Consider the following 112,367-nt stretch of genomic DNA (forward strand, 5'->3'; position numbering starts at 1 on the left):
GGCGGGATAGAAGTTATCCACGAGCGGTAAAAAGAAGGCCCAGTCGCTACGCGACTAGGCCTTCAAAAAGGTATTAAATGCTTCTTAACTTACAAGCATTAAGCCGAGGCTCCCTTTATTTTAAATCGATTTATAGGCTAATACCGATATTACTAACACCTTCATCACGCAACTCTGCACGTAAATCTTTAATCAGGTCAATATCACGCTCTTCCGCTTCACGCAGAGGACGGAAAATCGCCCATTGCACATCCCACTCACTGCAAACCGCTTCGTTCTCTTTTTGGTTTTCGTTGGTGATCTCTTCACCGGTTTGTGCTTCTTCAAGTTGAGCCACCGTCATCACCGACTGTTGACTCACTTTATGCATGTTTTCAAACAAGTAGTCTCTATCTAGTAAGCCATGCAGCAGGTGAGAAAGTGATACGCAGGCATCAATTGCAGGGTAAACACCGTAAAAGTCAAAATCTTCAGAAGTAGGAATGATCTCTTCGAGCTTTTCCAATTGACGTTCGAAGTTCACTTTTGCAGTTTTAACAGTCAGTTGCTCCCAGATGCTGTCCAAGACATCACGATAAACACGTGCCTGCGCAAACTCTGTGCTATCACAAAACATTGCATAGTTTGGGTACATACGTTCACACAGGCTCGCCATAAAGGTAATCTGTTTCCAAGGTTCTAACTTCTCAAGACGAAGCTGAAGAGGATTCTGTAGCATAGAGACTCATTGGTTGAGAATAAAATAGACAGCGAAAGTGTACTTGATAACCAGCAGGGAAAAAAGCAAGCCGATGAACAATTTCACACATAAGTTGTATCTACTGACGGAAGACAACGCTCATTATCAATCACTTCTGGAGCAACTGGTACTGCCCGACTTAGAAATAACTCAAACCACAACAGACGCCTCTATTCTGCTTGCTTCTCCTCCTATGGCCGCAAAGCACTTAGTTGACTTTCCTAACGTGGAGTGGATTCAATCTATCTATGCTGGTGTCGATGCACTTACTCCGCACCTTAGTGAATTTTCTGGCGACCTCACCAATGTGAAAGGTATCTTCGGCCAACAGATCTCTGAATATGTGCTGGGCTATACCATTGAGTACTTCCGACACTTCACGCACTACCACCAGCAGCAGTCACAAAAAGCTTGGTCACCAAAGCCTTATCAATCGCTGGCAGGGAAAAAGATGGTGATTCTTGGAACAGGTTCGATAGGGTCCTACCTAGCCAATACTGCTAAAGCGTTTTCCATCATTCCAATCGGGGTAAATCGTAGTGGTATTCCGCGTAAAGAATCACCGTTTGATTCGACCTACCATATTCAGGAACTAGCTACGGCCTTAGAACAAGCTGATATTGTGGTAAACACCTTACCCAATACGCCTGAGACTCAGCATATTCTTAACCAACAGAGCCTATCTCATTGCCAACAGGCGCTGCTGTTCAACGTTGGTCGCGGGAGTGCGATTGAGCAACAAGGCCTATTAGAGGCACTTAAATCTGACTCAATTAGCTACGCTTTTCTCGATGTATTTGAGCAAGAACCAATAGATCAATCACACCCTTTTTGGGAGCACGATAAAATCACGGTGACTCCACATATTGCTGCGCTTAGCTTTCCCGAGCAAGTTGTAGATATTTTTGCAGAGAATTATCAACGCTGGCGAGATGGGTTTAGTCTTCTCAATATTGTTGATTGTGATAAAGGTTACTAATGCTAGACACTCTTTTAAGTGAAGTGAGAGCGTGCAAGCTTTGTGAGCCAGATTTGCCTCTTGGCGCCAACCCTATCATTCAGGCTTCACAATCTGCCAAACTGTTGATTATCGGGCAAGCGCCTGGTACTCGTGTACATGAAACCTCGATTCCTTGGAACGATCCGAGCGGTAACAGACTGAGAGAATGGTTACAGCTTGATAAAGATACTTTCTACGACGCGAGTAAAGTGGCCATTATGCCGATGGGGTTATGCTATCCAGGCAAAGGTAAAAGCGGTGACCTTCCACCAAGAAAAGAGTGCGCACCGAAATGGCACCAAGCTGTATTAGAACAGTTACCGAACGTTGGCATGACTTTGCTGATTGGCCAATATGCTCAAAACTATTACCTGCACGACAAACCCAAAACGCTGACTGAAACGGTACAGCAATGGCAACGTTGGGCACCAACTTACTTACCACTGCCCCACCCTTCACCAAGAAATACCTTGTGGTTGAAGAAGAATCTATGGTTTGAGGAAAGTGTCGTGCCATTTATTCGCGACTACGTGCATCAACACCTACGCACTTAACACAACTAGCAGATACAAAAAACGGAGACCGAAGTCTCCGTGAATGTTTAATTTAGTCTGAGCCAAATAAATCGCGAGTATAAACTTTATCGGCTACGTCAGCGAGCTCTTCTGCCATTCGATTAGACACAATTACATCCGACTTCTGTTTAAAGGTATCTAAATCTCGCATAACCTCAGAATGGAAGAATTCATCTTCTTCTAGAGCCGGTTCAAACACAACAACCGTAATACCTTTCGCTTTCAGGCGTTTCATGATGCCTTGAATCGATGAAGCTCGAAAGTTATCAGACTCGGCTTTCATTATTAAACGGTAGACACCAACGACTTGAGGATCGCGCTTCAAAATCGACTCGGCCACAAAATCCTTACGTGTACGGTTAGCGTCGACGATAGCCCCAATAATGTTATTAGGAACATCCTGATAGTTAGCTAAAAGTTGCTTGGTGTCTTTTGGCAAACAATACCCTCCATAGCCAAATGAAGGATTATTGTAGTGACTACCGATACGAGGGTCTAAACCAACACCTTCGATAATTTGACGACTGTCTAAGCCATGAGCTTCAGCATACGAATCTAGCTCATTGAAATAAGCGACTCGCATTGCAAGATACGTATTAGAAAACAGCTTTACAGCCTCAGCTTCTGTTGAATTCGTTAGCAGGACCTCAATATTTTGCTTAACTGCACCTTCGACTAACAAGTTCGCAAACTCTTGAGCACGTTTACTTTGCTCACCCACAATAATACGTGATGGGTGTAAGTTGTCATAAAGAGCCTTACCTTCACGAAGAAATTCAGGTGAAAATATAAGGTTTTCACACCCTAGTTCTCTCTTAATTCGCTCAGTATATCCAACAGGAACTGTAGACTTAATCACCATCACTGCATCAGGGTTAATGCCCATCACATCTTTAATTACAGATTCGACTGACGAAGTATTGAAGTAGTTTGTTTCAGGGTCATAATCAGTTGGTGTAGCAATGACAACGAACTTTGCATCAGTATAAGCAAACTGTTTATCCGTTGTCGCAGCAAAATCCAGGGGCCTATTTACTAAAAAGTCTTCTATCTCCACATCAACTATTGGAGATACTTTTTTATTTAGAAGCTCAACCTTCTTCTCTACAACATCTAGTGCTACAACTTGATGATGTTGAGCTAACAACATAGCATTTGATAGCCCAACATATCCTGTACCTGCGACCGCTACTTTCACAACATACTCCATTACTCTAAAACAATAATACCAATGAACTTTGCCAAAGATATTCGATAACGCTTAATATTACCATTGCTGACATATTGTCGTCATGGACAATATCTACTCATGGTTAAACAAAAAACGGAGACCGAAGTCTCCGTTTTCATATCAGCTAAAGATAGCTCAGGGATGATTACATCATACCGCCCATGCCACCCATACCGCCCATGCCACTCATATCTGGCATTGCTGGAGCAGAATCTTGAGGCTTGTCAGTAACCATTGCTTCAGTCGTGATCATTAGACCAGCAACTGATGCAGCGAACTGTAGTGCAGAACGAGTAACCTTAGTTGGATCTAGGATACCCATTGCGATCATGTCACCGTACTCACCAGTCGCCGCGTTGTAACCGTAAGAACCTTCGCCACCTTTCACGTTGTTCGCAACAACTGACTCTTCGTCACCTGCGTTCTTCGTGATTTGACGGATTGGCGCTTCCATTGCACGTAGTGCTACACGGATACCCACGTTTTGCTCTTCGTTGTCGCCTTGAAGGTCAGTGATTTTAGAAGCAGCGCGGATAAGTGCAACACCACCACCTGCAACTACGCCTTCTTCAACAGCTGCGCGAGTCGCGTGTAGAGCATCTTCAACACGGTCTTTCTTCTCTTTCATCTCAACTTCAGTTGCAGCGCCAACTTTGATGACTGCAACACCGCCAGCCAGTTTAGCTACGCGCTCTTGAAGTTTCTCTTTGTCGTAGTCAGACGTTGCTTCTTCAATCTGTTGACGAATTTGAGTCACACGACCAGAGATCATTACCTCTTCACCCACACCATCAATGATAGTTGTGTTTTCTTTCGTGATAGCAACGCGCTTCGCTTGACCTAGATCTTCTAGAACCACTTTTTCAAGCTCTAGACCAACTTCTTCAGAGATCACTGTACCACCAGTTAGGATAGCAATGTCTTGAAGCATAGCTTTACGACGGTCACCGAAACCAGGCGCTTTAACAGCTGCTACTTTCACGATGCCGCGCATGTTGTTCACAACAAGTGTCGCTAGAGCTTCACCTTCTACATCTTCAGCAATGATAAGAAGAGGACGAGATGCTTTTGCTACTGCTTCTAGAGTTGGAAGAAGTTCACGGATGTTTGAAACTTTCTTGTCGATTAGAAGGATGAATGGGCTTTCTAGATCAACACTGCCAGCTTCTTGATTGTTGATGAAGTAAGGAGATAGGTAACCGCGGTCGAACTGCATACCTTCAACTACGTCTAGCTCATCTTGTAGAGCCTGACCTTCTTCAACAGTGATAACACCATCACGGCCAACTTTTTCCATCGCTTCAGCAATGATGTTACCGACACTTGAATCAGAGTTCGCCGAGATAGTACCAACCTGTGCGATAGCTTTAGTATCCGTACATGGAACAGAAAGCGCTTTTAGCTCTTCAACTGCAGCCACAACCGCTTTGTCGATGCCGCGCTTAAGATCCATTGGGTTCATGCCCGCAGCTACTGCTTTAAGGCCTTCATTAACGATAGCTTGAGCAAGAACTGTTGCAGTAGTCGTACCGTCACCCGCAGCGTCGTTAGCTTGAGACGCTACTTCTTTAACCATTTGAGCGCCCATATTTTGGAACTTGTCTTCAAGTTCGATTTCGCGCGCTACTGATACACCATCTTTAGTGATAGTTGGTGCACCAAAAGATTTATCTAGAACTACGTTACGGCCTTTAGGGCCCAGTGTTACTTTTACTGCGTCAGCCAGAACGTTTACACCTTCAAGCATTTTTACGCGTGCGTCATTACCAAATTTAACGTCTTTAGCAGCCATCTTTAGTTTCCTTTTCTAAATTCTTTGATTTTTTGATAGTCGAATCTGAGCAAGTAATTACTCAATGATTGCTATTACTCAACGATCGCCATGATGTCGTTTTCAGACATTACTAGCACTTCTTTACCGTCGATTTTTTCAGTCTTCGTGCCGTAACCTTCAGCGAAGATAACCGTGTCGCCAACTTTTACGTCCAACGGTAGTACTGTACCGTTTTCTAGAATGCGGCCTTTACCTACAGCTAGAACTACGCCGCGAGTCGATTTCTCTGCAGCAGAACCAGTTAGAACGATGCCACCTGCTGACTTAGATTCAACTTCTTGGCGCTCAACGATAACTCGGTCGTGTAATGGACGAATATTCATCGGGTCTCTCTCCTGAAAATTTCCATGTTTGATTTGATAAACGGCTTTCAAAGCCTAGTGGTAACTATATGAGGGGCGGATTGAGTAAACCCAAGGGGGGGGGAGAAAAGTTTTTTGGGAGTTGGGGCACAGAATGAGTGACGAGCAGCGAGTTACAAAGTAACTCAAGTCAAAGACTAACTACAATCCCTGAAGCTAGACACTCGCAGCTCGAAACGGCTTCCAAAAACAAAAATGCCCCACAAGTTATATAACTAGTGAGGCGTTTAGTCTTAGCTATATGGTGAGGTTAGTCTTCTTCGCGACGAAAAGCAAAACGAACTAATACAATCGCCACACCCAACATCCCGCCTAGTAAAGTACCTAGAGCAGCAATCAAAGCACGCTTAGGTTTATCACGAGTAATTGGCTGTTCAACATTTTCAAGAAAACGGAATGTCTGGAATTGGATTGAACGATCAATCTCTAAATTTTTTAACATATCGAGCTTTGCATCAATCTGTTGAAGACGAGGTTCCACAACACTTAGGTTCTTAATCGATTCCAAAGCAGTGACTTTTGCAGCCAAAGCTTTTGTGCCAAGATCAATTCCGAAGATCTCTTTATCACCGCTTGTCTGGATTGGCTGATTAACATTAGCTGCTTTTGCAATGTCTAGCGCAAACTTTGCTCTTTCCGCTTCAACCAATAGTCTGTTTTGAGCTTGAGTTTCCAAAATTCGTTTCTGCTGAATTAACTCATTACGCTTACCACTCACAATTGCTTGGAGGTTATTAAGTGCATCTTCGTGAGCATCACGTTTGATTACCTTGATGTATTCATTCAGAAGCGTGTAGCTGCTCTCTTTTGATGTAGATTGGAATGAAATATCGAAAGGGATATTACTTCCCTTTCCATCTCTCTTAGCAGTAATTTTTTGAAACCATTCAGCATATAAACGACGTGTTGCATCAGCATCAGCATCAGCATCAGCACTTAGTTGGGCCTTAAACTGTTTAAATTCTTCATTCGAATCCAAAAAATCACGCTTATTATCACTCGAGTTAAACGCATCAATAAAACGTTGAAATAACTCTTTCGTATTAACTAAACCATCGAGTTCTCTACTTACTAGGACAGTTCCATCTTCTTGATAGATATCAAACACAGGCTGAAACTGCTTTACCTGTTGTTGATAAGCAGACATATCTTGCAATTGAGGCTGAGTCACCTTAGCTTTCGATGACCACCACTCTTGGGAGTTTAAGGCGAACAACACCGCCCCCACAGCAAATAGGACAGTGGTAGCAACAATAATAAGCTTCCCATCCCAAAGAGCTTTAAACAATTCTCTAAGGTCGATTTCATCATTATTGTGGAAAGAGTTTGGTACTTGAGGTGAATATTGTTGATTTGCCAATGGTTGCTTTTGCTCGCTCACAGATAATCCCTTGTTGTCACAATGCGCTTTTTTCAGCTACATAGATTCTTTAGCTGAAATTCTATCACAGTGGAAATGTAGCGGACAGAGGGAAGAAGAGTTACATTATCATTCACCGCCAATCATCTAACGGGATAATTTTCGCTGAGTGCGCTACTTCAGGTTCATTTACATTCCCCTCTAACACACCCTGAAACTTATACATTTGAGAGACAAGCTCACGCATTAAAACAATATTCGCATGATTGGGATTTTTACACGTGCCTACCACACGATCGATGTGACTTTGCTGCGCCCACAACCTCCCTTGCATTTCTTCAGAAGCAGAGAGAATCATCTCCTCACACATATCATGTTTAAGCTGAGTGAATGCATCAGGGTTGTTCTGTGCTAGTTCCATTAACTCATCAAAAGACGGTAATGTTTGATTGATTAATGGTGTTCTCATGAGCGGCCTCTAACAATGACAAATTCATCAACTACTCAATTAAGAATAGGCCAGCTGAGCGAACAGTAGATTTCACGTTTAGGCAGTTCTCAATAATAAGACACATCTAACTACTCAAACTCCACTTATCTAGAAATCAGTTAACCAATGCGATACTTCATCGGCACAAGAGTTTTCGTACGGGTATAACGCTCAAACAAGCTTTTCAGAGCATTAGGGAGATCTTGATGCTCAATCGTCGTGAAGCCATGTTGAGAATAGAAGCTTTCGAGATGTTGATAAGCGAAACAATAGTCCCCTTCAGTTAATACATATTCTAGGCAGTAGGCCATCAGCTCATGCCCTAACCCATTTCCCCTAAAATCGGGCACCACAAGCATTCCCGTTAGCAATCGACATTGCTCAATCGTTCTAAATCGCACCACCGCAGCCAGCTGATTTTCTTGGTAACCCACAAACGTAAGCTCATCTTTTTTCGCCTTTCCTGATGGATAAAACGACTTGTACAACCTTGATACCAAAGGCAGCTTCATCGGGTCCAATTGTTCAATCTGCATTGCGCTCATTATCACCAATCCTAATTTAGGGTAGAATGAGCGCAGTTTAGATTACTCAATAAAACCAATGCAAATTACAGCCAATGCGGAGCTCCGCCCTTACCATACTTTTTCTATTTCTCAGCAATGTGCTTACCTTGTAGAAGTCACTTCTATCGATGAACTGAAACAGGCCTACTTACACGCTGACTGGTTGAAGCTACCCAAGCTTGTACTCGGCAAAGGCAGCAATATGCTGTTTACAGAAAAGTATCAAGGCGTGGTTATCGTGAATGCTTTGCTAGGCAAGGAAGTCACTGAGTCAGAGTCGCACTGGCATTTGCATATATCAGGTGGTGAAGATTGGCCATCTCTAGTTCAGTGGGCTGTTGAAAGCGGTTATCCAGGACTCGAGAACCTAGCATTGATACCTGGATGTGCGGGTAGTGCTCCAATCCAGAATATCGGAGCCTATGGCGTTGAGTTAAAAGATGTCTGCGAGTATGTCGATATTCTTTGCCTTGATACATTTACCACTAGACGATTAAACGCTGAAGAGTGCCAATTTGGTTACCGAGATTCTATCTTTAAACATGAGTTATACCAAAAGGCGATTATTGTCTCAGTAGGCTTAAAGCTCGCTAAAGATTGGCAACCAAACATCGAGTATGGCCCTTTAAAATCGTTGGCTTGTGAGGGCCTTGAAGCAAAGCAAATATTTGACCGAGTCTGTCAAGTCCGTATGGAGAAACTCCCTAACCCGGAAATTACCGGCAATGCAGGTAGCTTTTTCAAAAACCCTATTATTTCGTTAGCATACTTTGAGCAACTAAAAGCACAGTTTCCTGATATTGTGGCTTACCCTGCTGAGAACGGCATGAAAGTCGCCGCAGGCTGGTTGATTGATCAATGCCAATTGAAAGGCATGAGCGTTGGCGGTGCGCAAGTTCACCCGAAGCAAGCACTAGTATTGGTTAATCACGATAATGCTACAGCTGAGGATGTCTTGCAGCTCGCAGCAAAAGTGAGAGACACCATCTTTGCTCGTTACCAAATAGAGCTAGAACATGAAGTTCGCTTTATGGGCGCTCATAAAGAAACCTATTTGCAAGATATCTTGGAGAAACAGAAATGAAAGATCACTCTGTAAAGTTATCGATATTGAAGGCTTTATCCCAAGGTGGCTTTCACTCAGGAGAAGAACTTGGTGAACAGCTTGGGGTTTCTCGTGCGGCCGTGAGCAAACACATTAAAGGCATTCAGGAGTGGGGGGTCGATATCTTTCGCGTTCAAGGCAAGGGCTACCAGCTGGCTAAACCGATGCAGTTGCTTGATCAGGAAGTGTTGAACAAAGCTCTAACAACACCTGTTGAGCTTATTCCTATTATAGATTCGACCAATCAGTACTTACTTGACCGTGTCGATAATCTAGAATCTGGCTCAGTTTGTTTAGCAGAGTATCAAGCAAAAGGACGTGGCCGTCGAGGCCGAGAATGGGTCTCCCCTTTTGGCTCTAACCTTTACCTATCGATGTTTTGGCGTTTAGATGCAGGCATGGCAGCCGCTATGGGGTTAAGCTTAGTGGTTGGTGTCGCCATTGTTGAAGCGCTGGAAGAAATTGGTCTAGAAGGTGTAAAACTCAAATGGCCAAATGACCTTTATTATCAGGATAGAAAACTGGCTGGTATTTTGGTCGAGATGTCAGGCCAAGCTGGCGCTGCGGCAAACTTAGTAATTGGCATGGGCATGAACTTAATGATGTCTGAGAGTACTGAAGGTATCACTCAGCCATGGGCAAGCCTTTCTGAAATCGCTGAGAGCCAAGACATTGACCGCAACCAACTGGCTATATCTATGATTAAAACCCTGCATAACGCCTTAGCTGATTATGAGATGCAAGGCATGTCCGGCTTTGTTGAACGCTGGAATAGGCTAGATAATTTCTTAGACCGCCCGATTAAACTTATCATGGGCCCACGTGAAGTTACCGGTATCGCAAAAGGCATCAATGAGCAAGGCGCTGTATTACTAGAAACAGAACAGGGTATCGAGAACTATATAGGTGGTGAAATTAGTTTACGAGCTTCTGGCAGCGAGCTGTAGGTCACTCGCAACTTTTTCGTTCTTTTGCTAATATCCCTGTCCACTTTAAGTAAAGGTTACCCATCCAACATGATGACTCCTAGGAATTTATTCGAACAACTTCCTACTTTGGCGCAAGATCCAGCGCAGTTTGAAACCCTCTACACCGCTAGAGATTTTCGAACTCGTTTAATTGAAGCGATTCGTCAAGCAAGCAAACGAATCTATCTTGTTGCCCTTTACTTAGAAGATGATGAAGCCGGCCGAGAGATCCTAACTGAGCTTTATCATGCAAAGCAGCGTAACCCAGGACTCTATATCAATGTTTGTGTCGACTGGCACCGCGCTCAACGAGGCTTAATCGGTGCAGAACCTGGCGAAACCAATGCGACAATGTACAAATCCTTTGCTGATAACTACGAACATAAGATTCCAGTTTATGGCATCCCTGTTCGTGGTCGTGAAGTATTTGGCGTACTGCACCTCAAAGGCTTTATTGTTGATGATCAAGTTATCTATAGCGGCGCAAGCTTAAATAATATCTACCTAAACTATAAAGACCGCTACCGCTTTGACCGCTACCATATGCTTAACAACAAAGCACTGGCAGACAGTATGGTCGAGTTCATTCAGTCAGAAATGATAGCCCATCCTGCGGTAAACGACTTGGCGTGCCCAAGTAAGCCTGAAACTAAAGAGATCAAAGCGCAAATTCGTCAGCTACGCGCATCGTTAGCCAAGTCGAATTACAAATTTGAATCTCAAGAAGTTTCTGCCGATGAAGTAGCGGTAACCCCGATTGTTGGTGTCGGAAAGAAACGCAACAAGCTCAATCAAGGTATCAATCAATTACTTGCTCAAGCGAAAGATGAGATTTTCATTTGTACACCTTACTTTAACTTCCCACGCAGTGTGGCAAAAGAAGTGAAGAAGGCGATCAAACGTGGCGTCAAAGTAACGATTGTTGTCGGAGATAAGACAGCAAACGACTTCTATATTTCACCAGAAGAAGACTTCCGAACGATTGGCGGCCTGCCTTACCTATATGAACGCAACTTGCGCCAATTTGCTAAAGCGAACGAAGCTAATATTGCTAGCCGCAAGCTATCCATTCATCTTTGGAAGCATGAAGAAAACAGCTTCCACCTAAAGGGGATTTGGGTCGACAAGCGCTATATGCTGATTACAGGTAATAACCTTAACCCACGCGCTTGGAAGTTGGACTTAGAAAACGCTATCTTCATTCAAGACAACTACCATCATCTAACACCTCAGTTCGAGAAAGAGGTCGAGAATATTCTTCAACATACTGATCTAATCTGTACGTACAGGCAGTTAGAGAAATTTGAAGACTATCCAGATGCGGTGCAGAAGCTGATGCGTAAGATAACTCGTGTTAAAGCAGATCGAGTATTGAAGCAGATTTTGTAGATAAAAGAAAAGCCCCTTTAGGAGCTTTTCTTTTATCTAGTGGATGTCTCTAGCGTTGATTCTTCTTCATTTAACTTTTGCCAAACTAAATCACCAATACCATCAGTTGGATTGAAGTCCGTAGGGGCATTGAGCAATAACTCACGAATACGCTCATGCTCGAAATAATGACAAGCTTCATCCAACTCCTGAAGTAGTGACTTGTACTCCTCAAGCGGCAAATAACGCTCCTTAGCAGTCATAATCCTAGGGTGAGCTGTTTCGCCTACATTATCCCCAATAAGCAGCTCTTCAAATAACTTTTCTCCAGGTCTTAAGCCAGAAAATTGAATTTCAATATCACCATATGGATTCTCATCATTTTGAACTTCCAGGCCTGATAGCTTAATGAGGTTTTCAGCTAAGTCCGTAATTCGAACAGGCTCTCCCATATCAAGTACGAATACATCTCCGCCTTTACCCATAGCTCCTGCTTGAATAACTAATTGAGCAGCCTCTGGGATTGTCATGAAATAACGAATGATATCTTTATGCGTTACCGTCACTGGACCACCTGCGGCGATTTGCTTCTTAAACAATGGAATAACAGATCCTGATGAGCCTAAAACATTGCCAAACCGAACCATACAGAATCGAGTACCACTGCCCTTAGCATTTTCTTGTTCAGATAAAGCTTGGAGGCCAAGTTCGGCCATTCTCTTAGTCGTGCCCATTACATTCGTCGGGCGGACAGCTTTGTCAGTAGATATTAAAACAAATGATTCAACACCCGCCTCGATAGCGGCCTTAGCAGTGTAATAAGTACCAAACACATTGTTTCTGACACCTTCTACAACGTTGTACTCTACTAAAGGAACATGCTTGTACGCCGCTGCATGATAAACAGTATCGACATTAAAGCTTTTCATAGTTGTGGCTAGTCGATTGATTCGCTGAACTGATCCTAGAAGTGGAATAACTTCCACTTGAATATCCTCATCAACCGCAATGTTCGAGAGTTCACGATCTACCTGATATAAACCAAATTCTGAAAGTTCGAATAGAATAAGAGCCTTAGGTTTCTGGCGTATTATCTGCCGACAAAGTTCTGAGCCAATAGACCCCCCCGCCCCAGTAACCATAACCACTTTATTTTTGATATTAGACTCCATTAAAGACTGCTGAGGAGCAACAGGGTCACGCCCCAAAAGGTCCTCTATAGCCACGTCTTTTAACTCATCAATATTAGCTTTACCTTCGACTATATCCTGCATATCTGGCACGGTGAGAACCTCTGCGGACAAAGGTACTAACGAATCAAGTATTTCTTTTCGACGAGCCCTAGATGCACTTGGAACAGCCAAAAGAATCTGACTAACACCATGCTTTTCAAGTAACTTTGACGCGCCCTCAATATCGCAAACATTTAACCCTAGAATCATAGTGTTCTCCAAGGTTTGGTCTTGGTCAATAAAACCAACAACTTTATGAGTTTCAGAGTTTCTCATAGCTAGCGCAAGCTGACGTCCAGCAGCCCCCGCACCGTAGATCAATACACGTTTGCTTCCCTTACTATTAGCCTGCGCGACTAATACCCTAACAATGAGACGTGATCCGCCACATAATAGACATAAAAACGCACCATAAATTATAGGCACAGAACGAGGAACTGGAGCATCAAAGTAAAAAGCTAACACAGCCACTGACAACGCAGATATTGCAGTACCTAGACTAACTACAGCTAAAGCATGGAACGTAAGGTATCGAAGAACTGCACGGTATAAGCCAAGTTTTGTGAATGCTGTAAGAGTAATTACTAATGTTCCTAAAATAATATACTGCACGGCTAAGCTATCAATGGCAACAACAGTTCCTATGCGCGCCCAATATGCAATATAAAAAGAGCCAATAATGAATACCGAATCGACTAATACACTGATTAGCCTTTTATACAACCTTGACAAGTTCCATATATAATTAAGTCTAGCCATTCTGCTCTCTGAATGAAAATTTAACGCCAGCAGTATACTGGTGTTGAAAAAGATTTGTAGTAATTGTTAGATTTGTGCTTCTAATAAAACACTTCTAATTACTTTGCTCATCAGCTCCACTTCTAACTGAGTCAATGTAGGGTGAACCAGAAACATAATACTGGTTTCCCCTAGAGCAACAGCATTCCTCAACGGCTCTCTAGGTCGAAGTCCTGTATTATCAAATGCCTTTTCATTGTATACCTCTGAGCAGCTACCTTGAAAAGCGGGCACTCCTTTATCCACGATAGCCTCTATTATTTTATCTCGAGTCCACCCTGATTTAAGAAACTTCTCCTGAATGAATATATAATGTTTGTATTCAGCATGTTGGATGTATTCAGGTATTTCCACACTACGAACAATTGGAAGTTCTGATACTGCAGCCTCAATAGCTGAAGCATTTTTCTGGCGTTTTGCTGTCCACTCCGCCATTCTGCGGATTTGAATACGGCCTATCACCGCTTGCATTTCTGTCATGCGCCAGTTGGTACCAAAACTCTCATGAAGCCAACGGAAACCTGGAGGGTGTTCTCGGTTGTAGATAGCATCGAAACTCTTACCATGATCTTTGTATGACCACATAAAAGACCAAAGATCTTTGTCATTCGTCGTGACCATCCCTCCTTCACCACCAGTCGTCATGATCTTATCTTGACAGAAAGACCAAGCTCCAATATGACCAATAGTACCTACACTACGACCTTTGTATTTTGCACCGTGAGCTTGAGCGCAATCTTCTATAACTTTGAAACCATGTTTATCAGATAGATCCATAATTGCATCCATCTCAGCGGGCATTCCAGCAAGGTGTACAACGATGACAGCTTTAGTTTCCTCAGTTAACACTGCTTTAATTGTTTCGGCAGTTATATTTTGGCTATTAAGGTCAACATCTGCAAAAACTGGTTTAGCTCCCGCTGTGACGATAGAGGATGCTGATGCTAAAAAAGTCCTTGAGGTAGTAATTACTTCATCGCCTTGATCAACTCCCAAAGCTTTTAAAGCAACGTCTAATGCCAGAGTTCCATTTCCCAAAGCTACGGCATAGTCGCAATCAACCCAGGCCGCAAACTCTTTTTCAAACTGACGCCCTTCTTGACCTGTCCAATAGTTAACTTCATTTGAAAGTAACACTTTACTGACAGCATCCGCTTCCTCTTGGGTGAATGAAGGCCATGGAGAAAAAGAGGTATTAAGCATGTTCACTCTCCAGATACTTCTGTTCAGCTTCTAGTATCGCCTCTTTATCCCTTTTTTTAAGTTCCTTCAACTTACCATTAATAACTGCGTAAACAGTCCAATCTTTCAGGTTTTTACGAATGATAGCACCAGCACCTACGGAGCATCCTTCACCTATAGTCACACCGGGAAATATAACACTATTTGTACCAATGATTGCGTGTCGACCTATTTCTACTCGACTTAAATTAACATTGGTAAATTCGGAATGAACTGTTGGGTTAGTTAAATATGGTCCGGAAAAATCATCACTAGCTGTAATCACACGACAGCCGGCACTCAATCCAGCAAAGTCTCCTATAGTACACTCTCCCCCGCCGACAATAGATGTAAAAGAAGCAATATGGACATTACGACCAATTTCAGTCCTTTTTCCTGAATTAATAAAACAAAAATCATCAATTTGGCTTTTTTCACCCAGGATTAATTTTTCTGACCCTATTATTTTCGCCAAGCTATATATTGTACCTTTAATCATTCTTATTACCTTTAAACGCCTCTGTTGTCACATGCCCGTCAGCTGTTATACCCTCTTTTATAAAAACTTTTTTAACAGTTAAAAGGAGTATCTTAATGTCAAGCAGGAGAGTCTGATTGTCAACATACCAGACATCGAACTCGAACTTTTGCTCCCAGCTAATGGCATTCCGGCCATTGATTTGCGCCCAGCCAGTAACCCCAGGTCGGACTTCATGACGTCTTGATTGTTCTTTGTTATAGAGCGGTAAATAGTGCATTAGCAACGGACGTGGTCCTACTAAGCTCATATCTCCTTTTAACACATTCCATAGTTCTGGAAGTTCATCTAAGCTGCTGTTTCGTAGCTTATAGCCAAAAGGAGTAATACGCTCTGAATCAGGTAATGGATTTCCTCGCTTATCCACCACATCCTTCATAGTGCGAAACTTCACCATTTCGAAAGGTTTTCCGTTTAAGCCCGGACGCGTTTGGCGAAACAAAACTGGGGAACCAAGGTTCCTGCGAATCCTCCAAGCAATTAAAGTAATAATGGGAAACAACAGAACAAGCGCGACAAAGGACGCGAGAAAATCAAACAATCTTTTCATTTGGTGTAGTATCTTTTTACGTAAATTTAACTTGCATTGAAAATCAAAGGTATATCAGTTAATCACTCTTGGTATTAAGCTTGCGAGTCATGAATTGCTGGTGAACCTTTTCAAGATGTGTCGAAAACGAAGAGTAAATTACCTTAGAGCTATACTTTTCAGTAAACAATGATTTTGCATTTCTGCTCATTCGATTATAAATATCGCCATCATCCATCAACTTCGCAAGGTAAAAAGCTAGTTCATCAGGTGAACTATATCTGTAGCCACACTTATATTCTGATACCATTCTCTCAGAAAGCCCATCTAACCATGTCAGTATAGGTAAACCGCTGCTAATATACTCAAAAAATTTGTTGGATAGAGAATTTTGGTAATCTGTTCTCTTTTCAATGGGCTGAATCGCAACATAGCTATTATCCCTTAACACGGTCAGCTCTCGAGAACTTATTTCTCCAGGGAAAATAATATTTTTACTGCCAGTAGATAGCCTCTTAATTTCATCTGCATACTGACCGCTGCCACAGATAACAAACTTAAGGTTTGGATGAGACGTTGCTAGTATTTTGGCCGCGTCAACAACCACAGAAAAAACGTTTAAAACAGTACTATTTAAGCGCCCTGCGAAATAGATAAACTTACTGTCACCGCTGAAGATCACCCCCTTTTTTTTCCAAAAAAGTTCTACTTCCCTTAATTCATCATCATTTAAAGTTAGAATATCTTTATGGTAACCAAGTTCGAATACTGCATCTAAGCTAGACGCTTGACGACCCGCATACTTTAATAGAAAGTCTTTATAAAAATCTGTAATGCCAACACAAGAAGTAGCAGCCATACATGCTTTTTTTAAGCTTCTTTTCATTGAGAAAATAATCGGTTTTGCTGCAAAGGACTTCCAGCCATGCAATTCATCTTCAATAATATCAGGCCACATATCCCTAGCATCCAACACTAACGGGATATCGAAATATTTAGCAATTTTTGAGCAAGCTTCAGCCATAGCTGGAGTGGGCATACTACAAACAATCAAGTCTGGTTTCGGGCTCTTTTTCGCGGCAACCATGAAATTATGATATATTAGGAAGTTGTTTATAAATCTTCTAGCAGAAACTGGCTTAGTGTATGGTATTGATGCGTGTACTGATTTTATCAAGTAGGAATCAGAAACACGATAAGTATTCGATTTGCCGCACCTAGCTTTGTTATTCAAATGATCAAAATCAGAACACCATCTAGTTACAGTATTACCAGCTTCAATTAAGGAATCTGCTAACATCGACATTCGATAAGGCCTAAAACCTTTATCTGTTGGAATAGGCTCTTCTAACTTAACTAGCCAAACATGCATAATTACTTCTAGAACTCTTTAGTGGAGCAAATGAACAGTGACAACAATTAAATAGCAATGCTCATTATTAAGTGGTCTAACAAAAACTACCAATTAGCGACTTAGAAAGTATGGGGTTTCACCACTAATTGGCAGGGCTCATTATTATTAATGCTACTGATGATCAACGAAAAACACTTTGATCATATCGATAACATAGTGAATTTGATCATCACTCAAATGTTCTCCAATAGGGAGGCTAAGTAACTGCGAGTCAAATTCATTATAATATGTTTCAGTTGAGTACTGATTTAGATAGCTGTACGCTTCTAACTTTGGTAAAGCAACTGGGTAATGGATTCCAGATTGTATATTCTTACTGGCTAAGAATTCCTTAAGTTTGTCTCGATCCGAGACTCGAATAACGAAGAGATGGTAGACCTGTTTTGCCCATGGTTTTCGAATTGGAAGCACTAAACCGTCAATGCCATTAAGCAAACTGAGATACTTATCTGCAATTTCAATTCTTCGTTGTGTCCATTCCTCTATATAGTTCAACTTCACTGACAATATTGCTGCTTGTATACTGTCTAGTCGGGAGTTGCGCCCTTCAAATTCATGGTCGTACTTAGCAATACGACCATGATTAGCAATCTTTCTTACTTTAACAGCTAACTCTTCTGATTGCGTTGTAATAGCTCCACCGTCACCATATGCTCCTAAATTTTTTCCAGGATAAAAGCTAAACGTGCCAAAATGGCCAATGGTTCCAACTCGTTTCCCTTTGTATTCTGCACCATGAGCCTGCGCACAATCTTCAATCACAATCAGATTATGTTTGTTAGCTAAAGTCATAATTGGATCCATATCACATGGATGTCCATAAAGATGAACCGCGATTATAGCAGCAGTATTGTCCGTTAAATGAGGAGTAATAGATTCCTCAGTCAACGTATAGTTATCAGGATCAATATCAGCAAATACTACTTTGTGGCCAGTTCGAGTAACAGCTTCCGAAGAAGCGATAAAACTATTCCCAGGAACTATAACTTCAGCCCCTTCAGGTAAACTGGCGGCTTCCAAAGCTATTTCAAGAGCATCAGTGCCATTACCAACTCCAATACAGAATTCACTCTCCACATATCGGCAAAATGAATCCTCAAAAGATGACAAATGCCGACCACCGATAAATGACGTTGATTCGATTACATCGTAAATAGCTTCATCTATCTCATGTTTTATTTTTTCGTATTGAGAATGTAAATCTAAAAACTTAATCATTAATGCTTCCTAATTAATTTCGCTGGGTTACCTACATATGTTCCGGGAACAACAATATCCTTGGTAACAACTGAACCAGCACCAATAACCACATTGTCACAGATGGTTACCGGTAAAATTGTAGCGTTACTGCCTACAGATACATGTTTACCAATGTAAGTGCTCCGCCATTTACTCTTGTCTCCGCCAGCAGGATGACCTTCAGAGAATAAATCATTGATGAACATCACCCCATGACCAATAAAACAGTGAGAGGCTATAGTTACAAATTCACAAAGGAAGGAGTGCGACTGGATTTTTGTATATTCACCGATACATACGTTCTTTTGAATTTCAACAAATGGCCCAACAAAAACATTATCAGATAAAGTAGCCCCGTAAATATTCACTGGCTCAACAACTGTGACATTTTTACCAAATTCAACATCTACAACGCTACTTTGCTTTTGTACAAACTTCACTCTTTGCTCTTCCCGAGTTTGCAATAATTAGGTTCAAAGCGCAGACGGACTTCTTTACCAGTTTCAATTGATTCGTAGATCGCGTTAATCAGCTCCAAGCTTCGACGACCAACCAAGCCATCAACTAGATGTTGCTTATTATTAATTATGCTATCTACAACATGTTCATAATAAGCATGATGGCCAAAGCCGTAAACATTAGGCGGATTAACCGAGAATTTTTCCATTACATCTTTATCGTCAATATCTTCCTCAAGAAAGTTCCAAACTTTCATCTGGTTAACTGCAAATCCACCAATTTCCACCGAGCCTGTTTCACCGAGGATGGATAGAGAGCCTTCTAAGTCTTTAGGTCGAACAGCGGTCGTAGCTTCTATAATTCCTAACGCCCCACTTTTAAACTTCAAAGTTACAACAGCAGTATCTTCAGCTTCAATATCTACGAGCGCTGTTCTACTGAAGGCGAAGACACTTTCGACCTCACCCATCATCCACTCTAACAAATCAACGTGATGGCTAGCTTGGTTGGTTAATACACCTCCATCCAACTCCCAAGTCCCTCTCCATGAATCTTGGTCATAGTACGCCTGTGGCCTGCACCATCTAACGCGAACAGTTCCCATGACCAGCTTACCAAATCGATTTTTTTCTAGAGCCTCCCTAGTTTTAACAACTGGGACATTAAAACGATTCTGTTTTACGACGAACAATTTGGCGCCAAATGTATCGCAAGCTTCTATCATAGCATCAGCGTCATCAAGAGTTAGAGCCATAGGTTTTTCAACAACTATATGTTTGCCATACTGAGCCAATTCGATAACGTTCTTAGCGTGATAACCACTTTCAGTTAACACAACAACGACATCAATAGTACACTCACGCATCATTGTATGCATATCCGTGTATGACGGCACATCAAACTGTGCGGATATTTTCTCCGCTTTTTCTTTAACAATATCACAAACAGCAACAAGCTGAGCGCCTTCAATTTGGTTGTTTCCTAATAACTCGGAATGCCTTTTAGCAATTCTTCCACAACCAACAAGTGCAAAATTCAACATAATTATTCCTTTTTTATTTTGGGTAAAGCCCTGCACTTCTCATTTTATTGACTAATAGTCTCAAAAACTGAACAAACGAGTATGAGTTCGGATACTCCCTAAACGATTTGACTTCATTACGCATTATATCTTCGAATTTATCTTCTGAAATCCCGAGCTTTTTGCAAACATATTCTTTATCTTGTTTTTGTAATGCCACAGGATATGGTACATTTTTGATCTCATCTAAAGCCTTACTACGCGAGATCTGGCCAGCATTGATCAAATCCGACAAATGCCCATAACGTTTATCTATGCCGAATTTTTTTGGTAAAACATAACCTTGATAGAATCTAGTATAAATAGACTCATGGTGTTTACCTCCATAATAAACCCAACCCAATTCATTCTGAAGTAAGGCCATGACTTCATCTTTGTTGTAGTCTACATAGTTTAATATTGATACAGAGCGAATGCCTCTAATAAAGTTGACATAGAAAAGAAACCCAAAATTATAGTGTGGATAAGTCGATAATTTTACGGTTCCATATTTCTTATGAATGGACTTTATAAACTTCCAATCTGAGTGACCATATGACCAGTCGGGCACAGAGATTGACTCAGTAGTAAAGTTCATTCCAGATATTATATACTTGATACCATGCTTTAATGCCTCTTGCCAAAGTAATGCATAAATAGCATGATCCGTAGGTATTTCACCATCAGGTGTAGATGCTTTCAGGAAAGCTATCTGAAGATCCTTAAACTCTTCCCAATCAACAACGTAAGTTACCAGATCTATATCAAGCTTCTTCAAAACACGTTCAACGTTTTTAACCGCTAATTCCGAGTTCCAACCGTTGTCAAAGTGAACAGCTAGAGGCCTTAATCCTAGCTGCTTAGTTAGATACGCTACATAAGTACTATCCACACCGCCGCTGACTCCTACTATGCAATCGTATTCCTTTCCTTTACCTGCCCTAGAAATTTTTCTCACAATTTCTTTAAGCTTCTCTTGAGCGTCTTCATCTTTGAATACACGACTATCAAGAAGTTGATCATATCTTAGGCAATGGTTGCAGATTCCTGAGTCGTCGAACTGAATTGAAGGATCGACGCTATTGTCCATGATGCATCGGCTACATCGTTGAAATAAAGTCATTTTTGTTAGCCTCTAAACAAGCTTTTTAATTCTTGATATTCTGGATATGTAATTAGTACGGCCCTATGTTTGCCGTGGAAAGTAAACAAGCTACCAGCTGCTACAGCAGAAGCACCTGAATCTACAGCTTCCTTAAGGTGCCGCATACTACCAGCTCCACCAGATGCGATAACTGGGATAGTAACAGCGTCAGCAATTTGTTGAATGAGCTTATAATCATACCCATTGCCCGTACCTTCATTGTCGATCGAAGTTACCATTATCTCCCCAGCTCCAGCTTTTTCAATTTGAGTAGCGAATTCTATCGGTTCTAATCCCGTATTAATAGAATTACTATGACTAAATACTTTATACTTTCCGAACAAAGATTTCTTTACGTCAATCGACACCACAATGCTTTGTGAGCCAGCAATCGATGAAGCTTCGGAAACTAACTGTAAATCATTACATGCTGCAGAATTCAAAATGATTTTTTCGACTCCCAATCGGAAAATTTTCTCTATCTGCTCTATCGTGTTAATACCGCCACCGTATGCAAATGGCATGAACGCTTGGGACGCAATGTCTGCAATTAGCTCATAATTAGGTTCTCGCCGATCCACTGTTGCGTTAATATCCAAAATAATGAGTTCATCAGCTTCTTTATCGTTAAAAATCTTAACCGCATTTACAGGGTCGCCAACATATTTATGATTTTTAAATTTTACTCCCTTAACAAGACCAGTATTCCGCATTAAAAGGGTTGGGATAACTCTCGTGGCTAACATAGTAAATCCAAGAAGTTTCTAAAAAAATGAATACCAAATTTGTGACTTTTCTCAGGATGAAACTGCACGCCTGTTATATTGCCTGACTGAACCGAACAGGTAAACTGATGACCGTAGCAAGAGGTAGCTGCAATATCCCTCTCATCGTCACATTCGACATAATATGAATGTACGAAATAGAAACGACTTTCATCAACAAACCCATTGTACAAAGAGCAATCGTGTTTAGCTGTTACCACGTTCCACCCCATATGAGGAACCTTTAGTCTCGAGTCTTCATCAAAATTGAATCGCGTTACCTTACCTTTAACTAAGCCTAATCCAGGTATACTGCCTTCTTCGCTAGATTCAAATAACAACTGCATACCCAGGCAAATGCCTAAAAAAGGAAGTTTATCTTTTAATACTAATTTTTTTATCAAAGGAGTCAAACCCGATTCATTTAGCTTCTGCATTCCGTTGTCAAAGGAGCCAACACCAGGCAAGATGATTGCTTTAGCCCTTGTAATCACTTCATGATCCGAAGTTATCGTCGCATCACCGCCTACTTTACGAATCATGTTCAGTATTGAGCTTGGATTCCCCATTCCATAATCTAATATAACTATCATAACGTTCTCCCAATCGGAAAATACAACTAGCGCTCCGTGTCACTTCGAAACAAGGGTAGACTAGATGATTTTACGTTTTTCTTAAAGCAACACTATTATAAATATCGAGGTATTTTTGAGATATATTTTCCCATTGAAACCTTTGAGCTTGCTTGGTGCAACTAGAATATCTATCAGAAAGGTCAGAATTTATCTGACGTATCTTTTGGGCTAAATCGTTAGCGTCATATGGGTTCACAGATTCGCTCACGTTTGTGTGATCGAAGTAACCATCAACACCTTGACCTTGTGAAAAAACTATCGGTAGTCCTTGTGACAATGCTTCCAAGTAGGATACGCCAAACGTCTCTCTGTATGACGGCATCAAGAAAATATTATTTTTTCGATAAATTGCCAACAGTTCATTTTTGCTATCTATCCTTCCCAAGTACTTAACAAAAGGAGGTCGATTGCTTCTAACGTATTCAAGGAATTCTTTTTCACCATCTCCACCGCTTCCTACAACTGTAAATTCAACAGGTTGAGATTTATAAAGTAACTCTAGTGCTCTAATTGAACGAATTACGTTCTTATTTTTTGATAAATCGCCAACATATAACGTCTTTATGATACCATTATTAACCAGTTTATCTTCGCATAAATTATTCAGCCAAAATTCATCTAATCCATTAGGAATAATGGATATTTTTTTAGATAATTCTTCACGCATATTTGGGGGGGCATAGTTCATCAGCACTTTTTTATAAGAAGGTGTAATCAAAATTACTCTTGACGCATTCTTTAGTATTCGTAGGCATGTAGATTTAAGGTCTGGCCGATATTTCATAAATACATTAACATCAGTATTTCTTACCGCAACGATGTAAGGAATGTCATAATTTTCTTTCAAACGCAGTGCGGCTGCTCCATCACTATAAAGGAAGTGAGCATGAGTTAAAGACACATTGTTTACACCTAGGCCTTCGACTAAATTTTTATAGACTAAATTAATCTTACTTCTAAAGAAAACACGGTGATGTTTCTTCAATATATTAGAAAAAAAGAAATCAGTATTACAGAGTTCTGAATTGATATTTCTTCCAACCTCTTCCTCAGTTCGAACCGGGACATAAACTTGTTGAGAAAGACCCAACGTATCCAGACTAGTAACTAGTCTGTTGTATATTTTTTGTTTAGAGTAATCGCTACATATATGAAGTATTTTCATTAAAAAACCTAATAACCAGTTCTAAAACTAGAGAAACACAAGCAATCTTTTTTCGACTTAGTAAAACCAAGCATCATTCCAAATATAAGGAAAGGGTACGCTCCAACAACGATTTCAGCAAAGAAAAAGTACCCTAACGAGAAAATTGAATACATAGTAAACATAGAAAACATTAAGTAAAAGACGATGCGCTCTTTCGTTTCTCTAGTCAACTTATAGAGTTTAGTTAACAGTAATGCTAAAAAACCGTAGATACAAAGAACTCCAATAACGCCATAGTTAGCATATAAATTAACTGGCTCTACTTCTACACCATGTGTAACACCATTAGCACGTTGAGCACTATTCGAGACTCCAATTAAAATATCATAAGGTTCATTCAATAAGGATACAGCCATATTTATTTGCTCCATTCGCTGACCGCCAGACTGCTCTATCAGGACATCAAACCTATAAATAATAAATGAAATTTGATCCGAAAAAAGGAATGTTCCGAAAAAGACAACAATACTAAGAAGGATGAAAGAGAAAAAACCTGACTTTAATATCCACTTTGGATTTTGCGCTAATACAAAAAAAGATAACACTACTAAGGATATAATATAAGCTGCCAATGCTGCTCTTGAACCAGAGAAAAAAACATTCAAAAAGCTAAGAATAAATAGAAGTGATGCTATGAAAAAATAACTTTTCAATTGAACATTACTAGTAAATAAAAGGAACAGTCCAGCTAAAAGTAGAAAACCGCTAAACCCTCCCCATGATATCGAATGACCACTTACGCCATATATTCTTCTATTTACATCTGCCATAGCTATTTCAAATTGAGTATCAGATCTTGGATACAAAGCAGTCAAATAATCCCCTAGGTTGTTGGGAAATACTTGCAACAATCCAACTATAAGTAAGCCAAACACTATAATAAGCATGGACTTACTTATGCTTGTTCTCTTCTTCTCATTTAAGCTGTAAAAACAATTAAAACCAACACTAAAAAAAACCAATCTTTTTATGTACTGCCAAAGCTCTGTAGGAAGGATATATTCTCCCAAGTGAGCTTTAGATTGCATCACACCCAATGGAATAAACATAACGATAAAAATTAACAAAGGGTAGACTAAAGAAAAAATTATACTAACCTCTCTCTCATTTATAGTAAAAGGTAATATAAACAAAAATAGAAGGACAGCGATATCTTCAACTCTTACTCTAACACCCACTTCAAAAAATGGTATATAAACTGATAAAGCCAGTATAATAAAAAATATATAATTTAAGCCTGACTTCTTAACTTTCATATTTAAAGCTCTTTATATTGGAGTATAATTTATTTATAATTCTTTTAAAAAACAAAAGCGAGCCGCATAAGGTAAAAAACCAAAAAAGTACAACTTCAAAAAAGAAATATTGAGCGATTAATACGTGCAATATACAGCCAAATAGCAATATCACAATAAATAAATAAACATGTAATCTAGGTACTTTTTTCCACAAATAATTTGAGCATTCTGTTTTAATTAAAAAAAACACTGCAAAAGATATAGCAGACGCAATAGCTGCGCCTTTTGCTCCATATAAAGGTATCAAAGCATAATTGATCGCTATATTTACCAATAATGCTATTACTGTCGACATTAAAGAGAACACTGATTTTCTTCGAATACCAACCCCAACACCGGTAACTTCAGAAAGAGTATAAAAGAAAGGAGCGGCCAAACATGGAATAACTATGTATTGAACTTCAACATAATCAGGAGGCAATATATACGAAATCAACCAAGAAAACATACCTAGTACACAAAATAATATCACCACTAACATAAGCAATCCATCACTAACGTTAGTAATTTTATTTACATCTACACCATCAGCAATCCATTTATAAACTATAGGAACCCAGACAGTTGTAAAAACATTTTGAAGGATTAAAGCAACAGCAGCAAAGTTTATAGCTACTGAATATATACCCAACTCTTCATATGACGACAATTCACGTAAAAAGAAACGGTCAATTGCAGTTAATCCCCAATAAGCAATACCGCTAAATATAAGAGGAATTCCATAATTCAACATTCCTTTCAACTTTTCTTTATCAATATGGCAAAATGAAGCTTTTAACAAATCATAACGAATGTTCCAAACGAGAATAAGAAAAACGATAAGCGAAGAAAAAACATTAGCAAATAACAAGTATTCGAAGCTAGCTTCTACAGAAAAACAAACATAAGAAATAATCAGCAATAACAAAAACACTTTGGGTAATAACTGACTCAAAGAGTATGCCAATGCGCGTTCTTGCATACGTAAAACCAAACCCAGAAATCTTGACAAGAACACTAGTATAATTGATAAGTTTAACAAAAATGAGATAATGGCGGATTTCTTATGAAATAAGATTTCGGACAGACTTGTCGAAGAAACCTCAAACATTAAAAGAGTTATACATAGTAATAATAGTGTAGGAGCTAGTACTGCTCTGAGCAAAGCATGCTTATCCTGAACTTCGTTATATTCTCTAACATAGGCTTGATCCAAGCCTAAGCTAAAAAGTAGAACACAAAAGCTCGTTGCGGTTGTAAGCATGGCTAAGCGCCCTATATCTTCGGTACTGTAGTACCAAGATAACGTAGGGATTATCAACACACTTAATCCAGCAGCTCCAATAGGGCCGATAGCAAATTGTAAAATTTTTTTTATTTTCAATGCATACTCATTAATAAAACATCGATAACACAAATATCTTAAAACATCTTGGAAATTGGGTAGAATACTTTACCGTGACTAACGAAATTAAATAGAACGTATTCTTAACCATTGTTAAGTGGAACTGATTACTTTAATAATCTCTTTACCTTTTTCATCTATAACTCTCCTAGACCAGTTTTCTTCAATAACGAATCTATTTATTTCCTTTTCCTCGTCTGTCAAACCTAGATCCAGAAGAGAGGGATTACGAATGAGTTCACTAACTCCGAAAATTACTGCTCCAACTCTCTTAAAAAAAAGATAAGAGGGGCAATCTTCTCGTATGAATACTTTTGCACCTAGATAAAGCATCAAAATAATATTACCGTGTGCTTGTTGCCTAACGTGATTCATGATAACAAATCCACATGAGCTAATAATATTATTGTATTCGTCTAAAGGTAAGTAATCATTTATTGGTTTAAAATTACCATTCAATACATTTGAACCATGGTTTATTACTTCTTTCTTAACGCCTCTTTCTCCATAACTTAATGGGACAACAACTTTTCGGTCTTCTAGTTTAACCTTTTTAATAAAATCGATAATATCGAAATGATTATTTGAGTACGTAGCGCTATTACCTAGCAAAATCCAATCACTCAATTTATCAAATTCACCACCATGTAACCATTTTTCTATTCCACCATAATTCCAATTTACATAGGGAGGAAGCTGGACATCTGAATTATTATCAATTAGCTCATAATCTTCATAAATAACAGGAGAGAAGTAAGATATTTTTGAAATAGCTTTTCTTTTTCCAATATTAAGAATTGATACTTTCAGAGCAGATAGCTTATTTTTAAAGTATATAACTATATCTCTGGAAAACTCTTGAGAATGTAAGCTTTTAGTTCTTGGTAATAAGCCATCAAATTTTTTCACGAGGTCATAATAATCCCAGCCCCAGCCTATCCATAGAAATTTGACATCATTGTTAGAAAGAATTATATGTCTAATCCAGTAAGGGCTTAGAGAGTGTAATACTACTAAGTCATAATCCAAAAAGCGTTGAGAGAAGTAAGGGTTTAACAAGTCAAAAAAACCAATGCTTGTGATTATATCTTTGTATTCATTTGTAGTAGGCTCGCCTAGCATATAAACATGGTTTTCAGCTAGTTTTGTAAAGGTTTCTAGAGCATAGTATAGATTATTGTTGTTAGAAGATAAGTGTAAAATTCGCAAACCACGTACTCCGATAGCACTTAGCATTTAGCATTTAGCATTAAATTCGGCATAGCCAAATCCACTCTCACCAAAACCATTTCCATTATAAAACATCAGTAATTTTTCTTTGTGTTTAATTACATGAGGGTACTCTATCATTTGTGAATCCCACCCACTTTCAGATATCGTGATTCCGGCCTTATTGTCCATACGCTTCCAATTTATACCATCTGGTGACTCAGCATAACCAATACGATAACTACTCTCTTTGTTAGTTCTATAGTCATTAAATTTACGATATGAATACCACATAAAATACTGACCATTTTTTTTGATTACAGAGGCTTTAACTATGCCTGCTTCATCATCTGATTGATAATCTATAGCTACTGTACCCTTACGTATCCAATTAATTCCGTCTGCTGACTCAGCGTACTTAATATGGTATCTTGGCTCCGATTTATCATTAATTATTCGCCACTCTGTGCAAGACAAATACCAATTTTTCCACACACCATTGTCAAACAAAACACAACTAGTCCCAGAATATTGTGGCTCAATATAGTTTCTGTCCCACAGAGGTCCTTCAGAAAATTTTTCGTAACTATTTCCTCCATCTGAACTTATAGCTAAACCAACCGAATTATGATAGGAAATTGTATTTCTTACATTCCAACCAATGTAGTACAGATATTTTTTATCGCCATTGTTAACCACCCAAGACGGCATTACACCACAGTCATCGAAAGTCCCCAGAGACCCAAGAGGCAATATGGGTTTATCCGCGACATTAACTATTTTTTTAGGGTTATCAGCCAAAACATCAATATACCCAGGGAGACTACGGTTATTTTTATCACGTGTAGAAAAATAGATTCTAAACGTATCACTTTTCGGCTGATAATCCACGACAGGAACTTGAGCATGAGATTGTGAAAAGTTAATATCACCACTCGGCTTGTAAATGTGTCCCTTTTTAATCCACCCCATAATCAGTATACCTCATAACTTAGCTTCGGACTCTTCTTAGCAGGGTTGCCAATATAAACCCCCCACTCTTGCGTATCTTTAAAGACACTTGCTCCCATAGATATTAACGAACCTTTCGCCAGACGAGAGTAATCTCTGATAGTCGCATTAACACCGAAAAAACAATAAGGTTCCACGATACAATGACCAGACAAAACCACATGCGACGTAAAAAACACATGGTCTTTAATTTCACTGTGATGACCAATGTGGTTACCGCTCCACATCACCACATTATTACCAATACTTGTAAAAGGCTGGATGGTATTGTCTTCCAAAATGAAACAGTTATCACCAATCTTCGCACCAGGAAAGACGGTCGCACGAGAACTAACATAGGAAATCAAAGAATAGCCTTTACTTTTAATTTCATTATAAATTTTTTCTCTAGAACGATTCATATTTACACCTGTCATTGGTGCGAAAAATTTATATTCTTTTGGCCCATATAAATGTTCTATACCTTCAAACGCTACTACAGGCAAGCCTTTAAATGTGTCACAATCTTTGTACTCTTTACTAACAGCAAATGCTACAACTTCATGCTCAGTATCATTACTTAAGTAAAAATGCGCTAGTTCTGCAGTGTCTTTTGTTCCGAAAATAACTATTTTTGACATTATATGAGCCTATATTTTTTAAGAAAATCATTTATTTCAGAGGGAGAATTGAACATCATAACATCGATTATTGAAAGCCAAGGATGAAACTCACTTCCAAACTGCTGATACTCGAACGAATCGGACTTAATGAATTTAAGCTCTATTCCGTTTTGGTTGAAGATTTCGTTATCGTAAAGTTCAGTTCCATTAATTGGGTTAATATATACACTGGCTTTTTCACGTAAGCATATGTCAATAATGCGCTGTTGCCCACTTAGCTCAGCGTTGTTGTAGATAGCTGAACTTAGCACTATATCGGTGCCAATTCCAAGGTATCTACAGATAGACACTATCGAGTTTGCCACAAAAAAAGACAAGTTGTTGTTATTACACTGAAAAACATCTTCGATAAGAGCATAAACTTCATCAAAATAGGGGGCCTTTTTATATGCAAGATTAATAGACTTGAGAAACTTAGTCTTCCAAAGGCTTTGGTCATTGATATTGATATCCAGTATCAATTTATTTTGACTAGCATTTTTCAAAGGTACTGATAAAAGCTTAGGGGTGCTATTTATTAAAAACCTATTACGATTAATCCAACCTCTCTTTATATAATTCACGTCATCATATATAATGAACTTATCGACAGAGTTTATCAGCTGAAAATACCCAATATAAGGCATGAAATAGGGCTGCATAATTGCTAGTTTCATTTATTTTCTTCCAATACTCGCTTGATAATTGAAGCTATCCGGATCACTTCCGTAACTTGTAGCCCTGCGTAAAGTGGCAAACAAATAATCCGATCGGATATGTCACGAGAAACCGGCATAATTGAAGTTTGACTATAAATTTCATCTAATGATGGGAAAAAGTATCTGCGAGCGTTAATACCTTCTTTCTCTAGCATTTTGAGTACTTTTTTCATAATATCATGATGTTCAAAAACGACTGGAAAGTAAGAATAGTTCTCTGAAAATACGGGGTTTAGTTTCTGAAAACTAACTGAGTCGATTAATATAGACTTATATTTTTCGACAAGCTTCTTCCGTTCTTCTATTATCGAATCAACTTCGCTAAGCATACAGAGTCCCATTGCAGCCTGAAACTCATTCATTTTTGCATTTATACCTAATGAGCTAATCGTCCCTCCCAACTCTAGACCAAAATTAATCATTTTACGTGCTTTCTTAAATAGTTCATCGTCATTTATGACTAAAGCTCCACCTTCAATCGTATGGAATAATTTTGTCGCATGAAAACTAAGAGTGCTAATATCACCATAGTTTAATAAGCTCCCATGCTGACCCGACACATCAAATGCGTGAGATGCATCATAAATAACTTTCAAATTATGTTTATTTGCTAAAGCAGATATTTTATCAACATGGCAAGCGTTTCCAAACACATGCACTGGTACTATTGCTGAAGTTCGGTTAGTAATAGCAGATTCTATATTTTCTAGTTCAATATTAAATGAATTAGGGCAAATATCTGCGTAGACAGGCTCTAGTCCCTCCCAAATCAATGAAGAACTAGTAGCTGCAAAACTAAAAGGAGTGGTGATAACCTCTCCTTTCAATTCTAATAAACGATAGGCCACTTGTAATGCCAGAGTACCATTTGCTACTAGTAAAAGATTTTTGACCCCTAGACGATTTGCTAGTAACTTTTCCAACTTTTGGTGTAAGGGTCCCCTATTCGTGAGGCAGGCGGAATCATAAATCTCGTCAACATATTGCTTAAACACATCAATATTTGGTAAGTAACTCTTAGTAACATTAATCATTTTTGATTGTTCTCTCACCCTAACTTAGCAAACTTAGTAAATAGGAGCCATAACTTGTCTTTCCAAAAAGGGCCGCTCGTTTTCGGAGCTCTATATCCGTTAACCAGCCGTTATTAAACGCGATTTCTTCAAGACAAGCGATTTTAAAGCCTTGTCTTTGCTCTATTGTTTGTACAAATTGTGAGGCCTCTAAGAGCGAGTCGTGTGTTCCAGTATCTAACCAAGCAAATCCACGCCCCAATATCTCTACATTCAGATCTCCTCGCTCCAAATAGATATTATTAATACATGTAATTTCGAGCTCTCCTCGCGATGAAGGCTCTATTGACTTGGCTATATCTACTACGTCACTATCATAAAAATACAACCCAGTAACTGCATAATTGGACTTGGGTAATTGAGGTTTTTCCTCAATGGACAGGACTCTCATATAATTGTCAAACTCAACTACTCCGAACCTTTCAGGGTCTTTCACCTGATAACCAAACACAGTAGCGCCCTTTCCTCGACTTGCAGCATTCAATAATTTCGGGGAGAAACCTTGTCCATAAAAAATGTTGTCTCCAAGAACTAAACAAACACTATCAGTACCAATAAATTCTTCACCAATGATGAAAGCTTGTGCAAGTCCATCAGGTCTTGGCTGAATGGCGTATGATATTTTAATGCCAAACTGAGAGCCGTCGCCCAGCAACCGCTGATACCCCCCAATATCTTGATGTGTACTAATAATTAAAATATCCCTCACATTAGCTAGCATCAACACAGATAAAGGATAGTAAATCATTGGTTTATCGTAAACTGGCAGTAATTGTTTGGAAACCCCTAGAGTTATTGGATAAAGGCGAGTGCCAGATCCTCCTGCTAAAATAATACCTTTCACTAGCTTAATCCTTTAATCCCAAGCGCTCTCGAGCATATGCACCATCTAAAGCACGCTGGCACCAATCCAGGTTACTCAAATACCATTCAACGGTTTTTCTCAATCCAGATTCAAAAGTTTCTTGAGGTTTCCAATCTAGCTCTCTTGCTATCTTGCTAGCATCAATAGCGTAGCGTAAATCGTGACCTGGACGATCTTTAACATATTTAATTAATCTAGCGAATCCTGAAGAGTCTTTGAACTTCCGAGAGTGTAGCCTAGCAGGAACAAGCTCTTCTAGGAGTCTGCAAATGCTCTCGACAACTTCAATATTGGTTTTTTCGTTGTGCCCTCCAATATTATAGGTCTCTCCAATTAAGCCTTGTGTTGCAACCAAGTATAACGCCCTTGCATGATCTTTCACATATAGCCAGTCACGGACTTGTAACCCATCACCATATATAGGCAAATCCTTTCCATCTAGAGCATTTAATATTACTAGAGGTATTAATTTTTCTGGAAAATGAAAAGGACCATAATTATTTGAGCAGTTCGTCACTATTGTTGGTAACCCATAGGTCCTAGACCAAGCTCGAACTAGATGATCACTCGCTGCTTTTGAAGCAGAATAAGGGCTACTTGGTGCATATGAAGTTTGTTCTGTGAACAAATCTTCAGGCCCAGCAAGATCTCCATAGACTTCATCCGTTGAAACATGATGGAACCGAAATAGCGCTTTCTTGTCTTCACTTAAGTTTTGCCAATAGCACCTCGCAGTTTCAAGTAAGGTATATGTACCTACTATGTTGGTTTGAATAAACGCGCTTGGCCCATCAATTGAGCGATCTACATGGCTCTCCGCCGCTAAATGCATCACGATATCTGGTTGATGTAGTTCGAAGAGACGCTTTAATGATAAGCCATCACAAATATCAACTTTTTCAAAAGCATAGCGAGGGGACAGCTCGACTTCAGAAAGAGACTCCAAGTTTCCTGCATAAGTCAATTTATCAACATTGACAACGTGATCCTCAGTATTCGCAATAATGTGACGTATAACGGCAGAACCAATAAACCCGGCTCCGCCGGTTACTAAAATTTTCATCTATTACAACCTAAAATTCGCCGTACCAAAACACAGCATTGATTTAACTATAAACGAATGCTTACCTGATCCTTAGGAAGGATATATTTCAAATCATAGAGAACGCTATTTTTCTTACCCAAAGCAATAATTTCTTCAGCGCCCATTCGTTTAAATTCGTCATGAGCGACGGCCAAAATTATCGCGTCATAATAACCTTTTTTAGGCTCGTCCAAGATAGAGAAGTTGTACTCTTCTTGGACTTCCTTTCTATCGCACCATGGATCATAAACATCTACATGCACGCCGTAGTTTTCTAACTCATTCAAAATATCAATAACTTTAGTATTTCGTAGATCTGGGCAGTTTTCTTTAAAGGCCAACCCCATAATCAGGACCTTTGAACCACAAACATGAATCTGTTGAGAAAGCATTTTTTTTACTAATTGAGTTACAACATGCGCCCCCATACCATCGTTAATTCTTCTTCCTGCCAGTATCATGTCGGGGATATAACCCGAAGCCTGTGCCTTATGGGTTAAATAATAAGGGTCAACGCCAATACAGTGACCACCTACTAAACCTGGTCGGAACGGTAAAAAATTCCACTTGGTTCCCGCTGCTTCAAGCACTTCGAGAGTGTCAATATCTAGTTTGTTCATGATGATTGCTAGCTCATTTATTAGTGCTATATTGGCATCACGCTGCGTATTTTCGATGACCTTAGCCGCTTCAGCTACTTTAATTGAGCTTGCTTTATGGGTACCCGCACTAATCACAGAGCCGTACAACGCATCTACAAAGTCAGCCACTTCAATGTTTGAACCAGAAGTTACCTTTAAAATGTTTGTTACGCGATGCTCTTTGTCGCCAGGATTAATACGTTCTGGTGAATATCCAGCAAAGAAATCTTTGTTAAAAACTAGCCCAGAAGTTTGTTCAACAATTGGTAAGCAAACTTCTTCTGTTGCACCAGGATATACTGTAGATTCATAAATAATGACATTATTTTCATCAATATATTCACCAATCATCTCACTGGCTTTTATCAGTGGGGTTAAATCTGGCCGTTTATATGCATCAATCGGGGTCGGCACTGTAACAATGTAGATATTGCAGTTTTTCAATTCTTCTCTGTTAGCACTGTAAGTTAAGCGGGTTGCTTTTTTCATTTCATCAGGTGAACACTCTAACGTAGAGTCATTTCCGTTGATTAGCTCGGCAACTCGTTTCTCATTGATATCAAAGCCTAAAGTTGCGAACTTTTTTCCAAATTCGATGGCAAGTGGTAGGCCAACATAACCTAAACCGATAATGCCAATTCTGGCGTTTTCCAATGACAAATTCACTGTGTTTACCCTTCTCTATGAAAGTTAAAAAATTTGTATCCCAGTCATTTCTATAACTGTGATATTTTTGTTCATTTAAAGACAACTTGAACCCACTGCCTTTTACAACTATTTGTTTTAGATACCTTACGAAATCTACTTCAACATTCATCAGAACAACGGTTCCATAATTCCCTTTCTCGGTACTGATGTTCTTGGTATTTAATCATTCTTTAGGACAAAATTTAGGCTTATTATATACTATCTTTTCTGGTAGGTTAGTAGTGGAGAGTCTCCACATTACTACATAGAGCACCCCATATTTGCAGCAGAAGCAGTAACGTAATACAAACTAGCAAAAGTACTCGAGAGAAGTAGTGTTCAAACATAAGTTTTACTTACTCATTCCTCTGTCAAATGATTGCAGGATTGGATTGGTGCAGATAATGACAAACCAGTTGGCCTTCGCCGTTAGAAACACCAAGCAAATTTCAAAAGCTCTTTCAGAGTTTTTTATTGACCCTAAATGAAAAAAGCTTTAAAGGGTATCATACCAGGCTCTACTCTTAGTGTAACATGCAAAAGATCAAAGATTAAGGCTGTTACTCATAACCATTGGTACATATGCTAGGTAATGTCCACTAGAACGATTGACCTTGTTTCTTAATCAGAGATAACCAAAATGCTATTCTTGGAATCCCTTAATTTATGTCCATCGAAGCCTTTTCATCTAACCTTTGAACCTAAAGTTAATATTGACAAATGGCATAGCTTATCAGGTGATTTTATGGTAGTTTAGATGGCTGCTGACTAGTTGGCATCAAATTCTGTTTTCCATAACTTGAGAGTATAGGTAGTAAACTTTCCAAACCGTGGATAGACTAAATGAAAGGAAGGGTTTGCGATATATGTGTTGAGTGGCTTATACCAAACAAAGGGAAACCACAATTAAAGGTGATAACTTAAATATCACACACACATAGAAGCACGTATAATCTTCATAGAATAAATCGCTTACCTTCTATTTATAAAACATGACGTTAATGTGATGCTCGATATCATCATGCACTGATAAAATAAACTATGTCCACCTATCTAAACTTTATACTCGCTCGATAATAAATAATCATAAGGTAAAAGTATGATCATCGTAACTGGCGGTGCTGGCATGATTGGCAGCAACATCGTTAAAGCACTTAATGAAAAAGGCATTAACGATATTTTGGTAGTCGACAACCTTAAAAATGGTAAGAAGTTCCAGAACTTGGTGGATTTGGATATCACAGATTACATGGATCGTGACGACTTTCTAACGCAAGTTATGGCTGGCGACGACTTCGGCCCTATCGAAGCAGTTTTTCATGAAGGTGCATGTTCCGCAACGACAGAGTGGGATGGTAAGTACATGATGCTCAATAACTATGAGTACTCAAAAGAGCTGCTACATTTCTGTTTAGAGCGTGAAATTCCATTCCTTTACGCATCTTCAGCAGCAACTTACGGCGAAACAGATATTTTCATTGAAGAGAAAGAGTACGAAGGCGCGTTAAACGTATACGGCTATTCAAAGCAGCAGTTTGATAACTATGTACGTCGCATTTGGCAAGATGCTGAAGAACATGGTGAACAACTGTCTCAAATTACTGGCTTCCGTTACTTCAACGTTTATGGTCCACGTGAGCAACACAAAGGCTCAATGGCATCTGTGGCCTTCCACCTAAACAACCAAATGAACGCAGGTGAAAATCCAAAACTATTTGCTGGCAGTGAGACTTTCAAGCGTGACTTCGTTTACGTCGGTGACGTTGCTGCAGTAAACTTGTCATTTTTAGAAAGTGGCCAGTCAGGTATCTTTAACTTAGGTACAGGTTACGCTGAATCTTTCGAAGAAGTCGCTAAAGCTGTGATTAAGTTCCATAGTAAAGGTGAAGTAGAAACTATCCCATTCCCTGAACATCTTAAAGGCGCATACCAAGAGTTTACTCAAGCCGACCTGACAAAACTGCGTGCAGCAGGCTGTGAACACAAGTTCAAAACCGTCGCTGAAGGCGTAGCTGAGTATATGCAGCTGATAAACAAGTAGCATCTACGATCCTAAATGCATACTATTAAGAGGTGGCTTATTGCCGCCTTTTTTATTCCCTTCCAGTAGATAAAGGTAAGTTGTGACAAAACCAGCAATTCTTCATATTTGTCTTTCCCAAGGTTGGGGGGGATTAGAAATGTACCCAATTAGGACAGGTAAAGAATTTTTAGAACGAGACTATAAGGTATATGGCTTATGTATCACTGGCACGCAAGTTGCTCAGGGGATGCGGGATGCGGGTATTTATACCTTTGAAATATCAGGGAAGAAGCAGCTACTAGCTTCTCAACTGTTTAAACTGAACCAATGGTTAAAACAAAGAAATGTAGAGGTTATCCATTGCCACAAATCTGGTGATATTCTTGTTTCTGCACTACTAAGCTTACTCACGAAAAGAAAAACTTTCTTTACTGAACACATGGGTGTCACTCGCCCTAAGAAAGATTTTTATCACAAGTGGGCTTACTCGCACATTGATCAGGTATTCTCCATAAGTGATGAAACTTATAAGCGCAATCTCAACGCTCTTCCCATTGATAAGAATAAAATTGCAAGACTTTGGCTAGGAACTGATATCCCAGCCCAGCCAATTTATGACCTAAGGGAAATATCTTCTATTAAGTTAGAATTAGGGATACCTGAAGATAGCACCGTAATTGGCAACCTAGGCAGAGTCTGTTCAGGTAAAGGACAGATGGAGCTCTTAGAGTCATTCAATTTACTTCAAGCCAGCTATCCTAAGATCCATTTATTGCTAGTTGGTGGATTAGATATATCTGATGGTTCTGACAACGAGTTTGTGGCTAAGCTCAAAAATAGAATTAAAGAATTAGACTTAACTCAGCGTGTTCACCTTGCTGGGTTTAGAAAAGATACTGATCGTATGCTCGCTGTAATGGATATTGTATGTTTACCTAACCACAACGAAGCATTCGGTTTAACTGCGATCGAAGCTATGGCTGCGAAGAAAGCGATTGTTGGGGCGAACACTGGCGCGTTTCCTGAAATTCTAGAGCCTGTTGGCCTTTTGTCTAACCCATTAGATCCTCAAGAGATATCCTCTCAGATTGAACAATACCTGCGTTCTCAGGAGCTAACTGAAAGAAATGCTAAGTTGGCTTTCAGGCGAGCACAGGCTGAGTTCTCAATGGCTAGTCATATATCTAAGCTGGAGCAATTTTATCAAAAGGATACAAGTGTTGTGAGATCTTCAGGGTTAAATTTAGCCATTAAACTAAGAAATAAAGTACGCATTAAGGGCGAAGGGCATTTAGTCGATATAGCCTCTACCTCGAAAATACGAAAGTGTAACATCTCAATCAAAGGCAGTAACAACAAACTCATTATTGAAGACGGTGTCAATATTCGTGAAAGCCAAATAGAAGTTGATGGGAACCATTGCATCGTTCGAATCGGAAAGGGCACCGTAATAGGCCATAGTTGTTACATATCCTCACGAGAAGACGGTACTCAATTGCTCATCGGTGAAGAGTGTATGTTTTCACGCAATGTGAAAATAATGACCAGTGATGGGCATGATATATTGAAAGATGGTGTGCGTATCAACACAGCCCAAAATATTAGTATTAGTAATAATGTTTGGCTTGCTGATAATGTTACGGTCTTAAAAGGTTGTTCTGTTGGGAGTGGCGCAATAGTTGGGATTAACTCAACACTAACCAAAGACCTCGAAGCTAATTGTATTGCGGCAGGTAACCCTGCCAAATGCATCCAAGAGGATACCATTTGGCAAGACGAGTTAACATTTTAATATAACCTCTACCCCTTCTTCTCAACTTGATGAGGAAGAGGAGCTGTTAAAATTAAACTGCCCACGATTAGGCTGAATAGATAAACCAAATGTGTGTGATGAAAAGGAATATCTGTCAAACTTGCGATGAGTATAAGACTCACTAATATTTTAGTCAGTGCATATGGTTCATCAGTTCTAGATGAACCATAGAAAGTACTTGCTAACCACCCTAATAGAAATATGACTCCAAGTACTCCATACCTCGACAGTGTATCAATATATTGATTGTGCAAATGAGGCTGCTTTGAAGCTAACCGGTTAGGTATTGTTTTGATTCCTGACTCTAAAGCTTCATCACCCATTCCAAAAATAGGAACCTCCTTGGATTTATTAAAGCCATATTTCCAAAGATCTAGTCTTACACCGATCGACGTTTGGTAATTTCCTTTCATAATAGTGTTGAATTCAGATATTGTTCTATTAAATCTCACATCTAAAGCTGGCTTAAACGCTAAATATAAGCAACCAACACTTAGCAAAGAGAACATTATGATTTTGAATATTGAAAATCTAGGGAACAGGTTTAGAAGCACATAGAAAAGAATAAATGGATATGCAACCCACACTCCCCTTACGTCTGTCAGAACAAGCGCAATTAATGCAATAATACTACCAGCGATAGCTATACATTTTTGCCACTTCAATAAGTAAACTTTTGTTAAGTATAAAGATGAAAGCGATAAAAATGCGCAGTACAAAGCATATGGAATTGGATTGGTAGCAATTCCTACACGACCAATATTCATCTCAAAATGCTCATAAAGTGCATTGAACCCGCAAATGTAAGCAGAAACTACAATAATACTGTAAAGCCAAGATCGAGGAATTCTTTCCCAAGGTATTACTAACAGGTAAGCAATACTGGTTAATAAAGTTCTCGGAAAACCAAAATTATCACCTCGCCAAAAATGCATTATGGTGAAGTAGAAAGAGATTAGAAGGCTTGAATAAAGAAACTTCCTAAAGCTCTGGTTCTGAAAGTTAGTTTTTATTGTATTTCTATAGCGAACAACACTATAAACGATAACTATAGCAGATAGCCTAGAGACAAAGGATTTTGTATCTGTGAAGTTAAATATAGATATAAGTACAACTAGAACAGGTGAAAATAGAAACATTTTTTCCAGAAAATCTAATACCTTTTTCATAAGTACGACTTGTTTCCCTTTTTCATCATGATCTTTCTGTAAAGTGAATACAGCTCTCTTGTAGGTTTTCTGTACCATGGTGGCCGAGACTCTTCACCTAGCTGAATTGTTGTTTCAAAGCTATCAGGGTTACTGACTAGACTGGGTAAAAAGATATAACTAGGCATTTCATGTATGTAGAGCGAGCCAATATAGTTATCAACAGGCAAACACCATGACTTACTACCAGACAATAGCTTAGACGCCGAGCTAGGATGAATTGCGTAAGATATCGTACCGCCAAAGTTATTCGTCATAAATGAAATTGAGTAGTCCTTATGTACTTTCTTTTCCCAGAGCTTACATTTTTTATGTTCTGACTCTAACCTCAGGAATCCAAATTCATTCAACTCCGACTCAATGACTGGTATGTAACGTTTGAATTCAGGTGAGATCATTACATCATCTTCTATGACTAGTATCGAGTTGTTAGATTTTACACATTCTTCCCAAATCAAATAATGACTTGCGTAACAGCCCATTTCACCTTTTGAAGGCATACGACCATTCGTGAGCCATAGTCGTTTAGTATAATCATAATTTTCAAACAATGGATGTGGTGGCTCAGCTCTGCCATCGACAGCATCAAAGAACTCAAACTCAATCCCAAGATCGTCAAGTTGTTTTTTAATGTACTCCCTACGTTCAGGGCTTCGCTTTAAACTGATGACAAATACTTTCACTGATTAACACCAAACTCGAAAAATTCGGTCGCTATTAGACCATATTCAAGGTGCAAATTGAACGATTTTCATAAACTCTAACAAGTACCATACTTCCCTTGACAGCGTTCACTAACATTACAATTTGGCAGCTGTATATGTTAATATTTGTGTCAACTTTGTATTTTAGTGTCTGACATGAAAATCCTCATTATCGGCCCTTCGTGGGTAGGCGACATGGTCATGTCGCAAAGCTTATATACTACTCTCAAGACTGAATACCCTGACTGTGAGATCGATGTTCTCGCTCCAGCTTGGTGTAAATCGATACTAGAGAGGATGTCCGAAGTAAATAAAGCTATCGAAATGCCGATCGGACACGGGGCGTTTGATTTTTTCGGTCGCAGAACTATAGGTAAAGAGCTAGCTACGAGTAATTATACTCATGCATTCGTGCTGCCAAATTCAGCAAAATCAGCTCTGATTCCTTGGTTTGCTGGTATTCCAGTTCGGGTCGGTTGGAAAGGTGAATTTAGATATGGCTTGCTAACGGATCTTCGTCCAGACAAACGAGTGTTCCAGTATATGGTGGAGCGATATGTCGCTTTGGCATCCAGTCATACATCTATGAGAGCTGATGTCACGCTTGAAAATTGTCCGTTACCTAAACTCATCGTCGACACGGAGTCACAACAACTCGCTCGCGAGCGCTTACAGCTTGATTCAGAGAGGCCGATCATAGGACTTTGTCCTGGTGCGGAATTCGGGCCTGCGAAACGTTGGCCAGATGAGCACTATGCACAGCTAGCCAAATACCTTATTAACAAGGGGCAGCAAGTGTGGTTGTTTGGTTCAGCTAAAGACAATGCTGTCACAAGCAAAATTAAGTCATCGTTAACAGCTGAAGAGCAACAACAGTGCTTCAACTTAGCAGGCGAAACGTCACTTATTGAAGCCGTCGATCTTTTAGCTGCGTGCCATACTGTTGTCTCCAATGACTCAGGTTTGATGCACGTCTCAGCCGCTGTTGGATGTAATATTGTGGCAATATATGGCTCTAGCTCACCGAAATACACCCCACCTCTAACGAACCAATTGGAAATGGTGCACACTGATATCGAATGTCGTCCTTGTTTTAAGCGAGAGTGTCCTCTTGGCCACCAAGACTGTTTAAATAAGCTAATGCCTTCTCAAGTCATCTCTGCTGTTAACAACTTCTTAGAGTAAAATTTAATGAAACATTTATGGTTTGAGCGTGGTGCTTACGCTTCAAAAAAAGCACGCCATTACATTGAAAACGACTTTAACCCTGAAAGCATAAAAAAAATCGCGGTTATTAGACACGCTGCACTTGGGGATCAGGTAGTTGTTCGTCCTTTTTTAGTTGAAGCGAGAAAGTTCTTTCCCAACGCTGAAATCACGTTGGTTCCAGTTTCGAACTACATGTACGGTATTCCGAGTGATTTGGTGGATCATGTACATGTTATGCCAGGCAAAGAGCCCGGTAAAACGACACCAGTGAAAGAAAAAATTGAAAACATCAAGCAATTGGGCGAGCAAGACATCATCTTTGATTTAGCCAGCACCAACCGCTCTCACTGGATGACAGCATTGAGCAAAGCTACTTTGAAGTTTGGCTTTCCCTATAAGTGGTATTTCAGCGGCACTCTGTTCAACGTGACTGTTCACCGTTCAGACTTCCAACCAGAAGTTGAATGCATGTTAGATATGCTTAAACTTCTTGGTCATAACCCGTCACACCCTCTAGACTTTGCTTATCCTGACCATAGAGAGTTAGTCGATAAAGAAAAACCTTTTGTACTTTACTTTAATGGCGCATCACAGCTACGTAAGATTTTAACCAAAGAACAAATGCTTGAGGTTCTAGAAAAAGCCGTTCAAGAGAATCCAAATCACACTCATGTTTATTTGGAAGGTAAGAATGACTTTGAAAAAGGTGACTTCTGCCAAGAGCTGCTTAAATACCCTAACTTCAAGATCCAATCTTGCCTGCCACTTGATGAACTTATTGAGCTAACAGCAAAAGCAACATTAATGGTTGCACCAGATACTGGTGTTCGAAATATAGCGATATCCACTCATACACCAACGGTCGGTATTTTCTATGCAACTGTTCCATTCAGGTATACGCCGTTATATGAACGTCACGATATCGTGATGAACGCAGATGGTTCTATACCAACAACAGCGCAAATTACTGATGCAATATCTCATGCTCTGACGAGCGATTAATCAAACTATAACAATTCACCACGAGCTATGACGAACTTTCCAATTCTAGTCGCTAACCGACTTATTCGACTTATCGGCAACATCTTCAAGATGTTGTCATATCCTTTTCATGCATTGTTTCCGAATAAACGCTTTGTTATTCCTTCAATATCAAAGCCTAAAGTCGTCTCCAATCAGCAGACTAAGATTCCCAAAATAATTTGGCAGACGAACTTTTCAGCTCGAAGTGCTTGGCCTGTTTATCTCAACTATTTGTTCAATCGCTTAATGTCACTCGATTATGAATATCGTTATGTGAGTACCGAAGAGCGCGCAGAGTTCATCAAGGCAAACGCATCAGAACGAGTCTACAACGCCTACATGCAACTGAACGATGGTGCCGCACAAGCCGATTTATGGCGCCTTGTGACCATCTATGTACACGGTGGCATTTACATGGATATAGACGCTACCCTCGTTTGGCCTTTAAAGCGTATCCTGCCTACGCGCGAGAATGCTATGTATGTAAAACTGAAAAAGAACCAGCACTACACTAATTTCTTCTTAGCTTCCGCTCCAAACAACCCAGATTATGAAGAAGCAATCAACAAGATTGTGGACAATATAGAGAAACGTTTCATCGAAAAAGGCGTTTACTTCTTAACAGGGCCAATGGTCATCACTGATATTCTAGAAAGTAAACAAGTAGCGTTTAAAGAAAGGAAATACGTTTGTATTCAAGGAACGTTTACCAATGAATACTTCCAATACCTTGATAAACCTAGAAGTAAGTGGACGCATAAAAAACCAGAAGATTTGCTCAAGTGATACGCCTAATTTACACCTGCCTTTTGGTGCTAGCACTACCATTCCTTCTTCCTGGCTTATATAAACGTAAGTTGGGTAAACCATCAGTAGGTAAACGTTGGAAGGAACATTTTGGTGTTACTCCGACGCTACATAATCCAAGTCACAAACCTATCATTTGGGTTCACGCAGTTTCTGTTGGGGAGGTAATAGCGATCTCCCCACTCATGAGAAAACTGAGTGAGCAACACCCAAACACAAAGCTACTCATTACCACAACAACAGCAACAGGGGCGCAACAGGCTTCTAAACTCTGCGATATTGTGGAACATAGGTACATGCCACTTGATTTTCCCTTTGCTGTCAAACGCTTCTTAAAGGTTATCCAACCGCAGCAAATGATCATCGTAGAAACTGAGCTTTGGGCTAACACGTTGACTTGTGTTTCCAGACTCAACATACCGATAACCGTAGTAAATGCCCGTCTATCGGAGAAGTCGTTTCAAGGCTATAAAAAAATACAACCTCTATTCAACTTAATTGCACCTTGCCTACACAAGGTAATCTGCCAACATGAAGATGACGCATCAAGATTCCAAAAGCTAGGAGTTCCTCAAAGCAAGATCTCTGTTTCAGGCTCAATTAAATACGACATTTCAGTATTGCCTGAACAGTTTAGCAAAGCCGAGGAACTAAGGCGGGAGCTTGGCAATAAACGCCCAATTTGGATTGCAGCCAGTACCCATCAGGGAGAAGATGAGAAACTGCTTACCGCACACTCACGCATACTTGAATCTCTTCCTTCTGCTTTGCTAATACTCGTACCTCGCCATCCTGAACGCTTTAATGACGTAATGAACTTAGCAAGTGCAAAGTTTAATACCGTTCGAAGAACAGAGCCGTCTCGTGTTGACGACAACACTCAAGTCTACTTGGCTGATACCATGGGTGAGATGATGGTGTTACTTGGTAGTTGTGATGTCTGTTTTATGGGGGGGAGCCTACTCGGTGACAAAGTTGGAGGGCACAATCTTCTTGAACCTGCAGCCTTAGCAAAGCCAACTCTGATTGGCCCTAGCTACTTCAACTTTGCAGATATTACTAAACAGCTCACTTCTGTTGGAGCATGTAAAGTTGTTGATTCAGAACAAGAGATTGCGCGAGTTTTAGTTGAATTATTCCTTAACCCAGAAGAAATGAAAATGAAAGGCAGCGCCGCTTTAGATGTCGTAGAACGCAATCAGGGAGCGCTAGATTGCACTTTGAATGAAATAGGGAAACTAAAGATATGAGTCTCAAAAAACTGTCGAAGCTTTATCATTACTTCAGATGCGTCCCTAAAACGATTTTCTTCAACTTGTATTACCTACCTATCAAGCAAGCGATCAAATTTCCGATATTGGTTAATCATCGAACCAAGTTCGTAGCGCTAGGCGGTCAAGTGAAGATCCCTAAAACGGCTAAGACCGCTAAAATCAAACTCGGCTTTGGTCGAGTCCAAATCTCTGATAGTAAATACTCTCGATTCATTTGGAACATAAGTAAAGACGGAGTCGTTGAACTGGGCCACCATATAAAAATAGGTACTGGTTCAAAGCTACATGTTCAGGGTCATCTTTCTATTGGGTCTGATAGCAACTTCACTGGTGAAGCAACCATTATCTGCAATAAAGAGATTGCGTTTGGTTCAAGTTCTCTTATTTCTTGGCAAACCCTTTTTATGGACTCTGACTTACATTCCATTACGAACGAACAAGGTGCACAGCTCAATGAGAATCAAACCATTCACTTCGGAGAGAATATATGGGTTGGAGCGCGAGCAACTGTACTTAAAGGCGTCAACATTGGAAGCAATAGCGTCTTATCGAGTGGCGCTGTTGTAACTAAAACATTTCCAGAAAACAGTGTAATCGGTGGAAACCCAGCAAAAGTGATTGCTGATTTTACTGGGAAGAAATTCACGCATTAAAAAGGCTCCAAACGGAGCCTTCTCTTCTATTTCTCAGCTAGCCACAGTTCTGCTAACTCTTTTGCACCTTCATAATTCAAATGGTTGTTATCCAAATACAAAGGAATACCATTCAACTGACTGATACATTTTTCATCGTCACACATAAGCGCAACAATTGGAATGACCTGAACCTGTGGGTATTTTGAAGCAACTTCATCAATTATGCTATTCGCTACAGATTGTCGATGTACCATTTCTTCAATCGGTAAATCACATGACTCGTCTTTCATCCAATCATACGTCATTTTCTTCACTAAACAGTTACTTGGCTTATAGCTGTACGATGGTGCTTGCTCAAACAATACTGGCGTGATTCCGTTATCAATTAGATGTTCTAATGTACGCTCTAAACCTTGCTTCAATGCTCGACGACTATTATCAATAGACTCGGAGTAATCCGTTGAATCCCCTAGAAATACACGGCTGCCTTTTTCACCTATAGCGCGAGTCGTTTCTGAGTACATTGCCCATCGACCGGCAAGAAAAACCATATCAGGTTTAAGCTCTACTATCTTTTTACCAATTTCATCATTTCTTTCGGAACAAGGTTTTTCTGGTGTGCCGTGTTTAATTAGATCTGAACCTAATAAAGGAGGGCACCCCCCCAAGCCACCATACAGTGCAGAGAAACCACTGTCTTGACCTAACACATCGACAAAGCTTCTAAAATGCCCTGCGTGAGAATCGCCCCATACATAAGCATTAATAGGAGCAGTCACATCACCTATTAAATATGGCTCGAAAGGATACGATTCATCAACTTGAGGACGCTCTTGCTTGTCTTGGTCAAACGTATAGGAAGATACCTCGAAGACTTTTTGCACAGGCTCACTAAAGCGGCTTGGATACCCTTCTTTCGCAGCAATATTCTTGGCAACCGTCACAGATAGAGCAATTGGCAGAATGAGATAACATACGTATACCCAACGCTTCTTAATCTGTAGATGTCTCAATGGGTTTTCTACTAACTGCCATGATAAGAACGAAAGTACGATAGTAATCACACCACAGATAAAAGCATCTATTGATGTGAAACCTGAAAAATAATAACGATAAAATGCCAATACAGGCCAGTGCCATAAATAGAGAGAATAAGACAATCGACCAACAAGAACGACGGGCTTCAAGCTCAATACATGTGACGTAATAGTCGTTTTAGACTCTCCCGAAAGAATGATAAAGGCAGATAAGAGCACCACCCAAAGCGCATTAAAGCCAGGAAATACATCACTTTCATCTAAAGAGAAAGACAACCAAACAAGGCCAATCGCGCCTATTACTCCAGCAAGTTGATAGACATGTTTTGACCAAGATACCTTTTTAAGCCGTTTTTGGTATATCGCTACTGCCAACAACGCACCAATCAAAAGTTCAAAAGCCCGACTTTGAATCAAGTAGTACCCAGCCCCGCCATCGATACGAGACAAATACTCTGAATAACCAACTAACCCAATGAAAGCAAAAAGCATTGAAATATTAAACCAACGCGGTGCCAAAAAACGGGTAGCTAAAATAAGAACAACAGGCCAGATAAAGTAAAACTGCTCCTCAATCGCCAGTGACCAAGTATGTAGTAATGGAAGAGTTTCAGATGTAGGAGCAAAGTACCCTGAATTTTTCTCGAAGTAGATGTTCGCAATAAATGAACTTGCATATCTCAAGCTATCCGCAAACCCGACAAAATCATTTGGAGTGTACAACCAATAAGCGAACACTAGGCTCGTTGTAGCAACAAGATAGAATAGCGGTAAGATTCTCTTAATTCGTTTAACATAAAACTGATTAAAAGAAAACTTTTTAGCCAGTACTTGTGGGTAAATGGCAGATGTAATGATGTAGCCTGAGATAACAAAGAACACATCAACGCCAATGAACCCACCAGGGATCCAGTTCGCATTCATGTGAAATAGAATGACCATCAAGACGGCAACAGCTCGAAGGCCATCTATATCTGCTCTGTATTTAATATTACTCACTTGCGTTTAACTCAACCTATTAGCCTACGAACAGTTCATCCCACTGTTCTTGCGTCCAATGAATATTTCGTTTGATGGCTTCCTTCTCAAACGATCTCTTTAATCTATCTAAATTGCTTTTCTTCCAGTCACCACCCGATTGCTGAAAGCATTTGTCGAAATCAATGATCCAAACCTTGTCTTGATCATCAATGAGAATGTTGTGAATGTTCAAGTCGGTGTGATTAACTTGAGCATCGTGCATTTTCTTAATTTCTTGGCCGATTTGTTTGTACATCTCTGCTGGGAGTGGTTTTTCCGTCAAGATAGATACCAAATCTCGAGCGTTAGGAATTTTTTCACTCAATAAGTCAGCTTTGTACGTAAAACCACTCTTCACTGCACGTGCTGCGATTGGCTTAGGCACATTCACGCCAACCTTAATTAAAGTGTTTAAAAGCTGAAACTCTTGATGACTGCGAGTTTGCTCCCAATCAGAAAAGCGATAACTGTCTTCCACTAGCTTGCCAAACAAACCACCACGGCGATAATGGCGCAGCGCCGCCTCGATAGTGTCAGTTTGTACAAACCAAGTTGTGCCTCGGCCTTGAGCGCTGCCTATTACTTTGTCATTTTGCTGCCAAAAGTCTGGGTTGAACACTTGCTTCGGGTCTTCTTTTAGCAAGGTTTCATCATACCAAATCGTCTGGTTATCAAATTGCAAAGTCTTCATGCTCGGCTTTCTCTTAATAAATGCTGCTCGGTATTTTACATTTATTGAGCCTCTCTGCATAATCTTCGCTATTGCTTGTTAAAAGAAATGCTTATGACACTCTTCTCTTCTGCCCCTAAATCTCTCTGTATCTTGCGCCTGTCCGCGATTGGTGATGTGTGCAATACCGTTGCGGCTGTTCAAGCGATTCAACGTCAATGGCCGACAACAGAGATTGTCTGGGTTACAGGAAGGCTCGAAGCAAAACTCATCGAAGATTTATCAGGCATTAAGGTGGTTATCTTTGATAAGAAAGAGGGCTGGCAAGGCTACAAGAGCCTTTGGGCAGAGCTAAAGAGCTACAAATTTGATGCTTTGCTTCATATGCAGTATGCATTTCGAGCCAGTATCGCCACGTTAGGTATTAAAGCAAAATACAAACTCGGTTTTGATGCGGTGCGTAGCCAGGATTTTCAATCTCTGTTTACTAATGTCAAAGTGCCGTCTCCGAACTCTATGCATGTGCTAGATGGTCTGCTAGCGTTTAGTGAAACACTAGGGGTCACTGATATGTCCCCAAGGTGGAAGATTGATTACAGTGAGAGTGATGCAGCATGGGCAGTAAGCAAGTTAGCTACAGATAAGAGTAACTTGGTATTAGTGCCAGCAGCGAGCAAAGCTTATAAGAACTGGACGGCCAATGGCTACGCTCAAACGATCAAACATGCCCACCAATTAGGGTGGAACATTATCCTTGCAGGTAGCCCAGCACAAATTGAAATTGATTTAGCCAATGAAATTAAACAGCTGATCGATATTCCCGTTAGCAACCTCGTAGGGAAAAGTTCGCTAAAAGAGATGTTAGCATTACTCGATAAAGCCGATTTGGTCATTGCACCTGATACCGGACCTGCTCACATGGCGAATGCAGTGAATACCCCAGTCATTGGCTTATATGCTCACCATAACCCTGAGCGCACTGGCCCCTATCAATATCGCCAATATGTCGTTTCTGCGTATGAAGAAGCAATCCAAGCTGAAACAGGCAAACCTTCTAGTGAGCTTAGTTGGCGTACTCGGGTCAAAGATAAGTCCGCTATGCAGCGCATTCAGCCACAGCAAGTTATCGCCATGTTTGATAAAGTAACCACCGAACTCGATTTACATTAAGCTCCGAGAGACTTTAGAGGTATCACAGTGAGTAAACCAACCATTGCCGTCGCACTTATCGTCAAGAACGAAGCGCAGCACCTTAAAGCTTGTTTAGAAACCGTTCACGATTGGGTTGATGAAATCGTAGTACTTGATTCTGGTAGTACCGACAACACCAAAGAGATTGCTAATCAGTTTACTGACAAGTTCTTTGTTAATGAGTCATGGCCTGGATTTGGTCCACAGCGCCGCCTTGCTCAATCTTATGTAGAGTCAGATTATGTGCTTTGGCTTGATGCCGACGAGCGTGTTACGCCAGAGCTGAAAGAGAGTATTCTTAAAGCAGTATCAGAGAATAAACCTGATACGATTTATCAAACAGCACGTTTAAGCTGGGTATTTGGTCGCTACATTCGTCACTGTGGTTGGTATCCAGATCGTGTGCTTCGTTTATACCCAACCAAGCTAACCCAATATAATGACTCGCTGGTACATGAAAAGGTTGAAGTGACCAAAGAGATGAAGGTCGAAAACCTGCAAGGGGACCTGATTCACTTTACCTATAACGATATGAACCACTACTTGGTAAAATCAGCGGGATACGCTAAGGCTTGGGCAGAACAACGTGAGAAGAAAGGCAAGAAGAGCAGTATCTCTCAAGGAATTCTTCACGCTCTAGGCTGCTTTTTGAAGATGTATGTGATTAAGGCTGGCTTCTTAGATGGCAAACAGGGCTTTTTACTGTCCCTGCTCTCTGCGCACTCTACTTTTGTGAAGTATGCCGATCTATGGATTCGGACTGAAACCGAAAAAATGCCCGAAAAGTTTTAGGTTCAACTCAATTTAACAACAAGGCGACCCATTTGGTCGCCTTTGTTTTATTGTAGCTTTTCTGTTGCCCAAGGTTTTAGCTCTACTAATACCTTATCGATATCGATTCTCGCCATATCTTCTTGGCTCGCTTTATCATCTGCTTTGGGCGGACAAAATGCGATGTGATTGCCTTGAGAGTTAATTGGCAGCCAACGTAGTGGTGTTGCCGAACGCTTACTTGGGAAGAACCCTACCGTCGGAACATCAATCGCAGCTGCAATATGCAGTGGGCCAGTCGAGCCTGCAATAAATAGATCAGCGCACGCAATCGAGCATGAAAAGTCCACCAGCCCGTCATTCTTATCATACAAAGCGGCGCTTTTACCTTTCGCTTCGATCATCGCTTTAAGTTCAGCCGCTTTCTCTTCTTCTCCTGGACCAGCGGTTAACACCGTTTCAAACTCGCCTTCTAGACCACAAATGAGGTTTGTGTATTGCGTAAGAGATAAGTTATTGGCTGAGCCGCCACTTCCCGCATGAACGTAAATCCACGGTTTATCCTGACTAATCGATAACTGCTGAGCCAACTTCGCCTTTTGGTGTGCAAGCTGATCTGCAGGGAATGATAGATACGGGGCCACTGGTTCCTGAATCACAATATTCTTATCGGTTAAGAAGGCACGAATCAGATCCAGATTGTATTGGTATTCTGGTTTAGCTGACTGAGAGCGTTTTTGTTTGATACGTTTGTTATAGAAGATTTGCGCTAATTTCGTCGCAGGAGCAAGTCGGTACGGGATCTTTGCTTTCCAAACTAACTTGGCGTTGTAAGAGGTAGAAAACAAATTGATAGAGGCATCAAACTTCTCCGACTTAATCTTCTCATTAAGCAATTTTTGATCGGATTTAGCCGCTTTATCAGTCACATCCACAATCACTTCATCAATCCACGGACAAAGCTCAGCAAGGGCAACCGTATAGTTCGGGACTAGAGCGGTCACTTCACAATCTGGCATTGACTGCTTGAGCATAGCGAAACTCGGCCATGCCAATATAAAGTCACCAATTTTGTCATTACGGACAACTAAAATCTTTTTCATTGCTTGTACCAACTCTCAATCTTTGCTGCCAATAATAACGGCTAAGTTGGGTAAATGTGAGCCTTTTTGTTACCATTGAAAGAGATAGAAGACTTTGAGTATAAAATCGTGAGCCAAAAACGCCTCTCCCGTGTCATTTACCCAGGCACTTTTGATCCTATTACCAACGGACATTTAGACCTTATCGAGCGTGCATCTGACATGTTTGATGAAGTAATCATTGCAGTTGCTGCCAGTCCAAGCAAGAACACCATGTTTACCCTTGATGAGCGTGTCGAGTTTGCCCAGCAAGTGACCAGCCATTTAGATAATGTCACTTCAAAAGGCTTCTCTGGTCTGATGGTTGATTTTGCTAAGCAAGAGCAAGCAAATGTACTAATTCGTGGCTTACGCACCACAGTCGACTTTGAGTATGAATTTGGCTTAACCAATATGTATCGCCGTTTAATGCCAGGCTTAGAAAGCGTCTTCCTAACTCCAGCAGAAGAGCACGCTTTTATCTCATCGACGATTGTGCGAGAAGTTGCGATCCATGGTGGTGATGTAACAAACTTCGTACCCGAAGTGGTCGCCGAAGCACTGAAAACGAAAGCTCATATATAAACGAAGCGGCTCAGTTGGCCGCTTCTTTTACTTCTGACATTCACCACAAAAAAACGTATTTCTTTGCCCTATTTTCTGCTCTGAAATCAAATCACCACAACTTGGGCAAGGCTCTCCCGTTTTGCCATACACTTGCAACTCTTGAGCAAAGTAACCAGGCTTACCATCGGCTTGAGCAAAGTCTTTAAGAGTCGTGCCACCTTGCTTGATGGCGGTATCGAGTACTTGCTTAATCTCACTGACAAGTAGCACCCACTCTTTACTGGTTATCTTGCCCGCTGGGCGAGTGGGGTGAATTCTGGCGCTAAATAAAGACTCATTGGCGTAGATATTTCCTACGCCTACAACCACTTTGTTGTCCATAATGAATTGCTTAACCGCAACACGTTTCCCTTTGGCTTTTTCAGCAATGTAGTCAGCATTAAAGTCATCAGTGAGTGGTTCAGGACCCATCGTACCGAGCGCGGTGTGATTACCATCTTCCGTCCACAACCATGCACCAAAGCGCCTAGGGTCGTTGTAACGCAACACTTTGCCGTTAGTTAGCTTGAGATCAACATGATCATGTTTGGCCGGAGCGATCTCTGCATCTAGTACTCTCAATGAGCCTGACATCCCTAAATGAACAATCGCACTACCGATATCAGTTTCTATCAACAAGTATTTAGCTCGGCGAGAGATATTACGAATCACCTGCCCTTCCATCTGTTTTAATTCTTGGGGAATATCCCAACGCAACTTCGGAGTGCGAAACGTCAGCTTGGCAACGGTCTCTCCAATCAAATGTGGAGAAATACCCATACGGCTGACTTCAACTTCAGGTAATTCAGGCATGACAAGATCCTATAATTTGACTACTCGGGCATAAGATAACGAGGTTCTACTGAGATTGCTATCCACTTATCTTGCCAGTTATTCAATAGCCAAAACTGCGGAGTTTGGTACAAAGTGATCCTTTGTGGCTCCTCTTGGTCGGTATACCACGCTTCAATCGTTTCAGGAGAACCAAGTTGAGGCCTCAGGCTGTCAAAACTCTCTTGACTGACCTCAGTCCCCACCAGTTTTTGCCATCGCTGTACTAATTCAGATTCGGGAATACTACTAGGGATAGAGCTTCGCCAACGTCCTTGATTTTTTTCCAATGACCAATTGGCAAAATGCAGCGCTTGAAGATCTTCACTTGGATTGAGGAGGTAAAGGTGTTGACTAATAACCACTGGCTCATCAATTAGGTAGGTTTTAATTAATGTTGGTAAATTCAACAGACCAATAAAGGCGATAATGCCTAGAATAAGGATATTATTCCAACGTCGGCGACGGGTAGGAGACACACGCATATCATTTCCTTGGCAGGCACTAGCGCCGCTTAAGTATTTAATATGCTGAGTATAAATTGCAGGTAATAAAAAACCCAACCATATTGCTATGATTGGGTTTCAATTCACGCTTCCCGAAGGAAGTTCAAAGAAGAATCAATTACTTGATTTTAGCTTCTTTGTACATAACGTGCTGGCGAACTACTGGATCAAATTTCTTGATCTCAAATTTGCCTGGCATGTTACGCTTGTTCTTATCAGTCGTGTAGAAGTGACCAGTACCTGCAGAAGATACTAGACGGATTTTCTCACGTACGCCTTTCTTTGCCATTGTCTATTTCCTCTTAAACGTTTACGCCGTTTGCACGGATATCAACAAGAACAGCATCGATGCCTTTCTTGTCGATGATACGCATACCTTTAGCAGATAGACGTAGTTTAACAAAACGTTTTTCGCTCTCTACCCAGAAACGATGAGTTTGTAGGTTCGGCAGAAAACGACGCTTAGTAGCATTGCGTGCGTGTGAACGGTTGTTACCCGTTACTGGACGCTTACCAGTTACTTGGCATACTCGTGACATGAATGTCTTCTCCAAAATCGTTTCAGCTCGATATCAACCTTGGTGGCCGAACCTCTCAGTTTCTAAATTAGAAGTTTGAGGTCTTATACCGCTATGGAAACCCATACAAGGCTATCAAAGGTCGCGCATTATACTAACTTGATTAGCATTGCTCAAGACCCGAACAGATCCTTTTTACAGGTTTTCGTGATCTTTTTTAGGCAGAGCTGATGTAAGTACTAAAAAATGTCGGGGGATTGTAGCAGAATTCAGCGAACTCACAACCCAAAATGTGACTTAAATCCAACCACGTTCTGCAAAGGAAACGACTTCGCCGTCTCCAACAACAAAATGGTCAAGCACTCGGATGTCGACCAAAGCCAGCGCATCGCTTATACGGCGGGTGATGCGGCGGTCAGATTGACTTGGCTCTGCCACGCCTGAAGGATGGTTATGCGCCAATATTAATGCCGCGGCATTGTGCTCTAGCGAACGCTTTACCACCTCTCTTGGATACACAGAGGCCGAATCAATCGTGCCTTGGAACAAGAGCTCAGTGCAGATCACCCGATGTTGATTATCTAAAAACAGCACATGAAACTCTTCTCGCTGCTTGTCTCGCAAAATCCCCGAGAGATAAAGCTTGGTCTGTTCAGGGCTCGTTAGTGCATCACCTCGTTTTAACGTCTCAACCAAATAACGCTGGGTCATCTCAAGGGATGCTTGCAACTGAACATATTTTGCGACTCCTAACCCTTTATGCTGACAGAAACTCTCTATGTCGGCAGAAAAGAGCGACCTAAGTGAACCAAATTCCTTAATCAAATGGTCTGATAGTACCAATACGTTCATTCCCTGAGTACCTGTACGAAGAAATATCGCCAGCAACTCTGCGTCGGTCAATGACTGAGGCCCATGAGAAAGTAGCTTTTCTCTCGGCATTGACTCTTTAGGTAGCGCATTCATCCCTTCCTCCTTTGATCGTTAAAGAAGAATAGAGAAATTTACGTTTGAGAATAGACAAGCTAAACAAACCTGAGAGCAGACAAGAACAACGAATGAAAACCTATGTAGAAATAAGATTACCAAACGCTCTATCTATCACTTAGCGCTGGCGCTAGAAACTTTTTCATTAGCCGTGGTATCTTACAGGCAGAAAATTTAAGGAAGATCATCATGCAAACACTCGCAGGCAAAAAGATCCTTTTAGGCATTAGTGGCGGCATCGCTGCGTACAAATGTGCCGAGCTCACTCGACGTTTAATTGAACGTGGCGCGCAGGTCCAAGTGGTCATGACTAAGGCAGCAAAAGAGTTTATTACCCCACTGACCATGCAGGCTGTCTCAGGTAGACCTGTATCAGACAGTTTGTTAGACCCAGCGGCGGAAGCGTCTATGGGCCATATTGAGCTAGCAAAATGGGCCGACCTCGTGTTACTTGCACCTGCAACCGCGGATCTCATTGCGCGCATGAGCGCTGGTATGGGTAACGACTTGCTGACGACTTTAGTTCTAGCGACCGACTCGCCTATCGCAGTCTCTCCCGCGATGAATCAACAGATGTATCGCAACATCGCAACGCAAGAGAATATCGCAACTCTTGAACGCCGTGGGATGCACATCTGGGGGCCTGCCGCTGGAGAGCAAGCGTGTGGTGATGTCGGCCCAGGTCGAATGCTAGAGCCAATGCAACTCGTCGAGCGTTGTGAGCAGTTCTTTGGTGATAAGCCTCTACAAGGTAAGTCAGTACTCATTACCGCAGGTCCAACCCGTGAAGCAATTGATCCTGTGCGCTATATCTCTAACCACAGTTCAGGAAAAATGGGTTTCTCATTAGCGCAAGCGGCCTCCCAGCTCGGTGCCGATGTTACCTTGGTTTCAGGCCCAGTATCGTTAGCAACACCTGCCAACGTAGAGCGTATTAACGTTGATAGTGCACAAGGCATGTACGACAACGTAATGAATAGCGCGGCTCAGCACGATATCTTTATTGCTTGCGCTGCAGTCGCGGATTACCGACCTGAAAACATTGCCGAGCAAAAGATTAAGAAGACTGACGACAGTGACCAAATGACCATTACTATGGTTAAGAATCCAGATATTGTTGCCTCTGTCGCTTCGATGACAGAGTCTCGTCCATTTACCGTAGGGTTTGCTGCCGAGACACAAGACGTTGAGCACTACGCGCGCACCAAGCTGGTGAAAAAGAACTTGGATATGATTTGTGCTAACGACGTCTCAGTTGAAGGACAAGGCTTCAATAGCAACGACAATGCAATCACCATATACTGGAAAGATGGTAAGCAATCACTTACCCTTGCTTCCAAACAACAAATTGCGTCGCAGATCGTCCTGACTATTGCAGAAAAACTCAACGCTTAAGCTTATCTATAACAAGTAAAGCGCCCAACTGACGACTGCTTATCTATTTGCTCAATGCTTTCATTGGGCACTTTATTCAGAATGGTAACAAAAGGAATACAGGTCATGGCCGGAACCAGAAAGTCCAACCGCCGAGAGGAAATTTTGCAAGCGTTAGCAGAAATGCTTGAGTCAAATGAAGGCGCATCGCGCATCACGACGGCTAAGCTTGCTAAACAAGTTGGAGTTTCTGAAGCAGCGCTATATCGCCACTTCCCTAGTAAAGCGCGTATGTTCGAAGGCCTTATCGAATTTATCGAAGAATCTCTGATGTCGCGCATCAACCGTATTCTAGATGAAGAGAAAGATACTCTGACTCGTATTCGACTGGTGTTGCAGTTGATCCTAGCGTTTGCGGAGCGTAACCCAGGTCTTAGCCGTATTCTTTCAGGCCACGCTTTGATGTTTGAAAACGAACGTCTTCGTGAACGAATCAACCAACTGTTTGAACGTATCGAAACCTCTATTCGCCAGATTCTTCGTGAACGTAAGCTGCGTGAAGGTAAATCGTTCCCTGTTGATGAAAAAATCTTAGCCGCGCAACTTTTAGGGCAAGTTGAAGGTAGCCTTAATCGTTTTGTTCGTTCTGATTTTAAATATCAGCCTACCGCTAACTTTGAAGAGTACTGGGCTCTGCTAAGCGCACAAATTAAGTAATCGCTATGACAAAAAAATCGACCGTTGAGAAACCTAAGTTCACACTTGTTCTCCTGCACCCTAAATATTGGGGTGTCTGGCTAGGATTTGGCTTACTTGCTCTTATCGTCAACCTACTCCCTTATTCCGTGCTTTATCGCATCGGACGAGGGATAGGTCAGCTCGGCATGAAAGCGGGTAAGTCGCGAGTCAAAGTGGCTCGTCGCAACCTAGAATTAGCCTTTCCTGATATGAAGCAGGCAGAGCGCGAAAGAATGGTCGAAGAAAACTTTAAAAATACCGGAATGGCTCTAATTGAGACCGGCATTACATGGTTTTGGCCGACTTGGCGCTTTAAGCGTATTTTAGTGGCTAAAGATATTGAGGAACTAAAGCGTTTAGATAACGAAGGCAAAGGCGCTTTGCTTTGCTGTGTACACGCTCTGAACCTTGAAATTACCGCACGTGCTTTTGGTGCTTTGGGCTTGCAAGGCTACGGTGTGTATCGCCCTCATAGCAACCCAGCCTACGAATTTATTCAATACCGAGGTCGCTCTCGCAATGGTAACCAATTAATTTATCGTCGTGATATTAAGCAAATGATTCGCGTACTTCGCGATGGTGAGCGATTATTCTATTTACCTGATCAAGATTACGGTCACAATAAGTCTGTATTCGTCCCATTCTTTGCAGTAGAAGAAGCATGTACAACGACGGGAACTAGCATCCTTGCTTACACTAGCAAATGTGCGATTGTTCCTGGGTCTGGATTTAGAAACCAAAATGGTAAGTACGAAATCATTGCCGACAAGTCGGTTGAGAAAGATTATCCTCAAAAAGATGAGCTAGCGGCAGCCGCCTACATGAATACCTTTGTCGAAGAGATTATCATGCGTGCACCAGAGCAATGGATGTGGCTACACAAACGCTTTAAGTCGCTTCCAGATCGCAATCTAACCAACTCTCGTTATCAATAAAATAGGCACTGCTTGATGAGCAACAACGAAAAAAACAGCATTGATAAACACCTACATAATCCAACCTTTGAGTGGAGCTTTTTGCATCCTAAACATTGGGGGACTTGGATTGGTATTTTCTTTGCCGCACTCTTTGCGTTTATGCCTTTTAGATGGCGTGACACCTTAGCTCGGAAGTTATCGGTATTCGCGGTGCGTAAAAATGGTCGTGTGGTTCGAAGAGCTCGAGTTAACCTTGCGTATTGTTTCCCCGAGAAATCAGAACAAGAGCGCCAAGAGATATTAGAAGAAACCTTCGTCAAGGCGTCTCAATACCTACTTGGTTACTCTGAATTCCTAGTACGCTCGACAAAGCACAATCAAAACCGTGGTGTGATGATTGGCGAAGAAAACATCCTGCCTTTGCTCGATGCTGGAGAAAACGTCATTATCCTTGCCCCTCATGCATGGGCAGTCGACTACCCTGCAGTGATGCTGGCCGCAAAAGGCTACAAAGTGACAACCATCATGAAGCCGCAGAAAAACCCAATCGGTGATTGGTTGATGCAAGTTCAGCGCATGCAGTATGGCGGTCGTATCTTCGCTCGTGATGCTGGGGTAAAACCGTTTGTTCGCTCTATCAAAGATGGCTATTTAGGCTATTGGTTGCCAGATGAAGACTTCGGCCCAGAAAACTCTGTGTTTGTGCCTTTCTTTGCTACCGAAAAAGCGACACTAAAAGGCTTTGGTAAGATGGCTCGCCTCTCTAAGGCAAAAGTTGTTCCTATACTTCCAGCCTACAATGACAAAGCGGGCAAGTATGAAGTACATATTCTACCGGCACTAGAGAACTTCCCAACTGGTGATGAAGAGACGGATGCTCGCGCGATGAACCAAGCGATCGAAGATTTAGTCCGCCCTCGTCCAGAGCAATATATGTGGAATTTATCGCTTCTCAAAACTCGCCGTGACGGTGTTGGTATTTACGATAACTCATAAACACCAAAACGATCTAAAAAGGGGCTGATGTGCACACATCAGCCCCTTTTTTCATTTATTGGTATTGAAGCGATTAAATGCCGTACTCAGCGCGGTACGCTTTTACTGCTTCTAGATGTTCTGCGTCAGTACCTTTCTCTTCTAGGAAAGTCACTAGGTCAGTCAGGCTAACAATTGAGATAATTGCGCAGCCAAAGTCACGCTCAACTTCTTGGATTGCCGACAGCTCACCCTTGCCTTTCTCTTGGCGGTCAATTGCTACTAGCACGCCGGCAAGATCTGCACCGTTTGCTTGAATAATTTCCATAGACTCACGGATTGCTGTACCTGCTGTAATCACATCATCAACAAGCATAATTCGGCCTTCAAGTGCGCTACCTACTAGGTTACCGCCTTCACCGTGATTTTTTGCTTCTTTACGGTTGAAACAGTAAGGCGTATCCACATCGTAATGATCAGCAAGTGCAACCGCTGTCGTCGTCGCAATTGGAATACCTTTATATGCAGGGCCGAATAGTACGTCGAACTCAATGCCAGAATCCGCTAACGCTGCTGCGTAAAAACGACCTAGACGCGCTAGATCACGGCCAGTATTGAAAAGACCAGCGTTAAAGAAGTACGGGCTCTTACGGCCAGACTTTAAAGTAAACTCGCCAAATTTTAGGACTTCTTTCTCTAGTGCAAACTCAATAAATTCACGCTGGTATGCTTTCATTACTTTCTCTCTAAATAAAAGGTCTAGTTGTCTAGACGGTTTATAAACAGATCAAAACTTAGCCTTCACTAAATCTTGATAAAAAAATAGCTTCCTTTTTAGGGGAAGCTATAAAAATCAATTTTCTAACGCCGCCTTCTGCGCCGCTACGATCTCGGTAATACCTTTGGTCGCCGACTCCAGCAACTTCATCAGCTCAGCGTGGGTGAATGGTTCGCCCTCTGCCGTGCCTTGAACTTCGATCATGCGACCATCTTCGGTCATCACAACGTTCATATCGGTATCGGCTGCTGAATCTTCTGTGTACTCCAAGTCACACAGGATATCTTCACCTAAAATGCCTACTGATACCGCTGCTACATGGCCCTTCATTGGATTCGCTTTTAGCTTGCCCTTTTCAACTAGATGTTGGAATGCATCTGCCATCGCAACGCTCGCACCAGAGATAGACGCTGTACGCGTACCGCCATCAGCCTGAATAACATCACAGTCTACTGTCACCATGATTTCACCCATCGCTTCTAAGTCAACGACAGCACGTAGGCTACGAGCAATCAGACGTTGGATTTCCATCGTACGACCACCTTGCTTACCGCTCGCCGCTTCACGACGCATGCGCGAGTGTGTAGAGCGTGGAAGCATACCGTACTCAGCGGTTACCCAGCCTTTACCCTGACCTTTTAGCCAGCGTGGAACGTTCTCTTCAACGGTCGCATTACAAAGTACTTTTGTATTGCCGAATTCAACCAATACAGAACCTTCTGCATAAGCTGTGTAGTTACGAGTAATTTTGATTGGGCGAACTTGGTCCGCCTTGCGATCGTTTGGACGCATGGGCATCTACCTTATATGAAGGGGGAGACGTTTTTGGTTGGAGCAGGATTATAGCGAAGTTTGCTCTTCAAAGCTATCAGTCTGGGATTTGTGCTACTATTGCCTCGCGTTATTTTCAAAGATGATTAAACAGGAAAATTCGATGATCTACAGTATGACAGCCTACGCACGTAAAGAAGTGAAAGGCGATTGGGGCAGTGCCGTATGGGAAATTCGTAGTGTTAACCAACGCTACCTTGAAACCTACTTCCGTCTGCCAGAGCAGTTCCGTGGCCTAGAGCCAGTATTGCGTGAGCGTTTCCGTAAGCGCTTAGCTCGCGGTAAAGTTGAGTGTGCGTTGCGCTTTGAAGCAAACCCTGCTGCAAAAGGTGAGTTAAGCATCAACGAAAACCTAGCACAGCAAGTGATCAACGCTGCAAATCAAGTGATGAAAATGACTGGTGAAGAAAGCCGTCTAAACCCATTCCAAGTAATGAACTGGCCAGGTGTAATGGAAACATCTGAGCAAGATATGGATGCGGTGAACAAAGACCTACTTGGCGCATTTGATGAAGCAGTGACTGACTTCATTGAAGCACGTGGCCGTGAAGGCGAAAACATGAAAGCACTTATCGTTCAGCGTCTAGATGCTATTACTGACGAAGTAGTAAAAGTACGTGCGCGTATGCCTGAAATTTTAGAATGGCAACGTGAGCGACTGTTCTCGAAATTTGAAGAAGCGAAAGTTGAGCTAGAACCTTCTCGTGTTGAGCAAGAGCTTATCTTACTAGCACAAAAATCTGATGTAGCCGAAGAACTAGACCGCCTAGACTCTCACGTGAAAGAAGCGACTAACATCTTGAAAAAAGGTGGCGCATGTGGCCGCCGTCTAGACTTTATGATGCAAGAGTTTAACCGTGAATCAAACACGCTAGCGTCTAAGTCAATCAGCACAGACATCACAGCATCCGGTGTTGAGCTGAAAGTTCTGATTGAACAGATGCGTGAGCAGATCCAAAACATCGAATAAGCTTTCGTTCTAAAAACGAAGCCCGCGATCATCGCGGGCTTTTTTGTTTTCTGATTACTCATCTTTCTCGTGCGTCGTTCTATCGACATACGGCCAATAATGGTGCCCGACTCGAATCACCATGGTGGCTACCGCCAAAATCAACGCCGCAACTGACAGCCAAACCACTAACGTGGAGTCCATCTCTTTCATCCCCAAAGTGATGTAACGCGCTATCGCCATCATCGCAATATAGATTGGGTAACGGACAGGAATCTTACCGTTCATCACAAATTGCTTCACCATCGCGAGCACTTCGAGATAGATAAACATCAATAGAATATCGGTCAACAAGACGCGCTTTTCTGTGAAGACATGGACAAACTCTTCCACGATGGCATACAAGGTCGCGAGCGTGATCGCGATGAGCAGCACAGCCTCAAGCAGGTGGAATATTTTTAGAAATGGCTTACTAAAAGCACTAGGAAGATGGGACGGCATAACCTCAACCCGAGAGAAAACGATTTAAGAATCATTTTAACATGAGAAGCATGACAGAGAAGTGAGTGGTTATCATTCTTTAGTCGATAACCACTCATAGCTCTGAGGTTTACAGCAGCAGTAGGTACGCTAAGAACACCACAGACAGTGCATAGATAATTGGATGTACGTCTTTTCCTTTGCCTGCCACAACCATAGTGAATGCGTAGCTGATAAAGCCCATTGCCATACCGTTCGCTGGAGAGAAGCTCAGTACCGTAAACATAATGGTAAAGAAAGAAGCAATACGAGACTCTTTCTTGTCCCAGTTAATCTGACCTAAACGGCCAATCATGTAGATACCCACGACCACCATCGCTGGCGCAACCATGGCTGCCGAGAAAATCGAAAACAGCGGGTAAAGGAATAGAGAAACAAGGAACAAACCTGAAACCACCACTGCAGCAAGACCCGTTTTTGCACCTTGTGAAGACGCGATACCCGATTCTGAGAAGGCTGTGATTGACGTTGTACCTAGTACCGAACCAATCACAGTACCACCCGCATCGGCAACCAGAGCAGAGCGAGCATTTGGCACCTTACCATCTTTATCAATGATACCCGCATCTCGGCCAACACCGACAATCGTGCTCATGCCATCAAAGAAGTCGACAATCAGGAAGATGAGAACGACGAACATTAGATCAAACATCTTATCGGCAGTCAGACCTGAGAAATCAAAGATTGCGCCAAATGTGCCTGCCATGCTTGGTGGTGCAGTGATAATGTCTGCTGGGATTGGCGCATTAGATGTTCCCATCACCATATCCGCCACAACCGTCAAGATAATCGCACTGATAAACGAGATAAACGTCGCCAGTTTGATATCACGAACCATGCAGCCTAGTGCGATGAAAATACTGATATAAGCGATGATCACTTGTGGGTCAGCAATATTACCCATACCAACTAGAACAAACTTGTTATCAACAATGATGCCCGCGTTTTTGAGACCTAAAAACGCAATGAAGAGACCAAGAGAGACGGTAATCGCATTTTTAAGATCATCTGGAATCGATTCAATCAGAGACTTACGAATGTTGGTCAAAGAGAGCAGTAAATAAACCACACCCGATAGGAAGATACCAAATAGTGCTTCATTCCAAACCAGAGCAACCGAGCCACTTAGCAACATCCCTTTGAAGAAGCCATTCATGCTCATACCTGGTGCTAGCATCACTGGGTAATTACCCCATACGCCCATAATGAACGTCGCAATCGCCGCTGCAAGTGCTGTTGCGGTAAAGACTGCACCTTTATCCATCCCAGGAATACCACCCAAAATAGCTGGGTTTACCGCTAAGATATAGCTCATGGCTAAGAAGGTAATAAAGCCAGCGTACAGCTCTGTACCTAGGGTTGTTTTTCGCTCAGAGAGTTTAAACACAGACTCAAGCATGCCAGAGTTTTTCTGCGCTTTAAGGGTTGAATCGAGACTCACAATAAAACCTATACGATTAAAATTAAGGGATAACGGTACAAATGCTGTGAGCGAAAAAAGGAGAGTGTCGCCACTAAAAACTGTAGTTACTAAGGTAGGCTTAGCGGTAGAAACATCTAATCCATTTCATCAGACATATACAGCATTTAATCGTTTGCGCGAATTGTAAGGAAGTCGAATAAAAACTCAACGATTATTTGAGCAGATTCACAAAAACAAGCGAACGATTGCTCTGCATCAATATCAAGATGATTGACAAACCCAAGCTATCAATAGGCTCAAAAGTGAATCTAGTTGTCCTAAATAGCCGTATTATGCTACTCTTCGCCTCCATTTTTCTGGCCTAAATTTCACCACTTCGGTGTATCAAACGGGTCAGTGCTATCTTTATATATGTCAGCATGTCTCTGCTGACGGTTATCAATCCAAATGTGAGATCGTACCTATGGGTAAAGGCACTCTATATATCGTATCTGCACCAAGTGGTGCTGGAAAATCTAGTCTGATTTCAGCCATGCTAGAAACTAACCCAACCTACGCGATGAAAGTGTCGGTCTCTCATACAACTCGTGGCATGCGCCCAGGCGAGCAAGATGGTGTCCACTACCACTTTGTTCAAAAGGAGCACTTTGAAGATCTGATTGCTAAAGGCGAGTTCCTTGAGTACGCAGAAGTGTTCGGCAACTACTACGGCACCTCACAGGTTTGGATTGAAAGCAACCTAGATAAAGGCATTGATGTGTTCCTAGATATTGACTGGCAAGGCGCTCGTCAGATTCGTGAACAAATGCCTCAAGCAAAAAGCCTGTTCATCCTGCCACCATCAAACGGTGAGCTAGAGCGTCGCCTAAATGCTCGTGGTCAGGATAGCGATGCCGTCATTGCTAAGCGCATGGCGGAAGCAAAATCAGAAATCTCACACTACAGCGAATACGATTACGTAATCGTAAATGACGATTTCGACACTGCACTGATGGACTTTAAAGCAATCATCCGCGCAGAAAGATTGAAGCAAGACAAGCAAGCTGCTAAATATAAAGGCATGCTTGATGCGCTTTTAGCTGAGTAAATATCAGGAAACACAAACAGATCCTAGACACTAGGAACTGTCAGCCTGTATAATTTCTCGTCATTCAAAATTTTAGTTAACTAATTTGGAGTTCTCATGGCACGCGTAACTGTTCAAGACGCTGTTGAAAAAGTTGGCAACCGTTTCGACCTAGTTCTAATTGCGGCACGCCGCGCTCGTCAAATGCAAACTGGTGGCAAAGATTCACTAGTGCCAGAGGAGAATGATAAGCAAACGGTTATCGCTCTACGCGAAATCGAAGAAGGCCTTATCACTAAAGAGATCCTTGATGCACGTGAGCGTCAAGAGCAGCAAGAGCAAGAAGCCGCTGAACTAGCCGCTGTAAGCAGCATCGCTCACAGCCGTTAATTCGCCCCTCTTTTACAACTATCTTCCGGGCCTAAAGTTTGTATCTATTTGATAGCCTTAAAGACGTTGCCCAAGAATACCTAACAGAGCCTCAAATTGAGGCTCTGCGTCAATCTTATGTGGTAGCGAAAGATGCCCATGAAGGGCAAACCCGCTCTAGCGGCGAACCTTATATCATCCACCCTGTTGCTGTTGCTCGAATCTTGGCTGAAATGCGCCTTGATATCGAGACACTCCAAGCAGCTCTGCTTCACGACGTAATCGAAGACACTGAAGTCACCAAAGAGGAGCTAGAAGCTCAATTTGGCAATACCGTTGCTGAGCTTGTGGATGGCGTATCTAAGCTTGATAAGCTTAAGTTCCGTGATCGCAAGGAAGCACAGGCTGAAAACTTCCGTAAGATGGTTCTTGCCATGGTGCAAGACATCCGCGTTATTCTGATTAAGCTTGCTGACCGTACTCATAACATGCGTACACTTGGCGCGCTTCGTCCAGACAAAAAACGTCGTATCGCACGTGAAACGCTAGAAATTTACTCTCCTTTGGCGCACCGCCTTGGTATCCACAACATCAAAACTGAGTTAGAAGAACTTGGCTTTGAAGCGCTCTACCCGAACCGTTATCGCGTTCTTAAAGAAGTAGTGAAAGCCGCGCGTGGTAACCGTAAAGAGATGATTCAGCGTATCCACACTGAGATTGAAGGTCGCCTTGAAGAAGTAGGTCTGACAGCTCGTGTGTTTGGCCGAGAAAAGAACCTTTTCTCCATCTACAACAAGATGAAGACCAAAGAGCAGCGTTTCCATACCATAATGGACATTTACGCGTTCCGTGTTGTTGTTGATAACGCAGATACCTGTTACCGAGTGCTTGGTCAGGTGCATAGCCTGTATAAGCCACGTCCAGGCCGCATGAAAGATTATATTGCCGTACCAAAAGCGAACGGCTACCAATCGATTCATACGTCAATGGTTGGCCCTCACGGTGTCCCTGTTGAAGTTCAGATCCGTACTGAAGATATGGATCAGATGGCAGACAAAGGTGTCGCAGCACACTGGTCATACAAAGGTAATGGCGATCGCACTGGCACAACGGCTCAGGTTAAAGCACAACGTTGGATGCAAAGCCTACTTGAGCTTCAACAAAGTGCGGGTAACTCATTCGAATTTATCGAGAACGTTAAATCGGATCTGTTCCCAGATGAGATTTATGTCTTTACGCCAAAAGGTCGTATCGTTGAATTGCCGGTAGGCGCAACAGCAGTAGACTTTGCTTATGCAGTGCACACTGACGTAGGTAACACGTGTGTGGGTGCTCGCGTTGATCGCAATCCGTATCCACTGAGTAAGTCTCTGAAAAACGGCCAGACGATTGAAATCATCAGTGCGCCTGGAGCAAGGCCAAATGCCGCATGGCTTAACTATGTGGTGACATCACGCGCTCGTACTAAGATCCGTCAGGTTCTGAAAACAATGCGCCGTGAAGAGTCAATCACACTAGGTCGCCGCCTACTAAATCACGCTCTAGGTGAGCATTCTCTGTCCGACATCAGCGAAGATAACATCAGCCATGTATTGGGTGATCTTAAAATCGAGTCGCTGGATGACTTATTGGCAGATATTGGTCTAGGTGAACTGATGAGTATCGTGATTGCACGACGCTTACTAGGTGATGCCGACGAGCTGACTGAAGTTGAAAGCGGCAGTGAAGATGCAAACAAGAAGAAACTGCCTATCCGTGGTGCGGAAGGTATATTGCTGACGTTTGCCAACTGTTGTCACCCGATCCCAGACGATCACATCATTGCGCATGTATCACCAGGCCGTGGCTTGGTTGTTCACCGTGAGATGTGTCCAAACGTACGTGGCTACCAAAAAGAGCCAGACAAGTACATGGCGGTCGAATGGTCTGAAGATTACGACAAAGAGTTCATTACTGAAGTCACCGTCGATGTGCAAAACCGCCAAGGTGCACTAGCCGAACTGACTAACGTTATTTCGAAGACGGGTTCGAATATTCACGGTCTATCGACGGAAGAGCGTGATGGTCGCCTATACACAGTGACCGTTCTGCTAACGACTAAAGATCGCGTTCATCTAGCGGGTATTATGCGTAAGATTAAAGCGATGCCACACACGCTAAAAGTACGTCGCCGCCGAAACTAACTCGGACAAAAAATAGAATATAAATGTCCTTGAAGCTTCTGGTTTCAAGGGCATTTTTGTAATTGAAGAGTCATTATGAATTTAGAACGCTACCACCGAATTCAAGAAGTATTAAAAGCTCGTCAAGCAGACCTAACTCTGTGTCTTGAAGAGGTGCACAAACCTAACAATGTCTCGGCAGTGATCCGAACTGCGGACGCCACGGGTATCCATAAGATTCATGCTGTGTGGCCTAACGAAATGCGCACCCTAAGCCATACTTCAGCGGGCGCACGTAACTGGGTTGATGTCGATACTCATGACTCAATCGAAGACGCCATCACCGAGCTCAAAGCTCAAGGTATGCAAGTACTGGTTACCAACCTCTCTGACACCGCCGTTGATTTCCGCGAGATTGACTACACCAAACCAACAGCCATTATCTTAGGCAGTGAGAAAGTCGGTGCTTCTGAAAAAGCCAAGCAGCTTGCTGATCAGGATATCATTGTGCCTATGGTTGGCATGGTTCAGTCACTCAATGTTTCAGTAGCCAGTGCCGTGATCTTGTACGAAGCACAGCGTCAACGTGAAGCGGCTGGCATGTACGACAATGAAGTGAGTTCAGTACCTGAAGAGACGATTCACCGCCTACTGTTTGAACGTGGCCACCCTGTCCTAGCAAAGGTCGCGAAGCGCAAAGGCCTCGCATACCCACCACTAGACGACCAAGGTCAGATCGTTGCAGACGACGACTGGTGGGCAGAGATGCAGAAGAAGTAGTATTTTCCCTGTACAAAAACACAGCTCGGTGGTTAACTATTACTAACTTATAGAACGACTTATCGAGCTTTTTATGTCCCAACTGCTATCTGCTATTCCTTTAACTTCACTGACTGGTGTCGGAGCCAAAGTCGCAGAGAAGCTAGCAAAGGTTGGGCTCGTCACCGTTCAAGATCTTCTCTTTCACCTTCCTCTTCGCTATGAAGATCGCACTCGAATCTATCCCATCGCTAAACTGCACGCAGGACTCTGGGCTGCCGTGCAAGGTAAAGTGATGAGCGTCGATACCCTGTTTGGCAAACGAAAGATGTTGGCGGTAAAAATCAGCGATGGTAACGGCACGATTACGCTGCGTTTTTTCAATTTTTCCGCAGGGATGAAAAACAATTTTGCTGAAGGTAAAACCGTACACGCTTATGGTGAAATAAAACGCGGTGGCTATGGGCTCGAAATCGTTCACCCTGACTACAAATTTTATGCGCCGAACCAAAAAGCCGATGTCGAGCAAACTTTGACGCCTGTCTATCCAACCACAGACGGTTTACGTCAAATCACACTGCGCAACCTCACTGAACAAGCACTCGAGTTACTCGATAAAGCGGCGGTTCAAGAGCTCCTGCCGAATGGGCTTTACGATCAGCAAACCACACTTGCACAAGCTCTGCATACTATCCATCGGCCTCAGCCAAACATCGACTTAGAACAATTTGATGAAGGTAAACACCCTGCTCAGATTCGTCTCATTATGGAGGAGTTACTGGCTCAGAACCTATCGATGCTTTCAGTTCGTAGCAAGGGCCAAAAAGACGCAGCTTTACCTTTAGCACCAAAGGACTCTCTAAAGCAAAAGCTGCTTGATCAGTTACCCTTCTCACCGACAAATGCCCAAGCCAGAGTGGTCAAAGAGATTGAGCAGGACCTAGAAAAACCACACCCAATGATGCGTTTGGTTCAAGGGGATGTTGGCTCGGGTAAAACCCTAGTAGCCGCATTAGCGGCAGTCAGAGCTTTAGAGCATGGCTACCAAGTCGCTCTCATGGCACCAACCGAACTACTCGCAGAGCAACATGCCATCAACTTTGCCAATTGGCTTGACCCCATGGGGATTAAAGTCGGCTGGCTCGCGGGTAAACTCAAAGGCAAAGCGAAAGAGGCAGAGCTGGCGAATATTGCCAGTGGCGAAGCGCAAATGGTCGTTGGTACCCACGCGCTGTTCCAAGAGCATGTTGAGTTTCATCACCTTGCACTAGTGATTATTGATGAGCAGCACCGTTTTGGTGTTCATCAGCGTTTGGAACTGCGTGAGAAAGGCGAAAGACAAGGTGCTTTCCCACACCAATTAATCATGACAGCCACACCGATTCCTCGTACTTTGGCGATGACAGCATATGCGGATCTTGAAACCTCAATTATCGATGAACTACCGCCAGGCCGAACACCGATTCAAACCGTCGCGATCCCTGACACCAAGCGTGATGATATCGTCGAACGCGTTCGTCATGCTTGTTTGAATGAAGGTAAGCAAGCTTACTGGGTCTGTACCCTGATCGATGAGTCTGAAGTGCTAGAAGCACAAGCTGCCGCCGATACCGCAGAAGATCTGCAACGTAAGCTACCAGACGTCAAAATCGGTTTGGTTCACGGCCGAATGAAACCTGCCGAAAAACAAGCCGTGATGCAGGACTTTAAAGACAATAAACTCCACCTATTGGTTGCGACGACGGTCATTGAAGTCGGTGTGGATGTACCAAACTCAAGCCTGATGATCATCGAAAACCCAGAGCGACTTGGCCTTGCTCAGCTCCACCAGCTAAGAGGCCGTGTAGGTCGTGGTAGCGTCGCGAGTCACTGTGTATTGCTCTACCATTCACCGCTATCAAAAACAGCGCAAAAACGCTTAAGCGTACTGCGTGAAAGTAACGATGGCTTTGTTATTGCTCAGCGTGATTTAGAGATCCGGGGCCCGGGAGAACTATTGGGCACCAAACAGACAGGTATGGCCGATTTCAAGATTGCCGATTTAGTGCGTGATCAGAGATTAATTCCCGAAGTTCAGCGCATCGCCCGTCACATTCATGATAATTATCCTGAGAATGCGGTTGCGATTATTGACCGTTGGTTGGGTGATAGGGATGTCTATTCGAAGGCGTAATAACTGTCACCCTCAAGAGTGAGGAACGGAGGTGTTAGGGATCGCTTAACGCAAGTAGAGAACTTAAAAAGACTCCCTACTCGCTCCTTCGTCACTCTATGGAATGACTATAAGGACTTATCAGTCCTTCACTTGCAGGATCTCGCCCCAAGGCAAGTTTTCATCGCCCAAAACAATAAAGTTCGGGTTCTCTAATGTATCACGCTCATTGTAGGAAAGTGGCTCAAGTTGAGTACTCAAGATACGCCCACCCGCTTCTTCCACAATACATTGGGTTGCCGCGGTATCCCACTCACCTGTCGGGCCTAAACGTAAGTAACAATCCACAGCCCCTTCCGCGACTAAGCAAGCTTTAAGAGCAGCAGAGCCCAATGGAACAAGATCATAATTCCACGCGCTACTCATACGGCTGGTGATGCGATTGATGTCTTGGCGGCGACTGATGGCCATCGCAATCGGACTCTTAGGGCCATCGTGCTGATGCGTTTTAATTCGAACGCTTTCATTAAGATCAGGGATCTTCCAAGCACCTTTACCTTGATATGCATAGTAGGTTACCCCTGAAACTGGGCCGTAAACGACGCCCATCACGGGTTTGTTATTCTCAATCAGAGCAATGATGGTGGCAAAGTCACCACTGCGAGCAATAAACTCTTGGGTTCCATCAAGCGGGTCCACCAGCCAGTATCTATTCCACTGAGACCGCTTCTCTAGGCTAATATCCGCCGCTTCTTCAGAAAGCACCGGGATATCTGGCGTTAAGTCAGTCAGCTTTTCAACGATCAACTTGTGTGCAGCGATATCAGCACTGGTCACTGGGGTTTCGTCGCTTTTGGTAAACGCTTCGTACTCTTTCTTCTCGTAAATATCGAGAGTTAACTGCCCAGCCGAACGAGCAATTTCGATAACGGAGGGTAAATGATGGGAAAGGTCTTCTGTTATTGGCATAAAAATTCCTTTGCGCTTGCGCTTCACTCCTTTACATCAAGAAGATAATTATTGTTTTAGAATGCGCAGAGCGAGTAATAGCGCAGTAATACTACGCGCTTCACTAAAGTCGAGGTGCGTCAGCAGTTCTTCAGCTTGCGCTAACGGCCAACGAACCACATCTAATGGTTCAGGTTCATCACCTTCTAATTTTTCTGAGTATAGATCTTCGGCGATAAATAAGGTCATTTTGCTTGAGAAATAAGAAGGAGCTAAGACCACCTCTTTCAGTGGCGTCAACTTATTCGCCCCTTGGCCTATTTCCTCTTTCAACTCTCGAATCGCGGCTTGCTCAGCACTCTCTCCTGGGTCAATCAAACCTTTAGGAAAGCCAAGTTCATAGCGTTCTGTACCCGCTGCGTACTCTCGCACCAACAAAATATCACCTTGCTCAGTAATCGGCACCATCATCACGGCATTACGACCACTCGGCTTCATCCGTTCATAAGTACGCTCTTCACCATTACTGAAGCGTAGATCAAGCGCCTCAATAGCAAACAGTCGAGACTGTGCAACGGTTTGTTTATCAAGTATTTCTGGTGGAGTACGTTTAGCCACAAGCCCGTTCCTTAGCAAAAGTTGAAGATATTAATATATGAGAAATCATAGCTATTTGAAAACAAAAAAGGGTTGGCAAATTTGCCAACCCTCTCGTTTCATTCAATATTGAGCTATCACTTAGTAGTAAGAGTGCTCACCACGGTCATGCTCTGTTGCATCACGTACCGCTGATAGTTCACCTTCGAACTGTTGTAACAACTCTTTCTCGATGCCTTCTTTCAGTGTTACGTCAACCATAGAACAACCGTTACAACCACCACCAAAGGCAACAATCGCAACACCTTGGTCTGTAATTTCAACTAGGCTTACATGACCACCGTGACCAGCAAGCTGTGGGTTAACCTGAGTTTGGATAACATACTCAACTCGCTCTACAAGCGGTGCATCATCAGAAACTTTACGCATTTTCGCGTTTGGTGCTTTCAGTGTTAGCTGAGAACCCATTTTGTCAGTGACAAAGTCAATTTCTGCATCTTCAAGGAACGGTAAGCTCAATTCGTCTACGTAAGCAGAAAAATCTGCGTAAGCAAACTCAGTATCCGTCGCTTCTATCGCTTCAGTAGGACAGTAAGAAACGCCACACTCAGCATTCTGAGTTCCTGGGTTTACAACGAATACGCGAATGTTTGTGCCTTCTGGCTGTTGGCTCAGTAGGTTCGCAAAGTGCGACTGAGCGTTTTCTGTAATAGTAATAGGATTTGACACGACGAATACCTGAGTAAATTTGTAGGCTATTTAGTCACCATTCTACTCCTCAAAATTTCAAGATCTAGCCTTTTGGTAAAAATCGACTAGCGTGAAGGTTCAGGAGTCCGGCAGATGCAGTAAATATCAACGGTTTTCACGCCTGCATCAAGCAGTAATTTACATAAATGATGCACCGTACTTCCTGTGGTTAGAACATCATCAACAATTGCGACATGACTGGCGGAGATGTCAGATTTTAGTTCGAACGCAGCGTCGAGATTGTGCTGTCTTTGTTGCTTGTTTAACCCTTTTTGCTGTGGTGTTGCGCGCGTTCGGCGGAAAAGAGGTTGATAAGGTCGATTGAGTTGCTTTGCCAACTCAATTGCGATCAGTTCGCTTTGGTTAAAGCCTCTTGCCCAATGTCGCGCCCAATGCAGCGGTACACTGGTTACCACATCAGCAGGATGATCAATCCTTGGTGACAACAACTGAGATAGTTTTGTTGCTTGCCAGAACTGACGTTCGTATTTCAAGCGATGAACATAATCCGAGAGGGGCGCTTGATAATCACCTACGCAATAGATCCCTTGCCAAAGCGGTGGCTTAACCAAACATAAACCACACATTGCCATGTTAACAGCTGTCGGCAAACCACATCGTTGGCAACGGGGTTGCGGTTGAAAGTGTTCAAGGCAACAGTGACAGAAAGGCCCTTCCTCCTTATTCAAGGGTAAACGGCATAACTCACAGTCAACGGGCAACAGGTCCGCGATGTATTTCCCCACTCTTTGCGCTAACATGGCAGCCACTCATACAATGAACTCGCACCTATTGTCTGGTGTAGATGGTAAGTTTAAGGATGGATATAGTGGCACTTAATGAGAGCAAAATGGAAACTCTGTACTGGCAAACCAACGGTGAGGGAGAAGAGATCGTACTTGTCCATGGTTGGGGTATGAACGGAGCCGTTTGGCAACAAACCGTCGAAGCTCTCAGCCAGCACTATCGTGTTCATGTCGTCGACCTGCCCGGGTTTGGCCATAGCCATCAAGCCTCTTTCAGCAATATGGATGATTTAGCCGAGCAGGTACTGCGTGACGCACCCGAACATGCCACTTGGTTAGGTTGGTCACTCGGAGGCTTATTAGCCACACATATTGCTCTAAACCATCCGCAGCGAGTAAAACAGCTCATCACGGTTGCGAGCTCACCAAAATTTGCCGCAGAAAGACCATGGCGAGGCATTCAGCCTAAAGTGCTGTCTGCTTTTACTGAGCAGTTGGTTGAAGATTTTCAGCTCACCATCGAGCGTTTTATGGCCCTGCAAGCGATGGGCAGCCCCTCTGCTCGCCAAGACGTAAAACAACTTAAGAAAGCCGTACTTTCACGACCAAGCCCGAATCCGGCATCACTATTGGCCGGTCTAAACTTACTTGCGGATATTGACTATCGAGCTGAACTGGAGGGACTCACCATTCCGACGCTTCGCCTCTATGGTCGTCTTGATGGTCTGGTGCCCGTCAAAGTCGCGACCGATGTGGATGCGCTTATCCCCCATAGCGAAAGCTTTACCTTTAACGAATCTTCTCACGCTCCGTTTATGACTGAGTTAGACAGCTTCTGCCAACAAGTTCGCGCTTTTATTAATTAGCCAGTTCTTCTCTGAGCTGTCACCATAAGTGCAACAGGTTGCTAATTAGTATTAAACCTTTGGCGAGATTGGTCGATAAATAGACTAACCCACGAAGTGAATCGCTTCTAAGGTTGGGCGTGAGGAGACCAAACGATGCTCGTATCACCTACGAACGTAAGTGTTCCACTTATCGCCCCATCGGTTAATGTACAAACGGAACAAGCAGCACGTGATAACAAAGTGCGCGAGCCGATTGCTCCACCAGTAGCATTAGCTAAGAGTAACGCTGAACGAAAAATTACCGCAGATGATAAGCGACGAAAGCAATCTTCATGGGATCCATCAGAGCACCCAGGCTACGAGACGGAAGAAGATGAAGGAGCTATTTCAACTTATCAGGCGAAGCCAGAGAGTGCACTCGATAGGCTTTTCCAACTGCTGTCATTACACAGTTATAGCGAACATCAAGGTAAAGGCTATGCCATGCGTTTTCGCTTGCCGAAGCGCATAATCGATGCGGCGATAGCAGAAGGGACAATGGCAAAGCGCAGAACTGTAATTAAATTCCATTACGGTCATGCTGTTGCCCCAAATACTCCTTCTGATGTCATTGCGGTGTTGTAGTCCCTATGGTTTTCTATGGGAAATACCGAAAAAAAATCCCCGCCAGTATCACTACTGCGGGGATTTGTCTTTTGGGTCACTTCGCGCGTTAGCGTTTCGCTTTAGCAAAGGCCGCGGCAAACGCTCCGCCCATTGCATTGTTGCCTTGACTGCTTGAGTCGCTGCGCTGGCGGTTATCGCGCTGACCTTGACGTTGTTGGCCACCTGGAGCACTTGAACGCTGTGAACGGTTGTCTTGGCCTGGTTCATCGTTAAGGCGCATAGAAAGGCCAATACGCTTACGCTGCACGTCCACTTCCATCACTTTTACTTTCACGATGTCACCCGCTTTGACCACCTCTCGAGGGTCAGAAACATAACGATCCGTCAGCGCTGAAATATGCACTAAACCATCTTGGTGAACACCAATATCAACGAACGCACCAAAGTTTGCCACATTCGATACCACACCCTCTAAGATCATGCCTGGCTCTAAGTCAGACACCGAGTTCACACCGTCAGCAAAGGTCGCCGTTTTAAACTCAGGGCGAGGATCTCGGCCTGGTTTGTCTAACTCTTTGATGATGTCGCTCACTGTTGGAACACCAAAGTTATCATCGGTGTAATCCACTGCGTGCAGGCCACGTAAGAACTGCGTGTCACCAATCAAGCCTTTCACATCTTTTTGGTTCTTCTCAGCAATTGCTTTGACCACAGGGTACGCTTCAGGGTGAACCGATGATGCATCAAGTGGGTTCTTGCCATCCATAATGCGCAAGAAGCCTGCACACTGCTCGAAAGCTTTAGGCCCAAGACGAGCGACCTTCTTCAATGTCGTACGTGCTTCAAAGCGGCCATTTTCATCACGATAATCGACAATGTTCTGCGCAATTGTGCTCGATAGACCTGCAACACGCGTCAACAATGCTGGAGAGGCCGTATTCACATCCACACCTACGGCGTTTACACAGTCTTCAACCACGGCATCTAGACGTTTTGCCAGCATTGATTGGCTCACATCGTGCTGGTATTGGCCCACACCGATCGATTTCGGGTCAATTTTCACTAGCTCAGCCAGTGGGTCTTGCAGACGACGAGCAATCGACACCGCACCACGTAGTGACACATCTAGGTTCGGAAACTCTTTTGCAGCCAGTTCAGACGCAGAGTAAACCGAAGCGCCAGCTTCACTGACCATGATCTTCTGTACTTTGAGGTTACCGCGGTTAATAAGGTCAGCGACAAAGCTGTCTGTTTCACGTGAAGCGGTACCGTTACCAATCGCAATCAAATCGACGTTGTATTTTCGCACCAAGGCGTCAACGACTTGTGCAGATTTGTCGTACTGCTTTTGTGGTGGATGCGGGTAAATCGTCTCAGTTGCGAGTACTTTACCTGTCGAGTCAACCACAGCAATTTTAGAACCAGTACGAAGACCCGGATCAAGACCCAACGTAGCACGAGGGCCTGCCGGCGCCGCCATCAATAAGTCTTTTAGGTTGGTAGCGAACACTTCAATCGCTTCGATTTCAGCGCGCTCTTTCATGGCACCCATCAACTCGGTTTCCATGTGCATAGAGACCTTGATGCGCCATGCCCAACTGATCACTTGTTTACGCCATGCATCCGCTGGAGCACTGCTGAGTGAAATACCGTAATGATCACTAATGATGGTTTCACAGTAAGACTGACGTGCGCCCTCTTCTTGCTCAGGGTCAGCGTTCATAGCGAGCGTTAAGAAGCCTTCATTTCGGCCACGTAGCATAGCAAGAGCACGGTGAGACGGCACTTTACTCAACGCTTCGTTGTGCTCGAAATAGTCTTTAAATTTCTCGCCCTCTTGCTGCTTACCATCCACAACTCGCGCCACCAACTCTGCATTACGAGTAAGGTGAAGACGAACCTTTTCAAGCAGATTGGCATCTTCAGCGATACGTTCCATGATAATGGCGCGCGCACCATCGAGTGCCGCTTTGCTATCTGCTATGCCCTTATCCGCATCAATGTATTTGGTCGCTTCAGACTCTGGCTCAGTTTGTGGCTCGTTCCACAACAAATCAGCTAATGGTTCTAGACCTGCTTCAATCGCAATTTGGCCTTTGGTACGACGCTTTGGTTTGTATGGAAGGTACAAGTCTTCAAGTCGAGTCTTGCTATCCGCTTGGTTGATTTCTGCTTCAAGTTGAGAGGTCAGTTTGCCTTGCTCTTGAATCGATTTGAGGATGGTTTGACGACGTTCATCTAGCTCACGCAGGTAGCTAAGACGGCTATCAAGATTACGCAGTTGGGTATCATCTAACCCACCGGTCACCTCTTTTCGGTAACGTGCAATGAATGGAACGGTATTGCCATCATCAATAAGGTTAACAGCAGCGATTACTTGCTCAGAACGTACATTCAGTTCCTGAGCAATCAAATTACAGATAGCTTGGCTCATCCGTGTGTTCTCTTAATTCTAATGTGATTGTCAGCGTGCGCCTCATTGCGCTCAAACGCCGGTAGGTATGTTCAATATATTGGGGTAACTGCCAGATTTTGCAATGGTTTCGACGCAGGGCGAAAATTTAGGCTAAAAATCCCGCCGCAAAGTAGGACATCGGTCAAAATTGTGTCAAAACAGAGATAAATTCGAAACTTATTCATTTGAAACTGCCTACTATCTTATATAACGACGACTTTTTTCTTAGACAGACACGGAAAACAAGAATGCATAAACTGTCATTGGCTATCGCTCTAGCCGGGTCATTAATGGCCTCTTCCATCTCTTGGGCTGAGACATTATCTGCAACCACACAAGCCCCACTCTATCAACTTGACGACAAACTGGTTTTAGGTCGAGTTGAGAGTGTCTATCTTAACGACATTCCAGAACTTGATGGCATCTCCTTCGCAGGCAAGATTGACACAGGTGCCGATACAACCTCTATGCATGCAGATAACATTCACGTCAGCAGCGCACACCCAAAATTCAGCAAGCTCAAAGATGAAGAGTTAATGCGAGCCCTCATCGATTATGACCCAATAGACGACATTTCCTATAAAGAGTGGGACAAAAGCGTATTTGCCGATTACAAAGTGATAGTTTCATTTACGGTGACTCACCCACACACTGGGGAAGAGATAGAGATCAGTGATGATCTTGAACGTATCAGTGTGATCCGCAGTCGCACAAGCAAGAAACCTCTCGTTCGCCCGACTATCAACATTCCTTTAACCATCGCTGGCCGAACCGTGATGACCGATGTCAACCTAACCAATCGCACTCAGTTCTCTGCACCGTTTTTAGTTGGTAAAACCTTCCTTGATAACAACGCTTGGGTATTTGCAGGCTACGACTACCTACAAGAGCAAAAACAAGCGCAGCTGATCGGTAAAAAAGAGAGTGTCTCGATTGATGGCGTAAAACAGAAAATCAGCTACTCGCTACAAAACAACTACAGCTCACTGCACGCAACCAACATCAAAGTGGATGAGAAGTCTCAACAGGTCTCGTTCACCATCGAAGATAAGCAAGGCAACCAAGCCAATTTAACTCGCCCGCTGGTACGTATGCTCAATGTCTCTGGTGAAGAGAAGCCGTTGGTTTTCGTCCCAATCAACGCCAAGGGCAATAAAAGCCAACATTGGATGGTTTATCTCACTGACCGCAGCAACTACAGCACCCAACTTCGCGTTGGTAAAGGTACACTCAATAAACGCTTTATGATTGCGACCAACCAAACGTCATTGCTTGATGATTCACCTAAGACTTTCAATAATAAATCAAAAGCGCTGCAAGTATCTGGTGAAGAGCGTTTGACTCTAGATGGCATCGAATTAAAAGCCGCCCCTTCCCTACGGGTGAAAACACCACTACTCAAAGTAGCAAGCTTTGAAATGTACGAAGAGAAAGGCAAAGACTGGGTAACCTATTATCTCAACACGACTGATGGCGATGTAAAACAGTTCTCCAAACCCATTAATAAGAAGCTTCGTGTTGGGGATTCAGTGCGACCCGTTGTGTTTGGTGTTTTCAACCTATCCGGCAAGCTAGTCGAACTGCCTTACGCGATCGATGTATTAGGTGAAGACGAGACTGAAGACCACTTTGTTATCGGACAAAAAATGTCGAAAAGTGGCGTACTTATCAACACACGTACAGAAAACCTTCTTGATGCTTACCCACTGTTTAAAGCAGGCCACATTGAAGTCGCAACAGTAGAGGGTATGGCGTTTCCTGTGAAACTGGATACTGGCGCCGACGTCAGTTCAATGAACGCACAAAACATTAAGCTATTCGAAAAAGAGGGCAAGCAGATGGTCAGCTTCACTTATGAAAATGACCTAGGCATGAAGAAGAAGCTAACCCGAGAAGTGGTCGATACCATGACCATTACCGCAAAAGAGGGAGAGAAAGCGAACATTCGCCCTGTTGTCGAAATGCAGGTAACACTTGGAGAGCTAGAGAAGAAAATTCGAGTCAACCTTCAAGATCGTAGTCGCTTCCATTACAGCATGATTCTAGGTAAAAACTTCCTTAAATACGGCGCTGTGGTTGCCAGTGATACCGACTTTATCGTGACGGAAAAGCCAGACTACGAGAAGTAACCTAAGCAATCAAACACCTTAATAACTAAGCCCCGTTTCGTACGGGGCTTAGTTCATTATTCACTGTAACGAATACTATTAACAAACCACTCTTTGTATCCATCTGGTGTTTTCACACTGAACTCATCGTCCACTTCTTTTTTGAGTAGTGCGCGCGCCATGGGTGAGTCAATCGAGATGTATCCTTTGGCGTCGCCATAAATTTCATCCGGCCCAACGATACGAAACGCTTTGGTTTCACCCTCTTCATTTTCAATCTCAACCCAAGCACCAAAGAACACTTTACCCTCCTGCTGAGAAGAGTAATCCACCACTTTGACCTGTTCTAGTCGCTTACGCAGATAACGAACACGGCGATCTATCTCCCGAAGACGCTTCTTGTTGTACTGGTAATCAGCATTTTCACTTCGGTCACCAAGACTCGCAGCCCAAGTCACTTTCTTGGTCACTTCTGGGCGATCTTCTCTCCATAAAAAATCGAGCTCTTTCTTGAGTCGATCGTAACCTTCTCTCGTTATTAGGTTTGTTTTCATATTTCTGACGCTATTAAATTGCAGTTCCGATATACATTAGCTAAAAAGGAAATAAACGTTAACAATTCTTTGCGCCCTTAACGCTAGAACAGTGTTACATTTTAAGCTACGCAAATAGGTGACTACATAGTCACTCTGATTTAGCGTGAGCTTATTCAATAGGTGGAACCATTACATGCAAGAAAATCATAAAATCTTAGTTGTAGATGATGATGCACGACTTCGTGCACTACTAGAGCGTTACTTGTCTGAACAAGGATTTCAAGTTCGTAGTGTTGCAAACAGTGAGCAGATGGACCGCCTGCTAACGCGTGAAACTTTCCACTTGATGGTATTAGATTTAATGCTGCCCGGTGAAGATGGCCTCTCTATTTGTCGTCGCCTGCGTAACGCAAACAGCACACTGCCTATTTTGATGCTGACGGCAAAAGGTGATGAGATCGACCGTATCGTGGGTCTTGAAGTGGGTGCTGACGATTACCTACCAAAACCATTTAACCCGCGTGAACTGTTAGCACGTATCAAAGCCGTCCTTCGCCGCCAGACCACGGAACTCCCAGGTGCCCCAAGCAGCGAAGAGTCTGTCGTTGAGTTTGGTGATTTTCGTCTAAACTTAGGCACACGTGAAATGTTCCGTGGTGACGAAACCATGCCTCTTACCTCAGGTGAGTTTGCCGTACTGAAAGCGCTTGTCACTAACGCTCGTGAACCTATGTCTCGTGATAAGTTAATGAATATGGCACGCGGCCGTGAATACTCGGCGATGGAGCGTTCAATTGACGTTCAAATCTCTCGCCTGCGCCGTATGCTTGAAGTGGATCCAAGTAAACCACGCTATATTCAGACCGTATGGGGATTAGGCTACGTTTTTGTCCCAGATGGCAAAGAAGCCTAAACGAACAACTTATTGATTGAGTGCGAGACCCTGTCTCGCACTCTTTGTTTTTGATCACAGCTCATCGCACAAGGTTGGTGTTATGCGCATTCGCAGCTCATTTACTCAATCCATCATCATCTTTTTGACCCTTCTTATCGCCAGTCAGGTCTACTCCTATTACGCCGTTTTTAACTACGCACTGATGCCAAGCTTGCAGCAATTCAACAAGATTCTCGGCCATGAGATCAACCTAATGCTCGATGACTCTGCTCAGCTCGAAGATGGTTTAGCTATGGATGCACCGCTGCGTAGACGTGTGCTAGAGCAACTTGGCGTCACCATACACGCGAAAGATAGCCCTATTGCCGAAGAATACCATCATGCTGTGACGATAGATTTAATGAGTGAGGAGATGAGCCACGAGCTCGGCTCTCCAACTGATGTACGCATGATGCTAGGGACAGACAGCTACGTGCTCTGGATGAAGATTGACTCACTACCTGACTCACTACTTCGTATTCCCTTGTCTGAGTTGCAAGAAGAGGACTTCACGCCTCTATTTCGCAATAGCTTAATAATGGCCTTGCTGATTATCGCAGGCGGCTGGCTGTTCATCCGACTGCAAAACCGACCTTTGATTGCGCTAGAAAAAGCCGCAAAAGGGGTGGGTCGAGGCGAGATCCCACCGCCGTTACCAGAGAAAGGGGCGTCAGAGATTCGCTCGGTAACTCGTGCCTTTAACCAGATGTCTAAAGGTATCCAAGCCTTAGAGGAAGACCGAGCGCTACTTATGGCAGGTATCAGTCATGACTTGCGAACTCCTCTTACTCGAATTCGTCTTGCGACTGAAATGATGTCACCTGAAGATAGCTACCTAGCCGAAGGCATCATTAGTGATACCGAGGAGTGTAATGAGATCATCAGCCAATTTATGGACTACCTAAAGCCCGTCAATAAAGAGTCGTTCATTCCTGTCGACCTCAATGATATCGCCAATGATGTTGCATCTTCCGAGGGGGGCTATGAAGTTCAAATCGAAACTGAGCTCCACCAGCCAATGAAGGAGACATTGGGCAGTTCCATCGCTATAAAACGCGCAGTGAGCAACCTAGTGGTCAATGCCATTCGTTATGGCAATGGTTGGATTCGCATGAGCACCGGCATCACAGCAGACAATAAATTGGTTTGGGTCTGTATTGAGGACAATGGTCCTGGTATTGAACAGAGCCAAATTGGTAAGTTGTTCGAACCCTTCACCCGTGGTGATACCGCGCGAGGTAGCGAAGGCACTGGTCTTGGGCTTGCGATCGTCAAACGCATCGTCAGCCAACACAATGGATCTGTAATCGTCAATAATCGCAGCGGTGGCGGCTTGAAAGTTCAGCTCAGCTTCCCAGTGAAAAAGTAAAATAAAAAAGGGGCTGCGTAAATTGCAGCCCCTTCTCATTTCGTAATTTTTACAAGCGCCCTTGATAACTGAACGGGTAACGTCCTTGGTTATCTGGTTCGGTTGGCAACCACTGCAATTGCTGCTGAAGTTCATTCGGGAACTCAGAGCCTGGCTTAAACCAGACCGATGCGCTGTACTGACGATTCGCATCAAGCTTTGCGGTTAAGCCACTGGCGACCTGTTGGCTCTGCTGATCGCCACTCAATTCAATCTGATTATCTTGGCAATTAAACTCAGCAATCACAGGACCAACATTAAGTTCAGCCAATGGTGAGCCAATCACGTCTGTATTCCATACCACACTGCCCTGCGCCGATTGGCAATAAGGCGCTCCATATTGGAACGAGCGCAAGCTCAGCTCGACTTGACCATTAAGTTCAAGGGGAACAGGCATCGGCGGAGCAAACTTTAATACAGATTCAATGGGAAGCGAAGCCACCAGGTTTTCAGCATAAAGGCCACTTAGTGAATAGCCAACGACACCTCGACCTTGAACCTGAATATCACTGCCTCGGCCAAAACGTACCGACGCCTCCGCTTTACCGCTAAGCAAAGCAAACGGATTAAGCTTCCACGTTACCTCACCATAGCTAGCACGCTGCCAGGTAAGGTTTTTAACTGAACCTTGCCATACCGTCCCTTCAACGCCTTTAAGGCTCAGTTGTGGTGGCAAAGGCGCATATTGAACGACAAATTGAGCTGGGAGGTGAACCATCGCACTCGTGATGAATACACCACTGAGTAGCAAAGTGGATAAAACGACTTTCTTCATGCGATTACCCTCGACCAAACTGTAGGCGGTTAATCTCAATCAGGCCTTCTTTATCGCCTTTATCGACATCAAGAAAGACTACGCCAATTCCATAAGTATCTTGTAGGAAAGTCACCCAGTTCATAAACTGATTGAACGGCATCGGCGCCACCCACACTTGAAACTCTTCACCGCGCGGCTGGACACGAATCAACTCTACATTAAAGCGCCCAACACTTGATGACACTGCTCGGTTGATGGCTAAGTCGGAAACACTCTTGCCACCTTGAGCTTTAAGCTGGCTAATCTCATCCGCTTTGTCTTTTACCCAGGAGAGAAGCTGTTTTTCGCTCTGGATTCTCATTTGCGCCGCCTCAGCTCGCGCTGACACAGGTTGAACAACACCCCAGTAAAGCGCACCAAGGATTAAAAGTAAGCTACCCACAACAACTAAACGCTGCTCTCGCTGAGATATACTCTGCCACCACATTTGCAAAGGGGCGATTAAATTCTTCATAGTCACTCCTTACAAGGGTTTCAATACAAAAGAGCCATTCACATTAGAACCCGAACGATTTAACTGTCCTTGTTCCACTTCAAACTGATCTTTTAACAACGCTGCGGCCTTTTCAAAGGTTTGGAAATCTTGGCTTTGCGCTTGTAAACGAACTTCATTACGCCTCTCGTCAAACTTGAAGCTCGTAAGCTTAAGCCCTGGCACCTGCTTAAGCAGCGGTGGCAAAGAGACCATCAAAGGTAAAAGTGCATTGCTGTCAGCACCACCGGATAAACGTGACGCTTCACGTTCCATCTCTCGTTTTAAGTAACTCACCGTTGGGATCTTGGTTTTGCCTGGTAGAGATTGTCGGAAGATCCGTTCACTCTCAGCTCGATAAGCGATTGCTTGAGCTTCATAACGCTGAACTTTGAGTACGTTATCTACTAAAATAACAGCTAATAGGAAGACAGCCGCCACCGCTACCTTTTGCCACACTTTCCAATGACGATTGAAAGAAGACTTAGGCTTAAATGATCCAGTGAGTAAGTTAACTTTACTAGTGACCGCTTGCTCTGCCAGCAACTGCATCACCAACTTTGGCTCACCGTTTTGCCAATGCTGACCTTCACTCAATACAAGTTCAGGTAAAGTCGAATAGGCGCTTAGAGTTAAAAAGTCATCCTCTTGTTTGACCCAATCCGATTGAGCAATCATGCTCAACCAATCAGCCTCAATGGACATGCCAGAATAGTCACTCTTTTTCAGTAACCATTGTCCGCCAAGTTCCACTGCAGAAATACCGTCAACATTTGGCAGCGCAAGAACATCTGGGAGCACTTGCTGTACTTGGCAACCGAGTTCTCTAAGCTCATTTAGCGTTGTTTGTAAAAATTGGCGCTCGACCGCACACACTTGTGCGCGGCCATCCGCTTTGTTCAAAACGACGAAGTGGAGCTGCTCTACATCCTGAGCTAGCTCATCCTCTAATACATACGGCAGCATCGCCTCAAACTGACGGCTAGCGCCTGCAGGTACCTCTACATCGGTCAACACCAAACTTTGTGCTGACACTAACACCACTGTACGGCGATTTTCCGCGTAAGTGCTCAGTTCAGGTAAAGCGGAGCGATCAGCAAGCTCTCCACTGGCAATCACTTCCTTTTGCGACTCCGACCAAACTATCCACTGGATAGCTTGAGTCGCACTATTGCTCAGTCGAACGATCAGAAACTCGTTCACCGATACCTCCGAAGCGACGGCGAATCACCGTCACAGTTTCTTGATTCTCACTAAACAGTAAGCTTCGTACTCTCACTCGAGAGTCCCCCACCAACAGCTCAGCATCCAATTCAAAATAGCGACTGGTTACCGCTAAATAACCTTTCGCATTTTTCTTTATATCTTCACTGATAGAAGATAATTCGTTTTCATTTAGAAAGTCGTCAACGCTCGCCCAGCCATCAAATGGTCGGCTTTCTAACATGTCTGTTGCTGTATCCAGAGCTAAAGCAGGATGGAACAGCGCGACTAAAATTGCAGCGTGATCAGCTTGCAACGTATTAACATTTAACCTCAAATCAGGCGTCGGCAGAGCACATACATACGGGCGAATCTTTTCCATTACCTGGCCAGAGACTTGATTCACCGCCCTCAATTCAGAGCTATCAGCAACCAAGCTATTCGCGGTCATATAAGCAGGAGACATCGATTCATAAAAGCTGTCTTCTACGCCACTGGTCGAGTTGACCGAGTTGTCACTATCGACAAACTCCCACATTGACTGCGCGATAGTCTCTGCTTGATAGTTATCCACTTCTAACTCCTCAAGCAAGCGCTGAAAAGACTCGACCAAGTAAGGCGCTCTGTCAGAACCAGCGGTGACTTCAAGATCGGCCAATGCATTGAGATTAAAACACGCCTGTTTATCAACCAGTCTCCCTGTCAATGTTCCGTAATCAAGCGGGTAAGTTTGCTCCTCTAGAGCCCAAGGCTGAGAAAGATTAATCGTGTCAGAGTCTTTAAAGCTCTGCTCAATGCCTACTTTAGCCAGTGACTCAGCACCGATACTGTACCAATAGGCTTGCTGGTAATTAATCTGATTGGTTGCTCGCCTAAACTGACCAAATAAACGATCCGCCATAGTCGCAGCAATACTCACCATGACCGCGAGGAGCAAAAGAATAATGATCAGCGCAACGCCTTGCTGCTTAGCCTTCATCACTTTGTCCCTCAGCGCCTTCGAGCTGCCCACCTGTCGTTAAGTAAACACGCTCGATTTCACCGTAATCTTTAAGCACTAACTGGATGCTAACCGCATTTGGCAATGTAAGATCTTTTTCCCAACTGCGTTGCCACGCTTGACCATCAAAGAAACGTAAGTCGAATGACTCAACCTCACCAAGCAGCGGCATGATAACCCCTTCTTGGCCCGCTGGAGTGTCCACATAGCGCCACCAGACGCGTTCTAAAACATCATCTTTAATACGGTAGCCAACTTTACTCACTTCACCGCGAGGAAACTGCTGTTGAGGATTGTGCCATCCCAATCGAGTAAACATGGCACCTTTAGCGTCTGAATCAAGCAGGTAGTCCTGCCAATGGACAAGCTTAGTCGCTGGCTCTTCACCATTGGTACGCGACTGACGCAGCGCCATTTGACGAAAGTCGTTGTCCATGAAGACTAAAGCACGCTGCACGGCTTTAAGCCTTTCGCTGCGTTCTAACGAGATCTCATTACTGCGCTGAACTTGGTTTACAACCTGATAAGCTCCGACACTTAAACTGGCAAAAATCGCAATCGCCACCAGAACTTCAATCAATGTGAAACCATGTTGTCGTGAGTATCTATTTTTCGACATAGCTTCTCACCGTTACGATTGGACTACCTTTATCACTGGTTGCGACAGCAACATCAAACGCTTGTAACATATCCCCAGCCGTCGATACTGGCTCTACACGCCAGAACCATTCTCGATTAGCTAATGTCTCTTTGCCTTTTGCTTTAGTCACCTTTTTATCAGCAAGAATCACTCTAGCCATTTGGTTATCAGCCACCATCGCAGCAAACGTCTTCTCTTCAAGAAAGTTCAACGTGTTGATATGTTGAGTGACAGATCGAACCGTTGCTATTGCTGCCGTAGCAAAAATTGCCAGTGCGACCAAAACCTCAAGCAGAGTAAAACCGCGTTTAGCTCTCCTCATCGGCTTCTCCTGGCGCAAGCAGCAAGATTTGACCATTTTCTTTCGCGATCACTCGCCACGAGTCCATTTCTGCATCTTGATTCTGTGGGTAAATGGCAAGAGAAACTGGCGTGATCTCACCACTCGACATGATGAAGATCTGCGGTGGTGGTGATTGTTTTTCTTGCTCGAACTCGGCGAACATCTCTTCATCAAACAAGCTGCCCGGCTCGAATAAACGATCTTTATCTGCCCACACACCGCCACCTAGAGTCATGCTTAGCGTCAAGTTATGTTCTAACTCTACTTTGTCAGGCAACGATTGGTCTTCTAGCGCGATCCAACCATCTTGAGTGAGCACCTTTAGTTCGTACCGCGCACGTTCCTCATCGACATACAAACCAAAATCTTGCCCACTGAGGATAGCTTCTTCATTAAGCAACTGAACTCGATAGTAGAGTGATTGAGCTTGTTGTTTAGCACCATCTTCTGCATTGACAGGTAACGTTGAGATGACCGCGACTGACGCAAGCGACACTAACACCAGTACCAACAGAATTTCGAGCAGTGTGAAGCCTGATTGATGGCGCACGTTCAATGAAAACCTACTTGTTATTGAAAGTCTTGAATGTTCCAGTTACCAATATCGGTATTGGCACCTTCACCGCCCTCTTGAGCGTCAGCACCTAGAGTGAATACATCTACCGTGCCTTTGTCACCAGGGCTTAGGTATTGGTAGTCGTTACCCCAAGGATCGCTTGGTAGACGCTTGATGTAACCACCGTCACGATAGTTACGAGGCTCAGGGCTTGATGGCTTAGTCACTAGCGCCTCTAGACCTTGATCTGTTGACGGGTAAACGCTGTTGTCGAGCTTATACATGTCTAGCGCGTTCTCTAATGCAACAATGTCTGTGATCGCTTTTTGTTGATCCGCTTTCTCTTTGTTACCCAGTAGGTTTGGTACAACAAAGCTTGCCAACACCCCTAAGATCACCACCACTACCATCACTTCTAGTAGGGTAAAGCCTGACTGTTTTTTCATTTTCTTATTCATTTTTTTCTCCAAAAATCAGTTCACCGACGTTCAAAGCCGTTAAGAACTCATCAAATTATTCATTTCCAAAATCGGCATTAAGGTTGCCATCACAATAAACAGGACAAGACCCGCCATCAGTGCGATCAATGCAGGGGTGAATATCCCCAGAGCAATATTGATCGTGGATTCAAAGTTGGCATCTTGGTTGTCTGCAGCTCGCGTTAGCATGCCCTCAAGTTCACCACTCTGTTCGCCACTCGCAATCATGTGCAGCATCATCGGAGGGAACAGTTTAGTTTGGTCTAACGCTCGGCGCAGACTCGCCCCTTCTCGAACATTATCTGTTGCCACCAATACCTGCTGTTTCACGTAATGGTTCGACATCACATCGACTGCGACACGCATGCCTTCCAGGATTGGAATCGCACTTGAGGTACAAATTGATAAAGTACGTGCAAATCGAGACGTATTTAAGCCGCGTGATATCTTGCCAATCAATGGCATAGCAATCACTTTACGATCCCAACTTAGGCGAATCTTAGGCTTGCTCAGAGCAAACTTGATTAAGTAACTAAGTGCGAGGATAACAACCAGCAGTTGGACTCCCCAATTCTGGATAAATTCACTCGAGGCAAGTAAGAACTGAGTCGATTGTGGGAGTTCCTGCCCCATCTGGACAAACTGGCCGACAATTTTAGGCACTACCGCAGCCAATAGGAACGCGACAATACCTATAGCAAACACCACAAGCACTACTGGGTAGATCATCGCTTGCTGCATCTTAGAGCGCAATTTTTGGCGATTCTCAGCGTAGTCTGCCAAACGCTCGAGTACAGAGTCTAGATGGCCTGACTTTTCGCCTGCCGAAACCATTGAGCGGAACAGCTCATCAAAGACATGGGGAAAATCAGCCAAGCTGTCAGCTAAGGTATAACCCTCTGTCACTTTCGAACGTACAGCTAATAACATGGTGCGAATGCGTGGCTTCTCTGACTGCTCAGAGACCGCTTTCAGACATTCTTCCAAAGGCATACCAGACTGAACAAGAGTGGCCAATTGACGAGTAATCAGCGCAAGATCAGGCGTGCTTAAACCGCGCTTAAATTGAAAGCTTGGCGAACCGCTGGCCTGTTTTTTGGCTTTCTGGCGAGTTTCATTGACCTCGATAGGCACAAGTCCTTGCTCTTTTAGCCGAGCTCGAACCTGCCTAGCATTATCCCCTTCGACAACGCCTTTTTTACTTTTTCCTTTTGCGTCTAGCGCTTTATATTCAAATGCCGCCATTAGCCTTCCTTGGTCACGCGCATGACTTCTTCAAGTGAAGTCACACCCTGGCGCACTTTATTCAGGCCATCTTCACGAATACTCGGGGTACGCTCACGAACACTTTTCTCTATCGCTTGCTCACCCGCTTCGCTATGAATCAGTTCTTGCACTTCTTCATCGACAATCAGCAGTTCATGAATACCAGTACGACCACGATAGCCTTTGAAATTACACGCTTCGCACCCACAAGCTCGATACAGTGTGAGGTCGTCTTTCTTCTTCAAACCAAACAGTTTTTTGCTCTCTTTGTCGGCTTCGTAAGGCTCTTTACAGTCAGAGCACAAAGTACGAACCAGACGCTGAGCTAAAACGCCTAACAGAGATGAGGAGATCAGGAATGGTTCGATGCCCATATCACGAAGACGGGTAATCGCGCCCACCGCGGTGTTAGTGTGCAGTGTCGACATCACTAGGTGACCAGTTAATGAGGCTTGAACACCAATCTGCGCGGTCTCTAAGTCACGAATCTCACCAACCATCACCACATCCGGGTCTTGACGAAGGATCGCTCTCAGGCCACGCGCAAACGTCATGTCGACTTTTGGATTCACTTGAGTTTGACCAATGCCGTCGATATCAAATTCAATCGGATCTTCGACGGTCAAGATATTGCGCTCGTTGCTGTTAATTTCCGTTAGGCCAGCATACAAGGTGGTCGATTTACCTGAACCAGTAGGGCCGGTCACAAGAATAATGCCATGAGGGCGCTGAATCATTTGACGGAAGCTATCATGGTTAGTCTTCGTCATACCTAAGCTATGCAGATCCAGCCGAGTTGCGTTTTTATCTAGCAGACGCATTACTACACGCTCGCCATGAGACGACGGCATTGTGGAAACACGCACATCGACCGCTCGACCACCGATACGCAATGAAATACGACCATCTTGTGGCACGCGCTTTTCTGCAATATCCAATTTCGCCATGACTTTGACACGCGAGACCAGCAGTGGCGCCAGCTTGCGGCTTGGCGAAAGAACATCTCGAAGCACGCCATCAATACGGAAGCGAATCGACAAGCTCTTTTCGAAGGTTTCGATATGAATATCCGACGCACCCTCTTTAATCGCCTCACCTAGCATGGCATTGATAAGCTTGATGATCGGTGCATCATCTTCTGACTCAAGCAAGTCTTCATCTTGTGGTAGGTCTTCAGCCAGTGAGAAGAAATCATCGTTGTCCGCGCCAATATCTTCCATTAGCTGTCGAGCTTCCGATGAATCACGCTGATACGCATCAGTCAGCTTGCTGTCAAAAGCCTCTTTGCTCAATGCTTGAAGGGTAAAAGACATGGGAGTAATACGCTTAACTTCAAGCAAAGCATCAATAGAAATCGGCGCAACATAGTAGAGCACAAGGCCTGAATCATTTGGCTCTAGTACCAGTTTAAAACGATTGGCAAAGCTAAATGGTAAGCGCTTAAACTCGCTAGTGACCATATCCATTACTGCCTACCCATTTGATCTAGGAAAGCTTGGATCTCAGCAGGATGACGGATTTCATCACCAAACTTAGGCAGAACCGGGATATGAGCATCATCCATCAGTTTTAAACCTTGATCAGACTTATATAGCTGCTCTGCACGGATGAAGTTGTATTTACGTTGAGTAATACCATCGGCCGTCACACCATCGCGAATGATCGTTGGTTTGATAAATACCATCAGGTTTTTCTTCTCAACCTGAGTGCTGGTCGATTTAAATAGGTGACCTAAGTAAGGAATATCACCAAGTAAAGGAACCTTCGACTCACTCTCAAGCGCACGCTCGTCAATCAAGCCGCCCAGAACAATCATTTGACCATCTTCGATCATAACTGAGGTGTTTAACTGGCGCTTAGCAAAACGAACGTCGACTGCACCATTGGCACCAAGAACATTGGAAACTTCCTGTTCAATTTGAAGCTGAACAGAGTTACCTTCATTTATCTGAGGAACCACTTTCAGTTTAATACCGACTTCTTTACGATCCACCGTTTGGAATGGATTGTCATTGCTTGAGCCTGCTGTCGAACCCGTTAAGACAGGCACCTCTTCACCCACGATGAAAGAAGCTTCGCCGTTGTCCATTACCGTAATACTCGGTGACGAAAGAATATTGGAATTTGAGTCTGTCGATACCGCACTGATTAGCGCTGTCCAATCGCCCATTGCAAGGCTAAGAGCCGCACCATTCACACCGCCTAGTGCCGAAGCAAGCGTTGAGTAATCACCCTCTTCGGTCGTAGTCTCATTACGTAAGAATGCGCCATTCTCATCATACACGGCTGTCGTTGTCGACGTATCTTTCGCTTCCTCTAGCCCCACCATAACTTGGCCAATTGAAGCACCCGTATTGCCATATTGAATCATAGCGCCGGTTTCAAGGTTGCCCCATTGGACTCCCAAGTTGACGCCATCACCTTCAGCCAATTCAACAATCAATGCTTCAATCAAAACCTGAGCACGACGAATATCTAACTGAGCAATCACTTCTTGTAGTGCATTCATGATATCTGGCGGCGCAGTAAGAACTAAGGCATTGGTGTCCTTATGTGCTGCGATCATGACCTCACCGTTTCTAGCAGAAGCAGACTTGCTCTGACCAGAAGACTTGCCCGCTTGTAGGTTGTCAGATACGCCTTTCAATACATCAACAATCTCTTCCGCATTAGCATATTTTAGATAAACTACACGGTTGTTACCTTTTGATGCCATTTCTACGTCTAACTGCCTAATCAATCTGCGAAGACGTTTACGAACTTGTGGATCACCAGAAATTAGAATCGCATTGGTGCGCTCATCAGCTACCAGCTTAGGCTGTAGGAAAGCAGGAGTATTTTTCGCATCCGTGGTCTTGTTCAAAGCTTCAACGATTCGTACCATTTCAGCCGCTGATGCGTTATTGAGTTCAACCACTTCAATATCTTTATCACCTGCTTGGTCGACACGTTTAATGATATCGGCCAAACGGTTTACAACGGCAGCGCGTCCTGTAATCAAGATGATATTAGCTGGGTCATAATGGACGACGTTACCTGCGCCTGCATTATCGTTAAGCTGACGCAGCAGAGGAGACAACTCTCGTACTGAGACATTCTTAACGGCCACTACGCGAGTAACCACCTCATCGCCATACACAGAGCCATCTCCAACCACAGGTACTGCAGAAGTCTTTGCATCTTTTGACTTAATGACTTTAAGCACTCCGCTTTCCATCTCGACGACAGCAAAGCCATACACTTCAAGTACATTCAGGAAGAAACTGTAATACTGTTCTTCGCTCAACATGTCATAGCTACGTACATCCACTTTGCCACGCACCGAAGGGTCAACAATGATAATCTTCTCTAGATTGCGCCCAACAATATTGATGAACTCTTGAATGTCGGTCCCTTTAAAGCTTGCACTAAAGTCATTTGCTGTAACGATAGCGGGCGAGGTTAATAAGCTTCCTGCTAAAAGCCACGCGCTCTTTTTAAGCCAATGATTCACTCTCTACTCCTCGAAATACCACCGAAGTGATACTTTATAATTCAATATTTATCTCATGAGATTGGCCGTCACGTTCGACCATTAAGTTCAACTCGGACATCTGAGATAAGTTTTTAAACACTTCAGTCATCGCTGAACTGTCTTGTAAATCTAATCCATTAATTGAAACCGCTATATCGCCAGGTTTGAGTCCTACTGAATTAAACAAAGCAGGGTCTTTTCCTGGTGATAAACGATAACCAACAATCATGCCATCGCGTTTTACTTGCGATAACCGTACATATTGGAAAATCTTTTTGGCGTCTTTGCGGATTTCTTGTTGGATTTTATCCAAAGTATCTTGAGGCACCTGTGTTTTAGTCACGGTGCTTTGCTTTGACGGTTCGGGCTGAGTGCGCATCTTGCTGAACTTGATTCCTTCAAGCATCACCGTTTCGTTACGTCCAGCATTATCAATAATCACTCGATCAGATTGAACTTGGATCAACTTCGCCCGTGTGCCTTCAATTGTTTCATTGATACCGTAGGTCGCCTGCTTACCTCTATTTGAGATAACGGCAAGGCTCTTATCTGGGTTGGAGCTGATAACAAGACCAACGAGTCCAACATTCAAACGACTCTTTGGTGCGTCTTGCACTTTAGGTTGAACCACCACTGGTGCAGCACTTTGCTTGAATTCACCAAATAGGTGGCTATTTTGCAATTCAGATATATCTAAGCTTTTACCAGCAGTTTCACTGCTCTGAACAGACCGACTTGGTTCCCATCGAGAAACAGACTCTTCACCCCATGGCAACCAGATTAACCGACCCAAAGTCCACGCACTAATGGCGAGCAACATAGTCATCGTGACATAGCTAATTTTTTGCTGAGCACTTTGTTCCTTTAGTGACTCAGTCAATTTGTTAAGTGTCTGTACACCGCTTAGATTCACTCACTGTCCTTACTCAATTTCTGGCGCCATTGTTGACCCCTTGATATTTTACAATACGGCAGCCCATATGTATAGTTTTGGTTAAAAACTAATAAATTATGTAGTCACACAGTGTATCAAACTATCAAACAACCTAAACAGCAAACTGAAAATGTAAACTTTATAAATTGATAATTTATTAGATCTCGCTTGAAAAGTGTTACTTCCATCACCATTGTTACAGCAACTATTTGGAATCAACGATTCATTATCTTAGAGGGTACAACACGTAATGGGTTCCCAATCTGAAGCAGTAAGACTCGATAAGTGGCTTTGGGCTGCTCGTTTCTACAAGACACGCTCAATCGCTCGAAATATGGTCGATGGCGGCAAAGTCCATTATAATGGTCAGCGTAGTAAACCTAGCAAAGCCGTTGAACTCGGTGCCGTTATCACTCTAAGACAAGGTCACGAAGAGAAAACCGTCGTGATTGAAAAGATTTCTGATCAAAGACGTGGCGCACCAGAAGCTCAGACACTCTACTCAGAGACCACTGAAAGTATCAGTAAACGTGAAGAGAACGCAGCACAGCGTAAACTTCATGCGCACAACCCTAGTCCGGATCGTCGCCCTGATAAAAAGCAGCGTCGCGACATCATTAAGTTTAAACACCAATAAGCTCAAACCAATCAATGAGGAATCGCCACATGGCAAGCAATGTTTTAAACCGCTACTTATTTGAAGATCTTTCAGTTCGTGGTGAATTGGTACAATTGGATGACGCTTACCAAAATATTATCTCAAGCAAGGAATACCCAGCAGCACTAAAAAAACTGCTTGGTGAGCTATTGGTTTCAACAACTCTATTAACCGCTACGTTGAAGTTTGAAGGTTCAATTACACTGCAACTTCAAGGTGATGGCCCAGTTTCACTTGCAGTCATCAACGGTGACCACGATCAGAAACTTCGTGGTGTTGCACGTTGGGAAGGCGATATTGCCGAAGACGCATCTATCCACGACATGATGGGTAAAGGCTACTTGGTTATCACTATCGACCCTAAACAAGGCGAACGTTACCAAGGTATCGTTGCTCTAGAGGGAGACAACCTTGCAGAAGTGCTAGAAGGTTACTTTGCTAACTCTGAGCAACTAAAAACACGCTTATGGCTTCGCACTGGTGAAGTAGAAGGCCAAGCACACGCTGCTGGTATGCTAATTCAGGTGATGCCTGATGGTACTGGCTCACCAGAAGACTTTGAACATTTAGAGCAACTGACTGACACAGTAAAAGATGAAGAACTGTTCACGCTAGAAGCAAACGAGTTGCTGTACCGTCTATACAACCAAGAGAAAGTTCGCCTATTTGAGCCTCAACCGGTTGAGTTCTTCTGTGGTTGTTCTCGTGAGCGTAGTGGCGCAGCGATCATTACTATCGATCGTGCGGAAGTGAATGACATTTTGGCAGAGGTTGGTTCAATTTCTTTACATTGTGATTACTGCGGCACGGACTATACGTTCGACTCGGCGGATGTTGAAGAGCTATTTGCAGACGCAACTTCTGACAAGAAAACACTGCATTAATTTTCATAGCATAGCAAGCTTGTAATTTACCTTTCAAAGGCCAGCGCACGCTGGCCTTTTTTGTGATCAAACCCTCTATTTACCTAGCCTCAGTCGTAATAAAGCAACCTGTTAATTTTAAACAATTAATAATTCTTTTGCCCTAGCGCAAAGCTTTGCGCGCACGATAAACTAACTCCTGCCAATATGTGATGAGTCGCTTAAAACCCCAGTAAAATTGCGGATATTTTTTGAGCTATATCCCTGTTTTATCCGAGGCCCATTGCTAGCATGGTGAGCAGATAACAACAAAAAAATATTACAAAATCCCTACAAAATATTCCTATAAGGAGCACCTATGACCGTTATGGAACATACAAAGGCTGCAACAATTGATCTTACCAAACACGGGCTTCACAACGTAAAAGAGGTTATCCGTAACCCGAGCTACGAAATGTTGTTCGAAGAAGAGACTCGCGCTGATCTGGAAGGCTATGAGAAAGGTGTTGTCACTGAACTCGGCGCTGTCGCTGTTGATACCGGTATCTTTACTGGCCGCTCACCAAAAGATAAGTACATCGTGAAAGACGCAACCACAGAAGAGCATATGTGGTGGACATCAGACGCGGTGAAAAACGATAACAAACCGATCGATCAAAAAGTTTGGAACGAGCTTAAAGAGCTAGTGACAAACCAGCTTTCAGGCAAGCGCGTGTTTGTGGTTGATGGTTACTGTGGTGCTAACCCAGACACTCGTTTAAGTATTCGCGTTATCACTGAAGTCGCATGGCAAGCACACTTCGTGAAGAACATGTTCATCCGTCCTAGCGAAGAAGAGCTTGCGACCTTTGAACCTGATTTTGTCGTTATGAACGGCGCAAAATGCACCAACCAGAAGTGGGAAGAGCAAGGTCTGAACTCTGAAAACTTCACCGTATTCAACCTCACTGAGCGTATGCAGTTAATCGGTGGTACTTGGTACGGTGGTGAGATGAAGAAAGGCATGTTCGCTATGATGAACTACTTCCTTCCTCTTAAAGACATCGCTTCTATGCACTGTAGTGCGAACAAGTGCAAAGCAAACGGTGATGTAGCGGTATTCTTCGGTCTATCAGGCACAGGGAAAACCACGCTGTCGACTGATCCTAAGCGTGAGCTAATCGGTGATGATGAGCACGGTTGGGATGATGACGGTATCTTCAACTTCGAAGGCGGTTGTTACGCAAAAACCATCAAGCTATCAAAAGAAGCTGAACCTGATATCTACAATGCAATTCGCCGTGACGCACTGCTTGAAAACGTCACTGTACGCAGCGATGGCTCAATCGACTTTGACGATGGTTCGAAAACTGAGAACACACGTGTTTCTTACCCAATCGAACACATCGAGAACATCGTTAAACCAGTATCTAAAGCAGGCCACGCGAACAAAGTCATCTTCCTATCAGCTGACGCATTTGGTGTGCTACCTCCAGTGTCTAAGCTCACGCCAGAGCAGACTAAGTACCACTTCCTATCAGGTTTTACCGCTAAACTGGCTGGTACTGAGCGTGGTATTACTGAACCAACACCAACGTTCTCAGCGTGTTTTGGTGCAGCTTTCCTAACATTGCACCCAACCAAGTATGCAGAAGTCTTGGTTAAACGTATGGAAGCAGCTGGCGCTGAAGCGTACCTAGTTAACACCGGTTGGAATGGCAGCGGTAAACGTATTTCGATTCAAGATACACGTGGAATCATTGACGCAATTCTTGATGGCTCAATCGAAAATGCAGAAACCAAGCACATTCCGATCTTCAACTTGGAAGTACCAACTGCATTGCACGATGTTGACCCAACTATCCTAGATCCTCGTGATACGTACACGGACCCACTGCAGTGGGAAAGCAAAGCAAAAGATCTCGCAGCTCGTTTTATCAATAACTTTGATAAATATACGGATAACGCAGAAGGTCAATCACTAGTCGCAGCAGGTCCACAGCTCGATTAGTGATACTCTTGGGATTTGTTAATGTCAGCCCCTCTTCGGAGGGGCTTTTTTGTTGATTGATAACAGAAATTGTTCCAAGCTAGAAACTCAGGTCATCTAGGGAAAGTGATATACCGTGAAAAAAGCACTCTTGCTTCTACTTGTTTTGCTTATCAGCATACCCACATTAGCTGTTATCTCCCTGTACGCATTGATTCAGAGTAGCTACGCTCCGCAACTGGTCAGCAAATTCGCCGAGCACTTCACACATTATTCAATCGAAGCGAAACAAGTCACCTACTCTCCACCGCTACAAATCACCTTAGAAGACGCCACGTTCACTCATCAAGAGCAAACCACACGCATTCCAAAGATTACTGCGTGGATTAACCAAATACCTTGGCAAAATGGAAAGCTAACGTTTGATTCTTTGCTGATTGAAGGGGCAAACTTGGATATCACAGATCTAGAAACTGACGTGTTAAAGACAGTCCAGACCCACCAGCTTGCACTCAAGCAGACTGATATCAGTGCACCGAGATGGTCAGCGCGAGGACTCAACCTTCAAGTGGACCAACCTAGCTGGGCTAGCGGAAAACAGACCTTTCCTTTCGGTGATATTCAGCTATCTGCAGACCAACTCTACATCCAAGGGGAGGCGTTTAACGACTTGCTTGTCGATATGCGCTATCAACAAACAGACAGTACGATTTTTGGCAGTTCATTTCGTTGGCGAGGTGCCTCCATATCGGGGCAAGCTGAGCAATATACTGATGGCTGGTCACTGATCAATGTGACCATAGATAAGCTCACTTTGCCGAGTGAGACGCCGCTAGAACAGTTGCTTACAACCATGAGTCACCTTAGCCTTCCGGTGAATCATATTAATAGTTTGGATATTCTCAATGGCTCTTTTGACTACGCAGGGTGGCGCTTTGAACAACTTGATGCCTCATTAGAAAATCTCACTCTGAACCACTCATTGTGGCAACAGTCTGATGGTTACGCCTCTTTCAATGCAGAGAGCATAAATAACCTCGATATTCAGCTTTACTCGCCAAGAGCGCAGTTAGGTTTTAGGCAGGACCACATCACGATCGAAGAATTTGATGGCGACTTCAAACAAGGAAGAGTTCAGCTGCAAGGCGACATTCGTCCAGACAAGGTTGCACTCAAGCAGTTGCGCCTCTCTGGCGTCAAGTGGCTTGAGGATGCACAGCAACTGATTCCCAATGTTCAGCAGTTACTCGCGCCACTAAATCATTTGTCCATCGAAGAACTCGATGTTGAAAACGCTCAGATCATTCAAGTCGATAGAAAGCCCTATTGGCAGCTATCAGGCTTAAATATCAATGGCGAACACTTGGTGCTCATCAATGATGGGAAACTAGGTCTGCTCAATGGCCAAATTGAGATCAGTGCAAACTCAGCGAATCTGGATAGCCTCATTAGCACTCAAGCTCATCTAAAAGCCTCATCTCAACAAGGCGTACTGACTCTCAATAGGCTGTTTATCCCGTTAGAGCAAGGGTATGTGGAAGCAACAGGCCAATGGGACAGAACAACACTCAGCGCGCCATGGCAAGTCCAGTTGCATGCCGATGGTATTCCACTCAGTCATTTCTATCTGCAACATGCTCTGCCCTTCTCATTGTCAGGGTTTGCTGAGATGGAGTTAGAACTGAAGGGACTCTCTGGAGATTACTCGATGCTGGCACATAGTCTGTCTGGCCATGTGAGGGGCTACCTTCGTCAGGCTTCAATTGAGGCGAAAAGTGGCGATGGAGAACAAACGTATCAGCACAATCTCACTTTGGAGCAAATCGAGCTCAACGCCGATCGAGGAAGAATTGGAATTGTATCTGACAATGAAAATGACAACTTAGCTGGCAGCATCGATTTAACTAAATCGCACTACTCAACAATTCTTCTACACAGTAAACAGGCTTGCCATGAACTCTGGTCAGATATCCTAAGCCGAGCCAATGTCATCAAAAAAGGCTGCAGTGACACGCCACTACAGCCTATTAAACAGATTCAAGATGAAGGGATTCAAACAGAAGTCGAATCAGATTCACTGCCCAGTACGGCCTTATAGTTCGGCAGCAGCATATAGGTACCGATGAACTCCACCGCAGCATGATCACCACTATAGATGGTTACATGAATCACAATCCTTGCTTTGCGGCCTGAGGCTAAGCGATCCAAGTCGCCACTGATCCCATCAAGTGAGGTCGAAGCGACTGGGTTTTGTGTCACAGGCTGACGATAACGAATCTGACTGTCGGCTAAAACAATGTCCCCAACTAGGCCTCGCTCTTTCAGCAATAGCCAAGTCATGCCCCACCCCGTCAATGTCGCCAAAGTAAACGCAGAACCTGCAAACATCGTGTTGTGAGGATTTAGATTCGGATTCAGCTGAGCACTGCACTCGAATTGATAACCAGTATATTGGTTAATCTTGATGCCCATCTTGTCACTGATTGGGATTTGATGCTCCCAACGCTCCTGAAGCTCGGTACACCACTCTGGCTTGCGCAGCACATTTGCCATTGGATCGAGCGGTTTCACCATTTGCTGGTGCCTTACAGGGCCACGTTCATCGGTTAACTCTCCACGGCGCTCGAAACCATTTTTTTCGTAGAAAGAGATCGCATCTTCACGTGCATTACACACTAAGCGTTTTGCTCCTTCCTGGCGCGCTAACGACTCCAACGCCACCAGCACAAGCGAGCCCATACCTTTACTTCGACGACTGCCCTTTACCGCCATAAAGCGAATTTGACCTTCACTATCTGGGGTGATGTATAAGCGACCGATCGCCATCGGTCTACCACGACCATCGACAATCATGCGATGGTGACTCATTTGGTCATATTCATCTCGCTCAGAACCGATCGGCATGCGCCATGGTTCACGCAGCATCTGCCAACGAAAGTGGTAATACTTATTGAGTTGGTTTTCCGTTTTCGGCGTAATCAGCTTAAACATGTAAATCCTTTTCTAGAGACACTCGTCTCTCTGCTAGCCTTATAATTATACTTGTAACCAGAAGGTCACGGGGCCGTCATTGACCAGAGACACTTTCATGTCAGCAGCAAAGTGACCACGTTCAGTTGGTAACACTTCCGCGCAGCGGTCAGCAAAGTAATCATACAATCGTTCTGCATCAGCTGGGTGTGCTCCGCGAGAGAAGCCAGCACGAGTGCCTTTCTTCGTATCTGCTGGCAAGGTGAATTGCGAAACAACAAGAACTTTACCATCCACTTGTTTCACGTTGAGGTTCATCTTATCGTCTTCATCACCAAATACACGATAAGTGGTCACACGTTCCATCAGACGCTTCGCTTTCGCTTCATCATCATCTTTTTCAACACCTAATAGAACAAGTAGACCTTTGTCGATTTCACCAACGACTTCGCCATCTACTTTAACTGCGGCCTCACTTACTCTCTGAATCAGTGCAATCACTGCGACTTCCTTCTTGCTGCTCGAGTTTTGAACTTTCCGATGAGTGTACCATTTCTTTAGGCTCACTCCACTGCTCTCTTTCTCCAAGCGCTGCCGTCACCTCTGCACCAACTAATACGATCAGCCAGCACAGGTAGACCCAAACGAACAAGATTGGAATCGCCGCTAATGCGCCATAAATCAGCTGATAAGAAGGGAACTGGGTAATATAGGCAGCAAAACCTTTTTTGCTCGCTTCAAACAGCAGCGCCGCCACAATTGCGCCAATTAGAGCATGAGAAATACGCACCTTTTTATTTGGCACTAACAAGTACAGACCAACAAAAGCAAACAGCGACAGCAAAAACGGTAACCAACGAAGCAGCAAGTTATATACGCCAGATACCGCTTCGCTTTCGATAATTTTTAGAGACGTGACATACGAGGTGGCAGCGATACTCGCTCCAACTAGTATTGGACCAAGGGTCAGCACCATCCAGTACATTGAAAACGAAAACACCGCACGACGCTTGTGCTGAACACGCCAGATATAGTTAAGATTTTTATCGATGTTGGAGATCAACATAAGCGCAGCAACAAACAGGAAAGCACCACCGACAGCACTCATTTTGCCGGTATTAGAAACGAACTCCAGTAATGCGCCTTTCACTGCATCGCCCGCAGCAGGAACAAAGTGGGTAATCACAAAATCTTGGATGGCGTCGCCGGCGTTTTCGAAGATAGCAAAAGAAGAGAGAACCGATAGAAGTACGGTGAGCATCGGCACGATCGAAAGCAGAGTGATATAAGCGAGATAGCCAGCGTTTACATTGACACGATCGTGTTTCATCCGGCACAGCAAGTACTGCCCAAACTGCACGATTTGTTTCACTAATGGCTCAATTTTCAACTTGTATCTCCCTATCAACTCAGTCATCCTAACATCATAATTCTAAAGGAAAGGATCCCATAATGCCGTACTTACTGGCTATTGTATTGTCTATTTTTGCCCTGACAGGGTGTCAATCAGCCTATTACTCTGCGATGGAACAAGTAGGCTACCACAAACGCGACATCATGGTAGATCGGGTTGAAGACGCTAAAGAATCTCAGCAAGATGCACAGCAAGAGTTTACTAGTGCACTTGAAGCGCTCTCTGCACTAACAAATTTTGATGGTGGTGAACTAGAAACGGTTTACAACCAGATCAACGACAAATACCAAGACAGCGAAAAAGCCGCACAAGATGTTAGCGACCGAATCGCTGCGATTGAAGATGTATCAGACGCTCTATTTACGGAGTGGCAAGATGAATTAGAACTCTACACAAGCAGTTCTTTACGCCGCTCTAGTGAGCAAAAACTGCGTGAAACCAAAGCATCATACACAACGATGTTGTCAGCGATGAAACGCGCTGAAGATAAGATGACGCCGGTACTCAACACCTTGCGAGACAACACCCTTTACCTAAAGCATAACCTCAATGCCAGCGCTATCGGTGCACTGCAAGGCGAGTTCACCAACCTTGAACAAGACATTCAATTCGCAATTAAGCAAATGAACGCTGCGATTGCTGAATCGGATAAGTTTTTAGCTCGCTTAAACCAGAAGTAACCGAGTCAATGCTCCCGATAATCATCACTGGTGGCCCAGGCGCCGGTAAAACCACATTGATCGATGCACTAAACGCCAGTGGCTATCAAACCTTTGCAGAGTCTTCTCGCCAGCTAATTGAAGAGCAAAGCCAATTAGCCAATGGCATCTTACCTTGGGTTGATCTACCCAGGTTTGCCCGCCTATGCCTTGCGACTATGCAAACTCAGAAACAACAAGCCAACCAATTCGAGGTCGCGTTTCTCGATCGGGCGATTCCGGATATTTGTGGTTATCTGCAACAGGCAGGGTTAGATATCGAGCCTTGCTATATATCAGAAAGCGAAGGCTATCATCGACAAGCATTCTTCTGCCGTCCTGAACGCACTATCTATGTGCAAGATGAAGTAAGACCTTACCCATTTGAAGGCGCTGTCGCGATCCACAATGCTTTAGTTGAAGTGTATCAAGAGCTCGGATTTCAAGTTGTCGAAGTGCCTTTTATGTCCGTCTCAGAGCGTGTTCAGTTCGTTCACCACCGCTTAGGGCTTAAAAGCTAGCGCTTCGAATTCACAGCCAAAAGCGGCAATAGAGTCAGGGTTTCATCTCAATGAATAGCTTTTCTACACCACATAAAACAAAAGCCCCGAGCAGCTAGGCTACTCGGGGCTTTCTTTATCTAATCACTAAGATTACTTAGCGTTACGAGCTTCACGCTTACGATCGCTTTCCGTTAGGAACTTCTTACGGATACGGATGCTTTCAGGCGTTACTTCTACTAGTTCATCTTCATCGATGAACTCTAGTGCTTGCTCAAGCGTGTGCTTGATTGGCGGAGTAAGAACCTGTGCGTCATCTGTACCAGATGCACGAACGTTGGTTAGCTGCTTACCTTTCAGTGCGTTTACTGTTAGGTCGTTGTCACGGCTGTGAATACCGATGATCATACCTTCGTAAACTTCTACACCGTGACCGATAAATAGACGACCACGTTCTTGAAGGTTAAATAGTGCGTTAGTCAGTGCTTTACCAGCCGCGTTCGCAATTAGAACACCATTGATACGTTGACCGATTTGACCACCTTTGTGTGGACCATAGCTGTCGAATGTATGGTAAAGAAGACCAGAACCTGAAGTCAGAGTCATGAATTCAGTTTGGAAACCAATCAGACCACGAGATGGCATGATAAAGTCCATACGCACACGGCCTTTACCGTCTGGTGCCATGTCTTTCAGCTCACCTTTACGTAGGCCGATGTTTTCCATGATACCGCCTTGGTGCTCTTCAAGAACATCAATCGTTACCGTTTCAAACGGTTCCATTAGCTGACCATCAACTTCTTTGATGATTACTTCTGGACGAGATACTGCTAGCTCGAAGCCTTCACGACGCATGTTTTCGATCAGGATAGATAGGTGAAGTTCACCACGACCTGAAACGCGGAATTTGTCTGGATCGTCTGTCTGTTCAACACGTAGTGCAACGTTGTGTACTAGTTCTTTCTCTAGACGCTCAAGGATGTTACGTGACGTTACGTACTTACCTTCTTTACCCGCGAATGGAGACGTGTTTACTTGGAAAGTCATTGTTACTGTTGGTTCATCAACAGAAAGTGCTGGTAGCGCTTCTACTTCACCCTGTGCACATACAGTGTCAGAGATTTTCAGCTCACCAAGACCAGTGATTGCGATGATGTCACCTGCAGCTGCTTGGTCTACATCGTGACGCTCTAGGCCTAGGTAACCTTGAACTGTACCTACTTTACCGTTACGAGTCTTACCGTCAGCACCCACAACAGTCACTTGCTGGTTTGGCTTGATTGTACCGCGAGTTACACGGCCAACACCGATAACACCTAGGTATGAGCTGTAATCAAGCTGAGAGATTTGCATCTGTAGAGGACCATCAAGGTCAACAGCAGGCGCCGCTACTTCCTCAACGATAGTTTGGAATAGTGGTTCCATGTTCTCGCCAGTTTCGCCTTCTTCGCGTGTTGCCCAACCATTTAGAGCTGATGCGTAAACCACTTGGAAGTCTAACTGTTCGTCAGTCGCACCTAGGTTGTCGAATAGGTCGAATACTTGATCCATAACCCAGTCAGGACGAGCACCAGGGCGGTCAATCTTGTTGATAACAACGATTGGCTTAAGACCGTGTGCGAACGCTTTCTGCGTTACGAAACGTGTTTGAGGCATTGGACCGTCAACAGCGTCAACGATCAGAAGAACTGAATCTACCATCGACATGATACGTTCTACTTCACCACCGAAGTCCGCGTGTCCCGGAGTATCTACGATGTTGATGCGGTAGTCATTCCAGTTAATTGCTGTGTTCTTAGCAAGAATGGTAATGCCACGCTCTTTTTCGATGTCGTTTGAGTCCATGACTCGCTCTTCAGCTTCGCCGCGAGACTCTAAAGTACCTGATTGCTGTAGTAGTTTATCAACCAGTGTTGTTTTACCGTGGTCAACGTGCGCGATGATCGCGATATTTCTTAAATTATCAATCTGTGGAGTAGCCATGGATTTGATTCGCTCGATAGAAGAAGCTCGCCCTTAAATAGATAAATTTAAGTCGCGCGCTTACTTGATTAAAAAAACGGCCATAATGTACCAGATTCTAGCGAAAAACCCAGAAATATGTGATCTGATTCGCCCCTTTTCGACAGAAATTTTATTGATGAAACGCAAGGTGACGCTGAGTAACGCAAAATGCTCATTGACATCACCTGCAAAACTCGGCTGAATGGTATGCGATTTTGTTTTATTTTGGTGCATCAAGTAATTGATAGCACCAAAATGGTGCAACCAAAGATCATTTTGGTGCAAAACGCTGCACCAACTTTAGACTAAGCCCGCTAATTTATTGAAATTAATGGATTAATTTTTTTGGCACGGTTTTGGCTTTATTAAATTTAGCATCGATTAATACGATTGAAATGAAATTAATCAATGCTGGATTTTATGAAACAAATCGAGCTAAACCGCTTTAATAACACTGGAGGTTATCCAAGATGTCAGTAGAAAACGTTCTATCGCTGATCCAAGAAAACGAAGTTAAGTTTGTTGACCTACGCTTTACCGATACTAAAGGTAAAGAGCAGCACGTATCTATTCCTGCGCACCAGGTAGATGCAGACTTCTTTGAAGAAGGTAAGATGTTCGACGGCTCATCAGTAGCTGGTTGGAAAGGCATCAACGAATCTGACATGGTAATGATGCCTGACGCATCATCTGCTGTTCTTGACCCATTCACAGAAGACGCAACACTAAACATCCGTTGTGACATTCTTGAGCCTGCAACAATGCAAGGCTACGACCGTGACCCACGTTCGATCGCTAAACGCGCTGAAGACTACCTACGTTCAACAGGCATCGCTGATACTGTTCTAGTTGGTCCAGAGCCAGAGTTCTTCCTATTTGACGATGTTAAATTCGCAACTGACATGTCTGGTTCTTTCTTCAAGATTGACGACATCGAAGCAGCTTGGAACACAGGTTCTGACATCGAAGGCGGTAACAAAGGTCACCGTCCAGGCGTTAAAGGTGGTTACTTCCCAGTAGCTCCAGTGGATTCTTCTCAAGATATCCGTTCTGCAATGTGTCTAATCCTAGAAGAGATGGGCCAAGTTGTAGAAGCGCACCACCACGAAGTAGCAACTGCGGGTCAGAACGAGATCGCAACTCGCTTCAATACTCTAACTTCTAAAGCTGATGAAATTCAGGTTTACAAGTACGTTGTTCACAACGTTGCTCACGCATTTGGTAAGACTGCGACATTCATGCCTAAGCCACTAGTTGGTGACAACGGCAGCGGCATGCACGTTCACCAATCTCTAGCGAAAGACGGCGTTAACCTATTCGCTGGTGATAAGTACGGCGGTCTATCTGAGATGGCTCTTCACTACATCGGTGGTGTTATCAAGCACGCTAAAGCAATCAACGCATTTGCTAACGCATCAACAAACTCGTACAAGCGTCTTGTACCAGGCTTCGAAGCGCCAGTTATGCTTGCTTACTCTGCACGTAACCGTTCTGCTTCTATCCGTATCCCAGTGGTACCAAGCCCTAAAGCACGTCGTATCGAGCTACGTTTCGGTGATCCATCAGCGAACCCATACCTATGTTTCGCAGCAATGCTAATGGCTGGTCTTGACGGTATTAAGAACAAGATCCACCCAGGCGAAGCAATGGACAAAGACCTTTACGATCTACCAGCTGAAGAAGCAGCAGAAATCCCAACAGTGGCATACTCACTGAAAGAAGCTCTAGAGTGTCTAGACGCTGACCGTGAGTTCCTAACAGCTGGCGGTGTATTCTCTGATGACTTCATCAACTCATACATCGACCTTAAGTCTCAAGATGTAGAGAAAGTAAACATGACAACTCACCCACTTGAGTTTGAACTTTACTACTCTGTTTAATCAGGTTTAAGTAAGCAACAAAACGCTTTGTTGCACAAATTCAAGGCTCGCCTCGCAGGCGGGCCTTTTTATTTATCTACACAAAAAACAACCTGATACTATGACTTCTCGCATCGATGAGGAGCAATCATGAGTATTAAGCACACCACTCTAGGGTCCATGCTATTGTTCAGCTCAGCCCTCTATAGCCAAACTGTTTATACATGGGTGGACGACAACGGCACACTACATTTCAATGACACTCCCCAAAACAGCCACGCTAAGGCACTCAACCTGCCTAGCTATGAGCAGCCTGCACTCGCTCCAGAGTATGAAAAGTCAACCCCAGCCGAACCCACGACAAAGAAAGCTCCGTCACCTGAATTAGACAAGGTTAAGTCCGCTGAGTTAACGCTTGCGATCGTATCACCAGCTGATGACCAAGCCCTACGTAGCAACAATGGCGACCTCTCTATTCAAGGGGAGTTAAACCGAAAATTACTCCCCGGAGAGCAGCTACAACTCACCATCAATGGCAAGAGTTTCGAAGCTCCTACTCATACGCCGACATGGCAATTAAAAAACCTAGATAGAGGCAACCACTCTTTTGCTATTCAAGCATTTAGAGACGGCAAGCTTATTGCATCGTCCTTACCTATTACGGTGCACATTAAGCGAGTCAGCGTAAAATAGTTGCAACTAACACCTATTCACTAGGCCGAGTGGCTATTTGCCTTCTGTTATTCTCGATAATGCGCCATACTTGGATAATTCGATGCACCATAGTGGTGCATTGCACAATTAAAGTTCAAGGATAGGGTAAAGCAGTGGATAGCGAACTCAACGACATCATTTTAAATCATCAAGTCACGTCGATTCTTATCATGAATGAATCGTTGCAGGTGAAGTACGCAAACCCTGCAGCAGAGCAGCTTTTTTCTCAAAGTGCTAAACGTATTGTCGGCCACCCTTTGTCCCATCTAATCCAACACGCCTCAATGGATTTGGCTCTGCTGTCTCAGCCTTTACAAAGTGGTCAAAGCATCACTGATAGCGATGTGACTTTTGTGGTCGATGGCAAACCTCTTATGCTTGAAGTAACAGTCAGCCCAATCTCTTGGAACAAAGAACTGATGCTGTTGGTTGAAATGAGAAAGATTGGTCAACAACGTCGACTATCACAAGAACTCAACCAACACGCTCAACAGCAAGCTGCCAAACTGCTGGTTCGTGGGTTAGCTCATGAGATAAAGAACCCTCTCGGTGGACTAAGAGGTGCAGCTCAACTACTGGAACGGACACTGCCAGATCCTAGCTTAACCGAATATACGCAAATTATTATTGAACAAGCCGATCGATTGCGAGCTTTGGTTGATCGCCTTTTAGGCCCTCAAAAGCCTGGCAAAAAGCAACCTGAGAACCTGCACCTAATACTCGAAAAAGTCCGTCAACTGGTTGATCTAGAGGCGCACCAAAGTATTCATATTGAACGTGACTACGATCCCAGCTTACCTGATATCTTGATGGACGCAGACCAAATTGAGCAAGCGCTGCTTAATATCGTCAGCAATGCAGGGCAAATCCTGAAAAACCAAGATAACGGCCAAATCACCATTCGCACCAGAACAGTGCACCAAGCCAATATCCACGGCCAACGCTGCAAACTCGCCGCGCGTGTTGAAATATCCGACAACGGGCCAGGTATTCCAACCGATCTGCAAGATACCCTTTTCTACCCGATGGTCAGCGGACGCGAAGGCGGAACAGGCTTAGGCCTCTCCATTGCACAAAACTTAATTGACCAACACCAAGGCAAGATAGACGTAGAAAGCTGGCCTGGAAAAACAACATTTACTATTTATTTGCCAATTTAAACAACGCTAGTGGCACTGCTGTAAGGAAGAGATTATGAGTAAAGGGTACGTTTGGGTCGTCGATGATGACAGCTCCATACGCTGGGTGATGGAAAAAACACTCTCATCAGCAAACATCAAATGTGAAACATTCTCCGACGCAGAAAGTGTGCTTATGGCATTGGAGCGAGAAACACCTGATGTTCTCGTTTCAGATATCCGTATGCCAGGGATGGATGGCCTTGAGCTTCTCAAAGAGGTCAATCAACGCTCCCCAGACCTACCCGTTATCATTATGACCGCGCACTCAGATCTCGATGCAGCCGTTAACGCCTATCAGAAAGGCGCTTTTGAGTACCTACCCAAACCGTTTGATGTTGATGAAACCTTAACTCTTGTCGAACGCGCCATCACACATAGCCAAGAGCAGAAGCAAGAACAAGCCTCATTGCACGAAGAGGCATACACACCACCTGAAATCATCGGGGAAGCCCCAGCGATGCAAGAGGTGTTCAGAGCGATCGGTCGCCTTTCTCGTTCATCAATCTCCGTACTGATTAATGGCGAGTCGGGAACAGGGAAAGAGCTCGTCGCTCATGCTTTACATCGCCATAGCCCAAGAGCAAGTAAACCTTTTATCGCGCTTAATATGGCCGCAATACCAAAAGATTTAATTGAGTCCGAACTGTTTGGGCATGAAAAAGGTGCATTTACCGGTGCAAACAGTGTCAGGCAGGGGCGCTTTGAGCAAGCAAACGGAGGCACACTGTTTCTCGATGAAATCGGTGATATGCCGCTCGATATTCAGACTCGTTTGCTTCGTGTACTGGCCGATGGTCAATTTTATCGTGTCGGTGGTCACTCCCCAATCAATGTTGATGTGCGCATTGTTGCAGCAACGCACCAACATTTGGAAAAGCTGGTTCACAAAGGCGATTTTCGTGAAGATTTATTCCACCGTTTAAATGTGATTCGCATTCAGATACCTGCACTAAGAGAGCGCAAGCAAGATATTGAAAAGCTAACATTGCACTTCTTAGCGTTAGCCGCTGAAGAGCTTGGGGTTGATGTCAAAACGCTCCACCCATCAACGGTAGAGAAACTGATGCACCTTGAATGGCCAGGGAACGTTCGACAACTCGAGAATATTTGTCGTTGGCTGACCGTAATGGCAAGCGGCAGTGAAGTACTGCCAAGCGACCTCCCAACCGAACTACTTGAAGAGAAAACCATTTCAAGTGAAGTCGGCGGAGGTTCGTGGCAACAGCAACTTGCTAGTTGGGCAAAAAACTCCCTCACGAAAGGGGATACTGAGCTGCTCTCTTACGCACTTCCTGAATTTGAACGTATACTTTTGGAAGCGGCTCTCGAACATACCAATGGGCATAAGCAAGATGCAGCAAAAGTTTTAGGCTGGGGAAGGAACACTTTGACAAGAAAGTTAAAGGAGCTCTATTAAGCAATTAAGCTCACAACCCTCTCGAACTAAAGGGTAATGAATCGACCACCTAACATTCAACAAGCGAATTTAGGGGGATAAATTACCCGTTTTTTGAGCAAAAAAGCCTCGCTCGCATTTATCAAAACATATAAAATACAGCACACTGTACCTATAGAAGATAACATATGTCAGCGACTACGCAAATTACGCTTAGAACAGCGGTCATTCTGCCATTTGTGATGATTTTTATCATTACTATTGGTGTGATCATCGGTGTACAAAAGAATAGTTACGAAGAGATGGTCGTTGATATCAGTGATAAACAACTCTCATCACTCACTGAGAACGTTACTCTTGAGCTAGATAAATTTCTCAACGAACCCTTTCAAGCCAGCCTATCGTTGAGCCACTCGATTGGCTTTAATCGTCTCTATCAACCGGGCGATACTACCGACATTGAACAGTATTTTCTCACTTCTTTCCGCCATCTTTACCACACCATACCACAGCTTGATGTGATTGGATTTGGTGGTGAAAAAGCAGAATACGTCGGTTTTCGTAAAGAGCCGAATAAAGGCTACACCTTGATGGTTCAAGATGACCGAACTGATCAACAGCTGGTTATCTACCGAGGTCAAACGGTCAGTCAAGATATCCGCTCGGTTATTAAAAAATATGACCCTCGAATTCGTCCTTGGTATGCGCCCGTCGCCAAGAGCTTAGCGCCAATGTGGTCCTCCATCTACGCGAATGCAGACGAAAGGCAAGAGATCACTCTATCGGCACTCACACCCGTTTTCTACGATCAAGCGTTTCAAGGCGTTGTCGTCACAGACGTGAAAATTGATACTTTCAACCACTTCTTGAGCCATCAACAAACGCAAACAAACGCCGTGATTTATTTGGTCGATGATAAAAAGCGTCTAGTCGCACACTCAACTGGCGGTAATGTGGTTTCTTGGGGAACCCCTCAAAGTGAGAAAGGTCAGCGCCTACTCGCGATAGAAAGTGCCAACCCAATAATTAAAGCGAATGCAGAGTACTCAGCAGCACGAGGTCTGTATACAGAAGGAAAGGTACAACGTTTCAGTCTGGACATCGACAACGAACGCTACTTCAACCACTTCACACCTTACACTGACGAACATGGCCTCAAATGGTATATCGGCGTCGCGATTTCAGAATCAAACCTACTTGGCAAGCTTCCTGAAAGCCAAAGGGACAGTTGGATATTAGGCATTTTGGCAAGCTTCTTCGGTATCATTGTCGGCTTATTTGCCTTCAATCGAGTGGTGGCTCCAATCACCTCGACAGCATCCGCTGCTAAACACTTGGCGAAAGGGAATTGGGAAAGCCACATGCCAAAGCCTGGGAACATCTATGAAACAACGATGCTCGTGCACGCCTTTAATGAAATGGCCAACAACCTGAAAGCATCGTTTAAAGCCCTCCGTTCTCAGCTACTTTATGACTCATTAACTAAGTTATATAGCCGTGAAGGTTTGATTGATACCTGTGACAAACAGCCAAGCTTAGACGGCAGTTTAATGCTCATCGGAATCAATAAGTTTAGGGACATCAACGACAGCCTAGGTCATTACAAAGGGGACCAACTGCTGGTCATTATCTCGCAGCGCCTTAAATCAATCTTCTCAGATGACTACTACCTTGCAAGAATTGGTGGCGATGAGTTCGCTATCTATATCCCGACCAAGCAAAGTGAAGAAGAAACCATCCTCACTGCAAACCGCGTTTTGCAAATGTTCGCCTCTCCTTTTGTCATGGACCAAGAGAGTGTTGTTGTCAGTGTTTCAATTGGTATCGTTGAAAGCGGCCCGGATAACAATATGACTCTATGGCTACGCAACGGCAGCATCGCCCTGAGCAATGCGAAACAAGAAGTGACTAACATCAGTTACTATCGACCTGAGATGGCCGATATATCGCGTAAGCGCACACTTATGATCGCTAAAATCAAAGACGCGATTGAACACAAAGAATTCATCCCGTTCTATCAACCGCTTGTTGACTTGAATAGTGGTGAAGTGATTGGCGCCGAAGCACTCGCTCGCTGGCTATCACCATCTGCAGGCTTAGTTTCTCCACTAGAATTTATCCCTATCGCAGAAGAGAGTGGACAGATTGGTGCCATTGGAGAGCAAATACTTCTTCAAGCTTGTAATGATGCAGTAAGAGGTATGAAAGCTGGCAAATGGGATTCAAGCTTCCACATGCACGTTAATATATCCGTTCATCAGCTATCACAGCCTGACTTTATCTCGACCTTACAAAGGATACTGACTCAATCGACACTCAACCCGAATAGTTTAACCCTAGAGATCACGGAATCTCGTATTGTCGATAATGATCCTGTGACACTACAAAACATGCAGGCTATTCGAGACCTTGGGGTGCATATAGCGATCGATGATTTTGGAACGGGTTACAGCTCTTTAGCCTACCTACATAAGTTACCATTTGATTGTTTGAAAATAGACAGGACTTTCGTAGATAAACTCTCTCCAGATGAACTAGATACTTCTATCGTAGCAGCTGTCATCAACATGACTAGAGGAATGAAAGTGAGCCTTGTTGCTGAAGGCATCGAAACATCGGAACAAGCTAAAATGCTTAACCAATTGAGTTGCCCTCAAGGCCAAGGCTTCCTATACAGCCGTCCAGTTCCATTTGAAGAGTGGCCGACAAATTTAGTCAGCATAAAATAACAAGACCTCTTTCGCTTCCATACAAAGTGAAGCAACTTAGACTCAGGGAAACATTTACAAACTAAGCCGACATTTGTATGTCGGCTTTTTTGCACCTATAAGGACTCTGCTGAGAGAGGACAGACTTTCAATACTCCGAGCAAGGTATAAACGCACGAACACAGGACATTAAAGCGAGATCGTAGGGGATATTACCCTCCTTACCTCATTTCATAACCTTGGGACCTATACTTGGAATTCTCACGTACTGATGACCACCAACCCACAGACGCCTGTTATTCAAATACAAACAGACTCCTGCTTCGAGTAACTCTAATGAAACCTCTGGGTATGGCAAAGGGCTAAATGGCACAATCCAACAGACTATGCAGACCTCTTTCTTTAATCCATGTCGAGGCATCAGAAAAGACGAAAGCCCGTTGAGTTATCAACGGGCTTTCTGTGTCATAGGTAAGTCTTAGAGGGGCATACAATTAAAGTGGGACTTAGCTACCCCTATCATTTACAGTCTGCTCATAAATGAAAAAAGCCTCGCTATTTCTAGCGAGGCTTTTCAATGTGGCGGAGAGATAGGGATTTGAACCCTAGATACGCTATTAACGTATGCCGGTTTTCAAGACCGGTGCTTTCAACCACTCAGCCATCTCTCCACAAATTGTCATCATCAGATTAGTACACTGAAGATGTTGTTACACGTAATTACGGGTAACGATATTTAAAGCCTGGCGATGTCCTACTCTCACATGGGGAAGCCCCACACTACCATCGGCGCTAATTCGTTTCACTTCTGAGTTCGGCATGGAATCAGGTGGGTC

General features: G+C 43.4%; 106 protein-coding genes, 1 tRNA gene, 1 rRNA gene, 1 pseudogene and 1 riboswitch. Of the genes and pseudogenes, 42 read left to right on the forward strand and 67 right to left on the reverse strand.

Features of this window, described 5'->3' with window-relative positions:
- Positions 1-130 precede the first annotated feature (130 nt).
- Positions 131-718 carry a YjaG family protein gene (locus tag F0231_RS13675; RefSeq protein ID WP_171760267.1) on the reverse strand — a complete coding sequence of 196 codons (588 nt, stop codon included), beginning with the start codon at positions 716-718 and terminating at the stop codon, positions 131-133.
- Between the two features lie 73 nt (positions 719-791).
- On the opposite strand from F0231_RS13675, the gene F0231_RS13680 reads away from it, so the two are divergent.
- The gene (locus tag F0231_RS13680) at positions 792-1,718 is read left to right on the forward strand and encodes a D-2-hydroxyacid dehydrogenase (protein WP_171760268.1); all 927 of its coding nucleotides are present in this window, start codon (positions 792-794) and stop codon (positions 1,716-1,718) included.
- Positions 1,718-2,293: a uracil-DNA glycosylase family protein gene (locus tag F0231_RS13685; RefSeq protein WP_171760269.1), complete on the forward strand. Its 576-nt coding sequence runs from the start codon at positions 1,718-1,720 to the stop codon at positions 2,291-2,293. The genes F0231_RS13680 and F0231_RS13685 overlap by 1 nt, the downstream gene beginning before the upstream one ends.
- A 52-nt stretch (positions 2,294-2,345) precedes the next feature.
- Here F0231_RS13685 and F0231_RS13690 read toward each other — a convergent pair whose 3' ends face one another.
- The 6 genes from F0231_RS13690 to F0231_RS13715 form a co-directional block, all read right to left on the reverse strand.
- Positions 2,346-3,512: a nucleotide sugar dehydrogenase gene (locus F0231_RS13690; RefSeq protein ID WP_171760270.1), complete on the reverse strand. Its 1,167-nt coding sequence runs from the start codon at positions 3,510-3,512 to the stop codon at positions 2,346-2,348.
- 178 nt (positions 3,513-3,690) lie between these two features.
- Positions 3,691-5,337 carry a chaperonin GroEL gene (gene groL / locus F0231_RS13695; protein ID WP_171760271.1) on the reverse strand — a complete coding sequence of 549 codons (1,647 nt, stop codon included), beginning with the start codon at positions 5,335-5,337 and terminating at the stop codon, positions 3,691-3,693.
- Positions 5,338-5,411: 74 nt separating this feature from the next.
- Positions 5,412-5,702 carry a co-chaperone GroES gene (locus F0231_RS13700; RefSeq protein ID WP_004410737.1) on the reverse strand — a complete coding sequence of 97 codons (291 nt, stop codon included), beginning with the start codon at positions 5,700-5,702 and terminating at the stop codon, positions 5,412-5,414.
- A gap of 289 nt (positions 5,703-5,991) precedes the next feature.
- Positions 5,992-7,122, reverse strand: coding sequence for a Wzz/FepE/Etk N-terminal domain-containing protein (locus F0231_RS13705; protein WP_171760272.1), 1,131 nt, complete (start codon positions 7,120-7,122; stop codon positions 5,992-5,994).
- A gap of 112 nt (positions 7,123-7,234) precedes the next feature.
- Complete coding sequence (locus tag F0231_RS13710; protein ID WP_171760273.1) at positions 7,235-7,570, reverse strand: DUF3135 domain-containing protein; 336 nt, start codon at positions 7,568-7,570, stop codon at positions 7,235-7,237.
- Positions 7,571-7,710: 140 nt separating this feature from the next.
- On the reverse strand, positions 7,711-8,136 hold the full coding sequence (locus F0231_RS13715) for a GNAT family N-acetyltransferase (RefSeq protein WP_253825798.1): 426 nt from the start codon (positions 8,134-8,136) through the stop codon (positions 7,711-7,713).
- Between the two features lie 58 nt (positions 8,137-8,194).
- Here F0231_RS13715 and murB point away from each other — a divergent pair, with 58 nt between their 5' ends.
- From murB to pssA, 3 genes are all read left to right on the forward strand, one after another.
- On the forward strand, positions 8,195-9,241 hold the full coding sequence (murB, locus tag F0231_RS13720; RefSeq protein WP_171760274.1) for a UDP-N-acetylmuramate dehydrogenase: 1,047 nt from the start codon (positions 8,195-8,197) through the stop codon (positions 9,239-9,241).
- Complete coding sequence (birA, locus tag F0231_RS13725; RefSeq protein WP_171760275.1) at positions 9,238-10,209, forward strand: bifunctional biotin--[acetyl-CoA-carboxylase] ligase/biotin operon repressor BirA; 972 nt, start codon at positions 9,238-9,240, stop codon at positions 10,207-10,209. Before murB ends, birA begins: the two co-directional genes overlap by 4 nt.
- Positions 10,210-10,278: 69 nt before the next feature.
- Complete coding sequence (gene pssA / locus F0231_RS13730; RefSeq protein WP_171760276.1) at positions 10,279-11,619, forward strand: CDP-diacylglycerol--serine O-phosphatidyltransferase; 1,341 nt, start codon at positions 10,279-10,281, stop codon at positions 11,617-11,619.
- Positions 11,620-11,651: 32 nt separating this feature from the next.
- On the opposite strand, the gene F0231_RS13735 is transcribed toward pssA, so the two are convergent.
- From F0231_RS13735 to tviB, 22 genes are all read right to left on the reverse strand, one after another.
- Positions 11,652-13,589, reverse strand: a complete 1,938-nt coding sequence (locus F0231_RS13735; protein ID WP_171760277.1) for a nucleoside-diphosphate sugar epimerase/dehydratase — start codon at positions 13,587-13,589, stop codon at positions 11,652-11,654.
- A gap of 66 nt (positions 13,590-13,655) precedes the next feature.
- Positions 13,656-14,831: a DegT/DnrJ/EryC1/StrS aminotransferase family protein gene (locus F0231_RS13740; RefSeq protein WP_171760278.1), complete on the reverse strand. Its 1,176-nt coding sequence runs from the start codon at positions 14,829-14,831 to the stop codon at positions 13,656-13,658.
- Positions 14,824-15,348: a DapH/DapD/GlmU-related protein gene (locus tag F0231_RS13745; RefSeq protein ID WP_171760279.1), complete on the reverse strand. Its 525-nt coding sequence runs from the start codon at positions 15,346-15,348 to the stop codon at positions 14,824-14,826. Before F0231_RS13745 ends, F0231_RS13740 begins: the two co-directional genes overlap by 8 nt.
- Complete coding sequence (locus F0231_RS13750; protein ID WP_171760280.1) at positions 15,341-15,937, reverse strand: sugar transferase; 597 nt, start codon at positions 15,935-15,937, stop codon at positions 15,341-15,343. Before F0231_RS13750 ends, F0231_RS13745 begins: the two co-directional genes overlap by 8 nt.
- 58 nt (positions 15,938-15,995) lie before the next feature.
- Positions 15,996-17,288, reverse strand: a complete 1,293-nt coding sequence (locus F0231_RS13755) for a glycosyltransferase (protein ID WP_171760281.1) — start codon at positions 17,286-17,288, stop codon at positions 15,996-15,998.
- 153 nt (positions 17,289-17,441) lie between these two features.
- Complete coding sequence (locus F0231_RS13760; protein WP_171760282.1) at positions 17,442-18,548, reverse strand: DegT/DnrJ/EryC1/StrS aminotransferase family protein; 1,107 nt, start codon at positions 18,546-18,548, stop codon at positions 17,442-17,444.
- Positions 18,548-19,009 carry an N-acetyltransferase gene (locus tag F0231_RS21145; RefSeq protein ID WP_171760283.1) on the reverse strand — a complete coding sequence of 154 codons (462 nt, stop codon included), beginning with the start codon at positions 19,007-19,009 and terminating at the stop codon, positions 18,548-18,550. Before F0231_RS21145 ends, F0231_RS13760 begins: the two co-directional genes overlap by 1 nt.
- Positions 19,006-20,070: a Gfo/Idh/MocA family protein gene (locus F0231_RS13770; RefSeq protein ID WP_171760284.1), complete on the reverse strand. Its 1,065-nt coding sequence runs from the start codon at positions 20,068-20,070 to the stop codon at positions 19,006-19,008. Before F0231_RS13770 ends, F0231_RS21145 begins: the two co-directional genes overlap by 4 nt.
- Before the next feature lie 13 nt (positions 20,071-20,083).
- A complete protein-coding gene (locus F0231_RS13775) occupies positions 20,084-21,211 on the reverse strand; it encodes an N-acetyl sugar amidotransferase (protein ID WP_171760285.1) in 1,128 nt (375 codons plus the stop codon).
- 5 nt (positions 21,212-21,216) lie between these two features.
- A complete protein-coding gene (locus F0231_RS13780; protein WP_171760286.1) occupies positions 21,217-21,978 on the reverse strand; it encodes an AglZ/HisF2 family acetamidino modification protein in 762 nt (253 codons plus the stop codon).
- A complete protein-coding gene (hisH, locus tag F0231_RS13785) occupies positions 21,972-22,589 on the reverse strand; it encodes an imidazole glycerol phosphate synthase subunit HisH (protein WP_171760287.1) in 618 nt (205 codons plus the stop codon). Before hisH ends, F0231_RS13780 begins: the two co-directional genes overlap by 7 nt.
- Before the next feature lie 70 nt (positions 22,590-22,659).
- The gene (locus F0231_RS13790) at positions 22,660-23,796 is read right to left on the reverse strand and encodes a glycosyltransferase family 4 protein (RefSeq protein WP_171760288.1); all 1,137 of its coding nucleotides are present in this window, start codon (positions 23,794-23,796) and stop codon (positions 22,660-22,662) included.
- An 8-nt stretch (positions 23,797-23,804) separates the two neighbouring features.
- Entirely contained in the window at positions 23,805-25,094 is a 1,290-nt protein-coding gene (locus tag F0231_RS13795) for an O-antigen ligase family protein (RefSeq protein ID WP_171760289.1), read from the reverse strand.
- A complete protein-coding gene (locus F0231_RS13800) occupies positions 25,084-26,499 on the reverse strand; it encodes a lipopolysaccharide biosynthesis protein (protein WP_171760290.1) in 1,416 nt (471 codons plus the stop codon). The genes F0231_RS13795 and F0231_RS13800 overlap by 11 nt, the downstream gene beginning before the upstream one ends.
- A 114-nt stretch (positions 26,500-26,613) precedes the next feature.
- Complete coding sequence (locus F0231_RS13805; RefSeq protein WP_171760291.1) at positions 26,614-27,756, reverse strand: TDP-N-acetylfucosamine:lipid II N-acetylfucosaminyltransferase; 1,143 nt, start codon at positions 27,754-27,756, stop codon at positions 26,614-26,616.
- Positions 27,757-28,701 carry a hypothetical protein gene (locus F0231_RS13810; protein WP_171760292.1) on the reverse strand — a complete coding sequence of 315 codons (945 nt, stop codon included), beginning with the start codon at positions 28,699-28,701 and terminating at the stop codon, positions 27,757-27,759.
- Positions 28,702-28,703: 2 nt separating this feature from the next.
- Positions 28,704-29,360, reverse strand: a complete 657-nt coding sequence (locus F0231_RS13815) for an acetyltransferase (RefSeq protein WP_171760293.1) — start codon at positions 29,358-29,360, stop codon at positions 28,704-28,706.
- The gene (locus F0231_RS13820; protein ID WP_171760294.1) at positions 29,360-30,058 is read right to left on the reverse strand and encodes a WbqC family protein; all 699 of its coding nucleotides are present in this window, start codon (positions 30,056-30,058) and stop codon (positions 29,360-29,362) included. Before F0231_RS13820 ends, F0231_RS13815 begins: the two co-directional genes overlap by 1 nt.
- Entirely contained in the window at positions 30,055-31,134 is a 1,080-nt protein-coding gene (locus F0231_RS13825) for a DegT/DnrJ/EryC1/StrS aminotransferase family protein (protein WP_171760295.1), read from the reverse strand. Before F0231_RS13825 ends, F0231_RS13820 begins: the two co-directional genes overlap by 4 nt.
- 19 nt (positions 31,135-31,153) lie before the next feature.
- The gene (gene rfbA, locus F0231_RS13830) at positions 31,154-32,017 is read right to left on the reverse strand and encodes a glucose-1-phosphate thymidylyltransferase RfbA (protein ID WP_171760296.1); all 864 of its coding nucleotides are present in this window, start codon (positions 32,015-32,017) and stop codon (positions 31,154-31,156) included.
- Between the two features lie 4 nt (positions 32,018-32,021).
- Positions 32,022-33,101: a dTDP-glucose 4,6-dehydratase gene (gene rfbB, locus F0231_RS13835; protein ID WP_171760297.1), complete on the reverse strand. Its 1,080-nt coding sequence runs from the start codon at positions 33,099-33,101 to the stop codon at positions 32,022-32,024.
- A gap of 47 nt (positions 33,102-33,148) precedes the next feature.
- On the reverse strand, positions 33,149-34,429 hold the full coding sequence (gene tviB, locus F0231_RS13840) for a Vi polysaccharide biosynthesis UDP-N-acetylglucosamine C-6 dehydrogenase TviB (protein ID WP_171760298.1): 1,281 nt from the start codon (positions 34,427-34,429) through the stop codon (positions 33,149-33,151).
- Positions 34,430-35,549: 1,120 nt separating this feature from the next.
- On the opposite strand from tviB, the gene rfaD reads away from it, so the two are divergent.
- The 3 genes and pseudogenes from rfaD (at position 35,550) to F0231_RS20960 (ending at position 38,265) form a co-directional block, all read left to right on the forward strand.
- Positions 35,550-36,491: an ADP-glyceromanno-heptose 6-epimerase gene (gene rfaD, locus F0231_RS13845; RefSeq protein WP_171760299.1), complete on the forward strand. Its 942-nt coding sequence runs from the start codon at positions 35,550-35,552 to the stop codon at positions 36,489-36,491.
- Positions 36,492-36,573: 82 nt separating this feature from the next.
- Positions 36,574-37,593, forward strand: a pseudogene (locus tag F0231_RS13850) (glycosyltransferase family 4 protein); the annotation flags it as partial.
- 102 nt (positions 37,594-37,695) lie between these two features.
- Positions 37,696-38,265, forward strand: coding sequence for an acyltransferase (locus F0231_RS20960; RefSeq protein WP_171760364.1), 570 nt, complete (start codon positions 37,696-37,698; stop codon positions 38,263-38,265).
- Positions 38,266-38,273: 8 nt separating this feature from the next.
- On the opposite strand, the gene F0231_RS13860 is transcribed toward F0231_RS20960, so the two are convergent.
- Together F0231_RS13860 and F0231_RS13865 are read right to left on the reverse strand one after the other, a co-directional pair.
- The gene (locus F0231_RS13860; protein WP_171760300.1) at positions 38,274-39,455 is read right to left on the reverse strand and encodes an O-antigen ligase; all 1,182 of its coding nucleotides are present in this window, start codon (positions 39,453-39,455) and stop codon (positions 38,274-38,276) included.
- Entirely contained in the window at positions 39,452-40,177 is a 726-nt protein-coding gene (locus F0231_RS13865) for a glycosyltransferase family 25 protein (protein ID WP_171760301.1), read from the reverse strand. Before F0231_RS13865 ends, F0231_RS13860 begins: the two co-directional genes overlap by 4 nt.
- Before the next feature lie 177 nt (positions 40,178-40,354).
- Here F0231_RS13865 and waaF point away from each other — a divergent pair, with 177 nt between their 5' ends.
- The 5 genes from waaF to F0231_RS13890 are packed head-to-tail and all read left to right on the forward strand — an operon-like array spanning position 40,355 to position 45,164.
- Positions 40,355-41,383, forward strand: coding sequence for a lipopolysaccharide heptosyltransferase II (gene waaF / locus F0231_RS13870; RefSeq protein WP_171760302.1), 1,029 nt, complete (start codon positions 40,355-40,357; stop codon positions 41,381-41,383).
- Between the two features lie 6 nt (positions 41,384-41,389).
- Entirely contained in the window at positions 41,390-42,409 is a 1,020-nt protein-coding gene (locus F0231_RS13875) for a glycosyltransferase family 9 protein (RefSeq protein ID WP_171760303.1), read from the forward strand.
- Positions 42,410-42,436: 27 nt separating this feature from the next.
- Positions 42,437-43,216 carry a glycosyltransferase family 32 protein gene (locus tag F0231_RS13880; protein WP_171760304.1) on the forward strand — a complete coding sequence of 260 codons (780 nt, stop codon included), beginning with the start codon at positions 42,437-42,439 and terminating at the stop codon, positions 43,214-43,216.
- Positions 43,213-44,487: a lipid IV(A) 3-deoxy-D-manno-octulosonic acid transferase gene (gene waaA, locus F0231_RS13885; RefSeq protein WP_171760305.1), complete on the forward strand. Its 1,275-nt coding sequence runs from the start codon at positions 43,213-43,215 to the stop codon at positions 44,485-44,487. The genes F0231_RS13880 and waaA overlap by 4 nt, the downstream gene beginning before the upstream one ends.
- Positions 44,484-45,164: a DapH/DapD/GlmU-related protein gene (locus F0231_RS13890; RefSeq protein WP_171760306.1), complete on the forward strand. Its 681-nt coding sequence runs from the start codon at positions 44,484-44,486 to the stop codon at positions 45,162-45,164. Before waaA ends, F0231_RS13890 begins: the two co-directional genes overlap by 4 nt.
- A gap of 26 nt (positions 45,165-45,190) precedes the next feature.
- Here the strand turns inward: F0231_RS13890 and F0231_RS21240 are convergent, their stop codons facing one another.
- Positions 45,191-47,182, reverse strand: a complete 1,992-nt coding sequence (locus F0231_RS21240) for an SGNH hydrolase domain-containing protein (protein ID WP_171760307.1) — start codon at positions 47,180-47,182, stop codon at positions 45,191-45,193.
- Between the two features lie 19 nt (positions 47,183-47,201).
- On the reverse strand, positions 47,202-47,894 hold the full coding sequence (locus F0231_RS13900) for a 3-deoxy-D-manno-octulosonic acid kinase (protein ID WP_171760308.1): 693 nt from the start codon (positions 47,892-47,894) through the stop codon (positions 47,202-47,204).
- A gap of 93 nt (positions 47,895-47,987) precedes the next feature.
- Here F0231_RS13900 and F0231_RS13905 point away from each other — a divergent pair, with 93 nt between their 5' ends.
- Both F0231_RS13905 and F0231_RS13910 read left to right on the forward strand, forming a co-directional pair.
- Positions 47,988-49,043, forward strand: coding sequence for a glycosyltransferase family 9 protein (locus F0231_RS13905; RefSeq protein ID WP_171760309.1), 1,056 nt, complete (start codon positions 47,988-47,990; stop codon positions 49,041-49,043).
- 21 nt (positions 49,044-49,064) lie between these two features.
- The gene (locus F0231_RS13910) at positions 49,065-49,856 is read left to right on the forward strand and encodes a glycosyltransferase family 2 protein (RefSeq protein WP_171760365.1); all 792 of its coding nucleotides are present in this window, start codon (positions 49,065-49,067) and stop codon (positions 49,854-49,856) included.
- A 47-nt stretch (positions 49,857-49,903) separates the two neighbouring features.
- On the opposite strand, the gene F0231_RS13915 is transcribed toward F0231_RS13910, so the two are convergent.
- Complete coding sequence (locus F0231_RS13915; RefSeq protein ID WP_171760310.1) at positions 49,904-50,938, reverse strand: glycosyltransferase family 9 protein; 1,035 nt, start codon at positions 50,936-50,938, stop codon at positions 49,904-49,906.
- A gap of 108 nt (positions 50,939-51,046) precedes the next feature.
- Between F0231_RS13915 and coaD the strand changes: the two genes are divergently transcribed.
- On the forward strand, positions 51,047-51,541 hold the full coding sequence (gene coaD, locus F0231_RS13920; protein WP_171760311.1) for a pantetheine-phosphate adenylyltransferase: 495 nt from the start codon (positions 51,047-51,049) through the stop codon (positions 51,539-51,541).
- Between the two features lie 27 nt (positions 51,542-51,568).
- On the opposite strand, the gene mutM is transcribed toward coaD, so the two are convergent.
- From mutM to radC, 5 genes are all read right to left on the reverse strand, one after another.
- Positions 51,569-52,375 (reverse strand): bifunctional DNA-formamidopyrimidine glycosylase/DNA-(apurinic or apyrimidinic site) lyase, encoded by an 807-nt coding sequence (gene mutM, locus F0231_RS13925; protein WP_171760312.1) that lies wholly within the window; start codon positions 52,373-52,375, stop codon positions 51,569-51,571.
- A gap of 20 nt (positions 52,376-52,395) precedes the next feature.
- Positions 52,396-52,878, reverse strand: a complete 483-nt coding sequence (locus F0231_RS13930; RefSeq protein ID WP_171760313.1) for a hypothetical protein — start codon at positions 52,876-52,878, stop codon at positions 52,396-52,398.
- A gap of 139 nt (positions 52,879-53,017) precedes the next feature.
- Positions 53,018-53,188, reverse strand: a complete 171-nt coding sequence (rpmG, locus tag F0231_RS13935) for a 50S ribosomal protein L33 (RefSeq protein WP_004410866.1) — start codon at positions 53,186-53,188, stop codon at positions 53,018-53,020.
- A 13-nt stretch (positions 53,189-53,201) separates the two neighbouring features.
- Positions 53,202-53,438: a 50S ribosomal protein L28 gene (rpmB, locus tag F0231_RS13940; protein WP_004743834.1), complete on the reverse strand. Its 237-nt coding sequence runs from the start codon at positions 53,436-53,438 to the stop codon at positions 53,202-53,204.
- A gap of 276 nt (positions 53,439-53,714) precedes the next feature.
- Positions 53,715-54,383: a DNA repair protein RadC gene (radC, locus tag F0231_RS13945; RefSeq protein WP_171760314.1), complete on the reverse strand. Its 669-nt coding sequence runs from the start codon at positions 54,381-54,383 to the stop codon at positions 53,715-53,717.
- Positions 54,384-54,593: 210 nt separating this feature from the next.
- On the opposite strand from radC, the gene coaBC reads away from it, so the two are divergent.
- The 4 genes from coaBC to lpxM all read left to right on the forward strand — a co-directional run bounded on the left by coaBC (position 54,594) and on the right by lpxM (position 58,429).
- Positions 54,594-55,799 carry a bifunctional phosphopantothenoylcysteine decarboxylase/phosphopantothenate--cysteine ligase CoaBC gene (coaBC, locus tag F0231_RS13950; RefSeq protein WP_171760315.1) on the forward strand — a complete coding sequence of 402 codons (1,206 nt, stop codon included), beginning with the start codon at positions 54,594-54,596 and terminating at the stop codon, positions 55,797-55,799.
- A 105-nt stretch (positions 55,800-55,904) separates the two neighbouring features.
- Positions 55,905-56,495, forward strand: a complete 591-nt coding sequence (gene slmA, locus F0231_RS13955; RefSeq protein ID WP_004410873.1) for a nucleoid occlusion factor SlmA — start codon at positions 55,905-55,907, stop codon at positions 56,493-56,495.
- A gap of 5 nt (positions 56,496-56,500) precedes the next feature.
- Positions 56,501-57,451 (forward strand): Kdo(2)-lipid IV(A) acyltransferase, encoded by a 951-nt coding sequence (locus tag F0231_RS13960; RefSeq protein WP_171760316.1) that lies wholly within the window; start codon positions 56,501-56,503, stop codon positions 57,449-57,451.
- A 15-nt stretch (positions 57,452-57,466) separates the two neighbouring features.
- Entirely contained in the window at positions 57,467-58,429 is a 963-nt protein-coding gene (gene lpxM / locus F0231_RS13965; RefSeq protein ID WP_171760317.1) for a lauroyl-Kdo(2)-lipid IV(A) myristoyltransferase, read from the forward strand.
- A 73-nt stretch (positions 58,430-58,502) separates the two neighbouring features.
- Here the strand turns inward: lpxM and pyrE are convergent, their stop codons facing one another.
- A complete protein-coding gene (gene pyrE / locus F0231_RS13970) occupies positions 58,503-59,144 on the reverse strand; it encodes an orotate phosphoribosyltransferase (RefSeq protein WP_171760318.1) in 642 nt (213 codons plus the stop codon).
- A gap of 117 nt (positions 59,145-59,261) precedes the next feature.
- The gene (rph, locus tag F0231_RS13975; protein ID WP_004410877.1) at positions 59,262-59,978 is read right to left on the reverse strand and encodes a ribonuclease PH; all 717 of its coding nucleotides are present in this window, start codon (positions 59,976-59,978) and stop codon (positions 59,262-59,264) included.
- Positions 59,979-60,120: 142 nt separating this feature from the next.
- On the opposite strand from rph, the gene F0231_RS13980 reads away from it, so the two are divergent.
- Positions 60,121-60,987 (forward strand): YicC/YloC family endoribonuclease, encoded by an 867-nt coding sequence (locus F0231_RS13980; RefSeq protein ID WP_171760319.1) that lies wholly within the window; start codon positions 60,121-60,123, stop codon positions 60,985-60,987.
- Positions 60,988-61,041: 54 nt separating this feature from the next.
- Here the strand turns inward: F0231_RS13980 and F0231_RS13985 are convergent, their stop codons facing one another.
- Both F0231_RS13985 and F0231_RS13990 read right to left on the reverse strand, forming a co-directional pair.
- The gene (locus tag F0231_RS13985) at positions 61,042-61,467 is read right to left on the reverse strand and encodes a phosphate-starvation-inducible protein PsiE (protein WP_171760320.1); all 426 of its coding nucleotides are present in this window, start codon (positions 61,465-61,467) and stop codon (positions 61,042-61,044) included.
- A gap of 109 nt (positions 61,468-61,576) precedes the next feature.
- Entirely contained in the window at positions 61,577-62,947 is a 1,371-nt protein-coding gene (locus F0231_RS13990; protein WP_171760321.1) for an NCS2 family permease, read from the reverse strand.
- A 63-nt stretch (positions 62,948-63,010) separates the two neighbouring features.
- A riboswitch (purine riboswitch) is annotated at positions 63,011-63,110 on the reverse strand.
- A 282-nt stretch (positions 63,111-63,392) separates the two neighbouring features.
- On the opposite strand from F0231_RS13990, the gene gmk reads away from it, so the two are divergent.
- The 5 genes from gmk to recG all read left to right on the forward strand — a co-directional run bounded on the left by gmk (position 63,393) and on the right by recG (position 69,458).
- Positions 63,393-64,016 carry a guanylate kinase gene (gene gmk, locus F0231_RS13995; RefSeq protein ID WP_171760322.1) on the forward strand — a complete coding sequence of 208 codons (624 nt, stop codon included), beginning with the start codon at positions 63,393-63,395 and terminating at the stop codon, positions 64,014-64,016.
- Between the two features lie 96 nt (positions 64,017-64,112).
- Positions 64,113-64,385: a DNA-directed RNA polymerase subunit omega gene (gene rpoZ, locus F0231_RS14000; RefSeq protein ID WP_004410883.1), complete on the forward strand. Its 273-nt coding sequence runs from the start codon at positions 64,113-64,115 to the stop codon at positions 64,383-64,385.
- 38 nt (positions 64,386-64,423) lie between these two features.
- The gene (spoT, locus tag F0231_RS14005; RefSeq protein ID WP_171760323.1) at positions 64,424-66,547 is read left to right on the forward strand and encodes a bifunctional GTP diphosphokinase/guanosine-3',5'-bis pyrophosphate 3'-pyrophosphohydrolase; all 2,124 of its coding nucleotides are present in this window, start codon (positions 64,424-64,426) and stop codon (positions 66,545-66,547) included.
- Between the two features lie 75 nt (positions 66,548-66,622).
- Positions 66,623-67,306, forward strand: coding sequence for a tRNA (guanosine(18)-2'-O)-methyltransferase TrmH (gene trmH / locus F0231_RS14010; RefSeq protein WP_171760324.1), 684 nt, complete (start codon positions 66,623-66,625; stop codon positions 67,304-67,306).
- Between the two features lie 73 nt (positions 67,307-67,379).
- Complete coding sequence (recG, locus tag F0231_RS14015) at positions 67,380-69,458, forward strand: ATP-dependent DNA helicase RecG (RefSeq protein ID WP_171760325.1); 2,079 nt, start codon at positions 67,380-67,382, stop codon at positions 69,456-69,458.
- Positions 69,459-69,578: 120 nt separating this feature from the next.
- Here the strand turns inward: recG and cysQ are convergent, their stop codons facing one another.
- From cysQ to F0231_RS14035, 4 genes are all read right to left on the reverse strand, one after another.
- The gene (gene cysQ / locus F0231_RS14020) at positions 69,579-70,406 is read right to left on the reverse strand and encodes a 3'(2'),5'-bisphosphate nucleotidase CysQ (protein WP_171760326.1); all 828 of its coding nucleotides are present in this window, start codon (positions 70,404-70,406) and stop codon (positions 69,579-69,581) included.
- Positions 70,407-70,454: 48 nt separating this feature from the next.
- Positions 70,455-71,003, reverse strand: coding sequence for an ADP compounds hydrolase NudE (gene nudE, locus F0231_RS14025; protein ID WP_171760327.1), 549 nt, complete (start codon positions 71,001-71,003; stop codon positions 70,455-70,457).
- Positions 71,004-71,123: 120 nt separating this feature from the next.
- A complete protein-coding gene (gene nfuA / locus F0231_RS14030; RefSeq protein WP_171760328.1) occupies positions 71,124-71,711 on the reverse strand; it encodes a Fe-S biogenesis protein NfuA in 588 nt (195 codons plus the stop codon).
- A gap of 86 nt (positions 71,712-71,797) precedes the next feature.
- Positions 71,798-72,343, reverse strand: a complete 546-nt coding sequence (locus F0231_RS14035; protein WP_367613478.1) for a ComF family protein — start codon at positions 72,341-72,343, stop codon at positions 71,798-71,800.
- Between the two features lie 239 nt (positions 72,344-72,582).
- On the opposite strand from F0231_RS14035, the gene bioH reads away from it, so the two are divergent.
- Both bioH and F0231_RS14045 read left to right on the forward strand, forming a co-directional pair.
- Complete coding sequence (bioH, locus tag F0231_RS14040; RefSeq protein WP_253825799.1) at positions 72,583-73,344, forward strand: pimeloyl-ACP methyl ester esterase BioH; 762 nt, start codon at positions 72,583-72,585, stop codon at positions 73,342-73,344.
- A gap of 135 nt (positions 73,345-73,479) precedes the next feature.
- Positions 73,480-73,950 (forward strand): ATP-dependent Lon protease, encoded by a 471-nt coding sequence (locus F0231_RS14045; protein WP_171760331.1) that lies wholly within the window; start codon positions 73,480-73,482, stop codon positions 73,948-73,950.
- Between the two features lie 88 nt (positions 73,951-74,038).
- On the opposite strand, the gene F0231_RS14050 is transcribed toward F0231_RS14045, so the two are convergent.
- A complete protein-coding gene (locus F0231_RS14050; protein WP_171760332.1) occupies positions 74,039-76,366 on the reverse strand; it encodes a Tex family protein in 2,328 nt (775 codons plus the stop codon).
- A gap of 269 nt (positions 76,367-76,635) precedes the next feature.
- Here F0231_RS14050 and F0231_RS14055 point away from each other — a divergent pair, with 269 nt between their 5' ends.
- Entirely contained in the window at positions 76,636-78,516 is a 1,881-nt protein-coding gene (locus tag F0231_RS14055) for a RimK/LysX family protein (RefSeq protein ID WP_171760333.1), read from the forward strand.
- A gap of 56 nt (positions 78,517-78,572) precedes the next feature.
- Here the strand turns inward: F0231_RS14055 and greB are convergent, their stop codons facing one another.
- Entirely contained in the window at positions 78,573-79,049 is a 477-nt protein-coding gene (gene greB, locus F0231_RS14060) for a transcription elongation factor GreB (RefSeq protein WP_171760334.1), read from the reverse strand.
- Between the two features lie 175 nt (positions 79,050-79,224).
- Here greB and ompR point away from each other — a divergent pair, with 175 nt between their 5' ends.
- Positions 79,225-79,944 carry a two-component system response regulator OmpR gene (gene ompR / locus F0231_RS14065; RefSeq protein WP_171760335.1) on the forward strand — a complete coding sequence of 240 codons (720 nt, stop codon included), beginning with the start codon at positions 79,225-79,227 and terminating at the stop codon, positions 79,942-79,944.
- Between the two features lie 82 nt (positions 79,945-80,026).
- Positions 80,027-81,334 (forward strand): two-component system sensor histidine kinase EnvZ, encoded by a 1,308-nt coding sequence (envZ, locus tag F0231_RS14070; protein ID WP_171760336.1) that lies wholly within the window; start codon positions 80,027-80,029, stop codon positions 81,332-81,334.
- 49 nt (positions 81,335-81,383) lie between these two features.
- On the opposite strand, the gene F0231_RS14075 is transcribed toward envZ, so the two are convergent.
- From F0231_RS14075 to gspC, 12 genes are read right to left on the reverse strand one after another with little or no spacing between them, the layout of a single operon-like run.
- Positions 81,384-82,148, reverse strand: coding sequence for a type II secretion system protein N (locus F0231_RS14075; protein ID WP_171760337.1), 765 nt, complete (start codon positions 82,146-82,148; stop codon positions 81,384-81,386).
- Between the two features lie 4 nt (positions 82,149-82,152).
- Positions 82,153-82,644 (reverse strand): type II secretion system protein M, encoded by a 492-nt coding sequence (locus tag F0231_RS14080; protein ID WP_171760338.1) that lies wholly within the window; start codon positions 82,642-82,644, stop codon positions 82,153-82,155.
- Between the two features lie 9 nt (positions 82,645-82,653).
- A complete protein-coding gene (gene gspL / locus F0231_RS14085) occupies positions 82,654-83,865 on the reverse strand; it encodes a type II secretion system protein GspL (protein WP_171760339.1) in 1,212 nt (403 codons plus the stop codon).
- A complete protein-coding gene (gspK, locus tag F0231_RS14090; protein WP_171760340.1) occupies positions 83,831-84,844 on the reverse strand; it encodes a type II secretion system minor pseudopilin GspK in 1,014 nt (337 codons plus the stop codon). Before gspK ends, gspL begins: the two co-directional genes overlap by 35 nt.
- Positions 84,834-85,484 carry a type II secretion system minor pseudopilin GspJ gene (gene gspJ, locus F0231_RS14095; protein ID WP_171760341.1) on the reverse strand — a complete coding sequence of 217 codons (651 nt, stop codon included), beginning with the start codon at positions 85,482-85,484 and terminating at the stop codon, positions 84,834-84,836. The genes gspK and gspJ overlap by 11 nt, the downstream gene beginning before the upstream one ends.
- Positions 85,471-85,827, reverse strand: a complete 357-nt coding sequence (gene gspI, locus F0231_RS14100) for a type II secretion system minor pseudopilin GspI (RefSeq protein WP_171760342.1) — start codon at positions 85,825-85,827, stop codon at positions 85,471-85,473. Before gspI ends, gspJ begins: the two co-directional genes overlap by 14 nt.
- Complete coding sequence (gene gspH, locus F0231_RS14105; RefSeq protein WP_171760343.1) at positions 85,814-86,398, reverse strand: type II secretion system minor pseudopilin GspH; 585 nt, start codon at positions 86,396-86,398, stop codon at positions 85,814-85,816. Before gspH ends, gspI begins: the two co-directional genes overlap by 14 nt.
- Positions 86,399-86,418: 20 nt before the next feature.
- Positions 86,419-86,862, reverse strand: a complete 444-nt coding sequence (gene gspG / locus F0231_RS14110; RefSeq protein ID WP_171760344.1) for a type II secretion system major pseudopilin GspG — start codon at positions 86,860-86,862, stop codon at positions 86,419-86,421.
- A gap of 39 nt (positions 86,863-86,901) precedes the next feature.
- Positions 86,902-88,128 (reverse strand): type II secretion system inner membrane protein GspF, encoded by a 1,227-nt coding sequence (gene gspF, locus F0231_RS14115; RefSeq protein ID WP_171760345.1) that lies wholly within the window; start codon positions 88,126-88,128, stop codon positions 86,902-86,904.
- The gene (gene gspE, locus F0231_RS14120) at positions 88,128-89,615 is read right to left on the reverse strand and encodes a type II secretion system ATPase GspE (RefSeq protein WP_171760346.1); all 1,488 of its coding nucleotides are present in this window, start codon (positions 89,613-89,615) and stop codon (positions 88,128-88,130) included. Before gspE ends, gspF begins: the two co-directional genes overlap by 1 nt.
- Complete coding sequence (gene gspD / locus F0231_RS14125) at positions 89,615-91,642, reverse strand: type II secretion system secretin GspD (protein WP_171760347.1); 2,028 nt, start codon at positions 91,640-91,642, stop codon at positions 89,615-89,617. Before gspD ends, gspE begins: the two co-directional genes overlap by 1 nt.
- 34 nt (positions 91,643-91,676) lie before the next feature.
- On the reverse strand, positions 91,677-92,489 hold the full coding sequence (gspC, locus tag F0231_RS14130; protein ID WP_171760366.1) for a type II secretion system protein GspC: 813 nt from the start codon (positions 92,487-92,489) through the stop codon (positions 91,677-91,679).
- Between the two features lie 358 nt (positions 92,490-92,847).
- Between gspC and hslR the strand changes: the two genes are divergently transcribed.
- From hslR to F0231_RS14150, 4 genes are all read left to right on the forward strand, one after another.
- Positions 92,848-93,234, forward strand: a complete 387-nt coding sequence (gene hslR, locus F0231_RS14135; RefSeq protein WP_171760348.1) for a ribosome-associated heat shock protein Hsp15 — start codon at positions 92,848-92,850, stop codon at positions 93,232-93,234.
- 29 nt (positions 93,235-93,263) lie between these two features.
- Positions 93,264-94,139 carry an Hsp33 family molecular chaperone HslO gene (gene hslO, locus F0231_RS14140; RefSeq protein WP_171760349.1) on the forward strand — a complete coding sequence of 292 codons (876 nt, stop codon included), beginning with the start codon at positions 93,264-93,266 and terminating at the stop codon, positions 94,137-94,139.
- Positions 94,140-94,476: 337 nt separating this feature from the next.
- Positions 94,477-96,108: a phosphoenolpyruvate carboxykinase (ATP) gene (pckA, locus tag F0231_RS14145; protein ID WP_171760350.1), complete on the forward strand. Its 1,632-nt coding sequence runs from the start codon at positions 94,477-94,479 to the stop codon at positions 96,106-96,108.
- Positions 96,109-96,223: 115 nt separating this feature from the next.
- Positions 96,224-98,185, forward strand: a complete 1,962-nt coding sequence (locus F0231_RS14150; RefSeq protein ID WP_171760351.1) for an AsmA family protein — start codon at positions 96,224-96,226, stop codon at positions 98,183-98,185.
- Here the strand turns inward: F0231_RS14150 and F0231_RS14155 are convergent.
- The 3 genes from F0231_RS14155 to F0231_RS14165 are packed head-to-tail and all read right to left on the reverse strand — an operon-like array spanning position 98,140 to position 100,474.
- Positions 98,140-99,078, reverse strand: a complete 939-nt coding sequence (locus F0231_RS14155; RefSeq protein WP_171760352.1) for a bifunctional GNAT family N-acetyltransferase/hotdog fold thioesterase — start codon at positions 99,076-99,078, stop codon at positions 98,140-98,142. The two genes, F0231_RS14150 and F0231_RS14155, sit on opposite strands and share 46 nt — an antisense overlap.
- A 45-nt stretch (positions 99,079-99,123) precedes the next feature.
- On the reverse strand, positions 99,124-99,558 hold the full coding sequence (dtd, locus tag F0231_RS14160) for a D-aminoacyl-tRNA deacylase (protein ID WP_171760353.1): 435 nt from the start codon (positions 99,556-99,558) through the stop codon (positions 99,124-99,126).
- Positions 99,530-100,474 (reverse strand): virulence factor BrkB family protein, encoded by a 945-nt coding sequence (locus F0231_RS14165; protein ID WP_171760354.1) that lies wholly within the window; start codon positions 100,472-100,474, stop codon positions 99,530-99,532. Before F0231_RS14165 ends, dtd begins: the two co-directional genes overlap by 29 nt.
- Before the next feature lie 35 nt (positions 100,475-100,509).
- Here F0231_RS14165 and F0231_RS14170 point away from each other — a divergent pair, with 35 nt between their 5' ends.
- Positions 100,510-101,151 (forward strand): DUF2959 domain-containing protein, encoded by a 642-nt coding sequence (locus F0231_RS14170; protein ID WP_171760355.1) that lies wholly within the window; start codon positions 100,510-100,512, stop codon positions 101,149-101,151.
- Between the two features lie 8 nt (positions 101,152-101,159).
- Positions 101,160-101,690, forward strand: coding sequence for an AAA family ATPase (locus F0231_RS14175; protein ID WP_171760356.1), 531 nt, complete (start codon positions 101,160-101,162; stop codon positions 101,688-101,690).
- 132 nt (positions 101,691-101,822) lie between these two features.
- Here F0231_RS14175 and typA read toward each other — a convergent pair whose 3' ends face one another.
- On the reverse strand, positions 101,823-103,652 hold the full coding sequence (typA, locus tag F0231_RS14180) for a translational GTPase TypA (RefSeq protein WP_171760357.1): 1,830 nt from the start codon (positions 103,650-103,652) through the stop codon (positions 101,823-101,825).
- A gap of 491 nt (positions 103,653-104,143) precedes the next feature.
- Here typA and glnA point away from each other — a divergent pair, with 491 nt between their 5' ends.
- The 5 genes from glnA to F0231_RS14205 all read left to right on the forward strand — a co-directional run bounded on the left by glnA (position 104,144) and on the right by F0231_RS14205 (position 111,552).
- Complete coding sequence (glnA, locus tag F0231_RS14185) at positions 104,144-105,553, forward strand: glutamate--ammonia ligase (protein ID WP_171760358.1); 1,410 nt, start codon at positions 104,144-104,146, stop codon at positions 105,551-105,553.
- Positions 105,554-105,682: 129 nt separating this feature from the next.
- Complete coding sequence (locus F0231_RS14190; protein WP_171760359.1) at positions 105,683-106,225, forward strand: DUF4124 domain-containing protein; 543 nt, start codon at positions 105,683-105,685, stop codon at positions 106,223-106,225.
- 134 nt (positions 106,226-106,359) lie between these two features.
- On the forward strand, positions 106,360-107,406 hold the full coding sequence (glnL, locus tag F0231_RS14195) for a nitrogen regulation protein NR(II) (protein ID WP_171760360.1): 1,047 nt from the start codon (positions 106,360-106,362) through the stop codon (positions 107,404-107,406).
- 34 nt (positions 107,407-107,440) lie between these two features.
- Positions 107,441-108,844 (forward strand): nitrogen regulation protein NR(I), encoded by a 1,404-nt coding sequence (gene glnG, locus F0231_RS14200; RefSeq protein WP_171760361.1) that lies wholly within the window; start codon positions 107,441-107,443, stop codon positions 108,842-108,844.
- 167 nt (positions 108,845-109,011) lie between these two features.
- On the forward strand, positions 109,012-111,552 hold the full coding sequence (locus F0231_RS14205) for an EAL domain-containing protein (protein ID WP_171760362.1): 2,541 nt from the start codon (positions 109,012-109,014) through the stop codon (positions 111,550-111,552).
- A gap of 559 nt (positions 111,553-112,111) precedes the next feature.
- Here F0231_RS14205 and F0231_RS14210 read toward each other — a convergent pair.
- Positions 112,112-112,202: transfer RNA gene (locus tag F0231_RS14210), tRNA-Ser, on the reverse strand.
- Between the two features lie 70 nt (positions 112,203-112,272).
- A 5S ribosomal RNA gene (gene rrf / locus F0231_RS14215) occupies positions 112,273-112,367 on the reverse strand; the annotation flags it as partial.

The sequence above is a fragment of the Vibrio sp. RE86 genome, from assembly GCF_013114545.1.
GTDB lineage: Bacteria > Pseudomonadota > Gammaproteobacteria > Enterobacterales > Vibrionaceae > Vibrio.

What these genes read in the sequence shown, in the direction of transcription:
- F0231_RS14175 (WP_171760356.1), top strand. Translation starts at nt 101,160, where the DNA reads ATGCTCCCGATAATCATCACTGGTGGCCCAGGCGCCGGTAAAACCACA.
- hslR (WP_171760348.1), top strand. Translation starts at nt 92,848, where the DNA reads ATGGGTTCCCAATCTGAAGCAGTAAGACTCGATAAGTGGCTTTGGGCT.
- hslO (WP_171760349.1), top strand. Translation starts at nt 93,264, where the DNA reads ATGGCAAGCAATGTTTTAAACCGCTACTTATTTGAAGATCTTTCAGTT.
- pssA (WP_171760276.1), top strand. Translation starts at nt 10,279, where the DNA reads ATGATGACTCCTAGGAATTTATTCGAACAACTTCCTACTTTGGCGCAA.
- F0231_RS13880 (WP_171760304.1), top strand. Translation starts at nt 42,437, where the DNA reads ATGACGAACTTTCCAATTCTAGTCGCTAACCGACTTATTCGACTTATC.
- F0231_RS14190 (WP_171760359.1), top strand. Translation starts at nt 105,683, where the DNA reads ATGAGTATTAAGCACACCACTCTAGGGTCCATGCTATTGTTCAGCTCA.
- F0231_RS13810 (WP_171760292.1), bottom strand. Translation starts at nt 28,701, where the DNA reads ATGGGGTGGATTAAAAAGGGACACATTTACAAGCCGAGTGGTGATATT.
- F0231_RS14055 (WP_171760333.1), top strand. Translation starts at nt 76,636, where the DNA reads ATGCATAAACTGTCATTGGCTATCGCTCTAGCCGGGTCATTAATGGCC.
- rph (WP_004410877.1), bottom strand. Translation starts at nt 59,978, where the DNA reads ATGCGTCCAAACGATCGCAAGGCGGACCAAGTTCGCCCAATCAAAATT.
- gspG (WP_171760344.1), bottom strand. Translation starts at nt 86,862, where the DNA reads ATGAATAAGAAAATGAAAAAACAGTCAGGCTTTACCCTACTAGAAGTG.
- F0231_RS13900 (WP_171760308.1), bottom strand. Translation starts at nt 47,894, where the DNA reads ATGAAGACTTTGCAATTTGATAACCAGACGATTTGGTATGATGAAACC.
- F0231_RS14170 (WP_171760355.1), top strand. Translation starts at nt 100,510, where the DNA reads ATGCCGTACTTACTGGCTATTGTATTGTCTATTTTTGCCCTGACAGGG.
- recG (WP_171760325.1), top strand. Translation starts at nt 67,380, where the DNA reads ATGTCCCAACTGCTATCTGCTATTCCTTTAACTTCACTGACTGGTGTC.
- F0231_RS13750 (WP_171760280.1), bottom strand. Translation starts at nt 15,937, where the DNA reads ATGAAAAGATTGTTTGATTTTCTCGCGTCCTTTGTCGCGCTTGTTCTG.
- F0231_RS13820 (WP_171760294.1), bottom strand. Translation starts at nt 30,058, where the DNA reads ATGAAACTAGCAATTATGCAGCCCTATTTCATGCCTTATATTGGGTAT.
- coaBC (WP_171760315.1), top strand. Translation starts at nt 54,594, where the DNA reads ATGCAAACACTCGCAGGCAAAAAGATCCTTTTAGGCATTAGTGGCGGC.
- greB (WP_171760334.1), bottom strand. Translation starts at nt 79,049, where the DNA reads ATGAAAACAAACCTAATAACGAGAGAAGGTTACGATCGACTCAAGAAA.
- F0231_RS13860 (WP_171760300.1), bottom strand. Translation starts at nt 39,455, where the DNA reads ATGAAAAAGGTATTAGATTTTCTGGAAAAAATGTTTCTATTTTCACCT.
- F0231_RS13960 (WP_171760316.1), top strand. Translation starts at nt 56,501, where the DNA reads ATGACAAAAAAATCGACCGTTGAGAAACCTAAGTTCACACTTGTTCTC.
- gspE (WP_171760346.1), bottom strand. Translation starts at nt 89,615, where the DNA reads ATGGATATGGTCACTAGCGAGTTTAAGCGCTTACCATTTAGCTTTGCC.
- trmH (WP_171760324.1), top strand. Translation starts at nt 66,623, where the DNA reads ATGAATTTAGAACGCTACCACCGAATTCAAGAAGTATTAAAAGCTCGT.
- envZ (WP_171760336.1), top strand. Translation starts at nt 80,027, where the DNA reads ATGCGCATTCGCAGCTCATTTACTCAATCCATCATCATCTTTTTGACC.
- mutM (WP_171760312.1), bottom strand. Translation starts at nt 52,375, where the DNA reads ATGCCTGAATTACCTGAAGTTGAAGTCAGCCGTATGGGTATTTCTCCA.
- rpmG (WP_004410866.1), bottom strand. Translation starts at nt 53,188, where the DNA reads ATGGCAAAGAAAGGCGTACGTGAGAAAATCCGTCTAGTATCTTCTGCA.
- bioH (WP_253825799.1), top strand. Translation starts at nt 72,583, where the DNA reads ATGGAAACTCTGTACTGGCAAACCAACGGTGAGGGAGAAGAGATCGTA.
- F0231_RS13755 (WP_171760281.1), bottom strand. Translation starts at nt 17,288, where the DNA reads ATGCATGTTTGGCTAGTTAAGTTAGAAGAGCCTATTCCAACAGATAAA.
- F0231_RS13930 (WP_171760313.1), bottom strand. Translation starts at nt 52,878, where the DNA reads ATGCGTGTGTCTCCTACCCGTCGCCGACGTTGGAATAATATCCTTATT.
- F0231_RS13890 (WP_171760306.1), top strand. Translation starts at nt 44,484, where the DNA reads ATGAGTCTCAAAAAACTGTCGAAGCTTTATCATTACTTCAGATGCGTC.
- F0231_RS13775 (WP_171760285.1), bottom strand. Translation starts at nt 21,211, where the DNA reads ATGACTTTATTTCAACGATGTAGCCGATGCATCATGGACAATAGCGTC.
- F0231_RS13715 (WP_253825798.1), bottom strand. Translation starts at nt 8,136, where the DNA reads ATGAGCGCAATGCAGATTGAACAATTGGACCCGATGAAGCTGCCTTTG.
- gspF (WP_171760345.1), bottom strand. Translation starts at nt 88,128, where the DNA reads ATGGCGGCATTTGAATATAAAGCGCTAGACGCAAAAGGAAAAAGTAAA.
- rpoZ (WP_004410883.1), top strand. Translation starts at nt 64,113, where the DNA reads ATGGCACGCGTAACTGTTCAAGACGCTGTTGAAAAAGTTGGCAACCGT.
- murB (WP_171760274.1), top strand. Translation starts at nt 8,195, where the DNA reads ATGCAAATTACAGCCAATGCGGAGCTCCGCCCTTACCATACTTTTTCT.
- F0231_RS14075 (WP_171760337.1), bottom strand. Translation starts at nt 82,148, where the DNA reads ATGAAGAAAGTCGTTTTATCCACTTTGCTACTCAGTGGTGTATTCATC.
- pyrE (WP_171760318.1), bottom strand. Translation starts at nt 59,144, where the DNA reads ATGAAAGCATACCAGCGTGAATTTATTGAGTTTGCACTAGAGAAAGAA.
- F0231_RS13980 (WP_171760319.1), top strand. Translation starts at nt 60,121, where the DNA reads ATGATCTACAGTATGACAGCCTACGCACGTAAAGAAGTGAAAGGCGAT.
- glnA (WP_171760358.1), top strand. Translation starts at nt 104,144, where the DNA reads ATGTCAGTAGAAAACGTTCTATCGCTGATCCAAGAAAACGAAGTTAAG.
- gmk (WP_171760322.1), top strand. Translation starts at nt 63,393, where the DNA reads ATGGGTAAAGGCACTCTATATATCGTATCTGCACCAAGTGGTGCTGGA.
- typA (WP_171760357.1), bottom strand. Translation starts at nt 103,652, where the DNA reads ATGGCTACTCCACAGATTGATAATTTAAGAAATATCGCGATCATCGCG.
- F0231_RS13905 (WP_171760309.1), top strand. Translation starts at nt 47,988, where the DNA reads ATGACACTCTTCTCTTCTGCCCCTAAATCTCTCTGTATCTTGCGCCTG.
- F0231_RS13700 (WP_004410737.1), bottom strand. Translation starts at nt 5,702, where the DNA reads ATGAATATTCGTCCATTACACGACCGAGTTATCGTTGAGCGCCAAGAA.
- F0231_RS13790 (WP_171760288.1), bottom strand. Translation starts at nt 23,796, where the DNA reads ATGAAAATACTTCATATATGTAGCGATTACTCTAAACAAAAAATATAC.
- hisH (WP_171760287.1), bottom strand. Translation starts at nt 22,589, where the DNA reads ATGATAGTTATATTAGATTATGGAATGGGGAATCCAAGCTCAATACTG.
- gspJ (WP_171760341.1), bottom strand. Translation starts at nt 85,484, where the DNA reads ATGTCGAAAAATAGATACTCACGACAACATGGTTTCACATTGATTGAA.
- glnG (WP_171760361.1), top strand. Translation starts at nt 107,441, where the DNA reads ATGAGTAAAGGGTACGTTTGGGTCGTCGATGATGACAGCTCCATACGC.
- F0231_RS13780 (WP_171760286.1), bottom strand. Translation starts at nt 21,978, where the DNA reads ATGTTAGCCACGAGAGTTATCCCAACCCTTTTAATGCGGAATACTGGT.
- F0231_RS13710 (WP_171760273.1), bottom strand. Translation starts at nt 7,570, where the DNA reads ATGAGAACACCATTAATCAATCAAACATTACCGTCTTTTGATGAGTTA.
- F0231_RS13735 (WP_171760277.1), bottom strand. Translation starts at nt 13,589, where the DNA reads ATGGCTAGACTTAATTATATATGGAACTTGTCAAGGTTGTATAAAAGG.
- F0231_RS13675 (WP_171760267.1), bottom strand. Translation starts at nt 718, where the DNA reads ATGCTACAGAATCCTCTTCAGCTTCGTCTTGAGAAGTTAGAACCTTGG.
- F0231_RS13915 (WP_171760310.1), bottom strand. Translation starts at nt 50,938, where the DNA reads ATGAAAAAGATTTTAGTTGTCCGTAATGACAAAATTGGTGACTTTATA.
- birA (WP_171760275.1), top strand. Translation starts at nt 9,238, where the DNA reads ATGAAAGATCACTCTGTAAAGTTATCGATATTGAAGGCTTTATCCCAA.
- rfbB (WP_171760297.1), bottom strand. Translation starts at nt 33,101, where the DNA reads ATGAAAATTTTAGTAACCGGCGGAGCCGGGTTTATTGGTTCTGCCGTT.
- F0231_RS13680 (WP_171760268.1), top strand. Translation starts at nt 792, where the DNA reads ATGAACAATTTCACACATAAGTTGTATCTACTGACGGAAGACAACGCT.
- F0231_RS14080 (WP_171760338.1), bottom strand. Translation starts at nt 82,644, where the DNA reads ATGAAGAATTTAATCGCCCCTTTGCAAATGTGGTGGCAGAGTATATCT.
- slmA (WP_004410873.1), top strand. Translation starts at nt 55,905, where the DNA reads ATGGCCGGAACCAGAAAGTCCAACCGCCGAGAGGAAATTTTGCAAGCG.
- groL (WP_171760271.1), bottom strand. Translation starts at nt 5,337, where the DNA reads ATGGCTGCTAAAGACGTTAAATTTGGTAATGACGCACGCGTAAAAATG.
- gspC (WP_171760366.1), bottom strand. Translation starts at nt 92,489, where the DNA reads ATGACTATGTTGCTCGCCATTAGTGCGTGGACTTTGGGTCGGTTAATC.
- rpmB (WP_004743834.1), bottom strand. Translation starts at nt 53,438, where the DNA reads ATGTCACGAGTATGCCAAGTAACTGGTAAGCGTCCAGTAACGGGTAAC.
- F0231_RS13740 (WP_171760278.1), bottom strand. Translation starts at nt 14,831, where the DNA reads ATGCTTAATACCTCTTTTTCTCCATGGCCTTCATTCACCCAAGAGGAA.
- rfaD (WP_171760299.1), top strand. Translation starts at nt 35,550, where the DNA reads ATGATCATCGTAACTGGCGGTGCTGGCATGATTGGCAGCAACATCGTT.
- F0231_RS13745 (WP_171760279.1), bottom strand. Translation starts at nt 15,348, where the DNA reads ATGATTAAAGGTACAATATATAGCTTGGCGAAAATAATAGGGTCAGAA.
- F0231_RS13795 (WP_171760289.1), bottom strand. Translation starts at nt 25,094, where the DNA reads ATGAAAGTTAAGAAGTCAGGCTTAAATTATATATTTTTTATTATACTG.
- radC (WP_171760314.1), bottom strand. Translation starts at nt 54,383, where the DNA reads ATGAATGCGCTACCTAAAGAGTCAATGCCGAGAGAAAAGCTACTTTCT.
- F0231_RS13815 (WP_171760293.1), bottom strand. Translation starts at nt 29,360, where the DNA reads ATGTCAAAAATAGTTATTTTCGGAACAAAAGACACTGCAGAACTAGCG.
- gspI (WP_171760342.1), bottom strand. Translation starts at nt 85,827, where the DNA reads ATGAGGAGAGCTAAACGCGGTTTTACTCTGCTTGAGGTTTTGGTCGCA.
- F0231_RS13685 (WP_171760269.1), top strand. Translation starts at nt 1,718, where the DNA reads ATGCTAGACACTCTTTTAAGTGAAGTGAGAGCGTGCAAGCTTTGTGAG.
- F0231_RS13875 (WP_171760303.1), top strand. Translation starts at nt 41,390, where the DNA reads ATGAAACATTTATGGTTTGAGCGTGGTGCTTACGCTTCAAAAAAAGCA.
- waaF (WP_171760302.1), top strand. Translation starts at nt 40,355, where the DNA reads ATGAAAATCCTCATTATCGGCCCTTCGTGGGTAGGCGACATGGTCATG.
- F0231_RS13805 (WP_171760291.1), bottom strand. Translation starts at nt 27,756, where the DNA reads ATGCTAAGTGCTATCGGAGTACGTGGTTTGCGAATTTTACACTTATCT.
- F0231_RS14205 (WP_171760362.1), top strand. Translation starts at nt 109,012, where the DNA reads ATGTCAGCGACTACGCAAATTACGCTTAGAACAGCGGTCATTCTGCCA.
- ompR (WP_171760335.1), top strand. Translation starts at nt 79,225, where the DNA reads ATGCAAGAAAATCATAAAATCTTAGTTGTAGATGATGATGCACGACTT.
- F0231_RS14045 (WP_171760331.1), top strand. Translation starts at nt 73,480, where the DNA reads ATGCTCGTATCACCTACGAACGTAAGTGTTCCACTTATCGCCCCATCG.
- F0231_RS13770 (WP_171760284.1), bottom strand. Translation starts at nt 20,070, where the DNA reads ATGTTGAATTTTGCACTTGTTGGTTGTGGAAGAATTGCTAAAAGGCAT.
- F0231_RS13760 (WP_171760282.1), bottom strand. Translation starts at nt 18,548, where the DNA reads ATGATTAAGTTTTTAGATTTACATTCTCAATACGAAAAAATAAAACAT.
- F0231_RS14165 (WP_171760354.1), bottom strand. Translation starts at nt 100,474, where the DNA reads ATGACTGAGTTGATAGGGAGATACAAGTTGAAAATTGAGCCATTAGTG.
- lpxM (WP_171760317.1), top strand. Translation starts at nt 57,467, where the DNA reads ATGAGCAACAACGAAAAAAACAGCATTGATAAACACCTACATAATCCA.
- F0231_RS13985 (WP_171760320.1), bottom strand. Translation starts at nt 61,467, where the DNA reads ATGCCGTCCCATCTTCCTAGTGCTTTTAGTAAGCCATTTCTAAAAATA.
- pckA (WP_171760350.1), top strand. Translation starts at nt 94,477, where the DNA reads ATGACCGTTATGGAACATACAAAGGCTGCAACAATTGATCTTACCAAA.
- gspK (WP_171760340.1), bottom strand. Translation starts at nt 84,844, where the DNA reads ATGAAGGCTAAGCAGCAAGGCGTTGCGCTGATCATTATTCTTTTGCTC.
- F0231_RS13825 (WP_171760295.1), bottom strand. Translation starts at nt 31,134, where the DNA reads ATGATTAATGTTACTAAGAGTTACTTACCAAATATTGATGTGTTTAAG.
- cysQ (WP_171760326.1), bottom strand. Translation starts at nt 70,406, where the DNA reads ATGCCAATAACAGAAGACCTTTCCCATCATTTACCCTCCGTTATCGAA.
- F0231_RS14155 (WP_171760352.1), bottom strand. Translation starts at nt 99,078, where the DNA reads ATGTTTAAGCTGATTACGCCGAAAACGGAAAACCAACTCAATAAGTAT.
- F0231_RS14050 (WP_171760332.1), bottom strand. Translation starts at nt 76,366, where the DNA reads ATGAGCCAAGCTATCTGTAATTTGATTGCTCAGGAACTGAATGTACGT.